The sequence below is a fragment of the Parabacteroides sp. D25 genome (assembly GCF_000307475.1).
Lineage (GTDB): Bacteria > Bacteroidota > Bacteroidia > Bacteroidales > Tannerellaceae > Parabacteroides > Parabacteroides distasonis.
In genome coordinates this window covers 1-115343 of the sequence record NZ_JH976509.1, presented here as the reverse complement: position 1 = coordinate 115343, position 115343 = coordinate 1, and the positions used below count along the sequence as shown (strand labels likewise).

Genomic DNA, 115343 nt, shown 5'->3' with positions numbered 1-115343 from the left:
GCATGGGATGGGAAGTTACCGTAGTGACAGAATACATAGAAGACAATACATTCGAATTCCTTACGGGGTATGCGGACGTGTATTGCGTCCGCTACTACAAAGCATCAGGAAAGATCTCAAAGCATATCGAATGGATGTGGGTCATGTTTCTAGACATCTTGTTTGGTTATAAAGACATGAAAATAATCAACGCATGTATTCCCTTAATAAAGACCAACCAGTACAAAGGAATATTGTGTAGCACATACCGTACCTTTCCTTTAACCGCCGCCAAGACGTTAGCGATCCATACCAACCTCCCTTTCGTCGTGGATTTACGAGATATTATCGAGCAATACGCCTCCAACGAATATATATCGCATAAATTCCATACATTTTCATGGCTAGACGCATTCATCACAAAGCGATTTCGCAAACGGTTACTTAGAAAGCGGAATAACGCTTTGGAGGTAGCGGATTGTGTCACGACCGTATCGCCTTGGCACGTGGAGGTACTTAAACAATATAATCCCAATGTAAAACTGATTTATAACGGATTCGATCCCGAGTTGTTCTATCCGCAACAAATCAAGACCTCCCGGTTTATCATTACCTATACCGGACGGTTGTTAAGTTTAGCGATCCGAAATCCGGAGTTATTATTTGCGGCCATCGCCCGTCTTACGGAGGACAAGGTCATTATCCCCGAAACTTTTCGAGTTGTATGGTATACCGATCAAGAGTCCCGCTCCATCATCCGCCAAGAGGCCGAACAACATGGGGTGCAATCTTTCATGGATTACCATGAGTATGTACCGGCATCCGATATTCCCCTCATCTTGAACAAAAGCTCGGTGCTGCTTTCCTTGACGAATAAGTTTGACACGTCTGGTCCAAAAGGCTTCATGACAACTAAGTTCTTTGAATCGCTTGCGGTAGAAAAACCCATCTTATGCGTACAGAGTGACGAGGCTTACCTCGCCGAAGCCATCAAGGAGACCCATTCCGGACTGGCCGCAACCCGGGTAGACGAGGTGTACGATTTCTTGAAACATTACTATGAGGAATGGCAGGAAAAAGGATATACGACCTCGCCCGTCAATCGGGATAAGCTATCGAATTATTCCCGGAAAGAGCAAGCTAGCCAATTTGCGCGTATATTTGAGGAGATTTAAGCAGATGGATAAATACCTCAACATAGTATCGTTCAATATACCTTATCCCGCCAATTACGGAGGGGTCATTGATGTGTATTATAAACTGGAGGCCTTGCATGCATGCGGCGTGAAACTCATATTACATTGTTTCGAATATGAACGTCCGCACGCACCGGAATTAGAAAGCATTTGCGACAAGGTTTTCTATTATAAACGCCGTACCGGGGTAATCGCTAATTTAACATGGCTCCCTTACAATGTATATAGCCGTAAAGATCATCGCTTGATCGAGAATCTTTTACAAAATGATTACCCGATCTTATTTGAGGGCCTCCACTCCTGCTATTATATGGACGATCCCCGTTTAAGAAACCGGATGAAGATATTCCGGGAGTGCAATATCGAGCACGATTATTATCGCCACTTGGCAAAGTCTGGCAAAGGATTGGTTCGCAATGCCTTTTTCAAGATCGAGGCCATGCGCTTCCAAGCCTATCAGAAAGTAGCACAGTACGCAAATCTGATAATCGCCGTATCCACGACAGACGCAGACTATTTACGAAAACAATTTCCCAATCAAAGGATCGAGTTCGTTCCTTGTTTCCACGAGAATAACCGGATTACGGCCAAACCGGGAAAATCCGATTATATTTTATATCATGGCAAGTTATCCGTTATCGAGAATGAGCGAGCCGTGTTATTTCTCACCAAGCATGTTTTCAGCCAATTAAAACATACCTGCATAATAGCGGGCATGAACCCGACCCGTTTGATACGAGAGGCAGCCGCTCCTTACCCACATATAAAAGTAGAAGCAAATCCCAGTAAGGAACGTATGGACGCATTGATCCACAACGCACAAATTCATATGCTAATCACATTTCAAGATACCGGCCTAAAACTAAAGCTTTTGAACAGCTTATTCGCCGGAAGGCATACGATTGTCAATCATCTCATGCTAGCGGGTAGCGGATTAGATCCTTTATGCCATATCGCCGATACGCCGGATGAGATGATACGGGCTTGCGAACAATTAATGGCCCTACCTATAGATAAAGAGGCGATAGATAAACGAAAACAATTATTGTTCCCTGCTTTTTCTAATGAAGATCAGGGGATACGTTTATACAAGATGATATATGATGAAAGAGAATAGAAGTGATTTATTACATACATTAACCGAACGTTTGAAAGCGATCGACTATAATAAATTACCTATCAGCGATTATAATAAGCGATACATCGGCAACTTAAAGCCGGCGTTAAGCTATTTCATGCATATATACGCAGATTGCCTACAAAGAGGACTTCAAGCGATACAAACCCCTATCTCCGATGTCACGCTAATCGATTATGGAGGAGGAACCGGCTTCCTTAGTATTCTGGCGAAATCCATAGGAATAGGACAAGTTATTTATATTGATCTTAACCCATCTTCCGTGGAGACGATCCAGCTATTGAAACAAATAATAGGAATAGGCCCCGATACCATACTCCATGGAGATTCAGATGTTCTTGCGGACTGGTGCGCAAGGAACAAAGTCTCCCCCCAACTTTTAATCGCTACGGACCTGATAGAACATGTCTATGATTTATCTTTGTTCTTCAAGGATTTAATCCATATAAACGATTCCATGTATCTACTATTCACGACAGCCTCTACACCATTCAACCCGTATGTCCAACAACGGTTACATAAGATGATGATCGGATGCGAAAGTGGATCTTTGGAATCCCCCAACTATTATACATTACGAGAGCAATTCATAACGAAACTTTGCCCGGCTTTCTCCCCAAAAGAAGTAGAGACATGGGCCCGGCAGACTAGAGGCTTGACCTATCCCGATATCCAAAAAGCGATCGAGAAAAAGAGTTTACCAAGCCCGGAAGACCCATACAATACTTGCGATCCGGCTACAGGTAATTGGGCCGAACGAATCCTTCCCATACAGACTTATGAGGACTTATTGGCACCCTACCAGTTCAAGCTTAAAGTAGAGAAAGGATTTTATAACGCAGACCGAAACAACCCAGTTCTTTCTTTGATATGCAAAGGTATCAACGCATTGATCCGCAACAGCGGCTCCTTTGGTTTTCTATTGGCACCATTCATCATTCTCTCCTGCGGCAAGGAGCGAGCAGATGCCATCTAGAACATATTCACGGGTCAAGTCCTCTGCTTTCAAGATTTGGTCGTTCCACTGCAATAAATCAATATCTATCGGCACACGCCCACAAGATTTATCTTCCGGCTTACGGCCGATGCAGCATTCTATATCTTTCAAGACATCCTTTATTCGCGCCGGACTCTCCTCGCTATACAAAACAGCCACTCGATTCAAAAATGTAGTTGATAATGGACAATCGATCGGTTCCGTATAAACTGGCTGAGAAAACTGTATAAAAACAAAATGAGCACGCAGCATCTCCGCCGCGCGCTCCATATTTTTCTCTTTATCCCAATTAGAGCCTAAGCACAATAGAACCCGGTTTCGTTTATTCTCCATCTCCGGCTAAAAGCGTTTAGTCATTCTTATGATTATTCAAGAATGTATTGATAAAACCGATCAACTTCACGAAAGAAGCGGAAAATTGTCCGGTATCGCTATTACGGATAGAGATAAATTTCTCCTTACCTTCCGTGGTAAATGAAACCTGATACATGATATCCCCTAAATCCCGGTTCGTCTCCTCCTCAAAGCCATAAGAGTCTTTCATCTTAAAGAAATTACATTTTTGCAGAATCGGTTTTAAAGAAGCAAACTCCTCGTCAGTCAATGTCCCCTCCATAATTTTAGGATCTCGTTTCTTGGCGAAATTATCCATATAATAATTATACTCCTCGATACGGAATGTCTTGTCACTATCAAACAGAACCATTAGTTTGTAGTTATCTACACTTTCCATACTATAACTAAAAGAGAAATCCTTCAATTCTTTTTTACAGCCTGTAAAACAAGCAGACAGAAGAACCAATAAGGTGGTGAACAAAGTAATTCGTAGTTTCATTTGTCTAAAGTTGAAATTTGTGGCACAAACATACATAAAATACTCGAAAAACAACCCATGGAAATAAAAAAATACCTATTAGTTGGTATTGGTGGTACGAAGTTTTCAAGCTACCTTCGCGTAACATTTAATAGGACATGAGATTATCAGAACTTCGCACAGGCGATAAAGGTGTTATAGTAAAGGTAATGGGTCGCGGAGCTTTCCGCAAACGCATTATCGAGATGGGATTTATCAGAGGGAAAGAAGTGATCGTTATACAAAACGCTCCGCTCAAAGACCCTATTCACTATCGTGTAATGGGATATGATGTCTCATTGCGACGCTCGGACGCCGCATTGATCGAAGTCGTTAGCGCGGCGGATTTCGAGAAGGAACAAGCTACCTCGGTACAAGATACGAACAGGAGTGCAGACTCTTTTATCCTGCCTTCCGGCAATGAATTGCAAGCCATCGCATTACATAAAGGAAAAACAATTAACGTAGCCTTGGTTGGTAATCCGAACTGCGGAAAGACCTCTCTTTTCAATTTCGCATCCGGAGCACATGAGCATGTGGGTAACTATAGCGGCGTGACCGTAGATGCCAAGGAAGGAACCTTCCAACAGAATGGCTATACATTCCGCATCGTAGATTTACCGGGTACTTACTCCCTATCCGCTTACACGCCGGAAGAATTATACGTGCGTAAGCATTTGAATGAAGAGCAACCAGACGTGGTGATCAATGTTATCGACGCATCCAATCTGGAGCGAAACCTATATTTGACCGCCCAACTGATCGATATGGACGTTCGCATGGTAATCGCCTTAAACATGTATGATGAGCTGGAACGCCATGGTAATAAATTCGATCATGAGTCCTTAGCGAAAATGATCGGGGCACCGATTATCCCGACCGTAAGTAAAACAGGCTTTGGCATAGAGGATTTGTTTAACCGTGTAATCAAGGTATACGAAGAAGAAGATCCTGTCATCCGTCATATCCATATTAATTACGGAGAGTCTTTAGAGAAAGGGATCAGCAACGTTAGGAAGACCTTGAAAAATAGCGTGGATATACCCAAAAGCTTGTCAAAGCGCTATCTATCTATCAAGCTATTAGAGGGAGACCGGGAGATAGAGACATTTATAAAAACGCTGCCCGGTGCCGAAACGATCTTCCAAGAAAGAGACCGTAATACAGCCCTAATAGAAAAGTTATTGCAAGAGGATTGTGAGACCGCATTCACGAACGCACGCTATGGCTTTATTTCCGGAGCGTTGCGTGAGACTTACGAACAAAATATGATCAAAGAGGCAACGAGTACGCAGATCATCGATCTATTCGTCACGCATAAAGTCTTAGGCTTCCCTATCTTTATCCTATTCATGTGGATCATGTTCGAGGCCACTTTCCGTTTGGGAGGCTATCCGATGGAATGGATAGAGGCATTGGTCGAGGTGATCGGTAATTTCGTGCGCAACCATATGTCGGAAGGACCTTTGAAGGATCTTCTCGTGGATGGTATCATCGGTGGCGTGGGAGGTGTTATCGTGTTCCTGCCGAATATCTTGATTCTGTATATGTTCATATCGTTCATGGAAGACTCCGGATATATGGCACGTGCGGCTTTTATCATGGATAAGATCATGCATAAGATGGGACTGCATGGAAAGTCGTTCATCCCTTTAGTGATGGGATTCGGTTGTAATGTTCCTGCTATCATGGCCTCCCGTACGATAGAGAGCCGTAATAGCCGGATGATAACGATGTTGGTAAATCCGTTGATGAGCTGTAGCGCCCGCCTGCCGGTTTATGTATTGCTGACCGGGGCGTTTTTCCCGAAGAACGCCAGCTTTGTGTTATTAGCTTTATATGTATCCGGAATCTTGCTGGCAGTTATCATGGCCCGTCTTTTCAAACGCTTCCTGTTTAACGAGGAGGATGTTCCTTTCGTAATGGAACTCCCCCCCTACCGGATGCCTACCGGCAAATCCATCATGATCCATATGTGGGAGAAAGCGAAACAATACTTGCACAAGATGGGAGGTATCATCTTGGTCGCTTCTATCATCATCTGGTTCCTTGGGTATTTCCCCAGACATTCGGAGAGCGGAGATCAGTTTGATCGCCAGATAGCGGAGATCGAAAATACGGAGTTGGATTCTCAAGAAAAAACAGATACGATAGAGGAGTTAGAACGCTTGAAGGCAATCGACCACCAACAAAATTCGTATATCGGGCGTATCGGCCAGACGATTCAACCGATCTTGGCTCCTTTAGGATTCGATTGGAAAATGAGTGTAAGCCTACTTACCGGTATGGCGGCGAAAGAAGTTGTTGTCAGCACGTTAAGCGTATTATACACGGGGAATGCCGATGATGACAGCCAAGCCCTGTCGGAGCGTTTGAAGCAAGACCGTAACGCGGAAGGTAATTTGGTATTCACACCGCTCATAGCGATTAGCTTAATGCTTTTCGTCTTGATTTATTTTCCGTGCATAGCGACTATATCGGCTATTGTCAACGAGTCTGGCTCATGGAAATGGGGTATATTCGTTATCATTTATACTTGTGTCCTAGCATGGATCGTTTCTTTCATTGTTTATCAAACGGGAAATTTCTTTGTGGGTTTATTTTGCTAAGAACTTTCCTATGTTTTATTTAGTTATATATAGGAGGTAAATTTATAGGTATGTGGCAAGATATAGCAGTTTACGTTATTGGTATCTCGATTATCGGATATATCGCATATAAGGTTTATCGAATGTTCGCCGCCCCCAAATCCAAAGACCCTTGTTGCGGATGTAGTGGGTGTTCGTTAAAGAAAGAATTGATGAAATAGACAATGGGGTTGAGTCAAGCAAAGAATTGCAACACAGCCCCATAACTTATTTCCAACCAAAAGGTCTTTACCGACCTATGCAATGATAAATAAAACCGGCCTCCTCCAATTCTGCCTTATCATAGATATTACGTCCATCCAAGATTAAAGGCGTAGCCATTAATTTCTTAATAACAGACCAAGAAGGCATACGGAATTCTTTCCATTCAGTAACCAACAATAGTGCATCCGCATCTATCACAGCCTCATATATATCTTTAACATAAGAAATCACATCTTCAGGCAAACGTCTTTGAGCCTCAGGTATAGCCACTGGATCATAAGCCGAAACCAGACATCCGGCGTTTCTTAACTTTTCGATCAAAACCAATGAAGGAGCCTCTCGCATATCATCTGTCTCCGGCTTAAACGCCAACCCCCATAAAGCGATACGCTTGCCTTTAATATCCCCGTTAAAATGCTTCACCAACTTACGAAACAATATTGACTTCTGCTCTTCATTTACAGCCTCTACCGCTTCCAATATACGCATCTGATAACCACTATCGGCAGCGGTCTTCATAAGCGCCTTGACATCTTTCGGGAAACAAGAACCTCCATATCCGCAACCCGCATACAGAAAACGACTACCGATACGAGCATCCGTTCCAATCCCTTTACGCACCATATTTACGTCAGCACCGACAATCTCACACAAATTAGCGATATCATTCATAAAACTGATACGAGTCGCCAACATTGCGTTTGCCGCATATTTAGTCATTTCAGCGGAAGGAACATCCATAAAAATCACCCGGAAATTATTCAGTAAAAACGGACGATATAACTTTGACATCAATTTCTCGGCACGCTCGGATTCCACTCCTACAACTACACGGTCCGGACTCATAAAATCCTTTACCGCAGCCCCTTCCTTCAAGAACTCAGGGTTAGAAGCAATATCGAACTCTATATTTACATTCCGTTTAATTTGCTCATTTTTAATAGCTTGCTTTACCTTTTGGGCAGTACCAACAGGAACCGTGCTTTTAGTAACGACCAAAATATATTTATTCATATATCTTCCCACGGTCCGAGCAACCTCCAGCACATATTTCAAGTCCGCACTTCCATCCTCATCTGGAGGCGTCCCCACTGCGGAAAACAAGACTTCCACCTCATCCAGACATTCTTTTAACTCGGTAGTAAAATGCAAACGTCCCGCCTGCATATTACGAGCCACCAATTCATCCAAACCCGGCTCATAAATGGGAACGATGCCTTTCTTCAGATTATCGATCTTATTTTTATCCACATCTACACAAAACACCTCTGTACCCATTTCCGCAAAACACGTACCTGTTACCAAGCCTACATAGCCTGTTCCAACTATTGCTATTTTCATAATTCCCTTTGTTTCTCAAAATATCTTAAAAACGTATGCAAATGTACAATAATTCAGAGAAATCCGCTATCATAAATATACAAATTGAAAAAAATCATATATTCGTCTGTTTTTAAAGAAATAACTGTTAACTTTGTATTCGATTTCCCTTTAATAGAGGGAAATCTTACATTGTTAAACAAACGGAGAAATCAACAATAATAGATTCACCCGTCCGTTATTATTGCAGGTACAGTTTGACAGTAAAGAAAAATAAGGAAGAGAGCATGACTAAAGTTTGTTTCTTGGTATCATCATTATGCAACGAAGGCCCGGTTAATGTTATGTATAACATTATCCAATATATGGACTTCTCCAAGTTCAAGGTATCTATCATTACTTTCATACCAGAGAAAAAAACTACCCGAATTAAGGATTTCCAGAAGTATCCGCTTTCGATTCATCAATTGGCACCAGAAACACCTCTTAATCCATTCGCTTTATTCACGGCACTAAAACAAGAGGTAAAATTGATCAATCCGGATATGCTTCATGCGCATTGTCCGCGTTCATTATATTTAATGTGCTTTTTACCTCGAAAGTATAAACGAATCTATACGATTCATATCTATCCGGGACTGCAGCAGCAGATATTATATGGAAAATTTAAAGGAGATATCGTCAATCAACTGAACCATTTCTTCACCCGAAAAGTAGATCTCCCCATAGGTTGCTCTGAAAGTGTAGGAAAACTCTATAAAGAAAATAAAGGTTGGGACATCTCTTGCATACCCAATGGATCTTCGTTACCCATCTGGAATTGCGATCCGATTTATCGGCAAAAGCTAAGAAAAGATTTAGGACTAAAAGACGATATCCGATATTTTATTTTTATCGGGCGCTTCTCAGGAGAGAAGAATCCTGAACTATTAATACGTGCCTTTAAACAAATAGGGGCCAAGCAAGTGGGATTGATCATGCTCGGTGAGGGACCCTTATGGGAAGATTTAAAAAAAGAAGGTGATGACCGGATTCTTTTACCCGGTTTTAAAACGAATGTTTATGATTACTTAATCGCTTCCGATTATTATATTTCAGCCTCAGATGTCGAAGGATTGGCAAACACGCTGTTGGAGAGTATGACAGTAGGATTACCTATGTTACTTTCTGATATACCTTCACACCAAGAGGTGCTATCGAAGATGAGCGTCACGACAGGATATATTTTCAACAATAAAGACAGTAATAGTTTATTCGACAAAATAGAAAAAGTGCTCCTGTTAGATCGTACAGAAGTCGCACGAGAAGTACAAGACATATTCCAAAAGCATTATACAGCGAAGAAAATGTCTTTGTCTTATCAAAACGCATATACTAGTTTATGACACCTTATGTATCTATTATAACCATAACAAGGAATCATTTCAAATATATCATGGAGATACTAAATTCGTTGTTCACGACAGGAAGACCATCAGTCCCGCTCGAAGTCATCATCGTAGATAATTGCTCATCTGATGGTACGATTTACTTTTTAAAGAAGAATCGGTTTAAGGTAATAACCCGACCAACAAACTTAATAATGTTATAATAGGTGAAAAATACAATCTATCATCAACAAATAGAACATAAATTGCATCTATAAAATTAAAAATATAATAGGACAAAATGATAATGAAACCAGAAATATCGATTATAACAGTTGGCATGAATCACCTTTCATACGTGAAAGAGATGCTTGCGTCTTTGTATTCAGTAGGAAGTCCATCCGTTTCATTCGAGGTTATTTTTGTTGATAATTGTTCTACTGACGGAACCGCCGATTATATCCGGAACAATTATCCTACCATAAAACTCATTGAGAATCAAAAGAAATATGGTTTTGCCCGAAATAATAATATTGGAGCAAAACATGCTATAGGGAATTATATACTTATATTAAACCCAGACATCATATTAACGCAAGGAGCAATCGACAAATTATACAACTATGCGATAAAACATCCTTCATGTGGAATTGTCGCACCCAAGTTACAAAACCGGGACTGCTCATTGCAATATTCTGCACGTAGATTTCCTTCAATTAAGATTTTGCTAAATCGGGCTCTTACCAAAGGAAATGATAAGTCCGGCAATAAAAATGTTCAAACCTATTTACTGAAGAACCTTCCTATGGACACTCCTACAGAGGTCGATTGGTGTATGGGAGCAGCGTTTTTGATCTCTCACACATTCTACAATGAACTAAAAGGATTTGACGAGAAATTCTTCTTGTATGTAGAAGATATGGATATTTGCTATCGTTGTTGGAAAAAGAATAAGAAGGTAGTCTATTACCCTTTATCCAAAATGACGCATGTTCACCAAAGAAGTAGTCAGCGTCTTAATAAGAAAACGTTAATTCATTTGAAAAGTTTCTTTTATTTCTTTAGGAAAAACAGATTTAAGATCAAATCTGAGGCTCAGCACCTCACAAGTGCACCTCAAAGAGAAAAAGAAACATTTCAGTTACAACCAAAGGTCGTTCCTAGCAAATAAAAAAGATGATACAAGAATTCATAAACAAGCAATTTTATAACTTATTTATTTTCACGTTCATATTTGGATTGGTCCTTTATGGAACGATCGGATTTGATAGTATAGATGAGATATGTGCTTGCATCTTGCTTATCTTATTTATTTTCGCAACATTCAAGACGCCGGATTGGGCTATAAATAAGTCATTTCTAGCGGTAAGCTCTGTTTTCATATTTTATACGATTTATTCGTTTTATATACATAGTAACTCTGCGAAAGGAATCATCTCAGACATGATTATCCAATTTAAACCCTATTTAGCTTTTTTCGCAGTTTATTATCTCTGTCCTGTATTTAGTTCGAAACAGAAAGATTTGATAAAGAAAATCATTCTTATTATATCCTTTTTCATGTTTCTTATAGGATGTGCGTCTCTAGTCTATCCACTCGCCTTCAGGGTAACTGTTGGGCATGTCGCTTATTTCGCCGCTATCATAACCGCATCCTCCCTGCTTTATTATTATTGTAGCGAAGGTGCTAAAATTGATAAGATGATCTTTATCCTTATTTTAGCGATTGGATTATTCTCGGCTCGTTCAAAGTTCTATGGATTTTTTATCATATCTCTGGTCACCGTGATATTCTTCGGGAACATAAGTCGTCTGAAGCTCAATTTCAAGACAATAGCGATAGCCGTATTAAGTCTTGCCGCAATGGTTTTAGCTAGCTGGAAAAAAATGGTCATGTACTTTGGTGTGGGTAAATCCTTGGACAGTGTTCCCGAGGAATTCATGGCCCGTGCCATGCTATACGTCACATCTTTCGAGATTTTCAAGGACTTTTTCCCATTTGGGTCGGGCTTCGCTAGTTTTGCCTCCCACTCCTCTGGCGTTTATTATTCGCCTCTATACGCAAAATACGGTATCGAGAATGTAAAAGGGATCAGTAAAAACAATTATAGTTATATAGCGGACACCTATTATCCCTGTTTAGCTCAATTTGGGATAATAGGCGTATTCTTATATATACTATTTTTCGCCTATATCATACGGAAAGCCTACAAACTATTTCTCTCTACGCAAAAGGAGAAATATTTTATTATACCTTTTCTTATCATCGGGTATCTATTGATTGAGAATATCGCAGATGCCACGTTTACCGGACATCGGGGTTTCTTTATAATGATGTTGTTAGGGCTTGTAATGTCTGAGCAAAAGCACCAATTGTTGGCTAATAAATCAACCTCTCAAAAACAACCCGAATAATACATGGCAGGCAAAACAGTAAACGGTCTTTTTTGGAGTAGCATGGAAAGGCTTTCGGTACAGGGAGCTCAATTCGTGTTAAGTCTTTTCATCGCTCGTATCTTGTCGCCTTCCGACTATGGGCTTGTCGCCATGCTTGGTATTTTCATGGCGGTAGCTCAAACGTTCGTTGATAGTGGCTTCTCGAACGCTCTTATCCAGAAACAGGGAAGAACAGATGTAGACTATTCGACGGTATTCTTTTTCAATATATTTATCGGGATAGCCATGTACCTTCTCCTTTTCTCCACCGCTCCATTCATAGCCTCATTCTACAGCCAGCCTCAACTAGAAACCATCATAAAATTCGTAGGATTAAACTTAATCTTGACCTCATTCTGCGCCGTACAACGAGCACAACTGACCATTTCCCTCGATTTCAAAAAGCAAGCTATCATCTCATTCAGCACAGTAGCTATAAGTGGAGGAATAGGTATATGGCTGGCTTATCATGGTTATGGTGTATGGACACTGGTCATCCAAAGTTTACTCACGAATTTATTAGCTTTGATATTACTTTGGGGAAGTACCCGGTGGATTCCTCGCCTATGTTTCTCCAAAGAGTCTTTCAAGGAATTGTTCGGATTCGGATCTAAATTACTTGCCGGAGGATTGCTTCATACGATATATCTGAATCTATACTCATTGGTAATTGGTAAATATTTTTCATCCGCTGATCTGGGAAACTTCAACAGGGCTACTTCTCTTGCCCAATACGTTTCCGTTAATATAACAAGCATCATCACACGGGTCACTTATCCGATAGAATGCCAAATACAGCATGATAACGAGGAACTGCAACGAAAGTTCTTCATGTTCATCCGTATGACAGCCTTCATCATATTCCCGTTGATGATCGGCTTATGTGTACTGGCTGATCCATTAATTCGTGTTATCTTGACAGATAAGTGGGTACATACCATACCATATTTACAAATATTAAGTATCGCTTATATGTGGGACCCGATCTCACGCCTGAACTGGGATCTGCTCAACGTAAAACGGAGAAGTGATTATTCCCTGCGATCCGAGATCATAAAAAAGCTCATTGCGGTTACTATCTTAGTCATTACCATTCCATTTGGGATCACCATCATGTGCGCCGGTATCGCTGCTTATGCCTTATGTGACATCTATGTATTGACAAGATTCACTAAAAGACTTTTACCCGATGTTTACCTGCGAAAAGAGCTTAAGGCTTTATGTCCTATACTCTTGTTATCCATATCGATGGGACTAATCATATACGTTTGCGTAAGTTTTATCCCTATCTTATTATTTAAACTCATTGTCGGTATAATTATAGGTATCTGCTATTATCTAACTCTATCCTATTTGCTTAAATGGGAAGAGATAGATTTCATTCTCTCGTTGATCCTAAAAAAACATAGACAGTAGAAACACAGTATTAACCTGAATAAAAAACACATCCTATGGATATTGTATGTTGCACAGACAATAATTATGTCATACCCTGTGGTGTATTAGTAACCTCTATTTGTGTGAATAACCCGAAAGAGGAGATTACGGTACATATCTTGACAGAGGGAATATCCCCTGAAAACCAAGAGGTATTGAAAAAGGTCGTAGCCAAATATGGCCAGCAAATCCAGTTCTATACTGTAGATAAAAAGGTTTTCGCCAACTGCCCGATAAGTAGACATATCACGTTAGCGACCTATTTTAGACTTATCATGACGGATATACTTCCCAAAAGCGTTGAGAAGGTCCTTTATCTCGACTGTGATGTTGTCGTCCGCCACTCACTACGCTCATTATGGGATACAGATATAAAAAGCTATGCCGCCGGAGTAATCCCTGATATGTCAATAGATGACATACGTATCTACAACCGGCTCCAATATTCCCCATCTCTTGGCTATTTCAACGCTGGGGTATTATTGGTCAACCTAAGATATTGGCGAGAAAATAATCTTTCAGAAAGCTTTTTCGAGATAATCAACAAATACCCTGAGAGACTTAGATACCATGATCAAGATGTATTGAATATAGTATTAAAAGAGATCAAGCTAACCCTGCCCATGAAGTACAATGTACAACACGGATATTTTTTCAAGGACCCGTTGATTAGCCGAACTTACCGGGATGAAAGAGAGCAAGCTATCACTGACCCCGTTATCTTGCATTACAGCGGCAGCAAACCTTGGTTTATCGAATTTGAGCCTCCTTTCAAAAAAGATTTCGCGTTCTATTTAGACACATCCGGTTTGGACAAAAGCTTTATTAGGCATATCCCCATGAAGGCACGCATTAAGGCAAGATTCCGTTCGTTACTAGAAAAATTGGGGCTTATCGCTCCCAAGGATAGCCTATTCTAACTTACTTTTATCCACGTTCCACGTTTGTAATAATCAGTTCATGTCCCAATTATTACAAACGTGGATTATAATAGAAAAGAAAAAAATGAACATACATTTAAAAATCATCAATACGAGCTCATCCGATATTTAATGGTGATACGTATAAACCCAATCTATCAAGCCCCATTAAAGTGAACAACTTACGACTTGTCTAACCGTAGGCTTACGGCTATACCTAGTGCTAGGCTTACGGCTTGTATAGTAAATAACTTACGGTTTCAATAATAGATAACGAATCGCTAAAGCTCTCATCTGAACAGCACCAGACTCCTAGCCAATATATAAAATTGGCAGGATCAACAAGCACATTTTACCTCAATATAGGTAATGTCCTCCCCCTTTCATACGACGAAGATGAGACTAAATTGGTGAAGCCTGTTTCATCAACAAAGTTAACTAGCTGGAATGCCTAAGTAAGTTAACTTACTTTGCCGATGAAGCCAACTTACTTTATAACTACGGATATCCAAAAGAAAAAAGCCCTAAAACCACACGTTCAATATGGATGATTTCACATGATCAAATCGGTCAACTTCTCACAAAATATTTCTCCGGACATGATCATTCCAAACACTCAAACTTTCAACAACTATGCGGAATGACATATTACGGCAAACTACCGCTTACTAGTTTTCAAACGTGTGAAAAAATTAACAATATCTATTACTACATAGCACTGTTTTATGTAGTGGTGGAAGTTTTTAAATAAAAAGGATTACTAAGTATCTCTCATAGGAACTTCTTTAAATCAAAAAACTTACAAACAAGAGCTTATTTAATTTAATTTATAAATAGATAACATTATATATTTTGTAAATCATGAATATAACCGTAAATTGAAAAAACAAAAAAGGCTTATTGTTTTTTAACCTTATAATACAAAATATTATGAACAAATTTCTATTTCTAATCGTATTATCATTATTATTATCATGCAAGAATGATGAAAATAACAATAGTGATGAAATTATGCCACCAATTATTGTGACTAGCCTAAGTAGTGAAAAGCAAGTAGAAGAACCCAATATTCTATTTTCCAGCAATGATATAAAATCTTTTAATATAGCAACAGGTGAAATCACTTTCAATAATGAAGTTATCAAAGAAAATATAAGACCTAGCTCACAAAGGAATCTCTGTTTTTACTTAAATGGGGAACATTTATTCAATATAATTACTTTTACAGAAACATCTTCTATTATGTCTCATATCATCAACGATTTAGTTCTACTCCATGATATGCTAGACGGAAAAATATATCTCAAAGACGGTTATCCATCTATTGACGTTCTTGGCGAAAGTAAAAAGGAGGCTCAAGCTCTTCGAGAAAAAAATAAAGAAAAAATGACTGTTTCATGGGAACTCTTTATCAATGCATTAAAAATAGAGAATAAATTGATTGAATAAAAAATCTTCAATAACCAGTAACCTCATTCATATTATCTTCTCTGTTAGTTTAAGGTGTATATTTATAGAATAAATATACTAAAAAAATCATCAAAAACAACAAAATAAAATGAAAACTATAACTTACACTTATATATTTTTGATATCATTATTCTCTTGTTCAGAAGATATAGAGAACCATAGATTAGATTTGTCAGAAAAAGACATATCCACAAAATCAGCTACTATTGATGAGGTGAATATTCTATATTCCACAAAACCAATAGCAGATGAACCTATTACAGTTACAGGTCATACAAGTGCAATCATACGTGAGGGAATGGCCAATGCAATTATTAATATCACAGAAGAAAATAAAGATGCTTTCAAACTAGATCCTGGGCGATACGTCGTGGATTTTTATAGAGTAACAAAAAATATTACTTTACCAAACGGTGCATATGGTTTAAAACAAGCTTCACCTGATTGTGGATATGACCCTTATGAGGGTAATGGCGTTATAGGTTACAGTCCTACCCAGACTGGAAATATTTATTCAATGCAAACAAATACTACACATTTTAAGTCAAAAGATGGGGTTAGCTTGTCAAAGGAGACTTGGCGCCCTCATATGCCACAATATCTGAAGTGGGTATATGCTTGTAGATATAATCCTAATTTAATAAATAGAGTTGATGTTATAAAAAGTGACAAACATGTCGCTTTCACAACTATCGCCGGAAATTCAAACAGAAGTAAAATTTTAATTGCTTACAGAGAAGGGAATAGTCACTTAAGTTATGATGGAAAAATTATCCAACTAACAAGTTATGATTATGGCAAGACTTGGAAAGATAAAAAAGTCATTTATACACCGAGCCCTAATACAGATGCTAGAGATCCACAATTTTTAGTATTATCTGATAATACTCTAATATGTCGCTTTTTTGAAAGAACAGCAAATAAACATACAGTCAAATGTATCCGATCCAGCGATTTTGGCAACACTTATCAAAGTCCGATCACATTACCAGGTTCATCTGCTCCTAATTGGACAGGCGATGCTGCCGCTAGAGGTAATATGCTTCTTCTTAATGGTATAATCTATTCTGTCTCTTACGACTCCGTCCGTGCTTGGCTAACAAAATCTACTGATTCAGGAAATACATGGTCGTTATGTATCAGAGCTTAAAAATGGCATAAATGAAACATCTTTAGGATACGAGAATGGAAAAATATTTTGTATTGCGAGACAGGCCGCTACCGGACCTTCCGCATATGGTACAAGTAATGATATGGGAAAAACGTGGAGCTGGCAAGATATAAATATATCAGCTGATGCACCTTCATTAACCTCTTATAATAATGGCTACATTCTTACTTTTAGAAATAAAGCAAATGTTACATCTTCTGGCTATTCTTTAGATCTCGCTTTTTGGAAAAATGGCCAAATAGCTTCTACCCCTGTTACTTTATATAGTAATATGGACATGGACATAGGATATGCAGATGTACTAACCATGAATGGCTCTTTTTTAGTAAGTTGTTATATCCCCAATATAATAAGGAGTTATGAATTTTGGTATGACATACTTAAATGATCTTCTTTAAAGATTTCTGGTAAATCCTTCAAGACTTGCTCATACATTGCTTTATATCCATTCGGAGTTGGATGTATACCGTCATAAAATAAATAACCATCTCTCCATTGGGTTGGATCATTTTCTTTTGTCACAGCCTCATGCATATCTATATATTTAATATTCATACTTTTAATCCAGTCATTTATTAGTTTAACAGGCTCATAGTCACGATCCTTACGAGGAGTGACTGTGAGTAAAATAGGGATTTGTCCATTATTTCTTAAAATAGATATAGCTTGTAGCATATATTTCTTATATTCCTCAACATTAAGGTAATTATTTGTGCCTAAGGCTAAAATAACGTACTTAGTCTTATACCAAGAATTTTCTATCTTAAATCGATTAATAAATTCATCAGACATCATCTCTCCTCCTTTACCATCTATCAAACATCGTTCTTTTCCCAATACAGAAGTAAGCATCGAACTCCAACGATATTTTCGATCTATACCATTAATAAGTAACATTGTCCCCTCTACAAAAGAGTCTCCAAAAATACTCAATACAGGGTTATGAAAAGGAGCTGTTATCCATGAATCTAAGAGCTTTACTTCACCACGCCTCACCGCAAAGAAAGGTTTCCCCCACATCAAAAGTTGATAAGGATCCTTTTGCGCAGAATAAGTCCGCTTAAATTCCTTTAGTACGTTTTTGTCAGCCTCTATCTCCCTTATAAAAAAAGAAACACTATCTTCCCTTTTATCAAAACCTATCGAATATAACATATCCTTATTAAGTGTAAAGGACAAAGGAAGAGACTCATTTAAGGCAGCTTGATAATCCTTATTGGATTTATAAATATCCACTCGTTCCTTATAAATATTCATAAATCCTAAATCTTTTCCTACCGATAAATCTATATCATCTGATAATATACGAATAATTACTTCTTGGGATAGTTCATCCGTATAAACGTTTGAGATAAAAGTAAACAGACTATTTTGAACACCATCCTTTTTATCTAATATATCCGATCTTAAATTGGATATACCTTCCTTATAAAAAGGAATCGCTCCTTCAAATGTATTCATTTCATCTTTAGTACATGCCAACAAGAAGAATAAGCACATCATTTTAATAATTATTTTCATTTTCTACAATTTGATCATCTAACATACAATTTCTTTATGTACTCCTTATAAACAAGTACAGGAACAATAGAAAATACAATAGTTGTCAACACACATATACTATGTTTCTAAACACCTCATTCTCGATAAAGAAAAATCTTTTCTCACTAATCAAACTAAACACCAACATCTGGAAAAGAAACACTTCATATGAGTAATTACCCAATTTTACAAAGAAAACAGATAGTCGTGACTTCATTATATAATTATATAGTTTCACCAGCAAGAAAAACACAAATAAAGTATAAAAATAATCAACCCAATGATATCCTTTCCATTGGTTCGTAAGATATGGCATCAAATCTACAGAAGTATATATCTCTAAAATAGCCAAGAACAAGGCTATAAGAGCTAATCCACAAACCCAAACGTTCAACTTTATTTTAAACTTCAAAATAACACAGCATAAATACAAAAGAAATAAATATCGATAAAAAAGAAGTCTATAAACATTATCCGGCACATGAAATACACAGGTAAACCATTCACCCAAAGCACAAATCCCAACAAATAACACAAAAGACCTCCTAAAAGAAAGACAATTAACCAGAAAAATAACAAAAGGCAATATCAGCCAACACTGTAAATAGATCCATGGATAATAGGATCCTGGACCAAAGCCACCTTGCATATAAAGCCGCTGCCAATCTACTCCACCTTTAAGAAGATAAAAGATTGCACATTGAGAAAAAATTAAGAGAAAGAATGGGAGAAAAACACGATCTAACATCTTCTTCACATTCCTAGCAGAGAAATAACCGTTGAAACCTTTTCGCTGAAAACCACCATAAGTCAAATAAGATGACACCAATAAAAATAAAGGAACAGCCTGCCCAATGTAAGCAATTGAGTAAATAGATTCATTTGGCATATTGTGCAACAATATCACAAAGAGAATGGCAACTCCCTTCACAAAATCAATCGAATAATCCCTTTCTCTCTTATCCATATCATCTATAATTGAAAACATCATATTTCAGTTCATAACAACGGATAGAGCCCGGTTGATAACAGCAAACCAAGAAACTATTTGGTAAAGTAAGAACATCTCCGTAGCCGACATCAAAATTATCGCTTTCAAAAAGACTAGCAGGATTACTAGCCAACTTCCCATCTTTAAGAAGTACCGTATCAAAACTATATTTACCACGATTGGAGTCCTTAACATTCCGGTAAGTTAGTATAAAAGCATCCTTATAAGGAGTTAAAGAAGGAGCATGCCCTTCTATCGGTAAAAAACTCCATGTCCAAGTCACCCCCAAATCCTCACTAACTCCAATCTCAAGACGATTGTCTCCATTCTCTGACTGTTGACGACCCACAACGTACATTTTCCCATCATAATACCCCAGCGAGGCCTCATTAATACGTCCACATTCTATTTGATTTGTCCACAGACGCTCATCTAACCAAGATACAACCTCCCAACTCCTCCCAAAGTCTTCCGATTTTTCCAACCATGTAACAGCCCAACGATTATAACATACCGCATAAATTACATCATCTATTATAACCATATTCCCACGGGCTGCCGCAAATGTCTCGTCTTTTGGAAAAGGAAATAAAACAGGCGATCCATAGAAAATACCCCAATTCTCCGAACAAATGCTTTTCACAATGGATTCCGTCTCCGATCCTCTTTCAAAGAAACGGCAAAGTATACCGTTATTAGGTAATACTAAAAGCTGAGGATCCCTCACGTCATGCCCTTTAACTGGAGCAAATATAACCTTCCTGTTAACCCATGTTTTTCCTTTATCGAAACTCTCCATCTGTATTAACTTACTATCAAAACTAACGTGGCTCGAACCTTCTCTATAAACTACGATAATCTTACTTCGATCCTTATTCCCCGCAATGGCAGGAAAAGCCAAATGTAGGCTACTATCGTCAATAGACGTACTACGAAGCAAATTTGGGTTATATATTTCCTTTAGCTCATCATCACCACAAGCCATAAAAGGAAATAGAAATACCATAATAAATAAAAGTAGATGGTGTTTCATAAAGCATATATTTTAACTTTAGTTAATCATCTGATAAATACTCCCGCTTGAAAGGTTCTCCTTTTTTTATATCACATTTCACCTTTTTGCCCAATATATCCGGTAAATACTTAGGCGATAGACCATCAGAGGGTCTAACAGAACGAACATTTTCTTCTGTTACTGTATCACCAGCATACATATCTTGAGCGACAAATAAGGAACGGGCAAATTTCCTGTTATTCCTCACCTTTTCAGTTAACTCATAGGTTGGCTTTCCCAATGCCATCTCGACTTCTCTTACACATCGAACCATTTCGGAGAACTCCTCCTTATTCATAGAAAAAGCCGCATCCGGTCCACCTATACCCCGATCCAAAATAAAATGCTTCTCGAGAATTCGAGCACCCAACGCAACCGAGGCTACCGCCACCGAACTAGACATCGTATGATCTGAAAGCCCTACAGGAAGTTTGAAACGCTTTCTCATATCAGGAATCGTCCTCAAGTTCGCAAGCGCCACAGGAGCCGGATAAGAAGATGTACATTTCAATAAGGCAATCTGATCATTACCGACTCTTTTGCAAGCGGCTATCGCCCCCTCAATATCCTCATAAGTAGCTATTCCCGTTGATATTATGACTGGTTTCATCTTTGAGGCCACATACTCGATCAAAGGAATATCCGTAATCTCAAAGCTAGCGATCTTATATGCCGGAACATCCATAGCCTCCAAGAAATCCACAGATGTTTTGTCAAATGGAGATGAGAAACAAATCAGACCTTCCTCTTCCGCAATACGTTTTAATTCAGGTTGCCATTTCCAAGGAGTAAAGGCGTTCTGATATAATTTATACAATGTGGTTCCATCCCATAAAGTATCTTGCTTTATTTGAAAATAAGCATTATCACAATCTAATGTAAGAGTATCCGCCGTATAGGTTTGCAATTTGATGGCATCCGCACCAGCAGCCTTGGCTGCTTTCACGGTCTCTACGGCGATGTTGAAATCATGATTATGATTCGCAGACATTTCCGCTATAATAAATACCCGATCGGAATCTTCCCGATCAAGACCAAAATATTCGAATAAATTAGTTTCCATACACATAACAATACTTCAACGCATGTTTATTATCACTAACACAATCCTTAAAACCAGCACGAATAAACGCATATCTTGAAGCCATATTCTCGGTTTTCACATATGCGTAAATCTTACTTATTTGCCTTTCACGCTCATGGAAATGCCTCAAAGCCTTTTCCAATAAGCAAAGAGCAAGTCCAAATCCTCTGTAGTTAGCTCCGATACTTATACTAATCACCGCACTGTTATTTTCCTCAATATCGAAACGGACTTGTCCAATTAATTTCTCTTTCTCGTAAAAGACAAATAGTCTTCTTGCTCTATTCTTTAAGGTCGCATAAAACCAATTTCTATGTTCATCCAATGATATAGCATGGGTCGAAAAAGAATTTTGCCGTACCATCCGATCATTCGTAAGCTCGAACAGAGGTAGTAAGTCTTCTTCTTTAGCCAATCTCATATCCATATTCATCTCATAAAACATCCGGATTACAGCTTTCATAATCCGATGAGCCCCTTTTCCATCGATTTGACTTATCCCCCGACAAAAAATCTCCCGCCGATATTCGGAGTTCTCAAATTTTAATATAATCTTATCCAGATCATCTATATGCCAATCTTTTGTGGCATCAATAAATTCATCGACAAAGCCAATATTCTTCCACCCCGCAATATTGTTACCTTGGTTTTCAGCCACCTTAAAGATAACGGATGGCAGACCTGTTATCGCCAATTCGTTTATCGTCTGTCCAGCCGCAGAGATCGCAAGATCCGCAGCTAACATCAAATCTCTCATCACTTCAGCCTCCACATTACGGTATATAACCGTATTATCATCCGCCATCCTCTCTATTTCTGCCTTATGAGAAAATGCTGGCCCTAAGATAACGATTTTCCTCAAATTAGCATAGCAGTTCGTCAACTTCTCCAAAATTTTTGGCGTTAGATTTAAAGGATCACTTCCTCCGAAAGTTATTAGGACGGTCTTTACTTTCTCCCGGATTTCTCTATGACCACATAAGTCTTTAAATGCCTCACGTAAAATCACAAAATCTTTTCCTAACAAATAATGTTGTCCAAGATTCCGTTTATAGGGTATCAATTCCGCACCGACCGTCCCATTTATGATGATTCCCTCCGGATATTCCAAACGATTAAAATCATCTAAATAGGCAGCGACCTTTACCCGCTGTCTTATTTCGGTATAAAGTCCTTTTCCTGCCAAATAGGAATCAATAACTATTATGTCATCTTGAGATAGATACTCAAGCAAACGTTCCGTGTTCTCCAACCAATTAAAGACAAACAGAGGATAAGATTGTACTAAGTTTTTTACACTCTCATCCCCATTTACAATAAAGGTTACATTTGCGTTTCTCTCCCGAAATACTTGGGCAATAGCCGTACAACGGGAAATATGCCCATAGCCTGTGTGCGAATATCCCTCAGTTAAAATCAGAACTCTCATATCAACTCATATGAAGTAGTTTATATTTCATCTCCGCTAAAGCCCAATCTGTATCCGTATCAATATCTTGTACACGAAACTCATCCAGAACAATCGCCGTGCCATTCTCACTTAGCAATTTTTTATCTTTTAATAGAGAAGAGGTCTTTATCCAATAAAACGTACCACTATCATGATAGGCGGGGCGCAAATCTTGACTCCGGCTAAATCTATACTCTGGCCAATTCATGTTTAAATTTCCTTTTTCATCTATCGATAAAGAACGCAGTATCGGATATGAGAAAGCGACCACCGGACAGATAGAATCAAAGGTAGACATAACTAACTGATCATAAGCAGAACGAACATCCTCGGAAGAAATCAATGGGGCTGTTGGAAGCAAACAACAGATCAAGTCAAACTCATACCCTCTCCCTTTATAGGCATTGACAACCTCGACCAATACATCCGCCAATGTAGCATAGTCATTAGCATTTTCCGTAGAACGCAGAAAAGGGACAGAAGCCCCTTCTTGACGGGCTATCTCGGCGATTTCCACATCATCCGTCGAAACCATCACCTCCTCAAACAGTCCGGTACCAAGAGCGGCCTCTATTGAATATGCTATTATCGGTCTGCCCAAAAAAGGTTTTATATTTTTATGAGGAATCCGTTTACTACCTCCTCGTGCTGGTATTATTGCCAAACATTTCATTTTTTCGTTATTTTTATGATCTTAATTTAACCAAAATCTGATACAAGCTTATGCCCAAATCAGTCTGAAAATAAATAGCACGAAGCAATATACGAAGTTTCAATGGAACTTTTGTCTTGTAATAACTATTCTTCATGAAACAAGGAAATATCTCTTCCATCTCCCGCTTGATTTGATTCACATACTTTTTCTCAGGAGGATCAAACTGTGATATGGCGCCTAGAATTGAGTTTACATAAAAAAGCTCAGTAAATCGAAACTCTACTTCTTCCGGATATATCTCATAGATACCTAATCTACGCATATTATCCAAAAACATTTTAGAAGTCTTCAAACGGTCAAAAAAGCGATAGTTATTAATGCTCCGAGTCGTAGAAATATTATTACAACGATAATAATAATAAGGATGGTTATCCTTCACGATCTTTCTCGCACTCAAATATAGAGCTGTTACAATCGCATTATCTTCATAGAATAGCTCCTCAGGAAACTCTATTTTATTTCTGATAAAGACTTCCTTTTTGATTATATTAGTCCAAATCCGACATTCACCTTCAATAAAACGCTTATTTCTCTCATATTCAGGCAATGAAAACCATTCAGACTTACAGTTAATCCGTAAACGAATATCTTGTTCACTATAATACTGAAAATAGTCACCACAAACCATTTCCGCATCATGCGTAACCGCTAATGTATAGAGATTTTCATACATATCAAGAGAAACCCAATCGTCACTATCAACAAAACCAAGGAAAGGAGCCCTCGCTTTTTTTATCCCGGCATTACGGGCTCCCCCTTGTTTTATATTCCGAGGTAAATCAATAACAACAATACGATTATCCTTTGCCTCATAATCCCGAAGTATATCTAATGATTTATCTGTAGAGCAATCGTTCACACAGATAATCTCAATATTATGCAATGTCTGGGAAATCAACGAATCCAAACATTTCCCAATGTATTTTTCCACATTAAATACCGGGATAACAATGCTAACCGCAGGAATATTTTGGTCCATCTCTCTATTTGTTTTTTAAGAAAGGAATTCTTTAATCTTCGCTATTACATATTCCTGCTCTTCATCAGTCAGTGTCGGATACATTGGCAGACTCAAACAATGCTTATAATATTCCTCCATCACAGGTTGATCTCCTTCTTTATTTCCTAACTGCCTATAATAAGGGGTCAGATGCAAAGGGACATAATGAACTTGCGCATAAATATTATTCTTATGCAAATAATCATATAATCCTAATCTATCCTCCACTTGGATTATAAATAAATGATAGGCATGAAAGACCTGATCCGATACAAAAGGGAGTGAAACCCCCTTCAGATCGGAAAGACCTTCCCTATATCGCCGGGCAATCTCTTGCCGCCGTGCCAATCCCATATCGGCTCTTTTCAATTGTGATATTCCTAAAGCTGCCTGAAAATCAGTAATCCGATAATTATATCCAAGCTCCTGCATCTCATAATACCAGCCACCATGGTTCTCGCACAAAAGTGCCGGATCCTTGGTAATGCCGTGTGTACGGTATAGACAAAGTTTTTCATATAATTTCTTACTATTTGTCGTAGCCATCCCCCCCTCGCCAGTCGCAATATGTTTTACCGGATGAAACGAAAAAACACTAATATCCGCAAAGTTCCCATTGCCACATAGCTGCTTTTCACCTTTACTATCAATAAAATATCCACCCGGAGCATGACAAGCATCTTCTATAATCCATAAGCCGTACTCATCCGCCAATTGACGAAAGGCCTCCAAATTGGCTGGATAACCCGCAAAATCAACCAAAACAATTCCCTTATAAGTGCCTTTGGGAGATTGTGACAATAAACGGCTTAATTTCTTTATATCCATCAAATAGGTATCTTCCTCTACATCACAGAACACAACCTCACCTCCCCGAAAGCGAATACAATTAGCGCTAGCCGCAAAAGTCAAAGGAGTCACAATCACTTTATCACCCAGATTCACATCAAGTACCGTAGCCGCTAAATGAAGACCCGCCGTAGCATTATTAACTGCTATAGCATATTTACAGCCGACATAAGAGGCAAAAGCCTCCTCAAATTCTTTTATTTTTGGCCCTTGAGTTAAATAATCCGACTTTAAGGCATCTATTACACATTGAATATCCTCATCCGTAATATGCTGACGTCCATAAGGAATAGGTTTAGTAATCATTTTATCTCAAAATTAGGATCTACATATTTCTTTATTTTTTCCCGCATAGACTCTACAGTCTCCCATTCCGTATTCGTATCAGAACTATAATGGAATCCCTCTGGAACCTTAACCGCATTATGATGATTTACATAGTCTTCATATTTATGATTAAACGCAACAGAGGGCAAGATCGCATAATAAGGACCTAGATCTATAGTATTCATGGCATCCGTGACCGTAATCATTTCCTCATGCAATTTTTCCCCGGGGCGTATACCGACCTCCACCAATGGAAGGTTAGGCGCAATAGCCTTCGCAACATCCACTATTCGATAAGATGGAATCTTAGGAATAAAAATCTCACCTCCTAAATGATGACCGATAGCGAACATGACCAAAGCAACTCCCGCTTCTAACGAAATATTGAAACGAGTCATCTTCATATTCGTAATAGGTAACTCTACCGCACCTGAATCTCTCTTGTTAATGAAAAAAGGAATAACAGAGCCCCTTGATCCCATAACATTGCCATAACGGACCACTGAAAACTTGATATCCCGCGGACCACTAATATTATTTGCGGCAACAAACAACTTATCAGAAGTCAGCTTTGTAGCCCCATATAAATTAATCGGAGCACAAGCCTTATCCGTAGATAAAGCCACAACATGCTTTACTTTTGTACGCAAGGCTGCATTAATCACATTTTGAGCTCCATGTACATTTGTCTTTATGCATTCATCCGGATTATATTCGGCCGTATCCACTTGCTTAATAGCCGCAGCATGAATAATTACATCTATGCCTTCGCAAGCACGTTCCAAACGTTCTCCATCCCGGACGTCTCCAATAAAGAAACGTAATTGAGGATACTTTGACGCAGGGTATTTTTGCTTCAGCTCAAACTGTTTCAACTCGTCACGTGAATAAATAACAATTCTTTTCACTTGAGGATAATCACGAAGGATTGTCTCCACGAATTTTTTACCAAAAGAACCTGTTCCTCCAGTAATTAAAACAGACTTTTCATTTAACATATTACTTCTATTTATATCTATTCTATAACTCCTTCGATTGTATATAAGAAGCTACAATATCATACTCTTCAAATGGTTGTCCCATATTTTTATTAATAATACGATCCTGAAACCAAATCACTGATGTACTATTTTCATGAAAAACAGAAAGTTTATTTCCATTATCCAACAAGATTAGAATTAAAAACTCAACCATTATGTTTGATTGTACTATTTTTAATCCATATTGATACAAATCCTCTGTCTTTTTTATATGAGGATGCAATTTCACATAAACATAATCAAAATCATTTTTCTCTTTATCCAGAGCTTTCAATATGTTTACATTAATTTGATGATTAGTTAAATAAATTCCAACCGATTTATTTTTCACAGATAAAAATTCTTCATATCCCGTAGAAAAATTCAAAAACAATGGTAATTCTTCCCTTAACCTCTTAACAAAGGGCTTCTGGAATGATTTCAAAGATTTTGAATATCCTGGGAACTGAGACCTATACAAATCCGGCAAATAAAGAAACTGCCCCGTAAGAAACTTTGAAAAACCAATATGGTCACCAACACCCGTAAGCTTATTTATTATATTCTTCAAGCCTTTTGAATTATCAAAACGATCTCTTCTGTAGCTTCCGAATCCTTCTTCAAACATATACATTCGTTTAAATCGGGATAGCTTAAAAAATATTCCATAAACAAAAGAAGCATCTACCTCTACGAACAACGTATTTACTGGGTGAAAAAACAAATATAAATCCAAATGAAACAAATCTTTGAAATATAATATATCATTCCATGTATCATCAAATGTCTTAACTTGATGAAAGAACAATTCCGCATCCCTAAAATGTCCTAAAATAATTAGAACCTTTTTTGAAGATGCATTTCCATATCCAATATTTCTTACATTAAAATATTGCAATGGCTTAGAACATATATATATATCAGTATCCATTATATCACGCCAGCTTGTTTCCTTGTTTTATCGTATTCTCTTTTTAGTTCTATAAGTTGCTCTTTACAGAATAAATATACGACAGGAACCACAATTGTCAATAAAAACACGGCGAGAGCAGCATATAGTTTACGAGGGGCCACGGGTGTACTCTTCACAAATGCCTCATCAACAATCAATGCCCTATTCATACTTTTATTTAATTTCAATAATGCCTCTTCTCGTTTTTGTAATAATATCAAATAAACACCTTGAGCAATCTCTTGATCACGCTTATAATTCATGAATTCTCGTTCTTGGGTTGGAACGTTACCCATTTTATCTAAAATAGCCTTCTCCTTTGCCTTGAGATCTTTCAAGGTCAAATTCAGGCTTTCTTGCGCATTCTTGATCGTAAGGGCAACACTCTTACGCATTTGATCTAATTGCTTATCCATCACAGTAAATAAAGGGTTGTCCTCTTTCGAGTTTTGCAACATTCGCTGACGATTTACCAACAACTCATTATAAGTAGTTATGGAACCGCCTTTCTCTCCTTCTTGGACATTCATCAATACGGGTACCAAATTATACTTATTAGCAGGATTTTGCACGAAGTCTTCCATAAATCTAATAGCATGCCCTTGAGCCTCCATCTCAACAATTTTCGTTTGGATCTCTTTCATTTGATCCACATAAAATTGCACATCGGCTGTCAAGTCAGTCATTTGGTTATTTTTCTTATAGATCTCTATAGATCGTTCAGCATTAGCTAAATCCGATATTACCTTATTGATTCGCTCATCCAAAAACTGTATTGTAGCACGAGCTTCTTTATTATTTATTGAATCGGCACGATTATTATATTCAAACATTAATGCGTTTAAAACGTCAATGCCTCGTTTTTTCTCATATTCCCTCAAAGTACATTCTATAACATTTGAATTATCTGAGTAAGTCTCAATTTCTATATCCTGCGCAAAATCATCTCCAACAAAACCAGCCGGCCTCATGGTTATATAAAGTTTCATGCTTTCTCCCAATTTATGGTTGGCTCCATAACTTAGGATAAACCGATTATTACCGAATTCAACGATCGCAGGTAATGAAGAAAACTCATAAGACCGCTTCTGACTTTTTGTCTTCCCTTCGATCTTTATTTTTCCCTCACGATCTTCACGGACATAAAACTCTATTGTTTCCTCTTGAGATTTCAATGTGCTAGAATCTGCAACCATCAGAAAAGGGGTATTCACATACTGTTTATATTTCCAAGTTAACGGTTCAACATACTCTGCATTTAAACCCAATTTTGAAACAACCTCATACCATAAAGTATGAGATTTTAACACCGCTAATTCATCATCAATAACAATACCCGCACTACCTCCTCCATTCAAACCAAAAGATTTCATCAAACCTGCCGCATCTCCCAAAGACATATTTCCTGAGGACATGGAAGTATCATCTTGAACTTTAAAACGAGCCATTACTTCGTAAGTTGTCGGATAATAAATCAAATATAATACAGCTGGTATTAGAGATATAACAAAAGTGCCTAGAAATAATCTCCAGTGCCTCAGATACCCTATTAGAATAGACTTTAAACTTATAGTCTCATTTCCTATATTTGTTGAATCCATAGCTAAACAATTACTTCTTAATATTAATAATCGTGATCACCATCGAAGAAATAACAGAAATCGCACTAATTATCGAGGAGAATACAGTTATATTATACTGTTTGCTTTGACTAAATCGAGAATTACGCTGCTTTGCCAAATTAGGCTCAACATAAATAACGTCATTTTGCCTTAAATAAAAATAGGGAGATGTAAATAGCGAAGGATCAGTTATATCCATACGAACAAATTCTTTTTGCCCATCATTATCTCTTATCAGCAAAATATTCTTCCTATTGGCTGTAATCGCCAAATCTCCAACATACCCAAACGCATCTAAAATAGAGATTCGATCATTCTTTATAGTAAAAGTACCGGGACGATTTACCTCTCCCATTACCGTAATTCTATAATTTGTAATCTGCACGTTAACCAATGGGTTTTCTATGTATTTTGACAATTTACTTTGTAACTCATCACACAGTTCTTGTTTTGATAAACCTGCGACATGAATCTTCCCTAATACTGGGAAATTTATATTACCATCCGAATCAACAAGATAAGTATACATTGATTGAGAGGCAGCGATAGGTTGGTCACCTTGCTGCGCATACGCAAAAACAGGGGGATTAAATGGCGTCGTCACGGACGGATCCGGAGCTGTAACAGATATCGCCAGTAAATCATCTTTACTGATACGAGACGTATAAGTTTGATTCATTTGGCTAATCTGTTCTGGAGTCAAAGTATCTACTCCTTGCAAATACACTACGTCTTTAGGTGCGGAACAAGCCCCTAGCAACAAGACAAACAATATCACTACTGATATTAATTTAATTCTCATAATCTTTGTTTTCTTCAAATAAGATGCAAATATACAATTTTTAGTTGAACTCAAAGGCATAAAGCACCCGTAAGTCCAAAGATACTTCTATAACGATGCAATTGTCTAGATATTGCTGCATGCTAAATCAAAATTATAGTTGTTTTTACCGCTTTTTCATGATTATTGCGTAAGTTTGTGACAAAACAAAAATATATGGTTGAGATAGGAAAATATAACACGCTGAAAATAGTGAAAGACCTTGACTTCGGGGTTTATCTGGATGGAGGTAACGGGGTGGAGATCTTGTTGCCGACTCGTTACGTACCTAAAAACGTGAAGCCCGGGGATGAGGTCGAGGTGTTTATTTATCATGATAATGAAGGGAGGTTGATCGCTACTACCGCACGTCCTCTGGCAACGGTCGGGGAGTTCCAGTTCATGGAGGTAAAAGACGTGAATAATGCCGGCGCATTTCTGGAATGGGGTATCATGAAAGATTTGCTCGTTCCTTTCAAGGAGCAGAAAATGCCGATGAGAGAGGGGAAATGGTACTTGGTCTATGTCCGGCTGGATCATGTGACAGGACGTATCATGGCATCTGCACGTATCGAGAAGTTCTTGAACAATACCCCTATCGATTACGAGCAGAATCAAGAGGTTCAGTTATTGGTAGCCGACGAGACGGATCTTGGCTATAAGGTGATCATCAATAACCAGCATTGGGGATTGATCTATTATAATGAGGTATTCCAGCGTCTTGAGAAAGGCGAGCATCTGAAAGGCTATATAAAAGAGGTACGTGAGGATGATAAGATAGATGTGAGCCTAACGCCGCAAGGCTACCAAAAGGTAGAGGGGATCGCCGGCGTCATTCTGGAAGCGATGAAAACACAAGGGGGATACATCCCGGTACACGACAAGAGCGATCCGGACGTGATCTATTCCTTATTCCGCTGTAGCAAGAAAGCTTTCAAACAAGCGATCGGGGCACTCTATAAGCAACATCTTATCACGCTGGAAGATGGCGGGATACGGCTCGTAAACGAGAAGTGACCCATTTATATAAAAAAGTCAATGGAATCCGTTACAGAATCCATTGACTTTTCTTTATAAATCCATTGAGTTAGCGAACGGATTCCATTGACTTTCTAATCCAACTTCAATACGGCCAGGAACGCTTTTTGCGGAACTTCTACCGTACCGATCTGCTTCATTCGTTTCTTTCCCTCTTTCTGTTTTTCCAGCAATTTACGCTTACGGGAGATATCGCCTCCATAACACTTCGCCGTCACGTCTTTACGGACAGCCTTGATCGTCTCACGAGCGATGATCTTTGCGCCTATCGCCGCTTGGATAGCGATATCGAATTGCTGGCGAGGGATCAACTCTTTCAGTTTCTCGCACATACGACGTCCGAAAGTAACGCTATTATCCACGTGCGTCAATGTAGACAAAGCGTCTACCGGCTCACCGTTCAACAGGATATCTAATTTAGCCAACTTACTGGGACGGAAATCATGTAAATGGTAATCGAAAGAAGCGTACCCTTTTGAAATACTCTTCAACTTATCATAAAAGTCGATTACGATCTCGCCCAACGGCAAGTCATAATGAATCTCGACACGATCACCAGAAATATATTCTTGCTTAAGCAGGACGCCACGCTTACCCAGACAGAGTGTCATGATCGGGCCGATATAGGTAGTGTTCGTGATCACGGAAGCACGGATAAACGGCTCGTCGATATGATCAATCAAGGTCGGGTCCGGCAAGCCTCCCGGATTATGTACCTCGATCTCCTCCCCTTTCTTTGTATGCACGATATAAGAAACGTTCGGTACAGTGGTTATCACATCCATATTGAACTCACGATCCAAACGCTCCTGAACAATCTCCATATGCAACAAGCCCAAGAAACCGCAACGGAACCCAAAACCCAGCGCGGCGGAACTCTCCGGCTGGAAAGTCAAGGAAGCGTCGTTCAACTGTAATTTCTCCAATGACGCACGAAGGTTCTCGAAATCCTCGCTATCGATTGGATAGACACCGGCGAAGACCATCGGCTTCACCTCCTCAAAACCGGCGATCGCGTCTTTAGCCGGGCGAGACACATGAGTGATCGTATCACCGACACGCACCTCCCGGGACGTCTTGATACCGGAAATGATATATCCTACGTCTCCCGTCCGTATCTCCTCACGGGGGCACATATCTAATTTCAATATACCTACCTCGTCGGCGTCATACTCTTTTCCTGTAGCGATAAACTTCACATGGTCACCTTTACGGATCACGCCGTTTACCACCTTGAAGTAAGCGATAATACCACGGAACGGATTAAAGACGGAGTCAAAAATCAAACACTGCAACGGGGCCTCCGGATCACCTTTCGGAGCCGGGACCTTCTCCACGATCGTATTCAAGATCTCGGTCACTCCCTCGCCTGTCTTTCCGCTCGCTCGTAAGATATCCTCGCGAGGGCAGCCCAACAGTTCCACGATCTGGTCTTCGACCTCCTCCGGCATGGCGCTAGGCAAGTCGATCTTGTTCATCACCGGAATAATCTCTAAGTCATTCTCTATCGCCATATACAGGTTAGAGATGGTTTGCGCCTGAATACCTTGGGCCGCGTCCACGATCAGCAACGCACCCTCGCAGGCGGCGATAGAGCGGGAAACCTCATACGAGAAGTCCACGTGCCCCGGAGTATCGATCAGGTTCAGTATATATTCTTCACCCTTATAATTATACTTCATCTGGATCGCATGGCTCTTGATCGTAATACCACGCTCACGCTCTAAATCCATGTCGTCAAGGACTTGAGCTTGCATGTCTTTACCTTCTACTGTCTTGGTATACTCAAGCAAACGGTCTGCCAAGGTACTTTTCCCATGGTCAATATGAGCAATAATACAGAAATTGCGGATATTCTTCATCTGCTAAATTTATTTTTAGGTACGCGAAGATAGGAAATTTAGCCTAAATACTATACTTTTGGCATACCATTTGTTGTTAATAGTATATGACAATACAAGAAATAAATAAAGCATACAACCGAATTATCGGTTCATTAGACGAAAAGGAGCTAAAGAATGCGTTCGATTTTCTCCAAGGTTTAATAGCGGGAATACGTGAGTACTCATTCCAAGACAGGTTGAACGAGCTACAAGATACTTATAAATATATGTTGCGATACCGGATCGAGGGGGCTAAAGATCCGATGCAAGACCAGATATACAACAACTTGATCGCATCCAGCTATGAGTTCGCGGATATAGTGAAGCACAAGGCCTTATCGGTAGATTCGCCTCTCTCCTATTATAGCCGTAGGCGAATGATGCAAAAGGAGCTTACCAACTATGACCAGCTCCACAAGGTCTTGAGAAACGCCTCTCTGGTGAAGATAGAGACTCCGACCGGAACCATCACGGAGCAGCAGCAAATCGAATCCGCCACGATCCTATTATTCAATAAGATCTGGACCTCGAATCCTCTCAATAAGGAAGAAATAGCCTCCATCAGGAACCTATTGAATGACCAAGAGTTGCCTTTTATCATCGGTAGCCAAATCGTATCGGCATTAATGTTGGGATTGCAAGTCGCTTTCGATAAGGAGAAACTGCTATTATTATTCGATGCGGCCAATATCCAAGAAGACGAGATTCGTTACCGCGCGTTGATCGGGATTCTCCTGACGCTCTATACCTATAGGAAACGTACGGCGCTATATCCGCAGATAGCGGATCGACTAGCGGCTTTATCCGAGGGATTTCCTAATTTCACGAAAGCGATCCGAACGATTACCCTTCGTTTTATCCTAGCCCGTGAGACAGAGAAGATCACCCGTAAGCTACAAGACGAGATCATTCCGGAGATGATCAAGCTAGGCCCTAAAATCAGTCAAAAGATAAACTTAAAGGATATCAATCCGGAACTTCTCGGAAACGAGATGAATCCGGAGTGGCAGAATATGTTATCGAACAGTTCCTTAGGGAAGAAAATGGAGGAGTTCAGCGAACTGCAACAAGAAGGCGCGGACGTAATGCACTCTACTTTCGTGCACCTAAAGCATTTCCCCTTTTTCCGGGAACTGGGTAACTGGTTCATGCCATTCACGACCGAGCATTCCGCTTTTGGCAATCAGTTGAGCAAGAATCAAACGGAAAAGGACATGCTAGATTCCATGACTCTTGCGGCATTCATGTGTAATTCCGATAAATACTCCTTATATTTCAGTATGATGCAATTGCCGGATCAAGCCCGTCAAATGATGATGGGACAATTTGGCAGCCAAGCCTCCGAGATGATTCAGCAAACGAAGGAGGAATTGATCAGTAAACGGGGAAAACTGGAAATCATATCCGGACAGTACATACAGGACTTGTATCGTTTCTTCAAACTTTATCCGGGACATCTGGATTTTGATGACATATTTACATCTGCGCTAGACTTTCATAACCTGCCAATTTTGCAGCCTTACGTCAGTGATGAGGAAAGTTTGACAACTATAGCGGAGTATTATCTCCGGAAGAATTACTTCCTCGATGCGCTCACGATCTACAATCGCTTATCCGATGCAAATCAAGAAAGTGATATCTTATTCCAGAAAATCGGTTACTGCAAACAAATGAATGGCGATATACAAGGCGCCTTGGAGGCTTATTTACATGCGGATCTTATCAATCCGGACAGTAAATGGGTTATTCGCCGGATCGCCGGTTGTTACCGTACCTTAAAGCAACCGGAAGAAGCGTTGAAATACTATCATCGTTACGAGGCTTTCAATCCGGATGATTTATCGATCCAAATATGTATCGGCCACTGCCATCTTGAACTCAAGAATTATAATGAGGCGCTGAAATATTATTTCAAGGTAGATTATCTGGACAATAAAAGCACGAAGGCTTGGCGTCCGATCGCTTGGTGTTCTTTCTTGACCGGTAAATACGATCAGGCCCGTAATTATTACAAAAAGATCATGGATAATCAACCCAACACCCAAGATTTCTTGAATGCGGGACATACGGAATGGGCATTACAGAATATAAAGGGAGCGCTTGCTTTTTATAAAAAAGCCGTGGAGAAAGAGTCCGGTGATTTCTCGAAGTTCCAAGAGCAGTTCAATCAAGATATCCCCGATCTTCTTGTAGCGGGAATCGAGGAGGCGGAAGTGCCGTTGATGATGGATCAACTCCGGTATTCCTTGAGCGATATATTCTAACTAGTCATCCAACAATTTGAGAAGACAAGAAAAAATATCGTATGAAAGAGATGATACTAAAGACAAAGCGACTCCTATTAAGGGAATTAAAACAAGATGATTTTGATGATATCTGTAAGCTTTTACAAGATCCGATTGTAATGTACGCTTACGAAGGAGCGTTCAGTAAAAAAGAGGTACAAGAATGGCTTGATAAGCAATTAAGGAGGTATCAAAACGATGGCTTTGGCTTATGGGGGATGATAGAGAAAGGCAGCGGAGAGCTTATCGGTCAGTGTGGTCTCACCTATCAAGAATTCAACGGTCAACAGGTTCCAGAGATCGGTTATTTGCTTAGGGCGGAATACTGGCATAAAGGTTATGCTACCGAGGCCGCCATAGCTTGTAAGGAATACGCCTTCAATATCCTTAACTTCGACAAAGTATACTCCATCATACGGGACACAAATATCCCCTCTCAAAAAGTAGCACTAAGAAACGATATGAGGGAAATCGCAAATTTCATAAAACATTATCGCAATATCGATATGCTTCATTTAGTATTCTGCGTGGATAAGTCATAGTTATCAAGCGGAAAGACTGGGATTCGAACCCAGGGAGCGGTTACCCGCTCACCGCATTTCGAGTGCGGCCCGTTCGACCACTCCGGCATCTTTCCTTGTGGTTGACGTGTACAAAAGTACATAAAATATAGTATCGTTATTCTCTTGAAAGGCTAAAATTACTTTATCAAATACAAAAAAGGGCATTCTTCACAGAACGCCCCTCTTTAAAACATATAACTAATACCTCTAAATTACTTGAAATAACGATTATATAAACCTTCAAATCCTTTGCCATGACGTGCCTCGTCTTTGCACATCTCATGTACGGTATCATGGATTGCGTCCAAATTCTGTTGTTTAGCCAATGTAGCGATACGTTTCTTGTCCTCGCATGCGCCAGCCTCAGCTTCCATACGCTTTTTCAAGTTAGTCTTCGTATCCCAAACTACGTCGCCAAGAAGCTCTGCGAACTTAGCAGCGTGCTCAGCCTCTTCCCAAGCGTAACGCTTGAATGCCTCAGCTACCTCAGGATAACCCTCACGGTCTGCTTGACGGCTCATGGCCAAATACATACCAACTTCGGTACATTCTCCCATAAAGTGAGCGTTCAGACCTTCCAAAATCACTGGGTCTACACCTTTAGCAACACCTAGTACATGTTCGTCAACGAACTGCAACGCACCTTCTGTCTCTACTAATTCCTTAAATTTGCTTTTCGGTTGTTTACATTGAGGGCAGAACTCAGGAGCCTCATCACCTTCGTGTACATAACCACATACTGTGCAAATCCATTTCTTTTTCATATATCGCAAAATTTTTATTGGTTGTATGGCACAAAATTAACTAAACTATCCGATACTACCATAATTCATCGATAGATTAATTCTATGTGTTAATCGATAAAAACTATGGAACTTATTTTTGACAGCGATTGTTTACTAAGTAAATATTTATTTATATGGATACATCAAAGATTATTAGTTTATTAGGAGACAAAAGTGATTATTATTTAAATCACGTATGTAAGACTATTGATAAATCGCTGCTTCATCTTCCATCACCCACTTGCGTGGACGATGTGTGGGGCAATTCAGATAGAAACATACAGACTCTCAATAGTCTGCAAACCTTGTTGGGGCACGGAAGATTAGCTAACACCGGATATGTTTCTATCCTCCCGGTAGATCAAGATATCGAGCATACCGCAGGGTCTTCCTTCGCTCCAAACCCCATTTATTTCGATCCGGAGAATATCGTAAAATTAGCGATCGAGGGTGGTTGCAACGCAGTCGCTTCTACGTTCGGCATACTAGGGTCAGTCGCACGAAAATATGCTCATAAGATTCCATTCTTGGTAAAACTAAATCATAATGAGCTTCTTACTTATCCGAATTCTTACAATCAAATCGTATTCGGTACGGTGAAGGAAGCATGGAATATGGGCGCCGTAGCTGTAGGGGCCACGATCTATTTCGGATCAGAGCAAAGCCGACGTCAGCTAGTCGAGATTGCCGACGCATTCGAGTATGCCCATGAACTAGGTATGGCGACCGTATTATGGTGCTATTTACGAAACAGCTCTTTTAAAAAGGATGGCATCGACTATTCCGCGGCAGCCGATTTGACCGGACAGGCTAATCACCTTGGTGTCACGATCAAGGCCGATATCATCAAGCAGAAGCTACCGGAGAACAACGGAGGTTTCACCGCTATCAATTTCGGGAAGATCGATCAAAAGATGTACACAGAGTTAACGACAGAACATCCGATCGACCTCTGCCGTTACCAAGTAGCCAATAATTATATGGGACGTGTCGGGCTTATCAACTCCGGCGGGGAATCTCATGGCGCCTCAGATCTTAAAGACGCTGTCGTCACTGCTGTCATAAACAAACGTGCGGGTGGCATGGGGCTGATTAGCGGAAGAAAGGCGTTCCAACGTCCGATGAAAGACGGCGTGGAGTTACTTCATTCAATTCAAGATATTTATTTGGATAAGGATATTACTATCGCTTAGTTTGTTATTGCGTTGAGAAAAGAAGGCCGTCCATCAAAGCTATATACTTTGGGGACGGCCTTCAAATTTTATTTCTTCAACCACATATCCAACCACTCAAAGAATGTGCGTTGCCATAGAACGCCATTCTGGGGCTTCAATACCCAATGGTTCTCATCCGGATAAATCAGCAACTCGGCCGGTACACCCCGAAGAACCGCGGCGTTAAACGCTGCCATTCCTTGATTAGCCAAGATCCGGTAATCCTTCTCTCCATGGATACAAAGGATAGGCGTATCCCATTTGTCCACGAACTTATGCGGGGAGTTCGCGAATGTACGCTGAGCCGTAGCGTTTTGCTTTTCCCAGTACGCTCCACCCATATCCCAATTGGCGAACCACATCTCTTCCGTTTCCAGATACTGCATTTCCATATTAAAGATACCATCGTGGGCGATAAACGCCTTGAAACGTTTATCATGATGACCTGCCAACCAATATACGGAGAATCCACCGAAGCTGGCGCCTACACACCCCAAGCGATCCTTATTTACATACGGTTCCTTGGCTACCTCGTCAATAGCGGTGAAATAGTCTTTCATGCATTGTCCGCCATAATCGCCACTGACAGCCTCATTCCATTCCAAGCCAAATCCGGGAAGCCCCCGACGGTTCGGTGCCACGATAATATAATCATTAGCCGCCATGATCTGGAAATTCCAGCGGTAAGACCAGAACTGGCTAACAGGGCTTTGCGGGCCACCCTCACAGAACAACAAGGTAGGATACTTCTTATTCGGATCGAACTGAGGCGGATAGATAACCCACGTTAGCATCTGCTTGCCATCTGTCGTCTTCATCCAACGCTCCTCCACCTTACCCATCGTAAGCTGGTCGTAAATATGCTTGTTCTCGAACGTAAGTTGAGTTACCGTATGATCCCCTGTCAAATCGATCGAATAGATCTCGTCTCCCATGCTCATGGAATGACGTTGAGCGATCAGCTTATCGCCCAGAAGAGCGACAGAGGCGTAATCGTACATACCTTCGGTCAGCGGGGTAATCTTATTGCCATTCGCCAAGTCTATCTGATAAACCTGCGACTCGCCATGCCAAACGCCCGTGAAATAGATACGCTCGCAATCAGCGCTCCAGCAATAAGAGTCCACGTTGGAGTCAAAATCCTTGCTTACGAATGTTTTCTCACCCGTCTCCAGATTCATTACCATCAAGCGATTTTGATCCGCCTCGTAACCATCCCGTTCCATACTTAACCAAGCGATGCTCTTTCCGTCCGGAGAATAGGTGGGATTCGTATCATATCCCTTGTTCTCTTCCGTTATATTGGTCGTTTGCTTCGTATTCAGATCATATACATAAATATCCGAATTCGTGGAGATCGCATATTCTTTACCCGTCTTTTTGCGGCTGGTATAGGCAATCTTGTCCGAGGTAGTGTTCCAAGCCAATTGCTCGATACCGCCAAACGGCTTCATCGGGCTCTCAAACAACTCGCCCTCCATCACATCCACAGGATTGCTGATCGATTCGCCATCGAAATCGGCGACAAAAGGATGCGGAACGGTAGTCACCCACTCATCCCAATGCTTGTACATTAAATCCGTAATGATAACACCTGTCGCCTTATCCAAATCCGGATATTTATCAGCGGTACTGTTCACGGTTTTCACTTGCGAGATAAACAAGACCTTTTTCTCATCGGGAGAGAAAGCGAAACCCTCGATATCCTTATCATAATCGGAAAGTCGCTTACGGTCCGTCCCATCCGGATTCATTTCCCAAAGCTGGCTGCTACCGCTCTCGTTACATAAGAAAGCGATCTTGGTTCCTCCTTTGATCCATACGGCCTCGTTCTCAGCGAATCCGGTTTTCGTGATTTGCTTATTATCCGATCCGTCCGCGTTCATCACGAAGACCTCACGGTTGCTCTTGTTTTCCGGTACACTATAGTACGCCACCGTATACACCACTCTTTTCCCGTCCGGAGATACGTTCATACCGCCGATACGTCCCATGGCCCACAAAGCCTCCGGGGTCATGCGGCCGTCTTTGATCCGGATGTCCGACTTCCCGATAAGGTTCTTATCGCCGGTCTCCTTCACGTTCACATCCGTAGCCGGATTGCAAGCACCTAACAGTAGGGATGTTGCCATAATCATTGTTCCGATAGATTTATTCATGCCGTTATAATATATTACAATTTGAGTGCGAAAGTACTAAATATAATTTATATCTTCGCGTTACTAATTATAAGAACTGAACAGTATGAATAAGATTTGGTTATTTGGAGCCGCTGTATGTATGGTATTAGCACTCGGCTCATGTAAACCTAAACAGAGCGCGTACAAGGCTGCTTACGAACAGGCCAAAGAAAAAGAGTCGACAGCTCCTGTTGAGGTTGTAGAACAAGAGGAAGAAGTTGTTGAGGTCGCTCCTGTCTCAAAACCCAGAACCTCTACGGCTACCACTCGTACGGAAAAAATCAACGCCGCTCAAGGTGAGGACGCCAGCCGTCTGAAACGTTATAGCGTCGTTGTCGGTAGTTTCAAGAACAAGACAAACGCTTACGCATTAAAAGAACGTATGCAGAATGATGGTTACAACGCAGTGTTGGGCGAGAACGAGCAAGGGATGTTGCGTGTGATCGTCGCTAGCTTCGACAATAAAGCGGACGCCGCCGATAGCCGTGACGCCATCAAGGCGAAATACGCTCCTAACTTCCAAGATGCTTGGTTATTGGAGAGAGCTTATTAATTGTAAGCTATCAGAAAAGATAAAAGCGGAAGGTCTCGTTAGCCTGTAAGAAGAATCTTGCAGGTTATCGAGACCATTCTATTTGAAGGAAACATAAGGACATAAAAATAGCCCGACTTCAACAGCCGAGCCACTTTTCACCAATCTAATCTAACTTAACCTAAAACAAAAACCATCTTTTTCTTTTTGCCTTTCTCTTCTTATATCCTAACAACCTTTTTACCTTAAAAACGTAATACCTATTCGAAATTGTATAAACTCAAAACATCTAAACACATATGATATAAACGAATTACTCTTCATAAACCGGCCACGCACCTTCTTTCGTACAAACGAAAGCCGCTGTCTTTACAGCGAAATGATGGGCCTCGCTTAAGGACTTCCCCTTTAAGAGCGAAATGATTAGAGCCCCCGAAAAAGCATCCCCCGCCCCGACCGTATCCGCCACCGTGACCTCCGGCGTGGGCAACGTAGAGATCTCCTCTCTCGTATAAATCGTACTATGGGAGCTCCCCGCAGTCAAGACAAACATCCGAAGGCCGTATTTCTCAATAAACCATAAAGCCACTTCCCTCTCAGTTCCATTCAAGCCGAATAAGTCCCGAAGAACGTTAAACTCCTCATCATTCACCTTCAACACATTCGCTAAGTACAAAGACTCCTCGATCAACTCCTTATCATAGTATCGCTGGCGAAGATTGATATCCAGCAAACGATAAGCGTCTTTCGGCGCAAACGACGAGATCGCTTGTATCGTCTCCCGGGACTGACGGGAACGCTGGGCTAATGTACCGAAACAAATAGCGTCCGCTTTCTCCGCCAAATCAATCGCATCGGATGTAGGCGATATATGATCCCAAGCCACTCGCTCATGAATCGTATAAGTAGGGATACCTTCTCGTAACTCTACCTGAACGGTTCCCGTCGGGTAAGGCACTTTCTCGATCAAATGCTGGATATGATTCTTATCCAACTCATCAACGATCTCTTTACCCAACTCATCATCTCCGACAGCGCTGATAGCATATCCCTCAGCACCTAGGCAAGACGCATGATAGACAAAATTAATCGGGGCCCCCCCAGCCTTTTTCCCGGAAGGAAGCATATCCCATAATAATTCTCCAATCCCAACGACAATTGGTTTACGTCTTGATTCAGTCACCTGTTCCATGGTCTTTCTATTAAAAACAACTTTCGTACTTATCGACACCGCAAAAGTATATCATCGTTATAAATACAACGATAACTATAGCTACAAGATAAATCACACAAGTTACATAAAAGATTTATTTTCAAGGGACAATAACAGACGTTACCCGTATGTAACATCTGTACAAGCAGCATCCTTACAAAGACTCTATAAACTCGGTTGGCGTTATATTATAAACCGCTTTAAAGCATTTGGAGAAATAGGCCGGCGAGCCGAATCCCGTGGCATAAGCAACCTCGCTAATCGTTCCGGATCGCTGCTTCAATAGGGCGGATGCCTTTTTCAAACGATAGTTACGCAAAAAGTCCGTAGGGGTAATCCCGGACAACTCCTTCACCTTTCGATATAAATGCACACGAGACAGGCCCAGTTTCTCACTGCCTTTCTCTATACTGAAATCGGGATCGCTATAATTCTCCTCTATCAAAGCGATAAACTTACGCATAAACAAATCATCCAGACTCTCTACCTTCCCTTTTGTCTCGATGGAAAGTCCCGCAGGCGATTGAGACTCTTTCAAGAAAACCTCTCGCAAACGATTACGTTCTTCCAACAATTTAATGATACGTAATTTCACGATCTCGATATTGAACGGTTTCTGGATATATTCATCCGCTCCCCCCTCAAATCCATACAAGCGTTGACTGTCATCCGAAAGAGCCGTAAGCAAGATTACCGGGATATGACTGAGGGCCATATCCGACTTAACCCGGCGGCAAAGCTCGAAGCCATTCATCTCCGGCATCATCACGTCACTGACGACCAGTGATACATTTTCCTTCAATAGAATATCCAAGGCCTTGGCACCATTCTCCGCTACAAGTACATTAAAATTCCCGGACAACTCATGCTGTAAATAAGCGCGAATATCCCAATCATCCTCAACGATCAAGATCATATAATCATATTTCTTATTCAACGTTTCTTGAACTTGGGATATATCCAAATGCGCTACACCAGAGGACGATTCTGTCGCATTCGACAGAAAGACACAAGATTCATCAAAATGAGATTTACCTTTCGGGATCTGAACGGTAAACACTGTCCGTTCGCCTTGCTCGCTTTCCACGTGGATCGAGCCTTTATGCATAAGGACAAATTCCCGTGTCAGATGCAGTCCGATACCCGTTCCCGGAGCATAGCTTTGCCCGCTTGTAAAAAAGCGCTCGAATACGGAGGCTAGGTTTTCCGGGGGAATACCCTCTCCATTATCTTCCACCGATAAGACAACCTCCGTCTCCTCCTCCCGCAAACGAATCGTAATCTTCCCCTGCTCCGGGGTAAACTTAAAAGCGTTCGAAAGCAAGTTCGTTAATATCTTCTCCATTTTGTCCGTATCCACCCAAACAAAAAGAGAATCCATTTCATGCAGGAAGGTATAATCAATTCGCTTACTCTGGGCCAGAGTATTAAAATAAGATTTCACCTCTTGGATTAAAAAGACCAAATCCATCTTAGTAACCCGCAATCCCATCTTATTATTCTCTATCTTCCGGAAATCCAGAAATTGGTCGATCACACGTTTCAAGCGTTCCGCATTCTTCTTAACGATGCGGATATCATCCGCGAAAGCGCCTGCCGGGGCATCTTGCGCCATCTTGTTCAGAGGCCCTAGAATCAAGGTTAAAGGAGTCTTTATCTCGTGAGATACATTCGTAAAGAACTGCAATTTCTGTGTCGTGACTTGCTCGATACGCTGGTTCGCTACCGAGAGTTCCTCTTTCTGTTGTTGTACCAAACGATTTCTCTCATTCAACAAATGATTCTTCTGGCGCACTTTACGATTAATATAAACCGTGTAAATAGCGGAACCACCCAACAAAAGCGCCAATATCAAGATAATAATCAAGGAACTATAAAGAAAGTTATATTTCGAGAGCAATTGCGACAAATTCGCACGCTGTTTCTCGATCTGGCGTTGATATTCTACCAACCGGTCTGATTGTAAATAAAGGGTACCGGCGTTGGTCTTATCGATCATAGCGGTGCTTAACGCATACTTTTTCGTATAAGCTTGTCCGCTTAAGATCTGCCATGCTACCTTAATAGCCACCCCACCACCTGTCGGATAATAAAAAGAGGCATCCAACTTACCCTGCGCAACCGCCTCCACGCCTAAGCCTCCTCCCAAGAGTCCATCCACGCCTATAAATTCCACGTGCCCCACCAGCGACGAATCTCGCTCCTCAATCGCCTCACGGGCCCCTAAGGCCATCATATCATTATGAGCGAAAACGATATCGACATCCTCTATGGAATCCAGCTTCAAGACTTCCTCATAGGCATTCTTCCTGTACCAATACCCATCCAACTCCCGGATTTTCACATTCGGATCAATAGACATCGCATCGACAAAACCTTGATGTCTTTCTGTAGCGGAGGAAGAGCCTCTCCGTCCCCATATCTCTAAAATCGTTGTCTCCCCCTTGATCAAGGAGCTGATGTACATTCCGATCGAGCGACCGATCTCGTAATTATCCGCTCCAATATACGTCGTATATTCATCGCTATTAATTTTCCGGTCCAATATGATAGTGGGAATACCAGCCCTGTACGCCTCAACAGCGACAGGCGTAACAGGCTCGGTCTCATTCGACGATATAATCAGCAAATCCACCTTTTTCTTGATAAAACCTTTTATCTGGCTGATCTGAGTATCATTATCCTGACTAGCATCCATTACGACCAACTCGATCTCCGGATGATTTAAAGCCTCTACTTCCATATCACGTATCATGGATTGACGCCAAATATCCGTCATCGAGCATTGAGATACACCGATGACATATTTCTTTTCTTTTTTACCGGGCGAACAGGCAAAGCAAAGAATAAGGAATAGCCAAAGCAGGATATAAAGCGGGTTTCCTTTCATGTGGTATATTTAATTCGATCGTTTATTCTACAAATATACGAAAACTATTCCGAAATTACCCCCAAACAAGTCAAGGTATCTTTTAACAACGGGGTAAATCTATGGATACCGATTTCATTCAAATGATCAGCGTCCCTATAGCAAGAATCAGGTAACGGTACAGCCGTATAATTCAAATAAAAGACCGTTTTATCATCCACGTATTCCCGAGCCAAAGAATCCGTCAATTCTCGATAACTCGAAGGAACCCGTTCCTTATATTCCGTGGAAACAGGGGCATTGTACAAAATAAGAGACAGATCCCGCTTCTTACATTCCTCTACGATTCGCCCCAACATCTCTTGTTGAAATGAGGATGGCAATAAATAAGCACCCTTATCATCATAGTAATGACGATCGATAATAACGTCTAGTGTTCCCCCGGTCGCCCCCGTGAAAATACGCTCGATCACATTCCTTTTAATCTCAGCTACGCAATTCTTGAACGGAACGCCAAACTCATACGAATACATGACCTCCTTACGGGTTACCGGCGAAACAGCCTCCTGTACCAAAAGTCGCAAATCCTCCCGCTCCTTTAGATGGGGATAAATAGACATATAGGCAGGAAACTCATCTTGATAGGAATCATCGGCCACGGTAAACGTGTGGTAACCAAACCCCAATATCACGGTTTTCAAATGGGGAAGGTAAGGCGCTTTCAAGCATAAATCGATATAGGTATTGAAATAATTCTCACTGGATTTAGCGTCATTCCTCGATTTCCCCAGCATATCGGCGGATATCGAATGTAAAGGATGGGAATCGCCCAAAATCAATACCTCCACTTCCGGATCACTTTTGAGGCTGGGTACGCTTATATGAAAATAAGAGCGGATCAGCAGGCAACTAAGCAACCCTAAACATCCTACCACCCCTAAATACCGGAATATAGCAATAAAGAACCTTCTCATACTTATCAGAATTGAAAATAAATGAAACCTTGTGGATTACTGGCGTCGAAACCATAGATGATAATCAGCAATACCGTATAGATAACATACCGAACCGGAAGGCTCAGGTCCTCTATCATCAACCCATGCGCCTGTTTTCGGCCGATCCATTCCACGACGAACATAAGAGCCGTGAAAAAGAAACATTTCTTCAGCAGGAGTTGCCCGAATCCCAAGCCCACAAGCTGAGGAGCCGAGAATAACGAGACATTGAACATCCGCTCGAGATACACAGCCGCTTGGGATATATCTTCCGACCGGAACAGAATCCATCCCAATAAGACCAGCAAAAACGTAGCTCCCATCTGTGTCAATTCCTTCACAGAGGGGAGGAAACTGTTTTCCGCCACGGAATCTCTATATCTCCTATTTTGACCCAACAATAACAATGGCAGAAACAACAATGCATGATACGCTCCCCATGCCACAAACGTCCAGTTAGCCCCGTGCCAGAACCCACTTACCAAGAAAATAACAAGGGTATTCCGGAAGCTCTTCCATTTCCCTGCCCGGCTTCCCCCTAGGGGTATATAGATATAATCCCGGAACCAAGTCGTCAAAGAGATATGCCAACGCCGCCAAAACTCCGCTATATCCCGGGAGAAATAAGGATACTTAAAGTTCTGCATAAGGTCTATGCCAAACAACCGGGCACAGCCGATCGCTATATCCGAGTATCCGGAAAAATCCCCGTAAATCTGTATCGTAAAGAAGAAAGCCCCCAGAAACAAGGTACTCCCATCCAACGTCTGGTAATTCTCAAACACACCGTTCACGAACAAAGCGCAGTTATCGGCAACCACCACTTTCTTGAAAAATCCCCAAAGCATCTGGCGTATACCATCCAACGCCAGATCACAATCGAAATTACGAGGCCGGAGAAACTGAGGCAACAAATGGGTAGCCCGTTCTATCGGGCCCGCCACTAATTGGGGGAAGAAACTGATATAAGCGAAGAATGCCACGATATCATGAGTCGCCTTGATTTTACCTTGGTAAACATCAATCGTATAGCTCAAAGCCTGAAACGTATAAAAGCTGATCCCGACAGGGAGCAAGATATTCAACGTCACGTAATCGGCATCCCAGCCCAATAGGTGAAGGACATTTACCAAATTCTCGGTAAAAAAATCAAAGTACTTAAATACACCCAAGATCGAAAGGTTCAGTAAAATATTACCGGCACTTATCCACTTTTGGACCGACCGGTTGCCAGCGCATTTCTCCAAATAGACTCCACTCAAGTAACTGCATAACGACGTAAACAGGATCAGCAGCAAAAAGCGCCAGTCCCACCATCCGTAGAACAGGTAACTAACAGCTACCACAAATAGATTTTGCCACCGCAAAGACTTGAAAACAAACCAGTAACCAAAGAAAACCAATGGCAGGAATATAAGGAACTCTATGGAATTAAATAACATAAATATTTAATTTTCAGACTCAAGAATATGTATCATCAAGGCGCAAAGATAGGAAAACTCGCTCACATACGGATAACTTTGGAGAAAATAATGTAAAGTGTTTGATAGCAAAAGGGATATGTCGTTTTGTACCACATTCTTCCGCAGGGGGCTTTTAGCAAGTTTTAGGTGGAGTTAGGAGGACAAATCACTACTTATCCGTTGCCTTTTCGGGATAAAAAAGAGGCTTGAAAAACAAGCTTTCGTCTTTCATTGATTACCCCGTTTACCACCGCAAAGAACGCTGTTTTTTCCATGTCTGCTGACGCAAACTTAGTCATATTTTTCCGTATCAGAAAAAAAATACAGGCTTTGTTTGCAGGCCGAGGGGTCTTATTCTACGTTCCGCTATATTTTTCATGCCGTTCATTTGCTCTGCATATAATAATTTTGCAAACAAAGGAATTGGTTATGAATCAGGCAAATGTAAAGGTGTCGTTCTACCTGAAAAAGAGCGAGGCGGATGCCGACGGGAATTGCCCCGTAATGGCAAAGTTGAATGTCGGAAAATATTCCGAAGCGGCATTCAGTGTGAAGATAAAAGTCCCGCAATCCCGCTGGTCTTCGGGACGCGCTTCTGGAAAAAGCGTGGCGGCAAAGGAAATCAACAACCGGCTGGATGAGATACGTGCGATGGCATTGAATATCTATATGGAACAGTCGGCTGTCCGTGACGGTGTGACGGCCGAAGAGGTGAAAGGCATACTGCTTGGAATGGCAAGCGGGCAGGAAACGCTTCTGGGATATTTCAGGCGGTTCATCCGCAACTTTGAAAAGCGTGTGGGGATAAACCGTACGGTAGGAAGCCTGAGAGCCTATAGCAATGCCTATAGCCATATCGAAAGATTCTTGCAGGCGCAATACAAGCTCTCCGATATTCCGTTTTCTGCGTTGGACCGTTCTTTCATTGACAAGTATGATTTGTATCTCCGGACGGAACGTAACCTCGCTCCCGGAACAATCATCAACCTGACCGTCCAACTGAAAACCATTGTCGGAGAGGCCATTGCTGACGGTATTATTACCGCCAGCCCGTTCATGGGCTACGAGCCGGTGCGCCCGAAGCACGTGCAGAAATATCTCACGGCAGAAGAGTTGCACAGGATTATGACCACCCCGCTTCACAGGCAGCCCCTCTATCATGTCCGTGACATGTTCCTTTTTTCCTGTTTTACCGGCATTCCATACGGAGATATGCGCCTGCTGACAAAGGACAACCTATGCCTTGCGGAAGATGGAATATGGTGGATCAAGAGTGCCAGGCAGAAAACCAAGATAGAATTTGAGATTCCTCTTTTGGATTTACCGTTGCAGATTCTGAAGAAATATAGCGGTACAGCTCCCGGTGACAAGCTGCTGCCGATGTATTGCAATTCCACGCTGAACCTCTACTTGAAAGAGATTGCCCGAATCTGCCACATTGACCGTCCGTTGGTCTTCCATGCAGGACGGCATACATACGCAACGGAAATCACACTCTCTCATGGGGTCCCCCTTGAAACGGTCAGCAGGATGCTCGGCCATAGTCAGATAGAGACCACACAAATCTACGCGAAAGTGACCGATGAGAAGATAGACGCCGACACCAAGGCATTGAACCGAAAAATTTCGGAGCGTTTTTCTGTCGTCATTTAATAACCTTTTAAATGGAAAGAATATGGAAAAGAATACTGAAAAACAGAATGTCAAACGACGCAGCACTTTTGCCGTGCTGTTTTATATTAACCGCACGAAAGTGCGAAAGGACGGAATGTGCCAGCTATTGTGCAAGGTGAGCATTGATGCCGAATGGGCACAGATAGGGACCAAAGTCTCTGTCAATCCGGGCATCTGGAATCCGGAGAAAGGCCGTGCCAACGGAAGGAGCGAGAATGCCGTTACCGTGAACCGTGCCATAGATGACCTGACACGTGAGATTGCCGGACATTATGAGCGGATAAGAAACAGCCTGGGGTTCATCACGGCTGAACTGGTCAAAAACGCAGTCAAGGGTATCGGACAGAAACCGCTTACCCTGCTGGCTCTTTTCAGGGAGCATAACGAGGAGTTCAGGAAACGGGTCGGGATAGACCGCATACAGGAAACATACGACTCCTATCAGCGTTCCTACAAGCATCTTTCCGCTTTTGTCCGGGAAAAGAAAGGCGTGGAAGATGTGACGCTGCGAAGCCTTGACCGGACGTTTTATGACGATTTCGAGGTATTCCTGCGGACTGACCGCAACCTGAAACCCAAAAGCGTGCATGAACACCTGTACCGTTTGAAAAAGCTCACGATGCGGGCTGTGAGCCAGGGCACGTTGCGACGCGACCCTTATTGCCGCCTGCATCCCGAACTGCCCAAAAGGAAGAGCCGCCACATGAAACTGGAAGACCTTAAAACACTCATGACCACTCCGGTGGAGAAACCGCAACTGCAATTCGTGCGGGATATGTTCATCTTTTCAACCTTTACCGGACTGGCGTATGCGGATCTGAAACGGCTTTCGGACAAGGACATCACGCAGGCCGGCGACGGCACATGGTGGATTCATATCCACCGGAAAAAGACCGATACGCTCTCTTCTGTCCGTCTGCTGGATATTCCTCTTCAAATCATAGAGAAATACCGCGGCCAAAGAAGCGGAGACAAGGTGTTCAATATTTATGCCCGCAGGTATTTTATCCTGTTGACTAGGGAATTGGGGCAGGTATATGGTTTTGATTTGACCTTTCACCTGGCCCGGCATAATTTCGGTACCCACATCACCCTTTCGCTCGGCGTTCCGATAGAGACGGTAAGCCGGATGATGGGACATACCTCTATTTCCACCACGCAGATTTACGCGCAGGTTACGGACACGAAAGTGGACGAGGACATGAAACGGTTGAGGTCCACAGGTTTCGGAAACAGGATAGACCTTTGCGAGGAGGATTTCACCGTCAGGAAAAAGCGGAAAATAAAATCACCGGCTGTATGAAATGGAAAACGGAGAAACTGCCCGGCTGACAGCAGGCAGTTTCTCCGTGCTTGATTAAAGAAGCAGTACTATACCCAGCGCTGTTCCTCCCGGCACCGTTTGTAGGCATCGTCCAGTATTTTCATGATATCGGACTCTTTATAGAGTGCCTTCCCTTGCACCAGATAGTAAGGGATTACACCGAATGTACGGTATTCCTGCAATGTACGCCTGCTTACCCGCAGGACTTTGGAAAGTTCCTCGTCCGTAAGGAAACGTTCACCGTTGAAGAGTGATCTCGGTACATCCTCCATTACTGAAAGCATCCTCTCCATTTTCTCCAGTCCCTGGAACATCACGTCAATGCGTGGGTCTTTCTTATCTATAAAGTGATAGCTCATAATTTGCTCTTTATTAAAGGGTGGTAACTCAATTCCAATAATCTCCGTATATCTTCCGGTTTGTAGAAAAGCTTGTTCTTGATGCGACTGAAAGGAAGGAGACCTTTGGCACGATACGCCTGAAGGGTCTTTTTGTTGATGCGGAGTACGTCGCACACCTCCTGGTTGTCCAGCCAGTTTTTCAGGCCGAGATCCTCGACCGGACGGCACAGGCGTGTCACCCGGTCCTCAAATTCGCAAAAACGGACACGCAGTTCTTCAAAAGTCTGTTTGTCAATACATACAAGTTCCATATTCTTTCATTTATATTAATTTTCCATCTGTTTTTTCAGTCTCGCCGGCAAACGCCTGCCCTTTTGGTTGAGGAACGCCTCGACCTCGGAGGACTTGTAATAGGTACGCCCGTCTATCATGTAATAGGTCACGAGTTTCTTCTGGCGGTACCGCGCGAGAGTGCGTTTGGTAATGCCGAGCAGCTCGCACATGTCCTGGTTGTCCAGCAGCTTGTCTCCGTCAAGCGCGGAGGTCTGGCGGTTCATACGGCTCAGCCTGTCTTCAATCCTGTCGAACCTTTCCATAATCTGATGAAGCATCATCTGGAAGGTCTCACGGTCTGTCTGTATCATAATACGGTCTGTCTTTAAAGTGTAAATAATTGACTGGTTACACCTTGTCGCGCAACAGGTTATATTATGATATAGGGCTAACGGCGTGCCAATTGCTCTGTATTTCACGAAATGACATAGCTATTCCGTTGAAATACAGTACAATAAAAAAAATAAAGGAGAAATATTTGATGGGAAATTAACCTTGCAGGATGCAAGGATTCTCGCAATCTGCAAGTTACATCCTGCAAGGATTACGATAAATCAGACGGCAGATGCCACCAGGCAGGACAACGGCCTTGTGTAACTGCCATTGCCGGACGGGAAAGATGGCCTGTATGGAATTCCCTTTGCCGGCGGAATAAGGAAAAAGGTAGATAATAAGTTCTTCCACAAGATTGTAATGGAAGAGGCCACGCAGGAGATCCAATGTTTCTGCATCAGAAACTTCTGCCAGGTAGATAAAGGAATCGCCTTTAGTGTCTTTTTCACAAAGAAGGTCTAGTATGTAATGGGGTAAAATCCGGGCATCACAACGCTCCCGCCAACGGGCAAAACCTTTCCTGTGGTTCATTACCCATCGCATCAGCACGTTGTCGGTTTCCGGCAGGAAGCCGTCCAGTGTCATCGCCGTTACAGCTTGGACTTTTGGCATAAATTCTGTTTTGATACCGGACCGTAAGCCGTCAAAAAAAGAAGCGTGCAAACACGCTACTTCTAATGGAGGCTCTGGAATGCCTTTGAAAGGAATAGGTGAATGCACGCTATGCGTAGGCATAGCATAAGCAATCACGCAATAGTTCCTTTCAATGTTAATTTTCCAGATTCCCATTAGAAACACCTTGCGGTCTTATGTCATATACAGTCAGCAATTGTCTTAGAGACAATATGTCGATTTTTCTCTATTTGTTTGCAAATGTACACATATTCAGTGAGATTTGCACTAACGGCAGGCTCATTTTTATTTCACCCCGTATTTCTTCATCTTCCGGTACAGTGTTGCTGGGTTGATGTTCAGCAGTGCGGCAGCCTGTTCCCGGTGTCCGTTGCAAGCTTTAAGAGCATTGATAATTTTCATTTTCTCCAATGACTCATCCTTCAACGGCTGAATTACCGGGGAGTGCGTATCTCCACTTTGGCGGATCTCAATATCCAATCCTTCCATATCCAGCATCGGAGTCTCCGCAATCAATACAGCACGTTTGATCCGGTTCTGTAAGTCCCGGACATTGCCCGGCCATGAATAGGTAAGCATCCTGCGCTTGGCATCTTCCGTAAAGCCTTGTGTTTCCCTTTTCAGTTCTTTCGAATGGCGTTCACGGAAAAACTCAGCCAAAGGGATGATGTCTTCCGGACATTCCGCCAATGAAGGCTGACGTATCTCGAATTCGCAAAGGCGGTGGTAAAGGTCTTCCCTGAACCGCCCTTCCTTGATGGCCAGTTGCAAATTCTCATTTGTGGCGGTAACGATACGCACGTCCGCTACCCGTTCCTTGTCACTGCCTATCGGAGTATAGGTATTCTCCTGTAACACGCGCAGCAACATGGACTGAATCTCATAGGACATTGTACCTATCTCGTCCAGAAACAGAGTTCCGCCTTTCGCCATGTCGAAATATCCGGTCTTGGCGGTGTCGGCACCGGTAAATGCCCCTTTCTCGTGACCGAAGAACAACGAGGCGGCCAGTTCACGTGGCAGTGCCCCGCAGTTCACCGCCACGAAAGGCATCTCCCGGCGTTCGCTGCCCAGATGGATGCTCTGTGCCACCGACTCCTTCCCTGTACCGTTGGCACCAAGTACCATCACCGACATTTCCGATGGAGCTACCAGTCTGGCAAGTTTCTCCACTTGTAGGATCTTCGGACTTGTACGGTGAAACAGTACCTTTTCCTGTTTCCGTACCGTAACCATGGGGCGGAACACATCTTCTGCCAGTTCCAGCAGATGTTCCTTGCGTACCGGCTTGGGAAGGTAGTCTATCGCTCCCAACTTAATAGTGCGCACCACATCGGGAACCGACACATACTCGGTCGTGATGATGAAAGGAATATCCTTTCTTTCCTTGCGCAGCCATTCCAGTAGAGATATTCCGTCCCCTTCGGGTAGACGTACGTCCGATAGAATCAGATCAAATTGTATTTTGCGTATCAGTGAACGGGCTATCGGTTCGTTCATAGCTGTCACGACATCATAACCAGCTTGTGCAAACCAGTCCTTCTGCATCTGAGACAGGCTGATATTGTCTTCAACTATCAGTATTTTCCGTTTCATTTGTCTGTCTTTTTATTTCATTTTTTGCTGCTGCCATCAACATATCGGTATGATTTATTATCCGTTGAGTATATTCTTTTAAAGCAGTGTCACTGGCCCTTTCATCTTTTAAAAGGGAACGATAAGCGAACAACATTTCTTCATTATGTAATAATTCCCACATCGGCAGCATACAGTGAACCGTTTCACGCAATTTCTTCCTATTACAATTTTCTATGGCCGAATTGAGTTCTTCAACATCTTTTTTCGACTGGTCAATAAAGGAACATAATAATTTTATCTTATCGCTCACCTCACACAACATCATGCTGAAATCTACATCATGCTTTTTGTCAGGGCAACCTCTTTCTATAGTTGACAACAGACCGATCAACTCTGTAGATGAGAACGGCTTATAAATACAGGCTGTAAATCCGGCATTCAAAAAAGCATCTTTCTCCTTCTCTCCACGTGCAGTCATAGCGACAATGGGTATAGTCTTTGAATTGCCAATACTTGAGTTACGTAACAAAGTCAACAATTCAAACCCGTTGGTGTAAGGCATCAGGATATCTGTAAGCAACAGGTCATAATCTTTTTCCCGCATGGCTTTTACTACCTCTTTGACTGTGGTACAAGTTGTACAGGTCATGCCATTACGCTCTAACATTTCTTTAATGACAGCTTGCAACATACTGTCGTCATCAATAACAAGTACATTGTGATGCAGGTGTGTGGAATGCGTCGGGACATGTTTTTCGCTTTCCAACGGTTCATCCGTTTCCGGCATGGGAAGGGTCACACGAAATGTGCTTCCACAATTAATCAAACTTGTTACTTCTATTGTCCCATCAAGAAGATTGACAAGTCCTTGCGTGATCGGAAGCCCCAATCCGAATCCGTCCGCATTGGTTGCAGAGGTCTGGCGTTCAAAAGGACGAAAGATACGGGAAAGTGTCTCCTCACTCATACCAACACCGGTATCCACTATTTCCATGACCAGCAGTCCATTGAGATAGTGCACATTGAAATTGATTGTGCCGGTCTCCGTGAACTTAACTGCATTGGTAAGCAGATTGTCTATAATCTGTTCTATGCGGTCTGCATCACCATATAACTTGACTTCCGTATCCTTAAAATCACAATTGAACAGGATACCCTTATTATTGATTATATGAGAAAAACCGGCAGCGGTACGTTCCAATAATTCATGCAGGTCGAATGGGACATCGTTCCGTATTTCTTTCGCCTCGTTTAACCGGTACACATCCAACAGGTTGTTAAGCAGATGTACCACATGCTTGCACACCCTCCTTATGTTATTCAGATGGATATTCCTCCGTTTCTTTTCACGTGTATCCATTGCCAGATCGGCACTGCCGTCAATGACATTCAAAGGGGCACGTATGTCATGCGATATGGTCAGGATAATATTCTTGCGCATTTCCAACAGCGCAGTGTTTTGTTGTATCGTATCTTCCAAACGCTTCCTTGTTCTTGCCTTTTCCCGTAAATCTTTTTGAATAATCAGATAGGATATGACAAGCAGAATAATGGCGGAGATAATCAGCCAGGAGATGACACATATGGAACGGTTGTAAGATTCTCTAAGATGACATTCCTTCGCTTCAAGTACACGTTCTGTCTGGTTGTTCATCGTGGTTATCAGATGGCGAAGCTTTCGGTTAAGTTCCTTGTTGTGGTTGCGGAGGCTATCGGTATAAGCATTGATACTTTCCTGCCGTTCTTCCTGCATGGATAGCAATTCCTTGTTCAATGTCTTGAGAATTGTAGATGCGGAAGGAACTATCTCCAGAGTTTCTTTTGCCCCTAAAAATCCTGTAAAACCTTTCTTTTTACGAATAACAGTACGCGGTTGAGCTTCCGCTGGTAAATGAGAGAATTGCATACCTTCCTGACTGTTCTGACTATGGAAAAGTTGCATAATTTGGTATAAATGCTCTTCTTTACTGGATAATAGATAGCGCAGCGAGTCTATTTGACTTTGGCTGACAAATTCCTCATACCCCTTGTGCATGGCCTGCATCATGGAATCGATATGCAGACGAAGAGAATGATAGTTCGCAAAATCCTCCTCTTCCCAAGAAAGGGCTGTTTCACCATAAGTTGAGAGAATCGTGATGTGATGCTGGACTATATTTCCATTGTGTTGAACCCGATGAATTGTTTGTGCCTCAGTTTCAATCACCAAAACCCTATTCCGCTCACGTACCATGATTATAATCATACCGATTATAGCCACAATCAACACCATATATCCAAAGATGATTTTATATTGAATACTCATTTATCAATATTTGCTGTTTATTTAGACACTATATGTATGTGGAAAGCAACCAGTCCTTCTATCCGAAATTTAAGGGTGGCTTGTATAAACGGTAATATGCCTATTAGTACGAAAACGATTGGGTATATTGTATTCTAAAATCATAGTGTACTTTGAACTGCGATAATAAGGCTGCGGAAACTCTATTGTTTCGTATGAAATGAGAGTATTTCCATTTCTTCTGTATTACTTGTCTCCTTTCAAGGGTATAAATCCTATTTGTTCCAATTGGGCGATTTTTTGATCCGACAAGCTTCCTCTTCGATAATTCCGTCTTTGAACCGTACACCAACGCCCCAACGCCCCTTCACGACATCCAGGCCACCGTCCATTTTGGACATGAAACTGGTGCAACTGTTCCAAGTAGCTTCGCCAGACCTGCTCCACCGACCAGACAAATCCTATTCGATCTAATAGTGTTTGACGATTAGGGGAAAGTTTCCCTTGCTTGCGCATTTTCCGCTGTGTACTGCACCACTCGCCCAAATAGCCTTCGGCTGATTTGGGAAAGCGCTGCTGTTTGTCGAGAAAGATTTTCAACGCTTCATAATTTTTCATCCATTCACCGTTCAAGTCCTGACTCCACACAAATCCGATCTCATCCAACACACGAATGCGTTCTTTGCTCAAACGTCCTTTCTTACGTCTTTCCCGTTGAGTATAACACCAGGTAGCCAAGGCACCATCCTCCCGTTTGGGCCAGCGACCTTGAGTCGCAAAGAAGACTTTCAATGATTGGAATTCCTTCATCCAGTTTGAATCCAGCAGGTTCCATTCAAAGCCGACAGACTCCAGCAGTTTGTAACGCTCCTCCGAGAGTCTGCCCCGTTTGTAAGCCATGCGCTGCGTATTGCACCACAAGCCCAGCTTCCCCTCTGTAACCGAAGGCCAGTCATTTTCTTTCTTACGGAACTCAATAAGCCTCTCATACATGATCTGCCAAGGTTCCAACTCTGTCAATATCTCCTCAATACGAAGCCGTATGTCTGATAGGAAACCTGTGGTCAGAAAAGAGGTCACCCCTTCAAATCCCTTGGGTGAAGGCTGACAGGCAAGGCGTTCCATGTGCAAGGCCATCATGTCATATACAGATTTGCCCGATAGGTTGTTCACAAAATCCAATACGACAGGCTGTTTCCCGCTTCCGGCATCCAAGCAACGGCCCAGCTGTTGCAGGGTAACAATATAGGATTCTGTCCGCCGTAGAAACAAGACGGCATCTATGCCCTCCACATGCAGTCCTTCTATCAGCATATTGACAGAGAACAATACATGCAATTTCCCAGATTCTTTTTGGAAAGCCTTTAGTATTTGATTATTAGTCCGTTCGCTTTGAGTGTGATGGATCTCAAATGGTATGATTACCCGTCCGGCTTGTGTCAGCCAGCCACACACCTCAGGAACCATCTGTTTCAGATCGGTAAGATCACGGCAAAAAACCAGCAGTTTACATACATCTTTGGGCAAGAACTTTCGGATTACCTCAGGAGCTCCTAACGCCCCTTTAAAATCAACGCGAGCCACATCCAGTTTCTTTTGGACTTGTTCTTTTCGTCGAATTGAACATCCGCTTCGATCCAATCGCTTTTGTAAACGATTCAGTTCACCGTCTAATCCATAGGCACTTTGTACCAGGATTGGGACTGGTAAAATACGGTAATACCAAGCCTGAGGTAAGGTAAGTTCATAAAACAGATTTCCCTCGAAATAAAGATCCACCGTATCAATCATTCCCTCCGGGCGAATAGGAGTCGCCGATGTTCCTAATATATAGGCCTGCGGATTGGATTCAATTACCTCCTGCAAAGCAGCCCCCCATATTTCTGCACCGAAATGATGAAACTCATCAATCAAAATATGATCTGCTTTGAGTTGTTTATCATTTTTTCGATAATATATCAATGACTGAAACGTTCGATAGCAGATATAAGGAGAGGTAAAGCCTACCGCTTTTTTGATCTCCTCCAGGATTGTGACATTTGGAGCAAATACGCAAATTCGTTCTGTGGCATGGTCTGATATATAACGAGCCAGCAGATATGACTTTCCCGTCCCGGTCGCTTGCACAACGGTACCGATACGATGCTGTTCAAAGCCTTTTATAATAGCACGATAAGCTTTCTCGTTATGCGGGTAAAGTTCTACATGTCTGCCGGAATTAAGGCTTCTGAGGTAGTTGTCGTCAGAAACAGTCAAACCATGCAACTCATAAGCCAACGCCTCTTTCAGAAATCCACCATGAGCTACAATCCGAAAATAAAGACTCCCTTTACCTTGGGTTAATACTGTAAACTCCTCATAATATCTCTCAACATCCGTTCGGGTCAAGGGGCGAATATTCCAAACCTCTTTAGCAATAAAATGTACCATTCCCGGCTTGAATCCGACCCATAGGAAGCCGTCCGATTCTATTACGTGATAAGCAAGTTTTCGATAATAAACCGATAACGAAGAAACCATGTTATACAATCAATGTTTTCAAGATATCAAAAGAACAAAAAGTGATGTACAAGACGCAGTTTGTTCCAACACTTCTTGTTCTTTCTTCATTCCCATACGAAATAGCATAAGATAAATTCTTAATGGATTAACACCGGAATATTTTGATACTGTCCACTGAACATTTGCATTTTTGGAATGCAATATAAATTTTGATTCTCCCATAAACTCGATTTTCATAATCAATGGAAGAATCACAAAAGCCCTTGCCTTTTATAATACTGAATTTTGTGTAAAATATTTAATCGGATTTGATTATCTGAAAGTTCTAGCCAAACTTTGTATCTACTTTTGCCAATTCCAATCAAACAATTCCACATCATCTTCAAGAAGATCGCTTCCGGTTTGCGTTTCTATCAGGGTCAAGTCATTTATGGCTTTTAGACCGTGGCGCATATCTTGAAGGATACAAACAGTATCTCCCCGTTTAACTGGGGTAATTTTTCCTTCTATAGCCAACAGTCCCTCTCCGTCAACAACCGTCCATACCTCTTTCCGTAGATGATGAGCTTTTGATATGTGAGACTTTTTCCTGCCTTTATAATCAATTGCTTCGTCAACGACTGAAAGCCATCTGAATATTGAACATTATGAATAATCTTGTATTCTCCCCAATGTCTTTCCTCATACATTGGACAACACTGTAGCCGGTCTGCATATTTTTTTATGTTCTCGCTCTTGCTCTTTTCGGAAATTAAAATACCGTCATTCGATGCTGCAATCACCAAATCTTTGGTTCCTATACACATAATCGGAAGATCCAATTCATTAATGATATGTGTATTTTCTGCCTCTCCATCTGTGATAACATTACCTATTACATGGTCTTCCAACTCATCTGTAAGTGTATTCCAAGTCCCTAAATCTTTCCATTTGCCAGAGAAAGGAACTACTGCTACCAATTTGGCCTTTTCTGCCACCTCATAATCGAAACTGATTTTGGGGAATTCACTATATCTGTTACGGATTTCCGAAAAAGAAACAGCCCGGATATATTGCTCCACAATATTCATCATATATCCCAACTTAAAAGCAAATACGCCACCGTTCCAAAATGCATTTTCTTTTATAAGATATTCCGCTGTAGCTACATTCGGTTTTTCCGTAAACCGTTTGACCGAAAAGATTCCACCTTTCAGTTTCGATTCATCAGGCACTACATATCCATATTTAACAGATGGATAGGCTGGAGTAATCCCCATAAGAACCAGCTCGGCTACATTGTCATCCACCGCATGCACCATCTGCTCAATAACTTTGAAATATCCTGCTTCCGTAAAAGGGTCACAAGGCATAACAACAACTACTTCTTCATCGGCACATGATTTCTCATATTTCAGATATGAAGCTGCCAAGGCAATGGCTGGAAATGTATCACGTCTTTCTGGCTCCACCACTACATCGATGTATTCACCCAGCTGATTGTAAATAACATCAGCCTGAGACAAGCTGGTAGCCACGGTTACATGACCTTTTAAATCGGATTCTCCCAATTGACGAATAACCCGTTGTACCATCGACTCTTTTTGACCATCGGGAGAATTGAGTAATTTTATAAACTGTTTGGAACGACTGTTATTTGATAGAGGCCAAAGACGTTTCCCAGAGCCTCCGGATAATAAAAGAATTTGCATAAATAATGTTTTAAATCGTTACCTTTCTGCACGCATGGGATTATGCAGGAAATCATCATAAGCCAATCGGATACCATCTTCCAATTCAGTTTGGTAAGACCACCCCAAAGCCGTTGCTTTCGATACATCCAAAAGCTTTCGGGGTGTTCCGTTCGGACGTGAGGTATCCCACTTGATTTCGCCTGTAAATCCTACAACCTTAGCCACCAGTTCTGTAAGGGCTTTAATGGTCAATTCTTTGCCGGTTCCTGCATTTACCGTCTCATTCCCCGAGTAGTTATTCATCAGGAATACACATAGGTTGGCCAGATCGTCAACATAGAGAAACTCCCGGAGCGGGCTGCCGTCACCCCAGCAAGTCACTTCATCCAGACCCGCTTCTTTCGCCTCATGGAAACGGCGGATCAAAGCAGGAAGTACATGACTATGTTCAGGATGATAATTATCATTGGGTCCATACAGATTTGTTGGCATCACACTAATGAAATCCGTACCATACTGCCGATTCAAAAACTCACAATATTTCAGACCTGATATTTTGGCCAAGGCATACGCTTCATTCGTTTTCTCCAATTCTGATGTTAGCAAACAAGATTCAGGCATAGGCTGAGGGGCCAAACGTGGGTAAATACATGAAGAACCTAAGAACTCCAATTTTTTACAGCCGTTCTTCCAGGCTGCGTGAATCACGTTCATCTCCAGTATCATGTTGTCATACATGAAATCAGCCAATGCAGATTGGTTGGCAATGATACCACCCACTTTGGCAGCAGCCAAAAAGACATATTCCGGTTTTTCTTCCGCAAAAAACTTTTCAACAGCTTCCTGCCGTGTCAAATCCAATTCTGCATGAGTACGGGTGATAATATTCGTATACCCCTGCCGTTGCAGTTCACGGACAATGGCAGATCCCACCATTCCCCGGTGTCCTGCCACATAGATTTTTGCGTTCTTATCCATCATTTCACGATTCCTTTCTCCAGATATTCGGCCAAGTTGGTACGCATTACGTTGGCCACATGTTCCGCAGCCACTTTTTGCATATCATGAGACACCATAATTTTCACCAACTCTTCAAAGGAGGTGGATTGCGGATTCCATCCCAATTCATTCTTAGCTTTCGTAGGATCACCCCATAGGTTGACAACATCCGTAGGACGATAGAAATCCTCACTGACAGCTACCAGTACCTTTCCGGTCTTTGCATCAATACCTTTCTCATCTATACCTTCACCCTCCCAACGCAGTTCAATGCCGGCATAGTGGAATGCCAATGTAGCAAATTCGCGAACAGTGTGCTGTACACCTGTTGCAATGACGAAATCCTGCGGTTTGTCCTGTTGCAGAATCAGCCACATGCATTCCACATAATCCTTGGCATATCCCCAATCACGTAAGGAATCCAGATTACCCAGATACAGACAATCCTGCTTTCCTTGAGCAATACGGGCAGTAGCCAACGTAATCTTGCGCGTTACAAAGGTCTCGCCCCGACGTTCCGATTCGTGGTTGAACAGGATGCCCGAACAACAGAACATATTATAAGCCTCGCGGTACTCTTTCACAATCCAATAGCCGTAGAGTTTGGCTACGGCATAAGGGCTGTAAGGATGAAACGGTGTATTTTCATTTTGAGGAACTTCTTCTACCTTGCCATAAAGTTCGGAAGTTGAAGCCTGATAAATCTTACAGGTTTTCTCCAGATGATTGGTACGAACCGCCTCCAATATGCGAAGCACTCCTACAGCGTCCACATCAGCTGTAAATTCAGGTGCATCAAACGATACCTGCACATGGCTTTGAGCAGCCAAATTATAAATCTCGGTAGGTTGTACCTTGCCCACTAATTTCACTAAAGACATAGAGTCCCCCATATCCGCATAGTGCAAGTGAAAATGAGGTTTCCCCTCTAAATGAGCAATACGTTCCCGATAATCAACTGATGAACGACGGATGATACCATGAACATCATATCCTTTGTCCAATAAAAATTCTGCAAGAAACGAACCGTCTTGCCCGGTAATTCCGGTGATTAAAGCTGTTTTCATCTTGTTATTTTTGTTAGTAATACTTCATGAATTTTATAAATATACCTCAATGATTCCAAAAAGACATTACTGTATATGCCATTACGTTTGAATGCTTTTTGATGATCGGATATAATTTGTTTATGGCTGGCAAAGCCGCTGGTGGAAGTTCCTCCTGTACGCATGGTTACAAAATCCATTGGGATATATGTTGTCTGTATTTTATGTACGAAAATAAACCGTAAAAGACATTCAAAATCGGAAGCAATCTTGTATGACAAATCAAAGCCACCATATTTATCATATATAATTTTGCGGCAGTAGAAACTTGGGTGTGCGGGCATAAAGCCAAGTCGCATCCAGCTACGGTTGAAAAGTCTTGACGAATAATAGCGGACACATTTACCCAGGTCATTGCCATCCACGAAATGAATATCTCCATATACTGCATCCACCCGGTTGGTAGCAAGCTCTTTCTCTAATTTTTCCACTACATCCGATGAAGTATAAAAATCATCCGAATTCAAGATACCAACCACCTCCCCCGTAGCCATCCGGATTCCCTTGTTCATAGCATCATAAAGACCTTTGTCCGGTTCGCTTATATACCGCAATCGCCCATTATAACGAGGTTCATACTCCCGGATTATTTCCATCGTATTGTCTGTACTTCCCCCGTCCACGATAATATGCTCTATATCGGGATAACTTTGGTTGAGTACACTATCCAAGGTCGTGCGAAGCGTTTTACCGCTATTCCATGTAGCGGTAATAACTGATACTTTCATGTAAGTTATAATGTAATGTTATGTTTTGGGCTTCTATGCGTTCTCTCTTCTATATTGTTAAGTATAACTAACAATGTCGGTATATTTACCACAATTTATAAATCATACTTAATAATAGAATACATGAAACTGCCCCAAATATGTCGTCAGCTTTGATGAATGGACTATAGGCAGCAATTACGAAGGAATCCACACATTCATTTGCTCGATTTCTTGCTACGACAGGAGTTATAAATGAGACCATTGCTGATACGGAGATCAATCAAAATACGAACAGAAGAATCTTTTTCTTCGCACCGTCTTGCCACTGTTGAAAGTGGCAGTTATCACTGGTATCTTTATCGTTTCAAATAGTTATCAGCATTAACGATTTTATCTAAATCAAAAGTTTTGTTTGTTATATCCCAGAATACCCTTATGCGTATGTACTTTATGATTTCTGATGGAACGATTAGCTTATAGTTTACCATCACTTCTAAATTCGAATTCTCATCACTTGAAGGACTTCCCTCTTTGAGCTTGTCTAAATTTGTGTAAAGAAAACTTCCTTTGTCGTCTAAAGGTGTCAGTTCATTCGTATTATCTCTGATAAAGGATATATATGGCAACATTCCTCTATTAAGAATCAGGATTTCAGAATTATGAGCCACTATATTCTTTACATTAGCTGGAATTTTTTGAGCAATGGACTGGGGTATTTCTACTCCAAAACCGATGACTGTATACTGTTCGGACAAGCAAAGTTTCTTTAAGGCAGGTTCTATGTCAGCATACCTTATTGTATAGTTTAAAGAAGTATGGTTCAACAAGAAAAGGTGATTGTAAGCGATTTGAATATTTCTTATGAGTGATGAGATTATCACTACCTCCAAATTGATTGAGTATCTATAATCTCCTTCATAAATATCATTAGAATCAATTCTTACTTTGCTTTTGGCCGTTTTTTTCTCTTCTATTCCATAGCTGAGTGATGAATCCTTTTTTTGGATAAGAGAGTTTACCTGTCTATTAAATTCAAATGTGAGTTGGTCTTTAATTAAATTCTCTTTTTCTTCAGACCATTCTTTCTTTTTTATTGCATCATTACATTCTTTAATAAAGTCATCTAGTGCCTTTAATACACGGCTCTCAACATCTAGTGGTCTTTGTACTATTGTTTTAATTTCATTGATTGATTTTTTCAGTTGTATTGCTAACCGAATGTATCTCTTATTGGCAGGTATTATTTTTATCCCATTTTCTTCATCATTAGATGTGCATGGTAAAGGAGCTGTCATGGGATCCATATACCTAACATTATAGTCTATTTCATCCAAGAAGAGCATGGAATAAGCCAAATACTTTACAATGGCACCATATGCAATGTAGTCAGCTTGAACACCGCCATGTTTGGTGAAAGGATATTCAACTTCCAAGATAAATTGGTTGGATGCATCTTGCAACAAGTTGTCAAAGTGTATCAACCAGTCAAATATTTCAGTAAACGAGCAAAGTGTCAATTCATATTTTGGAGGGAGTTGATTGGTAAAACGCATGAGTTGTTTTAGCCATCCGTCTTTGCCACTATACAGCAGAAATGCTCCTAATGCAATATGAAATTCCTTGAATTTTTCACGCTTATTATCTATTAGACCATTGCGCACTTGTGGTTTATCATTATCATGTATTAGCTTGAAAGAATAATACTGGTCTGCATATTCCCAATAATTCATTACCCAGTCAAAATTGTCATTGTTGATGTGCCTCTGTAAAGTAATCCACATCAATCTGTAGTTTAGTGTGGGCAGGGAAAAGTAAAAGTTTATACCTACTGTATCCGACTTCAACATGTTGGGAGCATCTTTAGATGAGGAATAGTTTAATATTCTTTTCGTTATTTCCGTAATCTGATTAATTTGAGGTTTATCGGAACTTAACAAGCTAATAGAGTCATATAAATGTTGCATGCAAGCGTTATATAGACCGATATTATCTTTCTTGACCGCATAAATGGCAATATCTAAAATCTCCATATACCGACCATCCGGTTTTGAAATAAGTATATCAAACAATCGGCTTGGATAATAGTAACTTAGAAATAATTTATACAATCCTATCGAAGACATTAAAAGTGAAAGCATCGCAATGGAGGCAATAGCCAAGATGAATATCTGAATATATGGCACTCCATTAGATAGAAACAATATGAATGGAGTTGTTATAGAGAAGAAAATGCAAGTTAGAACCCTTTTATTGAAACGTTTGAAGTCGGGTTCCTCTTCAAAACACTTTAGGAGGAGCGTACTGTCATATTTCTTGTCAATTTCACCGATGGCTTGTATGATTAATGGGTACCCAACACCAAAGATAGCCGCAAAAAGAGCCAATAGTGCAGTATATGTACTATTACTGAAACTGAAATCCATGAAATCCATAAGATGTCAAAGAACGACTAAGTAACTTTAGGTTACTTCTTAATCAAACATATTATTATTGCTGTAGAAAAGGCTACAATGAAAGCCACGCACCACCTAAACACTTCTTTGTCTTCTGCTTTTTCATAAGCCATTCTTACTCTTTCGGTAAAATAAGAGATTATATAGGGGAATGCTCCTAAGCAAATAAAGAACCCCATGAAAAAGGTAATCAAGAAAGCACCAAGCAAAAATAATCCTTCCTTCATAAATCAAGCCTCCATTACACGCTTCCTTATTTTAATAGCAGGATTACCTTGATAGATACTATAAGCATCTAAATCATGATTTGCTACAGAACCCACACCCAGCACGGCGTGGGTGTGGAGGGTCACGCCCGGACATACAGTAGACTTAGCACCTACCCATGCTCCGTTCTCGATAATTATAGGTTTGACAATCAGGTCAAATGTTGGAAGTTTGTAATTGTGATTTCCACATAGAAGCATTGCTCCCTGACTTATGCAGACATTGGTCCCGATGGTCACTTGAACTAAATTGTCTATCCATACATTTTCTCCAATCCAAGAGTAATCTCCGATTTCGAGGAGCCAAGGATACTTGATGTTCACGTTGGGCTTAATGTTCACCCCCACTCCGACCTGTGCCCCGAACAACCTTAGCAGCCGCACCTTTATACCCGAGAACGGATTGAATGGATTGAGAAAAAACAGCACATTGACGAAATACCATAACAACCTCTTCACCGCCCCGCCAGGGCGATACCACGAATTGTCGTAGTCTTTGATAGAAACCGATTTCATAAATCATCTATTTTTTAACGCCCAAAAGATAATGGGCTAAAAAAGGGCTTGTGCATATCATAGCATTGGTTATCAACGAAATGATGATGACGAGAATAGCTATACCCATTGTGATAAATAGTTCCAAAGTTGGATTGGAGTGCTGCATAAAAAAGTTGCCGATGAATTGTAAATTTCGTGGCAAGAAAAAGTAATGCAACATATATATAGCCAGTGTGTTGCGACCGATGTATTGAAGCCATTTACCCATTTTACATGTGTTCTCGAAAACATATTGATATTTGTAGAAAAAAATGAGCACTATAAAAAGTGCCATTAGTCCACCAATGAAATTGTAAAGATGGTACATCATAGCATTACCGAATGTGAAACCACTGCGGTGCACGATTAAGAATAATGAGAAAAATGCTATTATCAACAATGTGATTATTTTACCATTCTCTAAAAGTTCTTTGAACCACGAAAAATGCTTCCTAACTAACGACCCAATAGCAAAATAAAAGAAAAACCTAAGCTGATCTAACCCCAACAAACTGATTGTTTCATTGTTTACGCCCAATCGGTTTAAGACAGACTGTGTAACTGCGAAATATAATATTGCCGAGCCTGACAATAGTAGCCAGTCAGTACCTTCGTGGCGATGCAACCTGTAACATATCCATCGGAATAATGTATAAAGCAAATAATACTCAAATAACGCAATGGTGAACCAATAGCCCAAGCGTCCCGACCGACAAAGCAAGTTCAGAGGTGAATTATACACAAAGATATATAGTGAAATGAAAACCAACGTAGGTACAAGCAGTTGTAAAGCTTTTTTAGCAATGAATTTGAAGCTCATAATACCATTCCATTCTACATCGGGTTTGTAAAGGACGAATCCACTTATGAAAAAAAATAGAGGCATGAAGAATAGCGTGATTAAATCCCTGTATATCAAGCAACTACCCCCCCCCACAAAAATTATACACCGATTGGATAAATTCACCATAACCAAAATATTGAACGTGACTGAAAACTACAAGAATCATGGTGAATCCACGCATTGCATCTATATATGCAAGTCTTTTTGTAAGTATTTCCATTAGAAGTTACGATTAAACGTGAATAAAAACAGGTTGGCTGCCGTTGCCCGTCAACCATTCATACAATTGCTGCATTTGCCGGGCCACTTGTGGCGCAGTGTATTTCCGGTGCACAAGCTCGCGTCCTTTTTCGCCCATTGTGAGAAGATCCTCCATTGGCATTTCAAGGACTTGATGCATGACGGTGGCAATGTTTTCGGGCGAGCGGTCAGTCCACCAGCCGCAACCCACCGTGTTCAATTCCTCCCAAGGTGTGCCAAGGCTGGCCATGACCGGCGTGCCCACCGACAATGCTTCGGTGACTATCATGCCGAAATTCTCGAAGTCGCTCGGCACGAACAGGCACGAGAGCTGTGCCAGTTGCTCAAATTTCTCGCGTCCCGATACGAAACCGCTGAATTTCACATTTTTCAGCCCGAGTCGAGCCACTTCGCTGCGCAGGAATTGCTCGTATGCGTCATCTCCCTTGCCCATAATCACGAGTTCGCAATCTTGCGGCGATGGCAACTTCGCTACCCCATAAAGAAGGTTCTCAACCTTCTTTATGGGGTGCAACCTACCAAGGAAACCAAATTTTCTTGGCAAGTCGTACCCCAGAAAGGGCGGTTTCGCTGTCGCCACTTCGTCTAAATAATCGGGCAGGTTGGCAGGGTTAGGAATGATGGCGATGGGGTTTCGGTAACCGAAGTTGCGCACATGTTCCATCTCGGCTTTGCATGTGACGTGCATACAGTCGGCGCAGCCAATGTCGTTGCGGAAGCAAAGCTGTATCAACGGCCATTTTTTCCAATATGAGCGATGGAGCGCATCGGGATAAAGCATCCCGTGGGGGGTGATGATATATGGCTTGCGGCGATGCCGAGCCACAGAGCAGGTTACGTGGTTGCAATACATCCACAGGCCGTTGGTGTGGTACAGGTCGTAATCATGACTCTTTAGATATTGGGCAATCCTCTTTGAATACTCGTAGGGTGTGACCGCATCGTTGGGTAACGCCTTAATCCAGTCTTCTCCTTTTCCCATCAACTTGTCAGCTGAATTCTTTACTTCCAAAGTCAGCAAGTCGAGCGGAAAACCAATGTCGTGCATCGCCGAAATCAAATCATACGTACAGGTGGCTATGCCACCATACAAGGCCCCAAAACCAGCAATGGTTTGTAATACTTTCATTGTTATGATCTTTGAAATGGAAAATAAAGTTATTATGTCAAACCTTTTCCAATGAATTCATTATTTCACCCCATCTATTGGGATTGAACATTGATTTGGCATAGTTTGATTGGTTGGCATACCGGATAAGTCCAACGGAATCCATTCTAATGATTCCCTCAATTTGATTTTTCAATTCATCTTCATCAGATGAAACGAAAAAATATTTTAAGCCAGCCAATTGCTTGTATTTTATTGTCGAAATTATTATGCGGTTATGCAGAATCCCTTCAATTATTTTTGAGGGGAAATTGCATTGATTGCCTTTTTCTTTTGGATCTCTTGTGCTTAACAGAAATGAGACCTTATGGAGTAAATCCATATACCTATTGAAAGATAATTCACCATAGTAATGAATATTGGGATATTTGCTACATTCCAGTTTCATCTCCTCTTCTTTTTCAGAAAATCCTGTTATATATAATGTAGCATTTTTTATTTTGGAAAAAACTCTGATAATCAACGAAATCTGGGAAATGTCTTCGCGTAATAGTCCCGAAAGTAAAAATTCGGCCTTCACACTTTCTATTATTGGGAATAGGGGGGCATTAAAAGGTACGACACCCGGCAGGCATTCTGTTTTTTTGCAAGTAAAAAGAGGTGAATCCGACAACTTAATTGTTGAGTTTGCATGATTTATTGCCCAAAGGAATAAAGCCTCAAGCGACAACTTTCTTTTCGGAATATAAATATCCAATATTATCACATTGCAATGTGCTGAAGGTTTGAACCATTTGCACAGGAAAAATAAAACAATGTTCAGAATACTTATGTTATAAAACCAGACATTACTATTGCGTTTGATTTTTCTAAAAATCAGAAAGCTCTCTTTTATGGGTGCGAGCTTTTGAAGGATTTTTCCTCTCTTTCTCCAATCAGAGTAAACAAGCTCTGGCATGTCAACATCATCTATAGCTCCTGAAACGTTAAGGGGCGCAATAGAAAAAACTTCATCAAAGACAGAACTGTGTATTAGCGCCCAGCTAAAGTTGGCGGCTGCATAAGAAATCTTATACTTTCCTGATAAATGATGGGGAAGTACGTTTGTAATGAAATATCTCATAATCTTTATTGAATGAATTTCTTTATTTTAGCGGCATATTTTACTGTAGCCTTTTCCGGCCTAATTTCTTCAGCTGCATATATGGCATTCTTTGCAATTTGCAAATACAATGCTTTGTCAGTCATCAGTCTTTCCATTGCATTTGCCAAGCCTATATAATCGCCACGGTTGAAGCTGAGTCCACAATTATACTCATCGACCATCTTAACTCCTCCCATGCCTCGATTGACAATTAATGGTGCGCCACACTGTAGGCAGTCGTTCAACCTCATTCCCCATGGCTCATAATTTCCGCAACCCACATAAACCGAACATGACTCATACAAATCTATCAATTTGGAAATATCTACAAAACCAAGGAACTCCACATTTGACAGTTGCCGTTTCTTCGCATAATCTTGCACTTTACCGAGGTATGGTCCAGACTGCGTGATATAGCACTTGGGCATGAAGCCTTTTTTTTTCAATATGTCTAATGCTTCCAGTAATATCCAAGGAGACCTGTGCCATTGGTGTAGTCCCGACAGAAGAATTGTAAAGTTATGCCAATTGTTTTCAGTTCGTTCCATTAGCTTGCTGCCGGGAATTCGAGGCGGGTAGTACCCACATGAAATTATCTGTTCTGGTTTCCATCCGAGGTTGAACAATCCCTTTTCATAATATCCGGAAGCGTTCAAGATAAAATCAGCATTGGATATAATATTTTTTAATTTTACAGGTAAAAAGCATCTTAAATAAAGCTCCTTGAAAAATCTTTTCGGATATTCGTCCATATTACACGGAGCTTCGGAAAACATTCCATACCGGGTCTTCTTTCTGATTAAAATATTCATTAAATGCTGATAGACAGGGCATGTTTGATATGCGCAAAATATATTGTAATCATCAATATGATTGGCCAATGTTTTTTCTGCTAAATCAATATCATTTCCTATATGCACAATTTTCAAATCCGAAAACTCAGAATTGCTAAATCCGGTAGCCGATCTCAAATCTAAGTTTTCAATCCATGTGTATATGAAGCAATTCCTTGAAAGAGCTTTAGCTAATTCAGAATAAAACTTAAGGGTTGAGCGACAATACGAATGCGCCCAAAAAACGAGATTATTCATTTCTATAAAAGATTGAGTAATAAGCTTGATATACGATTGTATAAGTCATCATAGGGTACAGTAATTGGGTGCTGTCATAAGGTCGTTGCAAGAAACCTAACAGCATCAACAATCCTATGCCATACAACTTTTTATCATACCTGCCTAAATGGAACAAGTATATCAGAGGCAAGTAAGTAATAATCGCCCCCACGATCCCGTCTGCAGCCCAATTGAAAAAAAAGTTAGCCCCGACAAAACCATATTTCGAAGCAACTTCGGGTGACACCAGATTTCTTGCTCCCATGCCTAATATGGGATAGTCACAGAAGATGCGCCAGCATCGTTCCATCAAGACGCTTCTATTATCTCCCGAAATCGTACCTGTGGATTCGTCATACTGAAACCTGCCCCAAAAAGCACTGTCCATAGCTTCATTATAGGATGTTATGAACTTTAGCGTTATGAGAATCACAGCCGCAATCATTATCAGTTTCCAAGATTGCTTGCGGTAAAACACTAATAAATATATCGCCAACTGTATGAAATATGCCACAGACATGGTTGATATCAAACCGACAATTAAAAGTATCTCTATTTTTGTGTTTTTTACAAACATCTTATTAATTATCAATGCATAGATTCCCCAAAACGCCAAGGCTCCCGGCTCATCATAAAATCCGGCATTACGGACAAGTCCCCCAAAGTAGGTATTTGTAGTGAATAATCCAAAGAAATACCCGGGTCGCATATCCATCTCAACAAATTTGAAAATAGGCTGCAATAATCCACCGAGTACTAATAAAATCCCTATTGTTCCGCTTATTGCTTGAACCACCAACCATACATCATACGTTTTGCAGAAATCCAATGAGCCACCCTCATCTTGCTGAATCCTTAGTATAGCAAAGGTAGTTAGCAGCAATATGATTCTTGTATAATATGAAGTATCCATATGGATTAATGAAAAGAAAATCCACCCAAATACCTGAATCAAGATCAGATCGTTTATTGGTTTGTCAAATTGGCCACATTTCCTTATTATGACATACGACATTGCCATGACAAACAGCAACACGTAGTTCACCGTATAATGGGGCAACCACCCCATTAGGTAGAATACGCACGGCCAGCCTGCGATGAAACTGAAGAAATACAGGAAATACCTAAAATTGAGATATGGCCTTATCTTTTCAAACATAGTTTAATGCTGCATTATATCGTTATAAATCTCCGCAAGCCGCAGGGCATTCTTTTCTCTATCGTGTCGCTTGCCGGCCACTTCCATTTCGGCAGCCGACAGTCCGATGTCACTTTCTTGCCCAAACAACCTCATCACCGTTTGTGCCAGCTGTTCATATTCTTCATAGCGATAGAAGTAGCCCGTCAGTCCGTCGGTGAGCAACGTGGGGATGCCGCCGCAGTAGCTTGCCACCACCGGCGTGCCAAGAATTTGCGCTTCGCACAACGAGTTGGGCGAGTTTTCAATGGCACTGGGCATGACATACACGTTAGCGTCAAGGAATTGTTGTTTCATCTGAGCTTCTGAAAGAGACCCAAGGAAATGCACATGCTCCTGCAATTGTAATCGCTTTACCAATCGACGAAGATATAGGTGGTAGCCTTGGAAACGAAGAATGTCTTTCAGATTATTACTCATAACACGGCTACCGCAGAAATTGACCACCGTGTCGGGATATTGCCGCAAGATAATAGGCAATGCCTTCAGCACCTGATGTGCACCTTTCAGTGGCGAACCGCTGTTGCTCACGAAAATCGTATGTTTTTTACACTGGGCATAATTCCAACGGGGAACTTCATAAAACGAATCTCGCAATGTTTCATTCATAAAGTGATAACGCAGTCGAGGATTAACGGTCATCACATGGTCACAATCCCACTGAGTACGCCCCACGATGTCAGTAATATACGTGAGGACATAATTCTCACATTCGGCTCGATGCTTGAAATTGCGTTTTGCATTGAGTAGAAATGTACCCCGATAGAAGTCAAGCGGAGTGATGTTTGTCCATTTGTTCCACAACGAAAGTCCACCATCGGCATAACGCATATAAGGCCCGGCAAGCCCCTGAATGTTTGCCACCATGCGCGTACCATTCTCATTGGCCACGCAAGCAGCTTTGGCCAGTGAATGTTCCGTGCCGTGGATATGCATCAAGTCTGGGGCAAAATCACGTATCGCCCTGCGGCAAGTCTCGATTTGTTTCTTCGACGTTCGGTCTATCCTTCCCGTAGGAATAAGGTAGTATGTAACACCGTCAATTTCATACCGTTCATAACTCCTGCCGTAAGAATAAACCATCACGCCAAGCCGTACTTCGGGCATCATCCTTAGCAATGCCTTGGCCGAGGAATACATCCATCCGCAATGTGCCGGAATAGTTTCACCCAAATGCTCGCACAGCGGAGGGAACTTGACTAATGATACCCACAACACTTTTATAGACTTTCTATCAATTTTACCCATTGTACAATTATTTTATCAGTTTCAAATCGCTTGCAACTCTCAATACCGTTCCGAGCTATTCGCTCACGCTCTTTGCGGTTGCGCATCAGTTCCTCCATGCAAACAGCGTATGCATCCAAATCGTTGTCGCGGATTATACAACCATCATAGCGGTCGGTGATAATCTCGTGCAATGCCGGGTAACTGTCAAAAGCTATCGGTACAACACCCGTCTGCATTGACTCGGTCAGTGTCAGTCCCCAGCCTTCCACCGCACTTGTCATCATGAAGATAGAAGCATTATGGTAATATGGTTCCGACGGTTGCCGTCCTTCAAAATGCACATTTCTTAGTTTTAATTTTCGAGCAAGGTTGTGGAGCATTTTTTCTTGAAGCCCCCAGCCGACTATATACAAATGCCAATCATCAAAGCCGCCGGTCTCTATCTTCTTCCATATCTTGAGTGCACGGTCAAGACGTTTCTCAAAATTGTTAAGCCTTGACACAATCAACACATTTTTTTTCTTATGGCATAAACATTCTGCTGTCTCAATTGTGTCAAATGTAAGTGGATTATGTATGGTCACACATTTCTCACTTACGTCATGTTTAAGGTAGCGGCCAAGTGTAGGCCAATCGTTGCTCGACAGCATCACGCATTTGTCACTGGCATCGTAGTTGACAGCATACATCTTCCCTGCCCCTTTAACAACCCTCTGCTTCCATAAAGGGTAAACTATCATTCTCACGCAATTCGACATCTTAGCAGAGACTCCACGCTGATGTAAGAAGTTATACCAAAGTCTTGAAAATGTTAATGTCTTTTCGTAAATAGCAGGAGTATTGTGAAAAACTGATATATATTTGAAACGACGCAAATTAAAGCCTAATACTAGTTTCGTGAACGATGTACTAAAAATAGCTTGTTGGTTAACCACCACATCCACCTTCTCTTGGGTAAGATAATTTTCCACTTGCTCTGGAGAAAGCTTGTGTACTTCGTCTTCGACATTGCCGGTATAATAGCATGATTCATCTATTGGGTAAAACAAGTAGATGCAGCGATAGCCGCGTTTCTTCAGCTCATTCATCAAGCAGTATGTGACCCGGTGAATGCCCCCCTTGGTGACAAGCAATTCACCCATGGAAACGAAACAAATGGTTTTCATTTTGCAAAAGTCTTTTCTATGATTTGTTTAGTTGCCGATATTTTTGCTTCGAGTATTTCATCCACTTTCTCATATACCACATCTGTATCGGATATAGAGTGGAGAAATGTCGAAGAATCAAACATTCTGTCTGCCAAGCCAAGACCACCTGTAAGGTTTTCCATACGGGAATTGAATCCAAAACTATTCCGTGAGCAAAAAAACGATCTGTGGAAAAGAATGGAAAAAACTGTTGCGTGGAAAGAATTGGTCACCACCATTTCGGCATTCTTTATCAAACCTAAAAACTCTTTCGGGCCAGCTTTGGCATAAATGGGCCACTTCCATGGCTTGTAGCGGAACGAATCTTTCAGTTCTATCACCTCATATCCCAGCTTGCGGTGCAAGTAATCAAGCATGGCATCGTAGTGAACGTCTCTATTTATAATCTGAAAACTCAGTATATATTTCTGTTGTTTTGATAACGGATAATTTGCCATCTTCTCCCACTGGCTGCGGGAAAGCAAAAATGTGGGATCGAGTACTACTTGTGAATCCAATCCTAATTGTGTATGCAACAAAGTTTTCCCAGTAACTTCGCGGATAAGAATTTTGTTAAACCTCTTGAGCAAAGGTTTGTAAACTTGGAGTATATCATCGGGAAGTTGTGACACACCGAAACTTGCGGCGTATGAAAATATCTTTTTATTATCCTTTACGAAATCAAGCAAGTAGGTCAGGTCGCCTTCGTTGTATTTTGGGTTCCATACTTGGTCACTTCCTGTAATAAAATAATCATACTTATCGTTGGCCTCTGCAATATTTGCCTTGTCATAATGCTTGGGCGAGTGAGGTATGATGTCCATGAACTCGTCAAAATGCCGTATTCTTTGCGGTTCAGCGATGCTCGAAGCAATATAGCATAATGTTGTTACAATAAAATCTTTCAGGCTTTTTGTGCCTATTTTGCGCAATTTCTCCTCCCCGATATTTCCGTAGTCAATGACTTCGGCCTCGAAGCCTATAGAAGTCAAATATGTGGCCAATGCATAGGCTTGCAGTTTAGCTCCGTAGCTATAAGCCCTGTGGTAGGTGAGTATCCCTATTTTCTCCATGTCTAAGTTTGTTAAAAAGTTCATTCCACTTATCGGCAATGTGTTGCAATGAAAATTCTTGCGCCCTCTCGATTGCCTTGCGCCGCATAGCAATCATCTTGCTCTGTGGCAACTTGGTAAATGCCAGAAATGTCTCAACATAAGCATCCACATCAAAAGGCTTTATAAGATACCCGGTTTGTCCGTCGTCAATGATATCTTTTGCCGATGCAAAACTGTTGAAAGCAAAAGGTATTGTTCCACGTATGGCGGCCTCCAAATTGGTTATGCCGAAACCTTCATATATCGATGTCATCAGGTGTGCCGACGATTCCATAAAGTAGCCTGACGTGTGTTGCTGAAAACCTATAAGCCTTATATTCTTGAGGCGGCGGGAACGTATTTCTTTTTCCATATACTGTCGTTTGTCACCATCTCCAACCACGAGAAGCTTCCAATTGCAATGCGGCTCAATTTTCGACCATATTTCTATTAAGTACTTAATCCCCTTTTGGTCTGTCAGCCGCCCGACATACAATGCCTGGTTTGGGCGGCTCTCGATAATGATCGGTTCTCTTGGCACTTCTATTGGATTAGGCATCGTAGATATTTGGGGACTTTCGATATGGAAAAAATCACGAAGTATCGGGCGGAAGCCATCTGAAAGGATTAAATACCTGTCGGCAACGTGCAGCATCTTTTTATGGTGCTCGGTGGTTGCCTTGTGGAGGTTGCGCATACGCCGTGGCAAACGCAGTTTCCGTATGATATTCATTGGATTGGCCCAGGATAGATTTTTCGTCACACTCTCAAGCCCGGTTTCGAGGCAATCGGGTGTGTTATGCTCGCACACTATTATTTTTATGCCCTGCGGCAAATGTTCCAGCAAAAAATCTTCGGGAACGTATGAGTCTTGATAGATAATAAAGTTTGGACTGAAATCATGAACCAAAGCATCAAATTCCTTCTTTAGCTCGTCGCCTTTCAAGTCGGAAGTTTGGTAATAAAACAGGTCGCCGTCGAGTAACTGCGAGGAGTTATCTTGTCGGGATGTGGAAAAAACTGCGACCCTGTAGCCGAACCGTCCGATAAATTCCCCAGCAAGCATCCGTGTCACCGACTCGATGCCTCCAAACCCGGGGTATCGTTGCAAAACAAATAATATATTCATTTCTGTGTTACCAGTCACACCGCAAATGATTTCCCATATTCGTGGTAAGTACCTGCCCCGTTATGCAGCGAGAAGTGTCCGACGCAAGGAATACCGCAACTTCGGCTACCTCCTCAGGCAGGTATGCCCTTCTACTGCAATTGTTTTCGCAATATAGGTTATCCCTTTTATATCCAGTCATGTCGCTTGCTGTCACTCCAGGAGCCAGGGCATTGACTCGGATTCCTTTTGTAACCCACCGGCGAGCCATTCCTTGTGTCAGACTCACAATCGCAGCCTTTGTCAGCCCGTATGGCAATTCGTCGGGAAATAACCCTTTCTCTGAGGCCATGAATATGATTGAAGCATTGGACTTTTCAATCTGATTTTCATACTGCCGCAGAAATTCCTGAGCGAGAAAGTACGGTCCAGTCAAGTTAGTCATAATTTGGCTGGAAAACCCTTCTACTGTCACATTCATCATATTACCCTCATGAAGGCTTATCCCTGCATTGTTGACAAGGATGTCTATTTGCCCACCGAGTTCCTTCCTTGCAATGGGAAAAAAGCCCTTAAACGATTCAAGATGGGTTACATCCAGACACAAGTATTTACAACCTATTTCCTTTGCCACAATGGCAGTCTTAGTTTCATCTCGCCCTGTGATTAATACCTCCCCCCCCTCGGCAGCAAATCGTTTGGCTATGTAATATCCCAGTCCGCGTGTACCGCCTGTGACGATTACTCGCTTACCTGCAAGTTTTCGAGAGGGGGCTGTAATTGATATATTTGCTACGGTGGTTTTTAACGGTTTGAAATACCACAGAATACGTTTAATCAGTGACATGTTATTTTTTGATTATTTTCTTAACTTGTGTAAGGATATCATTCCCTACCAGCTCTTTTACTGTTATTTTAATTTGCTCTTTGATTTGCTGTCCCTTAGGGGGTGGCACGATGTTCCTAAACCTATCGAGTGCCACGCTCTCGTCGGCACTGTTTGTAAAGACTTCCAGCATAATTGGCTTGTCAGATGTGGTTACAATCCATTTGGGATATACCTCCATGAAGTCTTCTTTGCTCGAAGCCGACAAATACTCAAAACCCAAGTTCTCGACAAAATCTTTCACCAGTTTCCTTGATTGCTTTCCGAAGTGTCCACCGGCAGCCATGTAAAGGTTAGCTTCCTCCCCCCAATAAGATGCGGGGTGGTCATAATTGCGAAACTCTGTCCCACACCCGTTGTTTATGAGGAGAATTCTCATGTTGTTGTCCATATGGCGGTTCCCCAACACATTCAGGTCGTAGAAGAAAGCCAAATCGCCGGTTACTATAAATGTGGTTTTGTCAGGACAGGCAATAGCTGCACCTAATGCCGTTGACAAGGGACCATCAATACCAAAACCACCCACGTTGCACGAAGTAGTTATAGAACTGTGTATGTCAAAGAAGTTCCACGCCCTCAAGCTATTGAGAATACTGAAATACAGTAGGCTACCTTCTGGCATTTTGTCATGGAGAGTATTGGCTATCCAAATGTTTGAGAACGGTATTTCAGGTATCCGGGAAAACATGGTTTTATATTCAAGGCTACATTCATTATATAATGTGTTTACACTGCTGCCTTTGGCAATGCCTTCCATGAACTGCTCTACCGACATTTCGAACACATACTCAAGATTTCTGAAACGGTCGCGCATCTCCCCGTCTTCGCTAATGCGCCAAGTGCGGGGACTCTTCAACTTTGAATAGGAATACACATCAGCGCTCACTTCGCCGATATGGATTATGAGATCTACATCGAATATGGATGAATTGTAATGGAATTGGCACCCAAGCAATGCCGAGTTGAAGGAATATTTGCCATTATAATTGCTCGTATGGTCAGCAAATACCACGGCGTTGTACTCACTGCAAAATTTATCAATAAGATCGGTCTCTTTTTGAGAAAAATGACGGTGCGAACCAATGACTATGGCTATCTTCCCATTCGGAATCGAGGGTATGCTTGCAACCGAAGTAATACGCTTGATGACCCTGCACGGAGGCAATTCCTCGCAAGCAAAATTACCACTGTGCATCGTTTCAAGATTTATATGGACTGGTCCGCCACCATGCCTGAAAAGTTCTGAAACGGCTTTGTTAATTTCCACATTGTTGTGCCATTCATCATCCGGACATTTTGTTTCTTTGATATTGGCACTGTAACGAACAATGTCGTTGGGAGTAACGCTTCTGTCTATCACCTGCGGATGAAGGTGCCCAATTAGATACTCTCCATGCGAGCCGGTTATGGCCAGTACGGGCAGTTTCCGATAGTATGCTTCGGTCAGTCCAGGCATATAATCCCTCGAAGCTGTGGCACCTGTGCACGATATCACCACAGCTTCACCCGACTCTTGCGACAATCCGCAGGCTATATAAGCTGCCGACCGCTCATCTACCGAGGAATACATTTCGAAACACGGGTCGCTTTGCGCACTGGCCACGAATGCCATGTTTGTCGTTCCCGGCGAAACCACAATTTTCTTTATCCCATAAGCTTTTAAAACCGACAATACCATTTGGGTGCTGCGGTCTGTCGTGTAATGCGTATTCATATATAATTATCTCATTTTCTCCCTCCTTCAAAGAGGAGAGCAGTTACATTATTCCTTTTGACTATCAAATGAAAGCAATAGCATGTGGCCACAGTAAGAATTATGGTAGCGAAATAGAATGTTATGGTAAGCAAGTCGCCCACATTCTGTTTCCCTACCATGAAAAGCAAAACAGATGATATACGACCGTTTATCAGGCTGTGCATAGCAAATATCACAAAACTTGAAGCTCCCAATCTCTTTAATGTTTCGCTGACTCGAACGTTACGCTCTGCCATGAGGTAAGCCAGTCTAAAGTAAAATGCCATTGATGTAAGAATCCATGTTATGTTGAGGATATCCCCCCAAATTCCATCGATGACATTCCCCATTACCAACAACCTGCATACGAAGAAAACAGCAGCAAGAACCACCACAATGTTCATGGGTATTTTCCCGAACGAGGTAGGCTTCTTGATCGACAGGTAACTGCCCAGACTGAACCACAACAAGGCTGTGCCTGAGAGTCCTGGGCACAAAGACTCATTGTCAATGAAAGATAGCCAAACCAACATTACGACTATGAACCAAATTCCGATTCGCTTTATTATCCAGTAAATGAAAGGGCTGAAAAGCATCACAACGAACAAGTCACGCAAAAACCACAATGGCCCGTCCCAAGGTCCTGCCCAGCTTCCCCATTCCATCCTCTGACTCCAAAATCCCAATAATTTTTCAGTCAACGTGGCATCAATAAAGCGACTTGGATAGGATAACGCTCCCAAGATGTTCCAAATGAAAAATGGCAATAACAGTATCTTGCATTTTCTCAGCATCTTGGCCTTATACTGCGCCCACGTAAACCCGTCATCCTGACGCAAGAAAAACAGATAGCCGCTTATAACAAAAAACATGGGCACCGCACAATCGGTCAGTACTATCGAACAAATATTTATAATCCACTCAACAAATACCCCCCCCATTTGCTTGGTAATGCGTTGATATTTAACGAGTTAAAGAAGTAACAATGGATTGCTACCACCATAATAGCCATCGGAAGTCGCAGGTTGTCAATGGCTTTTGATATCGAGTTCTTGTCTAGCATAATACAATTTTATTCTTTTCTCTTCAATACCTTGTCGCCGACTGGGAATAAGTCTTTCTGGGCTGTAAAGTATGGGAAATATTTTTTGAATATCCATATAGTAACCGGTGCCAATGCCATGGTCACTAAAAACATAACCCATACGCTGTTGGAATACTGTTTTACCACACCAAAGAAGAAACTTTGTGTTCCAAGAATAATTAGTGAATATCGGCCACAATAGGACACAAATAGTAGCTTATTAACAGCCACTGCAAGAAGCCATATTACCATTATTCCGCTCAACGATGCAATGTATATAAGAGGCAGATTAGGGAGCTGCAATTCTTTGAAGCTCACTTCGGGCTGAGCCGTTAATAAGCATATCGCCAAAAATAATACTACTCCAACAATGGTTTTCCATATCGGGAATTTCATCGATAGGATGTTGTGGTTACGAAGGAACTCAGCCACATAGAAATATGGCAAAGCCATAAATGCCATCGGTATGTTCAACAGCCATATCCATTGATTCAATGTATTGTTTTCCAAATGCTTGTTCCCAGCTTCTGTTCCCATATATGCGAGTAATGCGACTGCCAGCGTAACCATCAATTTCACCACTTCTGGCCATGAATGCGAAATTAGATGAAATGCGTAATACAACAGATAGGTTAGGAACAACGCTCTTAAAAACCACAGCGTGCCATTCATAGGTTCTATAACAAGGCGTAACGGAATATATGCCTTGAGTGTTTTGTGGAATCGTTTCGGGCCAAATCACAAACAGCAATGCGTATGGGAAAATTGCAAAAAACACATACGGGACAATCAGCTTATTTACCTTACGAACAACGAAATCGCTGAAACTCATATATTCTTTAAAAAAAATTCCTGACAAGAAAAAATACAGCGACATCCTTATGTTTATGAGTGCCATGTTTATTTCAAATCCTAAAGGCAAATAGTGTGGAATACATACTCCACAGTGGGTTGCTACCACCAGTGTGATACATATCCCTTTCATTAAATCGACATACTCAAGTCTTTTCTTTGAATTTGCGATATTTTGGCATACTTTTTGCTCCACACACATTAGGGTCTAATCTGCTATTCTTCTGCGAATTTTCCATGTGAAATAATTTATTTTCATCATCCTAAATTGTCAAAGAGTGCCTTCCACATCCCTGCAATCTTTTCCTGCGAAAAACGTTGCGATGATGCAATAGCTTGCCTTGCCATACGTTGCCGTGTGACATCATCCTGCATCAAGTTTAACACACAGCGCACATATCCATCAACATCGCCTTCGGCTATTATCTCGCCATCCACGCCATCGGTGATTATGTCCCGCAACGAGGCGTAGGTGTCGAAAGCTATTGGCACCACGCCCATCTGCTGCGCCTCGGTGAGCGTCAATCCCCACGCTTCGCTCCGCGAAGTCATCATGAAGATTGAAGCTTCCTTATAGTAAGGTATCGGATCCTGCCTCCCTTCAAGGGTAACAGCCGGAATATCCTCATTCTTGATTATATTCTCACATAGCTCGTAGTCCCCACCATGACCTACAATCTTCATCACCCAACCATCTGCCACAGGATTTTGCTTGACCTTCTTCCAAATGCGTAATGCCAATGATAGTCTTTTCTGTGTTTCGTCAAGACGAGAAACTATTAGTACCACCTTATGCTTGGTCAAATCCTCATAGTGTGCGGATAAATTAAAAGAAAGTCCATTAGGGATAATAGTGAATTTCGAAGTATCTTGAAGTTTGGCAAATTCACTGTACGGTTTAATAAAGCCTTTACTAAGCAGCACTACCCTGTGAGCACATTCATAAGCCGCACGGTATTGAGCCGAAAGTACTTTTTCTCGGTTCATCGCTGTGCGTGGATAAGTGACAATCCATTTCATCCATCGCATAAAGTCTATGACGGATTTGGGGCGATAATGAATCAAACTGCCGAAATGTCCAAACACAAGTTCCCATCTTGGCTCAAAATGATGGGCGAATATTATCTTGCACTTTGTCCCTTCTGCGGCAGTCTTAAAACGTGAAACATGAATGAAGGCTCCCTGTATGATGACGAAATCAATATCATTCTCCACGATTATTTTTCTAAGTGCCTTTTTGTTAATTTCGGCATCACGCTGCGCCGACCATTGGAATTCGGCTACGATGCAATTTTCCTTTGGGGTGTCGGCAATCCGTTCATAGATAGAGAAGCATCGAACTCCGTAAAGTTGAGCCAGTGCTTCTGCCATAGTGATAGTGGTGCGCTCTGTCCCTCCACTTGTCGAGTTTAATTTCCCACAAGTTTGGTATAGTATATTCATATATGTTTGCTTTTATTTGTGGTGTAATGATTACACAACCGACAAATTAATTATCCGTCTAAGCTATTTTCCCAATGAGTCTTTTAAGAATCTAAGTGAATGTTCTCTATTTTCAGCGACACTCTTATTTGCATTATTCCAATCTATTACCCCATCTAACTTTTCACAGTCTTTGGTGGAATATACTATCCTATCTGTAAGTCGATATGAAGAAAGAAGCGACTCGATACGTGACAGTCCACGCTTTGCATTTCCAAATACAGCAAATGGTTTATTGAAAATAATAGAAAAAACACAAGCGTGAAACGAATCAGTCAGTACGAAATTAGCATCGTAAAACCCTTTCAACCAAGTTTCTACCGAAGGTTGGATACATTCTTCAACTGGGTGAAACCCAGGGGTCTCATATTTGGAATTTACACTGAAAGGGGGCAATCCCAAAGTATTCGCAAAGTAGCTTATCATCTTCTCATTCTCCTCGCGTTGGTCAAGCAGATAAACAAGCAATCCATTTTGGTGGGGTTTTATATCTTTCCCCTCAAACAAATTGCAATAATCGTCTCTATCAAGCAATAAAGTAGGGTCAACGACATGAACAGCTTCTACTCCAAAATGTTTTTTACATAACGAGACACCAGATGCTTCTCTTACTGACACTGCATCAAATTTTTGTAGTAATCTTCGACATTCTGTCGTTTCTAATGGGCTATATTCCCATTCTTCTGTTCCGAAAGATGCAGCATAGCTAATCCGTCTTACGTTCCATCCCTCCGCAAAACTCAAATACTCGCGATAAATGTCGGGCATATATAACCTACGCCAAACTTGGTCGCTACCCACTATAAACGCATCAAAATCATTAGGATTCAACGCGTTGAAGTCGTTCACTTCAATCTTTTTTATATGCGTGTCGATAAAAGGCTGCAAGTTTTGCATCATTATAGGGTAAAGCCTATTGTACCTCCATTCTTTGAAAATATATACTTGCAAATGGAGTATATAGCGGTAATATAAGCGTTTAAGCACATCCTTTAGAAAGGTCGTCTTGTTAACCTTCATCACGTGGGGAACATCCAAAGTGAGTGGTTCATGTCCCAAACGCCTTAATACGGTCTGCAATGCATAGTTCTGTAGCAGCCCTCCATAATTGAAACGTAATGGATGCGTAAGTATTCCGATTTTCATCGTTGGAAATGTGAAATTAGTATGAGAAAAAGTCCGTTGGTCAATTCCGCAGGACCAAAGAAATGAGAATAGTTGTTTAAATCATACGTATCACCACTACATTTCATTACCAACCCTTCTTGAGTGATATGAGGTTTGATAAAATCGAGAGGCCGTTGTACGTTAGGAATGCGGCTCTGTTTGTAAATTTCAATCATTAGTGCAGTTGAGGAGTCAAATTGTTTGCTCGACAATGGGAATTGAGAGTAATTCAACAATTCAATGCTCTTGTCAAGAAGAGGGTCATCCAAGTGTGGCATATAAGCAGCCGCAAGTAAATACCAGCCTATACCTCTTCCCCAATTAGCACTGCCAACTTTTATATGGGTTTCTTTATTATAGCCATGCGTAGGAATGCCCGTTGCGATATCACATCCCCATTTCTTAAATTCGTTCAAGTTATCGTTCGCCATCATCAAAGCTGTTGAGTCCTGCGTTGCATGAAAGTATTCCATCAAGAATGGGCATATCATTCCAACACCATCGCTGAATTGGTTTGCACTTTCCGCACGGTATGAAATAAGATTGCTTCCATTGATTCTTTTTTCGTTCAAGTAATCGAAAACAGAACGAGCAACATCGAGAAATTCTTTATTTCGGGATATTTTATATAGGTTGATATACATAATACCAATAGGGACTTGGTCAACTTCGGTAAGTTCATATTCCAACTTTCCATTTGAAGAGAATTCATTGGACTTCAACAACAGAAAATCTATAACTTCTTTATCATTGCAATTCAAAGCGTAATATGACAATCCAGCATAGAGATATGCCATCGCATAATTATTTTGGCGTTGCTCCTTATTACCCCCCCGTTTGTTAAAAATAGTTTAACATCAGGTACTAAGCCTAAGCTGGGATGTCGAGTCTCAAACTTGCTACCATCCATTTTCAAAGACGCTTCAACAACAGCATTGATTACCACACTATCAATGGTGTTGGATTTAAAATATTGTGTCGGAAATATCTTCTCCTTGAACCTGTCGTAATATCCACCTATATATGGCAGGAAACAAGTAATATTCAGTATCACTGAAGCAATCAACATTAGAACAAGGACTTTTGACCTCTTCATTGTTTATATCTTTTAAAATTTGAAATACTCTCTCATCTTGCCGATGATTTGTAAGCGAATGCTTTTGGGTATGCCTATTGTGAAAATAATGATAACAGACGTTGTAAAGCTTACGAATCCAACCGCTAAAAACTCTCTCCAACCGGCATCATTGATAAAAAAAGTGTGCGTAATGTACGGTATAAAAAAACATAGGATAGCTATTGCTGCACCCAAAAGAATAACCTTCTTTATGTAGGATAATATCGGGAATTTACAATATCTGTAGAGTAGAACCAGACGGATTGGAATAGCAATTACCCAAGGGATAATGTTGACACAAAGCACAATTTCAGGAGAAGCTCCCGAACGCAAAAGAAAATACGTCACGGGTAATATCATCAATAATAATGAACCTACCAATATATTCATCAGTTTGATATTGCCAGTAGCATGGAGGGCACGGATAGTAGGAGTACCGAGAGTTTGCACCCACGATTGTATAAGAATGATGCGTAAAAATAATGGCGCATAGGGCGGATACTCGCCCAACCACAACTCAAGCAAAAACTCTACTTCAATAAATACGGGGATACCGATAATCAAAAGCAAGTAAGATGCCATCTTGGCCGTGTTTATAACCAGCGAGAACATTTCCTTAAGTTGATTCTGTGCATAAGTTTTGACTATTTGTGGATTGGATGCCATCATGAAATTGTTCACAAATCCCATGACAATGTTGTTGACTGTCGTTGCTATTCCATATGCTGCATTGACAATAGTTCCACAAAACATATTAATAACAATGTTCACGCCTTGTAATTGACCTATTGAAGCCAAACTACCGACCACATCCCAAGCCGAAAATGAAAACATACGCTTGAAAACGTTCTTGTCCAACCCCCACACGAATCGACATTCATCGTAATGTTTTCTGCAATACCAATTGTAAATAATAGCTGATGAAATGTTGACCAGTAAAATAAGTGAGGCATAGAATATGAGTTTGTCAAATGGTGCAAATGTCAATAAAAAGACAATAACAAGTTTCATCACTGCATCATATATGCTCATATAGGCATATATGTCGAACTTCTCATGAGCTACCAATGCCGCCATAAACGGCACCTGGATGATGCTTACCATGCAGGCTATGATGGAGAATTGATAAACCCAAATTGCCGCATTTAGTCGTCCTGGCTCAAAATTCATCTTATTCAGCAGAAACCATAACCCTACGGTTTCGGCAAGAAACAATATTAATAATGCCAAGAAAGTATATATGACAATAGCTGTCGAAAATATTTTCTTTAATTGAACAATGTTGCCTCGCCCCAATTCAAATGTCAAGAAACGCTGTGTACCAGCATTCAACGATCCATTGATGAAAGTAAACATCGTTACGATGCCGCCTACTACACTGTATAAGCCATAATCCGATATTCCTAATTCCGCAAGAACCACACGGGACGTGTACAGTCCTATGGCCATTGTCAATAGCATCCTGACATACAGCAGCAGTGTATTTTTGGCTATGCGCTTATTGGTTGATTCACTCGGCATGGTTGCAGTATTTTTCAAATATATCTTGTGGCAAACGTTTTAATTGAGCTTGCTGTTGTACCTATCAAGTATGCCATAGCAAACGACAAGCACATGCCCACAGCTAAAGCCGCCATAGGAGGCATGGCAAAATGTTCTGAAATCACTGTAAATATATATTGATGGCACAAATATATTTCAAGTAAATATTTTCCTATTCGATTAATAATGAATAATATATGAGATTTCTTCATAAGAAAGGCAATAAGAGCGAATAACGGAATCAGTAGTAACACATTAAACATATCCAATATGAAACGTCCGTTATCGGGAATAACTGACCTGTCCGGTAGCAATATCGCCAACTTTGTGAAGAAATCATGACTCGTTGGGTCACTATTGGCTAATATTGTATAGTGGAACACGCCCACATTGGCCAATGTGGCCAATACTCCCAATAAAACCACTTTGTAGATTCCAAATCTCAACAGCCTAATAGCTATGAACATTCCAAATACGAACACAGAAAACCGTTTCACAACCCAACGCCCATATTTTATCAAATATGGAGCATCGGCATCATATTGCCAAAAACAAATTGTTATATATGTGGCAATAATTATTGCTAAAAATGCAATCCCCCCCGTTTGTCTATTATTTTGTAAATAGCAGGGGCAAGCAGGTAGTAAACAACTATGGCATATATGTACCAATGTGACAGAGAAAACAAGTCCAAAAAGAAGTCTTGCATAGGAGGCATCGTGGGAATATAACTCAATGCAATCTTGCATAAATCGAACAGAATACAAGCTGGTATAAGCCTGATTACCCTATTTTTGTAATACTGTCCTAACGAGTTTTTCGCAAGCGAATGCGCAATACCAAAGCCTGATATGAACAAAAACACCTCTACACCTATGTATCCTAACATTCGCACCCATTCAAAGAAAATACCGTTGGTAATCCAATTTTGATGGTATAGCATAATGGAAACCATTGATATTCCCATTGCCGATATGCGATATTTCGATATTAATGTGTTAAAGGGGTATTTTTCATTCATCGCTAGTCATCTATTGTATTTGCATTTTCCAAAACAAATTAATGCATCCTTTGGGGACATGTTAGAATTGTGCGTCGAAGCCTTCTGACAGCACAAAATATGTTTTTAGATTCAGACTATCCATGGACTTCATAAAGAGGAAACTCTTCTATATTTCGTAATCCCCTTTCACTCAAATTCTATACAATGAACTTCCTGCAGCAAGGGGTTGAATATGGCATACTGTTGTTTAATACCTTATGATTTTTTGTTCTTGCAAATAAGTTTTTCATTTTTGAAAAAGCGGTACTGTGAAGTCCTTTTTCAAAATACTTAACAATATCATTTATGTAATTGCAAATGTACTTCAATTCAGTCTTCGTATCAACGGAGATGTCAGCTTTATCACATAAACTTAAGAATGAGGCAAGACTTTGCCGTAACGTACTCCTATATGAAGTTTCTTTAGCTTGCTCAATGGCAAATAATTTAGTTAGATCATCATATTTTATATTCATACTTCTTACGCAATAAATTATTTATAAACAAATTGCTCTGTTCAATGTATTCAATCGATGCAAATCTGTACCAGTATAGTCGTACATTCTTAACTTTTGGAGCATTAAAGCCTTTTTCTTAACTTCTTTACCATACAAACATAGAAGCGAAAATTGATTAAGCTGAAACTGAACATTTATAGATTTCAACTGTTGGTAATCACTCTCGTTCATATACAGATAACGTTCCGGATGAGCTAATATAGGATAATAACCTTTTGCTTTGATACGGAGCAGGATATTCTGCAAGTCCATCGGGGGATTGAAGTAACTTGTTTCCACCAACAGGTGTTTGCCAGCTTTACCAATAGGCAGTAGGTCGTTCTTATTCAATCGCTCTTCAAATAGGTTGTCCAGCATATTCTCAGAAGCAAGATTCAATGCTATATTACCTTGGTATGCGCTTTGTAATTCAACGAAACGTGCCCTCAAATGTTGGGTCGTATTTGGCATATCCTCCATAATGTGCGGAGTGAGCCATACTTCCTTTACTCCCAGTCGTTCGTATTCCCCTAAAATTTGCAGAGCTTCATCCATCGTCTGTACGCCGTCATCCACATCGGGGAGGATATGGCAATGCCAGTCGGTGAAGCCACGGAAAAATCCACTTTCTTTCAAAGTCTGTTTTTTACGGAACGGCCACATGATTACTTGGAGCTACTGCCGTAATAAGAACCGCTTCCATAACCGTATCGGTAGCCATACCGATAACCGTATCTTCCGCCGGCTCCTTCTGTCCCATTGAGGATTACAGACATATTCTTGTATTTCTTCTCTCGATAGATGTTTTCCAACTCCGGAAGCATGCTACGCTCCAGCAAGCCTGCACGTACCACAAAAACGGTACGGTCGGCCAGTTTCTCTATGATTTGAGTATCGGCCACCAATTCAACCGGTGGGCAGTCTATCAATACAACATCATATTGCTGCTTTAAAGTATGGATTGCGTCCTGTAGACGGTCGTCGAACAACAGTTCGGTCGGGTTGGGGGGAATGGTGCCGACGGGGATAAAACTGAATGAAGGGTGTTGCTTGTCCGTAACAATTATATCCGAAAGTTTGTCGACCTGTCCTCCTAAATAATTGCTCAGACCAACCTCCGGCGAATGGATATAGGCTGAGGCAGAGGCGTGGCGAAGGTCGCCGTCGATAACCAATACTTTTTTATTTTTGATGGCAAGACTCATGGCTATGTTCATGGTCAAAAACGATTTTCCACTTCCCGGATTGAACGAGGTGACTACAATCACATTAGAGGATTGGTCTTTGCCAATCATGAACTCCAGATTGGTACGCAAGACACGAAAAGCCTCATTCATGATGTCACGGTTTCCTTCTTTAACCACAATGGTATGTGCCTCATGTGATTTTACTCTTTTCTTACCACGTATAGACAAAGGAATCTCTCCGATAAAAGGAACGCTCAAGCCTTCTAGGTCTTTTCTTCCACGAACACGGGTATTCATGTTTTCACGCATGAACACAATGACTACCGGTATCAATATACCCAAGGCAAAAGCCACCAGGAAAATGTTCTTCTTTACGGGAGCGGTAGGAATCATGCTTCCTCCAGGCTTTGTTATAATACGGGTATTGTAGGCCGTAAATGCCTGAGAAAGCTCGTTCTCCTCACGTTTTTGTAACAGATATAGGTAAAGTGACTCCTTCACCTTTTGTTGGCGTTCCACGCTAAGCAGGTATTTGGACTGCTTCGGGTTGGAGGCAATCTGCGAGGTTGCCTGTCCCCCAATGGCCTCCAAACTTCTGATTTGTGCACGCAAAGCTACCATTTGGTTGTCAATGGAAGTGATCAAAGCGCTTCGCATATCATCCAACGACTTGTCCATTTCCCTGACTAAGGGGTTCTTGACACTACTGTGAGACACCAAGCTATTGCGCTCCAATAACTTGGTATTATATTCATTCAGTTGTGTGGCAAGGCTTGCATTTTCAATGCCGGAATTGGCAGGGAGTAACTGATGTTTATTGTTTTCATTGGTCAAATAGTTCTTTATGTATCGGGCCATATATGCCTGGTTGTTCAATTCACGAATTGCAGCATTGGCTTCATTGGCTTGAGTCATATACATATTTGCCGCCGCCTGTACATCCGGCAGCAAATGCTCACTTTTGAAAGAAGATATATCATCATCCACATTGCCAAGCTCACCCTCAATCACACCCAAACGCTCATTGATGAACATGGATGTACTAACCGCTATCTGATTCTTGTCCCTTACCCAGTTCTCATTGTAAACGGATATAAGGGTATTGAGCACATCTTCCGCCCGTTGGGTGGACACATCCTGGAAAGACAACGTGATGATATTGGACTTCTCATCGTTCTGGGATATATTCAAGCGAGCAGAACAGCCAGCTGATGCCGCAGACAAAGACTGGCGGGTTACATAAATTGTGCTTACCGTTTTATCTGAATAGGCAGCCGATGGAATAACGACAATAGGGCCTAGGGGGCTTTGAATACTGTCATTCAAATTGCCTTTCACAAAACCATCATTTTCTATTTCTGTTCCATTCCGTGTAAAAGAGGATAATTCCACTGCACCATCCTTTGCCAGATGCAGTTCGAAAGTTGCGGATTCATTCTCGGAAAGATTAGGAATCACCACCTGGACAGGAAGTTGGTTTCCATACACAGTCTGTTTATGAAAACGTCCGTCTGTCTGATAATTCATTTCCAAATGCAATCGAGACACCACTTCACGCATGATGTCGGGAGACTTCAAAGTTCCCATCTCGTTATAGACATTGGTGTTGGTCGTAAACAGTCCCAAATCGGAAAAAGACTCCATATCCGTAGAAGAAGATTTCCCTTTGGAATCGTCTTTAATCAAAATAGAGGCAGTCCTGACATATACCGATGGGGTTCTCAACAGATAAAAGGTCGCAACCCCCAAACATAAGGCCAATGAAATGGCAAACCAGTGCCATTTGTTGAGACAGAGGTAAAATAAATCCTGTATGGTAATGAAATCCTGCGTATTTTGTACTGTTGATTTATTCTGAATAGTAGCCATTTCTCTTTTTTATTTAGCGATAAGTACAGCGATGGAGGTCAATAAAGAAGCCAGGGAAATCCAGAAAGAGGTGCTGCGCACATTGTTCCCGTTTACGGTAGACTGACGGGCTTTGGTAGCATTAGGCTCCACATATACCACATCATTCTGTTGCAGATAATAAGCAGGCGAAGTGTAAAGATGCTCGGCAGAGCAAAGATTGACTCCATAAACCCGTTGTTTTCCTTCTTCTTGACGCAACACCAATACCTTTTCCCGCTTTCCGTAGATAGTGAGGTCTCCCGCCTGGCTTAAGGCATCCAGGATTGTAAGGTTATCCTTGTCGATACTAAAACGGCCGGGATTGTTCACTTCACCCATTACGGCTACGCTGAGATTCATATATTCCACCGTAACGACAGGGTCTTTAATCAAATCATGCGACTGTAGCTCTTTCTTAATATAGGCAGCCACCTCTTCACGGGTCATACCGGCTATGTGAATTTCTCCCAACACGGGAAAGTCAATGTTCCCTTTGGAATCTACCGTATAACCGGACACACCACGATTAGAACCGGAAGAGCCCTCCATGCCGATCTGTTGAGAAACAATCGGCAAGTTAAACAGGTTGGTTAGGCGCAAATCCTGGCTGTTGACTAAAATAGACAATTTGTCTTTCGGCTGAATCTTAATCTCTACCGGATCAGTAAGTGCCAATTCACTTTCGCCCGGACGTAAATCTTGAAAATAAACGACTTCTTTTGAAGTTGAGCAAGCTCCTAAAAACAGGAGTAATATTGCCCCAATTAAATTTTTGCAAAAATTCATATTGATATAAAACTATAGTTTCGAATGAGCTATATGGATTCTACGGGTTAACCATAGATTACCCAAGGTCCATATAAAGATGTCCAGTACTAAAAGTAAGGTTACATTTATATAACGTGAAAGCAAAATATTGCACAGGGTAAAACAGACGGATATAAGCACAATGGTAATCATGGCTGTACGCTGCTTCATACCAATGGCAAGCATTTTGTGATGGATATGGTTCTTATCTGGCAAAAAGGGATTCTTTCCGTTTCGCACACGGTGCAAATAAACCCGTACCACATCAAAACAGGGAATGATAAGCGGTGAATAGGCTAAAAAGAAAGCATTAGGCTGTTGCATAGAGGGATTTACCGGAAACCCGTTAAGCAGTTTCAGACTTAAAATGCAAGTCATCATACCAATCGTCAAGCTGCCGGTATCACCCATGAATATTTTGTTCTTTTTGGCAGGATCTCCAAATACGTTATAATAGAAAAAGGGGACGAGCACTCCAAGTGTCGCAAAAGCGAGCAGGGCATAAATGTATTCGCCTATTATAAAAAACACCAATCCATAAAAAAGCATAGCCACTCCACACAATCCGGAAGCCAATCCGTCTATCCCATCTATCAGATTGATGGCATTGATAATAAATACCACGGCGAATAAGGTAATGGGGTATCCAATCCATTCAAGAAGAGCGTGAATAAACAGCAAACCGTGCAGGTTATTGATCCACAGCCCGCCTGCAATGACCAGTAATCCGCAAATAATCTGTATGGCGAACTTGGCACGGTAACGGATACCAATCAGGTCATCAGCCATACCAACCAGATAAAGCATCATAATGGTACAGAAGCCGAATGCCAACGGGCGGCTTTCACTGCCGATATTACCAAGAAGCTGACCGTATCCCAACAACATATTGAGTCCCAAAGCAAGTGCCACCGAGAAAAAGACAACCGGCTTGAAGGCTATCCCTCCTAAACGGGGTACTACTCCCTGATGGATCTTCCGTTCATCAGGCACATCAAACAGACGCTTACGAAATGATATCAACAAGATTTGTGGAATCAAGACGCCGGCACAAAATACGCTCAAGGCGAATACAAACAAGGAGTTGACAACCCAAAAGGCACTGGAATTGTCCATTACATTTGAAATAACAGTCATAAATATCGTATCAGGCAAATTGAATATACTCAGGAAGAACCTCCACACCAACAGCGAGATAACCCTTTAATTCGACAAGCAAGCGTTTTATCTTGCTGCCTCGTATTTTAAGCAAACAGCCCTCATATCCATTGAGAGCGCCTCCTATAATCCGAATTTTATGTCCGCACATCTGAGGGGTTATTTCTTCCGGCAAATAATATTTGGGTGAATCGGAACTGCTGACGGCTTGTATGAATCTGTCCATTTCCAAATCAGACACAGTCATAGGCTCCCGGAACGTATTCCGCAACCAACGGTATTGAAGCGTTTTGGTTCTTTCCACAATGGAGTCCAAATGCTGACGGGAATCATAAACAAAGAGCAAATCTTGAATGACCGGAACTTTCTCACGCACCTTTTTGCCCTTTTGCAAAATGATTTGCCACTTCAAGGGGACAAACACCTTTACTCCTGCTTCTTGCAGTTGTTTGTATGCCGGCTTTTTAGCATTACACCGTTTTAAATCACGCATGACATACCATTGTGCGTATTCAGTATTTCCCATTGATATACTTTAGTTCAGGCAAATATCACCAATCCTGCACGATTATTCTATTTGTTAATAATCAGGCAGTTACAAAATACTTTCCAAAAGTAGGAATCTTTTATTCCTTTAATCATCCCTTGCATCGCTATTCTAAAAGGCAAGTGTTCACTTATACTAAAACATACTACTCTTCTTAAGAGAAGTACATCTTTTAGTTATAAAGCGATAATAACTTGATAAACAAAGTCATGTTAGAGGATATATGGGGATGATTGTTTTTCATTTTACGCATTATGTTGAAGATTCTTAAAAATAAGTAGTAAAAAAAGTTCGCTTTATGCCTTGATTTTTAGATTTTTTCGTACTTTTGCAAACGAAATATACTTCTCTTAAGAAGATAAAGTGACTATCGCTACTCTTTCAAGTTCATTATATAGATGTACTTCTCTTAAGAAGATATGTACCTTTTTCGGTATTTATTTATATAGACATCAAAATGAGACTATTTGCCTTGTCTACAATAGATGTGTCTAAAGAGGCAAGATAAATTCGGGTGGTTTGCTCCGAATCATGTCCCAGTGCCTCACTGATGACAGGCAAAGAAACATTTTTACTTTGAGCGATGCTGGCCCAAGCATGGCGGGCAACATAGGTGGTAAGTGGAATACCCAGACCCATTTGTTTGCCAATGTGTTTCAGATTTCTGTTGATACGGTGCGCTTCATTTTGGTATTGATGCCATTCGTCCACACCATTGTTCTGAATAATTGGTAGCAGGTAGGAAGTTTCAGAGGTATTGTATTTATCAATAAGTTCCTGCATGGGCTTTTCCCATTTGATAAACAATTGCTGACCGGTTTTTTTTCTCCGATAGGTCAGGATTCCATTCTGGAGGTCTTTCTTTTTCAGGAATGCCATATCCACAAAGGACATTCCACGTGTATAAAAACTGAACATAAAGATGTCTCTGGCAAAAATGAGAGACTTCTTATTAAGATCCAAATCCCGTATTCTTCGAATCACGCTGAGGGAAACCGCCCGTTTCTTCGTTTTGTCTATGCCGGTATAGACATGCTTGAAGGGATTTCGTTGAACAACAAGCCCTTCATTCACGGCCCGGTTATAAATGGCCCTGAGGTTACGCATATAATACGAACAGCTATTCGGGCAGATGCCATTCCCTTTGAGCCAGCTTTCATAAGCTATCATCTGATTGGAATCCATTTCATCCAACGGGACATCTCCACGGTTATTCAAGTAACGTTCAAAACTGTTCAAGGCACACTGATAGGTACCAGCTGTGCGTACCTTACCTATCTGCCTCAATTCTACCAGCAGTTCTTTTCCATATAAAAGGAAAGTGCAATTCCCTTCAGGAGCAGTGTAAAGTTCTATTATACGGTCCACAGTGAAAGGGCTGTCTTCCTGATTCAATCGGTTGATGCATTTCTTTATTCGGAAAAGGTCTTTATCAATTTGATTTTTTAATGCGGCAAGATAGCTTTTTCGGCCTTCTCCACTTCCTGCCGAGACATTGATTTCACCGGAAGCAGAAATCCACTCACTTGGAAACAGTTTGTAACCGGTGCGGATATGCCGTACTTTACAATGATGAATTATTTGATAATGAACCGTTCCCTCTTTAAGGATAACGGATGAAGGACTGAATTTTACTTTTACACTAGTCATAAACAATCAATTATTAGTTTAACATATGGAATAAAAACAGGAAGTAATTCAAAAAACTTCAAGCTGTTATGTATATCTCCAGCTAAACTATTCTTGATTGATAAAAGACGCTTTAATTATTTTTATCTAAAGCATTGTATTGAGTAATATGACATAATAAGTAGATGTTGAAAATTAGTTTATACTATTCTTAAGAATTAGTTATACTTAAAATCACGTTATTGCACCGCATCTGCTCGCCCTGCACTCAGTCACATAGCTGAGTACAGAACAAGCAGCTACAGTACAATAACGAAATTTTAATGTATAACTAATTTCCAACATCTACTTATGATAAAGTAAAAGACCGCGTTCTGTATATTACGTGAAGACTTGAAACGGAGTGTCAGAGCCAATGCAAAGAATATCTTGCCATATAGAAAATGGAAAACTCAAAATGGAGAGGCTGTTTCCTGAACTCTTTCCATTCAAGCGAAAGAATTTATAACTGTTGACCTGTCTATATGATTATCGGGTTCACTTTCATCGTGTCCAGGTTCAGGTACAATCCGTTATGCTCGATCACTCCGTTTCGGAACATCTTCCATAGGATGCCGCATCCGAGTTGTGCCAGTGTGGAGTTAATAAACAGGTCCTGTCTTTCCAACGCTTCAGCCAGCGAACAACTCGGGCCGGAATCGGTTTCCTTCACTCTCGCGTATTTCACCATGCGGGTGATGACTTTTAGCGAATTGACGGTTTCATAAAGTTTGGACGCCGGCTGTTTGATTTTCTTCGGTACGGTACCCAGCACGACTTGCCCCGTGGTCTGCGTGTTTCCGAAATCCATCCAGTACAAGGGGGTCTCGTAAGTGCAGTATGTCGGTTGCGGCAAAGCCCTCAACAGATTCCACAAGTCGATCCGTGACTTGATGTTATCGGTACAGGTAATCGTGATATTGGCCAGGTTGTCCCGTCTGGTATCCTTCAATACTGCCGGATAGATGTCCGCTTGCGCCTTCCAGTCATTCCCGAAAAAGTTGTTTATCCGGGTGACGAGGCATTGTGCCTTGTTCTGTCCCAGGTCGGACGGTCCGAAAAGCTGGCGACCGATGTTGGCTTCCGTCACGGTGTCGGGGTCATACAGTGTAACGAACAGTCCCGGGTGTCCGAGTCCCCTCAGAGCTGTGTCAAGACGTGCCAGGCAGGTGAGTACCTGCGACCCGGTTCCTCCCGCTCCGATCAGGTTTACCGTTACCGGATGCTGCGGACTCATCAGGTAACTGTCGGTATAATGTACTCTTTTCATGTCAGTATGTCTTTAAGTTTCATATTGTTCAACGGTTTCAACTCTTTGAGGTCGAATGGTTTGTTCCTGGCCGCTTTCGTTACTAGCACAAGGTTCGACCGGGTCGGATTTCCGTTGCCTCCCAAGTGCGAAAACTCCGTCAGCCAGAATTTCTTTTCCCAGTATTGCAGCAGGCTTTCGTATGTCAGGTTCTTTGGCAAGTCTATATTGGCAGAGCCCAGGCATACGCTGGAGCCGGTCACGTTGAAGAACGGCGCGACATATAGCAGCGTATCCTTGCCGGGCATGTCATCCTTGTAAGCATATATCCTCATCCCATGTTCCCCCGCCTCGTAAATCACTCCCGGCAGGTTGTATTCCGCATTTTCTATTTTGAGGTCGGAGCTGAAGAACATCATCCGCTTATGCGGGGGATTGTACCATACATACCGCTCGCTGCCCTTGCGTGAATCGCAATAGATCAGGTTGGACGGTACTTTTCCGTAAGGCGTGCTGCTATGCCTTTCCGAATATCCCTTTACAAGCTCGTTCATGAATTCCTGCGTTATAGGCCTGCCTTCCGCCATGTTTCCACGATCGTTTATGTCCCGTATCTCCAGAAAAAAATTCTTGTCATCCTCTGAGGCGTAGGCTATCAGTGCCGCCTTGGGGATAAGCTGGGTCTTCAAAGTTCTTGTAAGTTCGTTTGTCTCCATCATAGTGTTCAAATTATTATGTTGATGAATTTGTCCGCCCATTTGAAAAAGCGTTCCGGGTAGTCATCCATGCGGAACAGCTCTCCCGTTTCGGGAGACAGGGCGAGTGTCGTGACCGGTATGATGTCGTAGGTCTCCCTACTGTGGGAATTGTAACAATTCACGAGATAGTCCGTCACCATATCGTAACTGTCATAGATTACACGTATCTGTTGGTAGAGGTACATGGGGTGGAACTCCGGTTCCTCCTCATAAAAAGGATCGTAGCAGTATTCCATGATGCCGCGTTTCGGTGACAGGAATTGTAACCCCTCCTTCATGGCGGAAACCAGCGATCGTTCGTAGTCGTTCCGGGCTTTATACCTGTCAAGTGCCTTCGGCAGGTTCTTGTAGTAGCACTTGCGTTCCACCCTTTGGAGCAGCCTCTTTATTCTGCCGTTCTCGTAGGAGTGCAGGAGCCTCAGCCGTTTTTTCCTTTCCTCCGGGACCTCTTCCGGTACTTCCTCTGAAATCCAGGTCAGAACATATTCCGTGTCGTCCTCGTCTAGAACGGTCTGTATTCCGTTTGCCTTCATCAATTCATGGATGAACGTGATGGAGATACGCCTCAATTCCGGTCCGAGAGCCTCCACGAATTTCATCGGGAAATAATACAGTGTCAGTTTTCCCCAATGATGGGCTTTCCAGAGCTTGAACAGCAACCGTCCGTCTTGCTCTTCAATATTGACGTTCAGCCCCTCACCGACAAGGTCATCCATCTCCTCGTGCAGCCTTGCGATCCCTTCCCCGAATGTCCGGCCCGGGGTATGTACCGCCTCCTTCTCCATCAGATAGGCATATCTGAAGAAGGAGTCACGCAGAAATCCGTAGTTCTCCCGCGTGATGAGATTATGCCTTTTCCCGTCGGAATCTTCCACGACAAGACTCGGTAAAGGTTTTGGCTGAAACGTGGCGTTCAGAAAAGAGGAACGGCACCCCCCGGTGCCGTAATCCTTTCTTTCCTGTCCGTACCGTAACGGATATTGCGTACGGTCTGTCCGATGATGAGCCTTGCAAGCCGTTCCACCTGCTGTTCGTCCAATGGTACACATGATTTCTTCTGTTTTTTATTGTCCTTTCCCATTACTTTTATCCTTTTGTCCCGATGGTAGTTTTGAATTCATACACCGCCTTGTCTTCCTTGATGACCGGCCCGTGCACCGTCGCCGTGGTCAGTTCCGGATAGAAGTTCGAGTAGTAGTTCATGACCATTTCGGGGCTGTCCGACGTGTTCGGGTCATCGAGTGTGACCATCCCGTTGCCTTTCTTGAATGTGAATGAACGTGTCATTCCCTTGATTTCTAATGCCATAATATTAAATGCTTTGATAATGTGAAACATTGGGTTCTAACATGGATTGCGGAAAATCGGGATATTCCTCATAATCTTCCGGGCGGTAGGTAGGGATTTCCTGTCCCCTCTGATAGTACGGATAGAGGTCTTCGGGATTTTGCTCCTGTTCCTGCCGGTATGAAATCTGTTGTTCCGCGTATGCAGGCTGTGGAGGGAGCTGGCGGCTCATCGGCCGTTGTCCGGCGTATTGCGGCTGTGGGGGAGCCTGATGCGGTGCCGGCCTTTGCGCAGGCTGCTGTGGCGGCCACATTGTCTGCTGCTGCCCGTCAGGAATTTGTCCGCCCGCCGGTCCTGATGCCTGGGATTGCGGTGGACAGTGCGGTGCAGGCTGCAACTGTTGTGCCGTTGCTGCCGGTGGTTGTGACCGAAGCTGTTGCGGCGCAGGCGGTTCTTCCATCAGCTCGAACAGGCTTCCCCGGTTCATGGCCTTTTTCTGCTGCTCAAGCATCTCGTCAATCTTCTTCTGGTCCTGCGGCTTGGCATAAAGTCGGGCCTGTCCGAGAGCCGTCACTGCATCCTTATGGTTTCCCGCGGCAATCAGTTCCTCAGCTTTCTTGAGATGCTTCTCGTACTTCTCCCGTTTCTCTTTCTCCTCTTTCGTCTCCTTGGCCTTTGCATCCTTCGCCGCCTTGCTCTCGGAAGCGGCCTTTTCCGTCTGTGCCTCGAACTGCGCCATGTTGGTGATCAGTCCCGTAGCTTTCTGCACCGGCCGGGCGACGGCTTGCAGGAATCCGGTATCCAGTTCCTGCGGAACTCCCTTGAGGGTCAACGGGATAATGTGGTTCTGGGCTTCGTCTTTCAGCCCGTTTGACTTCGGCAGTACGGATACCGCCATTTGTCCGTTCGCTTTACGGATGACGAGTGTCAGGTCGACTCCTTCTGTCATCATCTGGTTGATTGCTGTAAAAAACATAATTATATGGATTAAAGTGTGAATAACCGTATTCTTTCTATCTGTTGAAGAACTCCGCCAGCAGCCTGTTCCGGTCAGGATGACTGCTTATCTCCAGTATCGGGTCCAGCAGTGTGGAGATGTGTACGGGTCCGCCCTTTTCCCGTGGAGGGAATTTGACGGTCGGTTCCGGGACATGGTACTTTCTTCTTGCCGGTATCGGCATTGGTATCTGTACCGGTGCCGTCGGCGGTCTTGAGATGATTGCTTGATTCATGACTTTATCATTTTAATTGTGGATACTCGGGCTTTGGCAGCCCGTTGAACTACATGGGCTTTACGGCAGACGCTTCCGGAAAGGCAAGGCTTTCGGGAAAAATACCGCAAGCCCTCCGGGCGAGGATGATTTTTCCGCGAAACCCGAAGGGTCCCGGCCTTGCCGTCCGAAAAGAAGCGTTTGCCAACTTTGCCCTGTAGTTCCCGGTCTGCCAATGGCTGTATATGCCTCTCTTTCCTTTCCGTCCCTGATCCCGTCATCCTTGTCTTCATAAAGTATGGGATACCAAAAGAGCCGTCCGTTGGGACAGCCCTGTCCTGCAAGGTGTTGCAGTGGTTTATATGCCGCATTTGTTTCATTTCCCGATATTGTATGCCGGTGGAATCAGAATACCAGGCAGCTGAGGATGCAGAAAAGTATCGCCGCCGCTACCAGAAGGCAGGCGATTTTATAGAGGAACCTGAAGAATCCCCTGAAACAGACGATGGCGACTGCCGCCCATACCGGTGAAATCCCTCTTGAATAAAGATAACTGAACATTATGAAGGCTGCGGCGGCCAGTGCCATTCTTTTTATCCATTTGCCGGTTCTCGGTTTTTCGATACATTCCTTTGCTTTCATGATCATTTGCTATTAAAAGGTGAAACATGTCATTTCCAATTTCAGGGGCCAGGATGCGGACCGCCTCCACTGGCAAGGTTTTCGGGGAAAATACCGGAGCAGGGCGAGGATGATTTTCCCCCGAAACCTGCAAGGCCCGACCTTGCAGGTGGAAACGGGCGGTTCCGCTACCTTTGCCCCGGAATTGGAATGACGGTATCATTTACCTTTCCCGCCCTTGGATTTTGGAAAAGAAAGTTTCAGGTTAAAACTTTCGTCAAAAATGATTGCCGCATCGAAAGACACCCCTTTCTTGCCCTTGAAACCCTTGATCAGTCGGGTGGAACCGGAAGAGAAAAGCTGTTCGAGATGCTGGTCCGTCAGTTCCTTGTTCAGAAAATGGCGGAACACCAGCAGTCCGCATCCTTCACGGTCGCATTTCGCGACTTTGGACTTCACCACCACGTTGCCGGTCTTGCACTTGGGGCAGGCAAGGACGCATGATGACGGCTCCGGAAATTTGAGACGCAGTATCTCGCCGGTCACTTTTCCCGTGTATTCCCTGATGGAGAGCATGAAGCTTTCCGGATCGAGGGTACGCCCCTCTATCTGTTCCAGTGCTTTTTCCCATGTGCCGGTCAGCTTCGCGTCAGCCACCATCATGTCCTTTACCGATTCATAGAGATAAAGCCCCTTTTCCGTCGGACGGATACTCTTGCCGGAACGCTCGATGTAGTCACGTTTGAGCAGGGTCGTGATGATGGCGGCACGGGTGGCAGGCGTACCGATACCCGTATCCTTCACCGCTTCGCGTGCCTGTCCGTCAGTGATTTCCTTGCCGCAGTTCTCCATAGCCGTGAGCAGGGTGGCTTCCGTATAAAGAGGTTTGGGCAATGTCTTTTTCTGTGACAGTCCATGTCCCATGACCGGTATTTCCTCACCCTCTGTAAAAGATGCTGTGCCTTCGTCTCTTTCCGGCTCGTCCTTTTCCCGGTCCTCCTTTCGGGAGAACACCGCCCGCCAGCCCGGATTGGCGATAACAGTGGAACGGGAGTGGAAGTCCAGTCCCCCGCATACGCACTCCATGAGCAGCAGTTCTTTCTCGCAAGGGGGAGAGAAGGCTTCCAGCATCCTGCCGGCTATCAGAGTATAAACCGTGGATTCCGCTTCGGACAATCCCTCAGGGACGATACCGGTGATAATCAGCGCATGGTGGTCGGTCACTTTTGCGGCATCCACGCTTCGTGTATTCAGGGCGGAAAGGTCTAAGCTCCTTCTGTACTCACGAAACTCCGGCATGGCTGTTATCTTTTCCAACAATACCGGAATGTGCGCCATGACATCCTGCGGAATATACCTGCTGCCTGTCCTCGGATATGAAACCAGTTTTTTCTCGTACAGGGACTGTGTGATGGCAAGGGTCTTGTCCACCGGAAGGTCGTAATGAATGTTACAGTCCTTCTGGAGGGCTGTCAAATCGTATAGGAGCGGAGCCTGCTGGAATATCTTCCCTCGCTTTACTTTAGTGATTGTTACCACCGATCCGGGGGTAATACTCTTGTATGCCGCTTCCGCCATATTCTTGTCCTTGAACTCCTTCGTGTGGATGAACTGCCGGTGCCCGTTGTCCCTTTTCAGCACTATATGCAACTGCCAGTATGGTGTGGAGACGAAGTTACGGTTCTCCTTGAAGCGTGCGCATATCATGGCAAGGGTCGGTGTCTGTACCCGTCCGATGGAGTTGTTCACCGAACCGGAGGCTGCCGCCAATGCGCGGCTGGCATTCATGCCCACCAGCCAATCCGCCTTCGCCCTGCTGTCCGCGGCTGCATACAGGCTGTCATATCCGGTTCCTTCCTTGAGGCTTGCCATTCCCTCACGGATGGCCTCGTCGGTAAGCGAGGAGATCCACAACCGTTTGAACGGCTTGGTACAGCCCAAATAAGAATATATCCACCGGAAGATGAGTTCCCCCTCACGTCCGGCATCGGTCGCCACGATGATGCTCTCGCATCCGGCGAGCACTTCGCCGATGACCTTGAGCTGCCTGCCGGCTGCGATGTCCGTCACCATCCCCCTGTCAGTGCGTACCTGCCGCACGACAAGACGGAACGGATCGGGAATCATCGGAAGGTCTTCGGCGGCGGTTCTCGTGTAGCCGTATGCATCCGGTAAGGCCAGTGACACCAGATGTCCCAGTGCCCATGTCACCATGTAACCGTTTCCCACTATGTAGCCGTCCTTTTTTTCTGTAGCCCCGACCACACGGGCTATGTCCTGACCGACACTCGGTTTTTCTGCTATGATTGCTATCATGATTCGGATAAAGTCAAGCCGTTTCCCGCTTGCCGGTGTGTGGTGGAACGGAAAACGGCGGTTATACATTCAGTTTACATATTATATATAAGGAGGGGCTACTGTTGTCCGAAGGGTTTGATGCCGAGGATTTCGAGCAGCGGTCCGCCGTCCTTGCGCACCAGCTGTAGCGTGGCGTCCATCACCACGTCCACACCAAGCAGCACCAGGCTGAGCCGTATCACATTCGTTTTCTCCCCCTTGAGCAACGTGTCGAGTTCTCCCGACATTTCCAGCTCGTCTTTCAATATGCCGATACCTGCCAGTTCCTCCCAGTTTACGTCCTCTACCTTGAAAGGCGTGTTGTTTTCCTTGTTCATTTCCATATTTCTTTTCTTTTAGGATTCCACATTCATTTGATTCATGCATCATGCTATACTTGCGCCTTTGGATTTCCGGCTGCCCTGTTCCTGCCTCTGTGTTTCAGCCACGACATTTCGTTGCGAGGCGTCACGCTTGCGGTCGGGGTTCTCGTTGTAGAAGTCCAGCCTGCCCTGGTTGAAGTTCGCCTTGACATACTGGGAGATGGTCTTGCCGTCATATCCCTTGATACCCTCCACCAAAACAGCCTTGCCACTCTGCAGGTCGGAACGCTGCTTGCGGGTAAGCTCCACATCCCACACCTTATCCGGAATCTTGAATTCCGCACGCTGCTCGAAACCGTCCGGAGTGCGTGAATAACTGAGCCGTCCGGTTTCCAGGTCCGCCTTGATGAACGAGGAGAACTCCTCGCCCTTGCGGTTCACCATGTCATTGAGGAAGATGGTCCTGCCCTCCCGTAGTTGTTGCTGCTCCTCGGCGGTGATTTTCACGCCATTGATCTCGTTCGGGATATAAATTTCCCGTGCGCCCTCCGGGGAGTCGGGATTGTAGCGGGTATAGGCGGGCCTGCCCGTCACCTCGTCCAGCTTGACATAGGAGGAGAATCTCTCCCCGTCCTTACGCTCCATTCCCTCCACGAAAATGGCCTTTCCGGCATTCAGGTCTTCAACCTGCTGTTTGGTCAGTTCCACGCCACCCAATGACTGGCGGTTGAAGAGCTTGTCGTTATCGAAGATATATTCGATACCCCTGCGCTCGGCGTTGATCTGGATGTGGGCGTCGAACTCCTTTCCGTTGTTGGAAATCATACCCTCGATGAACACCTTCTTGCCTTCGCGCAGGTCGTTCTGCTCCTGTTCGGTAAGCTTTACGCCTTTAATCTCCTTCGGGATGAAGACATTTTCCGCACGCATGGCGACCACCTCATTGGTGAGCTTGTCAATGCTGACAAAAGAGGGGATGTATTCACCGCCACGTCCTTTCAGTTCCACGACACGTCCCATATTGCCTGTTTCAAGCAGATTCTTCTTGTCCTCCTCGGAGAAGATATGCCCGAAGTACGGGCGGTCAAGTTCGGGTTTCTGCCGGATACCGTGGATGCCCAGCACGATGGGACCTCCCACGGACTGCTGGAGTGACAGCCGTGCGTCGGTACGCAATACGGCAGAACCGAAATTCATGCTGATGGGCACGACCTGGTTGGTCTTGTAGCCCCTGAGCATCTGGTCAAGGAGTCCGCGTTCCTGAAGATACTCGCGGGACAGCCCGTATTTCTTCAGTTCCTCCCAGTTGATCATGGATTCATTGTAGCGGTATTTCGGCTGCTGCGCGGTTTCCGGAGCGGCCTGTTGCTGTGTCTCAGTTTTTTTTGCCATTTCTTCTTGATTTTGATGGTTTATACTTTGGTTTTCTTTGGAGCGGGGAACAATCTCGTATTTCTTTAGAAATTCCTCCACCGCGTCTGATTTTCTGCCTGCGGCAAGATCCTCGATTGCCTGTCTGACTTCCGGGTTGTCCAGCGCATTCTCCTTGACGGAAAGGATGCCGAAACGAGTCGGGTCTTTCAACTGGCTCCAAAAGTTCTTCAGGAAATTCTCGAACATGCTGGCATATCGGTCAATTTTCAGGAAAGAGTTCCGGTGTTTTTTGTCTGCCGAAACCGTCTTGTACCTGCCGTTCTTGTCGATGTCGGATATTGCCTGTAGAAGCAGTTCCATCTTGTCGAGGATAAACACGATGTCGCTCAGCTGGGCGTTCTCGGTGACTTGCGTTTTTGGGGGTTCGTCCCTTACATTTTTCTTTGCCATAACTGTAATTTTTAGGGTTTATAACTGTTGTTGTCACCGCAAATATATAGTCATAAATTTGATAAATCACTATTTCTCAATGCGTTATACTATCTGTTTCATCGGATGTCATCACGTTTCACCGCAGAGGGAGAAAACGCAAGGCGGAAAAACGGAAGAATCAAGGATAAAAGTGTGAGAAACGTACCGGGTCCGATAAAAGAAGAGAGAGAAATACGCGAAGGGAAAGCCAAAAACAAAAAAGGCGGAACGGGAAAATGGGAAAGGGTAGAAAAGCCGCAAACGACACGAAGCCGATAAAGAGAAACTGTATTATGCAGAGTGGAGAGCGAGCTGTCTTTAGTCCCCGCTTCCTTCTGTTACTCCATAGGACTGGATGAGAATTTACGTGCGGTTGATGTTGACAGCATAATCCATTAGGACATCAGGTGTCGGCAAAATACCGCCGCCGGATTGTATCTTGGTTTTGTCCTATGCGTCGTAGGTCGCTTCGCTTGCTAAGTCCCGGAACGTTTCTCCAACTCGGACGGCGATACCGGAACGTTTTTTCGGGTGAAAAATTACCGAAGGGAATTTTTTGCCCGAAAACCGCAGGCCTGAACGTAGAAGGTATCGTCCCTCCGAGTTATCTTCTTAAAGGGACTTGACAAGTGAAGCGTGGCTTATGATGGATTTTTATAGAGAAATATGGAAAAATGTACCTTTAGCCCAAGAAAATTGCAATCATTTCGCAGAAGTAATCAGAAAGTGATTACTCTTGCAGAACGATAATACATGAAAAAATGTTTTTGTTCACTCATCTATAGATGTTCATTTTTAATGAATGCGAGCAAATAATGAACATGGATTCGCTTATATCCGCCTTCTATTGGAGAAAATTGGTCTTTTACCCATTTTTCTCCAATAAAATAACCGTAATACTGATAATTTTCACTACTTTTGCAACATGATTATACCAAGGGATAAATATTTGCAAGAGCTAAGAAGTGTGATGCACAACGGAATGATTAAGATTATTACCGGTGTACGCCGTTGTGGAAAATCTTATCTTCTATTTGAATTATTCAAACAATCATTACTTGAAAACGGTGTGAATGAAGAGCACATTATTCAAGTTGATTTGGAAGACCGACGTAATAAACACCTCAGAGAGCCGGACAGATTATTGGATCACATCGATGGACATATCACAGATAACGATATGTATTACATACTATTGGATGAAATACAACTTGTTCCTGAGTTTGAAGATGTACTCAACAGCTATCTGAAAATTAAAAATACAGACGTATATGTAACAGGAAGCAATAGCCGAATGTTGTCCAGTGATGTAAAAACAGAATTTCGTGGTCGAGGGTATGAAATCAGAGTCCATCCACTGAGTTTTTCGGAATTTCTCAAGGCAGGACAGTACACAAATGAACTTTCTGCCCTACAGGATTATATGATTTATGGAGGAATGCCACAAGTCGTATCTTTTTCAAAGAAAACAGAAAAAGAAAATTATCTAAAATCCTTGTTTCAAGGAACTTATATACGCGATATAAAAGAGCGTTACAATATTAGGAACGATGATGATTTGAGTGAACTTATAGATATTATTGCTTCCAACATAGGCTGCTTGACCAATCCGACAAACCTTGAAAATACATTCAAGTCCGTAAAAGGTCATAGTATTTCAGATACAACCATACAGAGTTATCTTGGAATGTTACAAGATGCCTTTATGTTGGAAAAAGCCATTCGATATGACATCAAAGGAAAGCATTACATCAACACGCCTTCAAAATATTATTTTGAAGATGTCGGACTACGTAATGCCCGTCTGAATTACCGTCAAATTGATGGGGGTCATCTTATGGAAAATATCATATATAACGAACTGCGTATCAGAGGGTATTCGATTGATGTAGGGCAAGTGGAAGTGAGAATAACAAATGATGATGGAAAGAAAATGCGAAAACTACTGGAAGTTGATTTCATTTGCAATAGTGGGGATAAACGTGTGTACATACAATCAGCACTTGATATGCCCACTCAAGAAAAAATTGACCAGGAAACCAATTCCCTTCGTCATATCAAAGATGGATTCCCTAAAATAGTCATTGTGGGAGGTTTGACCCCTTCTCATGTGAATACAGATGGCATATCAATCATTAATATAATAGATTTCCTTAAAGATACAGAAGGAAATCTATTATGAATCCACCATAATATGTAGCATAATAGTGTGTAAAAATAGTAAGGACAATGTGCATAATGCACCCAAAATATAAATCCACCCCTGCTACAAATAGCTGTAACAGGGGTGGTTTTATCAGAAAGGGAGTTTTGACTTTACCTGCACCGTTTTTCACGCAATTGCAGATTAACTTGTGGTATAAAAATTTTATGTATGTATGCTCCAGCCGTGAAATGGTTCCATCATTACGGCAAAAGACTCATCCGGTCTGCCGTGATAGAGCAATCCACCCACAATGCCGTTTCTTCCATCCGGTGTCCTTTCCGCAAATCCGAATGAATACGGAGCGAAATCGTAATACAGTTCAATTTCATACCTGCCGCCAGAGTTCTTCTCCCATTGTTTGAGGCGTTCAATGCAATTCTGAAAGGTTGTGTCACCAATACTTTTGGCGTATTCCGCCACCTTGTCGTAGTGTTCCTGACATTTGATTTTCATATCCGGTAATTTTAAGTTGTTTGTAGCAATTCTTCGTATATTCCGAAATCGAGGCATCCGGCAACAGTAAAATCCTCCCCATCTTTGTCCGTCAATGATTTCAAGTCTTCCAGACTATTGCAGTAGAAGAATATCTCGTCATCCTTTTCCGTGTCGGATTCCATAGCCAAAGCGATCCTTACTTCTACTGTTTCCAGTGTGTCACACCATCTGATGACACAGTCCGCATAATGAGGTTCACATCCTTGCTCACTGTAGAACTTCAGATAAAGACCTCCTATTTCCTGTCTGACTTCATCGGGCTTTTTCCATGTACTGTCATCCACGATTTCAAAGCCTATTCCTTCAACCAACAGGCACGTGCCATTGTCATTGACCATCATGGTGCGCTTGCCGATATGTTTTTCTCGTATTTCCGCCCAATCTGGCAAGTCCCAACGTTCTACAGTCCAGATTCCACGGTAATTTTCCGGGATGGCATTGTATTCACTCAATATTATCTTTTTCATTTCAAATCGGTTTATGCTGTTATAAAAGTCACTTCATACGTTTTACATGGTTTCCCAAAGGCCGGGTAAGCATCAAACTCTCTGTATGCTTCCCAATCCACCGACATGGTATATCCGTTCGGAAAATTTTCACCGATGAATCGGGTTATCAGATCCTTGTCTTCATCGGTAAGGAACAATTCTTCTTCAATGCCGTACTCCAATGCAAAAATCGCCCATTCGGGAATGTTGTTCCAAACGAGCGGTGTATTATTGTTTTCCTTCATACTTTCAAGTTTATTGCGGTGATACCAGCAGTCTTTGGATGATGCCGTCAAGTTCCGTTTCCCATTTGTCCGTACCGTTAAGGAGAGACGGGTAAGTCAACTGTTGCCATTGCCGGTAGTCGAAGAGTTTCATCCGGAGCGGATAATAATCAAAAAGTTTCCGTCCTTCGGAGAATATTCTCAGGTGATTGACACCTACTTCCATCAGTTTCAGACCGTAATGGTCGATAATCTCATGAAATCTATTCATCGGTGTGAAATTGCTTCTTTTCCTCATAATTCATTTGTCATTATAATTCGTTCAACAATACATTTTATACAAATCGGTATCTGACAGCGTACACAACTCTTCATCCGTACAGTAACCGTCAATCTCTTCGCTGGCTTCCATTGCCTCATATATACCGTTACGCATATCGTTTGCCAGTTCATTCCGCAGGCTCTCCACTGACACCCTGAATATATGGTTGCCGGCATCTATTTCCCTGACGGGATAGACACATCCTTTCCAATGGATTTGCCCGATGACGATTGCTTCATTCGCATTTTCAGCCATCCAGTCCAGGTATTCTTTAATGATATCCCCATGACAAGGATCCGGTTTGCAGAAACATCCCAATGTCTTGCCCTGCAAATTCCCGATCCGCTTGCGGAACTCTTTATCCGTACTCAGGCGATGATAAAAGTATTTCCTGTATCGGCCAAGCGTACTGCCTTTTGCCATCGTTGCTTCCAGTCTGAACGGATTCCCGAAATAACCGTCCTTGCCATATCCAGCCCTGCCAATGTACACGTCACAGGTTTCCTTGCGGATATTGACCACTCTTGTTCTGCCCATAGCCATATTTCTTTTATTCAGTTAAACATTCACCGGCTCGTGAGCCGATATTTTATTTCTTGCCTGCATCACTGTCCCGTGCCGGATTGTGCAAGGCTTTCCGGAAAAATACCGCAAGCGGAGCGCGGAAGATTTTTGCGGAAACCCGTAAGGGCTTGGCCTTGCTCAATCCAGGCGGGCACGGGACTACCTTTGCAGGCTGAAATAAAAAAGCGGACTTGTTCTATTCGTCTTTTTTATCATCTTCCTTCTGCGGAATCAGGTGTTTCAGATCCGGATCATTGGCTATCCTTGCCATCTCTTCCTCAATGATCTGCAGTACGTCAGCCTTGATGCGTGAATAGTTGCGGTCTATCTGTTGCTGCATGATGTCGTTGCCGTCCTCGTCCTTGAACTCGTTGATGACGGGTATCTTCTTGTAGGCTTTTGTTTCCGCCGCCACTTTTTCACTGTCGACAATAATCCGCGCATGGAAAATCTTCTGTTCTATCTCTTCTCCGAAATTGTCCGCCACGCTGCCCACGAATGTTCCCTGCGAGAGATTGGCTATTTTGGATGCCGGTATCAGAGAATCCAACTGCGTGTTGATGGAGGTGGATGTATCCTGCCGGTTGATGGAGATGGATTGCCTTTGTTGCAGGATTTTACCGAACCGCTCGGAAAGGCTCTTTGCGGTTTCACCTACCACTTGGCCGCTGAATATATTGCCGACCGTATTTTGGATTACCTTCGCCTCTTTTTCACCGTAGTCACGGGTCAGCTGGGAGAAATCCTGGAAGCCGAGACAGACTGCCACTTTGTTGCTTCGGGCGGTGGCTATCAGATTGTCAATACCCCGAAAATATATCGTGGGTAGCTCATCTATGATGATGGAGGATTTCAACTGTCCTTTCTTGTTTACCAGTTTCACTATACGGGAATTATACAGACCGAGAGCCGCCGAGTAGATATTCTGCCTGTCCGGATTATTTCCCACACATAGGATTTTCGGATGTTCAGGATTATTCAAATCCAACGTGAAGTCATCGCCTGTCATGACCCAATAAAGCTGCGGTGAAATCATCCTCGAAAGCGGGATTTTAGCACTCGCTATCTGGCCATAGGCTAAGCACCCGGCGCCTTGCCGTGTTTTATCACGATAGGTTTCCAAGCACTCGCCTCCGAACCGTGCATACAGGTCTCCCCGTACACGGCTCTCCACCTTCTCATTCAATCTAACTTTCCTGCGTGTATCTTGTGATGACAAACTGAACATACTGCTAATGTTTTACGTTTACGTGAAATCATTTTAATCTCCCAATCACTTTTGCCATTAAGGTCTTTAAGTTTACGTACATGGTGCATTTCGAGGTTGTCCGTAGCACCGCAGTTTTCACATACCCGTGCTTGAAGTCTCTTGATTAAACCATTTCTGCCGCCCGTTATGGCAATCGTGTTGGGTAGTCTGTCATCTAAATACCGATTAGGCAGTTCCTTACGTTTAAAGCCTTTGTCATAGAACTCACGTTTGAACTCATATCCATTTTTATTGGTGTACGGTATGGCAAACACTCCGTTTTTCTTGTACCTTGCTATGATTTTCTTTTTCGAGGTACTGTATTTTGCGGCATATGTCTTATACATACTGTATTCCATTATATTATAGAATGAATCTATCACAGGACTGTTGTTTGCAATCGAATAGAAGTTATAGAACCCCATGATTTCGGAGTTATATTGGCTTATAATCTCCAAATCATCAAGACAACGCATGTATGAACGACCTTTTGGCTTCCAGATTTCCTTTCCATTTTGTACGGTGATTTTTACCGCATCATATTCAAGGAGTTTCTTTCTCATAACCTCGGTTGTCACATACAAAACTATCTTGTGGTCTAAGCTTCTTGTTAAATGTCCGTTTTTATCCCTATGGATATCGTTTGACTTTCTCACGAATATGTCATATCCGAGAAATTTAGCATGTTTCCTTGCATTAGTAATCAGCGTTTTCTCATCAGATAGTTCCAATTTCAATTTTTCAGCCATAAATTTCTTTATGTCCTCTTTGATATGGATACAGTCTTCTTTACTGCCAATAATACCAATCAGGAAATCATCCGCATATCTCACATATTTCAGTCGTTTCATGTCCGAGTCCATTTCATCACTTGCGGGATACTTAAGACGTTCTTTAACAATCTCTTTGATTTGCATCATCAGTCGTTGACGTTCAACTTCGTCCGTTGACTTTTTTAGCTTCTCCACTACCTTGGCTTTCCGTTGTCCAAAACGTTTTACTATCGGATTTTCTTTACGCCTTTTCCCTTTATCAAATCTATTGATGTATTCCTTAATGTATTTGTCAAACTTGTCAAGATAGATATTTGCCAATATGGGACTTATTATTCCACCTTGAGGTGTTCCACTATACGATTTGTGAAATACCCAATCTTCTACATACCCGGCATTCAGGAACTTTCGGATAAGACGCAGAAAGCGTACATCCGAAATACGTTCTGAAAGAATTGCTATCAATACTTCGTGGTCGATATTATCAAAGAAACCTTTGATGTCTCCCTCGATAAACCACTTTGTATTGTTGAATCTCTTTTGGATGTTCCAAAGTGCAGTCTGTGGACTTCTCTGTGGTCTGAAACCATGAGAGGAGTTTTCAAAACTACCCTCATAGATTGCTTCCAAAATCATTCGAATAGCTTCTTGCAGGAGCTTGTCAATGAATGACGGAATACCCAGCGGTCGCATCTTCCCGTTTTTCTTGGGAATATACACCCGTTGAGGGGGATTCGGCTGATACGTCTCATCTTTGAGCGTATCAATCAACCGTTCAATATGAGATATACTGAAGCCGTCAACGGTTTTTCCGTCAACACCTTTGGTCATATTGCCCTGTTTTGCATATATGCGTTGGTAGGCAATATAGTATATCTCTTCATTAAACAGTATCCGGTACAAACGTTCAAACTTGTACTCCAAGTCGGAACTATGTTGTGTTAGACTGTTTAATATCTTCTCTGGATTTCTTTTCATGTCTCTCACATTTTCCAAAATTTGACATTAAACGATATTGGCTGCTTCCCTTCGCCATGTACAAGGTTTTCCCTTGCTCGGACTACTACGGAAGCTCTGTTGCCATATGGGTTGCCCCACTTAGGCAATCCCCGTTTAGACATATAATAACTATTTGGCATGATAGATTGTCGGATACGACTTTCGTCCTTTACTATGTATGTAGTTGCTCCGTGATAAGTTCTTTTGCCCAAACAACCTACAAGGCGAAGTTGGGTATCACGGCTTGGCGTCTATAACTGTCTTCCGCCAAGGCTTAACCATCGAGCCGCTCGGACTATCGTTTAACCAGTATAGGCTTTATCCTCATATCTATCGTTTCACCTCGCCACCCGGTCAGGACTTGACAATTAGTCCACTTGTGGCTTTACCGACATGCTACACTCCCCATCGTCTTTCGTTGAATGGATAAGTCGGCTGGTGATAGGTAATTATTTCAAAGAACACGTACCTAATAGCTTGCCAAAGCTATATTTATTATATGCCCTTACGGGCGCACCTGCAACTGATCTTGTGCTCCGCCCTGCCAGGCATCCATAAAGGGGGAAAGATAGTTTTCGAGGGACGGGTAAGAGGTGAGAATCGTGAAAATATCAGCATACGGCTTGTTAAGGAATTCTATCGCGTGAGGGAAGGTACAATACTTGCCGTCCTTGTAAATTCGCAGATACCAGATGATTGCCGCGAGCAGGATAATCGGTGATTCCACGAAAAAATCACCCTGCTTCTGTATATCGGGTAAGTCAAGGGCATTACTGCCCCCTTCTCCCCTAAGAACCGTACGTGAGAGTTTCCCCTCATACGGCTCAAGCAACTCAATATTTCTATTTGTTGTTAGAAATCGGCTCATACTTTCAACAGTTTCGTTTATTTCGCTTGTAGCAGTTGTTATGGACAAGTTGCCGTACAATTGAACCACCAACAGATATTTCATTGACGTTCCATGCTTTTGTACAATCTATCTCCTTGCCGCATAACGGACAAGTCCGCTTCTGCTTGTTCCATAAATATAAGAGTGACTTACGTCCTTTGAGAGATTCCAGCATTTGTTGCTCCTTTCGCTGAAAGAAATAATCATCGTATTCCGGGTCGAAAGGGTTTGCCTCCCCCTTGACTTGCTTGTACGGAGTATAATGTATATCCGACAACCTTTTAAGGGTCAGGTAGTTCACTTTCTTGCTTTTTGTTTCATATTTCCATGCAAACGTCCATTTACGCCCCCGAATTTCATGCCAATACTTATCTGCAACCCAAGACTTGCGTTTCTTTGGGTGGCGACGTAAAGCCCATTTCTTTGTGAGGTTGTAAATGTGATTGTCGCAACCGTGAAAAGCATTGGTTGATGCACCATATCGGTAATAGTTTCCCCAACCTGTTATCACAGGATTGAGCATTCGTATCAGCGATTCCTGCTTACACATTTTATGTCCTTTAACGATGTCACTGATTTTTGCCCTAAAGCGTTTCTGTGCATCTTTGGACGGAGATGTGTACAGCCTTTTGCCGAACTTCCTTACATTGAAACCTAAGAAATCAAATCCATCGTATATGTTCGTAATGGTAGTTTTCTCTTCGGATAAGGTAAGACCCCTTTCTTTGAGAAATTCTATCACCATTGGTTTGACCTCGTTTTCCAATAATTCCTTATCTCGACCCGTGATTATAAAGTCGTCCGCATACCTGATAAGATTCACTTTGTAGTGGAATGTCTTATAGTTGATGAAACGTCTTTTGAATCTTTCAGCCAAGAGTGGTTGAAGTCCGTCAAGTGCCATATTTGCAAGTGTCGGTGATATGATACCTCCTTGTGGTGTACCCTCTTCTGTCGGGAACAGTTTACCATTGAATACAGCTCCACATTTCAGCCATTTTCTGAGTATTGTTTTATCCATAGGGATATTTTCAATAAGCCAGTCGTGACTGATGTGGTCGAAGCAACCCTTAATATCTCCCTCCAAAATCCATTCGGGGGAATGCTGGCGATTTAGAACCGTATCAATCTGACGAATTGCGTCCATTGTCCTGCGCTTCTTTCGGAAGCCGTAAGAAAAACGGCCGCCTGTCGTTTCGGCTATCGGTTCCAATGCCATGAGATATAATGCTTGCATCGCCCTGTCTTTCATGGTCGGTATTCCCAACGGTCGGAGTTTACCGTTCTTTTTCTTGATGTGAACCCTACGGAGCGGCTGTGGATGGTAGCCACGACGTCTAAGTTCACCGATTGCTTTGTACTTGCGCTTGGGAGAGTCCCAAAGCTGTTTATCTACTCCAGACGTATTCTTCCCTTTGTTGGAAGTAACCCTCTTTACTGCCAATGCCTTGGCGTAAAAAGAGTGAGTAAGCATCCACTGCAAGGTTTTCACCTTGTTATGTCTGCCTTCTTTCTGAGCCTTTACAATACGCGCTTGTAGCTTTCGGACATAGGTTTCACACTTAGACCAGTTCATACCGTCCCAAGTCAGATTCCTGCTGTCAGCAGGCGCACACGATGTTTTAATCTCGTTCATTTGCTTTCCTCCTTTTGAAAGTTCTAAAAGTTATCTTGTAAAGAGTTACCATATACGGAAGTCTGCCCACTTTCGTGTCGGATGATGTTACCCTCATTAACTCGTGATGTTGGTTCAATCCGTATCCTCCCCATTACAGGGCGGCATTCGCTTTCTTCGTTATCTCATACCTGCACCCCATTCGGCTTGCCTTGCGGTTCGCTTACTCGCATTATTACGAGAGAGATACAGGCTTGCCCTGTTCCACGCAATTGACAAACGGATAGTTTAGGTTCTGCCAAGTCCGCCGGCAGTGCTATGTCCGTGTAACCCCAACATGGGCGAGGGTTATCCGACTGCTTACCTTTTGGTGAGAGCTAAAGTATCTTGCGCTCCTTCAAACCTTACGACGGCTAAAGTCAGTTCACATTACGTTAACCATGCTATCCAGCCTCGCCACTCGACGGTATGATACTAACCGCCCTTGACGTTCCCTCACGGTTCAGTCTTGTCCTTTCGGAAAGTGTACTTTGTCCTATAAGCTTAGCACAACCCATCACTGGAGATGCACCTTATAGTAGGCTACCGCTGACGGAACAGCGGGTTAAATCTTG

At 42.2% G+C, this 115343-nt stretch carries 101 protein-coding genes, 1 tRNA gene and 3 pseudogenes (1 of these 105 running past the window's edge); 23 read left to right on the top strand and 82 right to left on the bottom strand.

Going from position 1 to position 115343, the window contains the following annotated elements; translation table 11 throughout:
• The 3 genes in view from HMPREF0999_RS19960 to HMPREF0999_RS19950 are tightly spaced (at most 4 nt apart) and all read left to right on the top strand, a layout consistent with a single transcriptional unit that may run on beyond the window.
• Positions 1-1154, top strand: partial view of a glycosyltransferase gene (locus HMPREF0999_RS19960; protein ID WP_005856164.1) — the 3' portion only. 82 nt of this gene lie to the left of the window's left edge; 1154 of the gene's 1236 nt are visible here — the last part of the coding sequence; its start codon lies off the left edge, out of view; the stop codon is at positions 1152-1154.
• A 4-nt stretch (positions 1155-1158) separates the two neighbouring features.
• Entirely contained in the window at positions 1159-2292 is a 1134-nt protein-coding gene (locus tag HMPREF0999_RS19955) for a hypothetical protein (protein WP_005856162.1), read from the top strand.
• Positions 2276-3289: a class I SAM-dependent methyltransferase gene (locus HMPREF0999_RS19950; protein WP_005856160.1), complete on the top strand. Its 1014-nt coding sequence runs from the start codon at positions 2276-2278 to the stop codon at positions 3287-3289. The genes HMPREF0999_RS19955 and HMPREF0999_RS19950 overlap by 17 nt, the downstream gene beginning before the upstream one ends.
• Here HMPREF0999_RS19950 and HMPREF0999_RS19945 read toward each other — a convergent pair.
• A complete protein-coding gene (locus HMPREF0999_RS19945; protein WP_005856158.1) occupies positions 3233-3643 on the bottom strand; it encodes a 2-amino-4-hydroxy-6-hydroxymethyldihydropteridine diphosphokinase in 411 nt (136 codons plus the stop codon). The genes HMPREF0999_RS19950 and HMPREF0999_RS19945 overlap by 57 nt on opposite strands.
• Before the next feature lie 16 nt (positions 3644-3659).
• The gene (locus HMPREF0999_RS19940; protein WP_005856155.1) at positions 3660-4145 is read right to left on the bottom strand and encodes a hypothetical protein; all 486 of its coding nucleotides are present in this window, start codon (positions 4143-4145) and stop codon (positions 3660-3662) included.
• 137 nt (positions 4146-4282) lie between these two features.
• Here HMPREF0999_RS19940 and feoB point away from each other — a divergent pair, with 137 nt between their 5' ends.
• Together feoB and HMPREF0999_RS23190 are read left to right on the top strand one after the other, a co-directional pair.
• A complete protein-coding gene (feoB, locus tag HMPREF0999_RS19935) occupies positions 4283-6772 on the top strand; it encodes a ferrous iron transport protein B (RefSeq protein ID WP_005856152.1) in 2490 nt (829 codons plus the stop codon).
• 50 nt (positions 6773-6822) lie between these two features.
• Positions 6823-6972, top strand: a complete 150-nt coding sequence (locus HMPREF0999_RS23190; protein ID WP_005856150.1) for a FeoB-associated Cys-rich membrane protein — start codon at positions 6823-6825, stop codon at positions 6970-6972.
• 67 nt (positions 6973-7039) lie between these two features.
• Here HMPREF0999_RS23190 and HMPREF0999_RS19930 read toward each other — a convergent pair whose 3' ends face one another.
• Positions 7040-8356 (bottom strand): UDP-glucose dehydrogenase family protein, encoded by a 1317-nt coding sequence (locus HMPREF0999_RS19930; RefSeq protein WP_005856148.1) that lies wholly within the window; start codon positions 8354-8356, stop codon positions 7040-7042.
• A 266-nt stretch (positions 8357-8622) separates the two neighbouring features.
• Between HMPREF0999_RS19930 and HMPREF0999_RS19925 the strand changes: the two genes are divergently transcribed.
• The 9 genes from HMPREF0999_RS19925 to HMPREF0999_RS22550 all read left to right on the top strand — a co-directional run bounded on the left by HMPREF0999_RS19925 (position 8623) and on the right by HMPREF0999_RS22550 (position 17524).
• Positions 8623-9720 (top strand): glycosyltransferase, encoded by a 1098-nt coding sequence (locus tag HMPREF0999_RS19925; protein WP_005856146.1) that lies wholly within the window; start codon positions 8623-8625, stop codon positions 9718-9720.
• Entirely contained in the window at positions 9717-9926 is a 210-nt protein-coding gene (locus HMPREF0999_RS22170) for a glycosyltransferase family 2 protein (protein ID WP_005856144.1), read from the top strand. The genes HMPREF0999_RS19925 and HMPREF0999_RS22170 overlap by 4 nt, the downstream gene beginning before the upstream one ends.
• Positions 9927-10009: 83 nt before the next feature.
• Positions 10010-10873, top strand: coding sequence for a glycosyltransferase family 2 protein (locus HMPREF0999_RS19920; RefSeq protein WP_008778269.1), 864 nt, complete (start codon positions 10010-10012; stop codon positions 10871-10873).
• 389 nt (positions 10874-11262) lie between these two features.
• On the top strand, positions 11263-12117 hold the full coding sequence (locus HMPREF0999_RS19915) for an O-antigen ligase family protein (protein ID WP_224202488.1): 855 nt from the start codon (positions 11263-11265) through the stop codon (positions 12115-12117).
• A 3-nt stretch (positions 12118-12120) separates the two neighbouring features.
• Positions 12121-13554 carry a lipopolysaccharide biosynthesis protein gene (locus HMPREF0999_RS19910; protein ID WP_009276757.1) on the top strand — a complete coding sequence of 478 codons (1434 nt, stop codon included), beginning with the start codon at positions 12121-12123 and terminating at the stop codon, positions 13552-13554.
• Between the two features lie 35 nt (positions 13555-13589).
• Positions 13590-14495, top strand: a complete 906-nt coding sequence (locus HMPREF0999_RS19905; RefSeq protein WP_009276756.1) for a glycosyltransferase family 8 protein — start codon at positions 13590-13592, stop codon at positions 14493-14495.
• Positions 14496-15425: 930 nt separating this feature from the next.
• Complete coding sequence (locus HMPREF0999_RS19895; RefSeq protein WP_009276755.1) at positions 15426-15944, top strand: hypothetical protein; 519 nt, start codon at positions 15426-15428, stop codon at positions 15942-15944.
• A 109-nt stretch (positions 15945-16053) separates the two neighbouring features.
• Entirely contained in the window at positions 16054-17115 is a 1062-nt protein-coding gene (locus HMPREF0999_RS19890) for a sialidase family protein (RefSeq protein ID WP_009276754.1), read from the top strand.
• A 103-nt stretch (positions 17116-17218) separates the two neighbouring features.
• A complete protein-coding gene (locus HMPREF0999_RS22550; RefSeq protein ID WP_029257218.1) occupies positions 17219-17524 on the top strand; it encodes a hypothetical protein in 306 nt (101 codons plus the stop codon).
• On the opposite strand, the gene HMPREF0999_RS19885 is transcribed toward HMPREF0999_RS22550, so the two are convergent.
• The 12 genes from HMPREF0999_RS19885 to HMPREF0999_RS19830 form a co-directional block, all read right to left on the bottom strand.
• Positions 17494-18657, bottom strand: a complete 1164-nt coding sequence (locus tag HMPREF0999_RS19885; protein ID WP_010184356.1) for an SGNH/GDSL hydrolase family protein — start codon at positions 18655-18657, stop codon at positions 17494-17496. The genes HMPREF0999_RS22550 and HMPREF0999_RS19885 overlap by 31 nt on opposite strands.
• Positions 18658-18742: 85 nt before the next feature.
• Complete coding sequence (locus tag HMPREF0999_RS19880) at positions 18743-19645, bottom strand: acyltransferase family protein (protein ID WP_009276752.1); 903 nt, start codon at positions 19643-19645, stop codon at positions 18743-18745.
• 1 nt (position 19646) lies between these two features.
• Positions 19647-20702 (bottom strand): sialidase family protein, encoded by a 1056-nt coding sequence (locus HMPREF0999_RS19875; RefSeq protein ID WP_009276751.1) that lies wholly within the window; start codon positions 20700-20702, stop codon positions 19647-19649.
• A 22-nt stretch (positions 20703-20724) separates the two neighbouring features.
• Positions 20725-21786 (bottom strand): pseudaminic acid synthase, encoded by a 1062-nt coding sequence (gene pseI / locus HMPREF0999_RS19870; protein ID WP_275955221.1) that lies wholly within the window; start codon positions 21784-21786, stop codon positions 20725-20727.
• A complete protein-coding gene (locus HMPREF0999_RS19865; protein ID WP_009276750.1) occupies positions 21776-23236 on the bottom strand; it encodes a bifunctional UDP-2,4-diacetamido-2,4,6-trideoxy-beta-L-altropyranose hydrolase/GNAT family N-acetyltransferase in 1461 nt (486 codons plus the stop codon). Before HMPREF0999_RS19865 ends, pseI begins: the two co-directional genes overlap by 11 nt.
• 1 nt (position 23237) lies before the next feature.
• A complete protein-coding gene (gene pseF, locus HMPREF0999_RS19860; protein ID WP_009276749.1) occupies positions 23238-23930 on the bottom strand; it encodes a pseudaminic acid cytidylyltransferase in 693 nt (230 codons plus the stop codon).
• A 13-nt stretch (positions 23931-23943) separates the two neighbouring features.
• Entirely contained in the window at positions 23944-24951 is a 1008-nt protein-coding gene (locus tag HMPREF0999_RS19855; protein WP_009276748.1) for a glycosyltransferase family 2 protein, read from the bottom strand.
• Between the two features lie 15 nt (positions 24952-24966).
• Positions 24967-26127: a UDP-4-amino-4,6-dideoxy-N-acetyl-beta-L-altrosamine transaminase gene (gene pseC, locus HMPREF0999_RS19850; RefSeq protein WP_009276747.1), complete on the bottom strand. Its 1161-nt coding sequence runs from the start codon at positions 26125-26127 to the stop codon at positions 24967-24969.
• Positions 26124-27146, bottom strand: a complete 1023-nt coding sequence (gene pseB / locus HMPREF0999_RS19845) for a UDP-N-acetylglucosamine 4,6-dehydratase (inverting) (protein WP_005868112.1) — start codon at positions 27144-27146, stop codon at positions 26124-26126. Before pseB ends, pseC begins: the two co-directional genes overlap by 4 nt.
• Positions 27147-27168: 22 nt before the next feature.
• On the bottom strand, positions 27169-28098 hold the full coding sequence (locus HMPREF0999_RS19840; RefSeq protein WP_005856106.1) for a hypothetical protein: 930 nt from the start codon (positions 28096-28098) through the stop codon (positions 27169-27171).
• Positions 28098-29720, bottom strand: a complete 1623-nt coding sequence (locus HMPREF0999_RS19835) for a GumC family protein (RefSeq protein WP_009276746.1) — start codon at positions 29718-29720, stop codon at positions 28098-28100. The genes HMPREF0999_RS19840 and HMPREF0999_RS19835 overlap by 1 nt, the downstream gene beginning before the upstream one ends.
• Positions 29721-29730: 10 nt before the next feature.
• The gene (locus HMPREF0999_RS19830; RefSeq protein WP_008778266.1) at positions 29731-30543 is read right to left on the bottom strand and encodes a polysaccharide biosynthesis/export family protein; all 813 of its coding nucleotides are present in this window, start codon (positions 30541-30543) and stop codon (positions 29731-29733) included.
• Between the two features lie 195 nt (positions 30544-30738).
• Here HMPREF0999_RS19830 and HMPREF0999_RS19825 point away from each other — a divergent pair, with 195 nt between their 5' ends.
• Complete coding sequence (locus HMPREF0999_RS19825; RefSeq protein WP_005856099.1) at positions 30739-31578, top strand: S1 RNA-binding domain-containing protein; 840 nt, start codon at positions 30739-30741, stop codon at positions 31576-31578.
• Between the two features lie 95 nt (positions 31579-31673).
• Here the strand turns inward: HMPREF0999_RS19825 and lepA are convergent, their stop codons facing one another.
• Positions 31674-33461: a translation elongation factor 4 gene (lepA, locus tag HMPREF0999_RS19820; protein ID WP_005856098.1), complete on the bottom strand. Its 1788-nt coding sequence runs from the start codon at positions 33459-33461 to the stop codon at positions 31674-31676.
• Positions 33462-33547: 86 nt separating this feature from the next.
• Between lepA and HMPREF0999_RS19815 the strand changes: the two genes are divergently transcribed.
• Both HMPREF0999_RS19815 and HMPREF0999_RS19810 read left to right on the top strand, forming a co-directional pair.
• Entirely contained in the window at positions 33548-35746 is a 2199-nt protein-coding gene (locus HMPREF0999_RS19815; RefSeq protein WP_009276745.1) for a tetratricopeptide repeat protein, read from the top strand.
• Positions 35747-35787: 41 nt separating this feature from the next.
• Positions 35788-36309 carry a GNAT family N-acetyltransferase gene (locus HMPREF0999_RS19810; RefSeq protein WP_005856094.1) on the top strand — a complete coding sequence of 174 codons (522 nt, stop codon included), beginning with the start codon at positions 35788-35790 and terminating at the stop codon, positions 36307-36309.
• A gap of 8 nt (positions 36310-36317) precedes the next feature.
• On the opposite strand, the gene HMPREF0999_RS19805 is transcribed toward HMPREF0999_RS19810, so the two are convergent.
• Together HMPREF0999_RS19805 and HMPREF0999_RS19800 are read right to left on the bottom strand one after the other, a co-directional pair.
• Positions 36318-36404: transfer RNA gene (locus HMPREF0999_RS19805), tRNA-Ser, on the bottom strand.
• A 138-nt stretch (positions 36405-36542) separates the two neighbouring features.
• Positions 36543-37094 (bottom strand): NADH peroxidase, encoded by a 552-nt coding sequence (locus HMPREF0999_RS19800; protein WP_005856013.1) that lies wholly within the window; start codon positions 37092-37094, stop codon positions 36543-36545.
• A gap of 155 nt (positions 37095-37249) precedes the next feature.
• Here HMPREF0999_RS19800 and HMPREF0999_RS19795 point away from each other — a divergent pair, with 155 nt between their 5' ends.
• Positions 37250-38308 carry a class I fructose-bisphosphate aldolase gene (locus tag HMPREF0999_RS19795; protein ID WP_005856012.1) on the top strand — a complete coding sequence of 353 codons (1059 nt, stop codon included), beginning with the start codon at positions 37250-37252 and terminating at the stop codon, positions 38306-38308.
• Between the two features lie 68 nt (positions 38309-38376).
• Here HMPREF0999_RS19795 and HMPREF0999_RS19790 read toward each other — a convergent pair whose 3' ends face one another.
• The gene (locus HMPREF0999_RS19790) at positions 38377-40488 is read right to left on the bottom strand and encodes an alpha/beta hydrolase family protein (protein WP_008780335.1); all 2112 of its coding nucleotides are present in this window, start codon (positions 40486-40488) and stop codon (positions 38377-38379) included.
• Between the two features lie 85 nt (positions 40489-40573).
• Here HMPREF0999_RS19790 and HMPREF0999_RS19785 point away from each other — a divergent pair, with 85 nt between their 5' ends.
• The gene (locus HMPREF0999_RS19785) at positions 40574-41062 is read left to right on the top strand and encodes an SPOR domain-containing protein (protein WP_005856008.1); all 489 of its coding nucleotides are present in this window, start codon (positions 40574-40576) and stop codon (positions 41060-41062) included.
• Positions 41063-41354: 292 nt separating this feature from the next.
• On the opposite strand, the gene HMPREF0999_RS19780 is transcribed toward HMPREF0999_RS19785, so the two are convergent.
• The 4 genes from HMPREF0999_RS19780 to HMPREF0999_RS19765 all read right to left on the bottom strand — a co-directional run bounded on the left by HMPREF0999_RS19780 (position 41355) and on the right by HMPREF0999_RS19765 (position 47560).
• Positions 41355-42233 (bottom strand): carbohydrate kinase family protein, encoded by an 879-nt coding sequence (locus HMPREF0999_RS19780; protein WP_005856006.1) that lies wholly within the window; start codon positions 42231-42233, stop codon positions 41355-41357.
• 175 nt (positions 42234-42408) lie between these two features.
• On the bottom strand, positions 42409-45144 hold the full coding sequence (locus HMPREF0999_RS19775; protein WP_009276744.1) for a substrate-binding domain-containing protein: 2736 nt from the start codon (positions 45142-45144) through the stop codon (positions 42409-42411).
• 44 nt (positions 45145-45188) lie between these two features.
• A complete protein-coding gene (locus HMPREF0999_RS19770) occupies positions 45189-46097 on the bottom strand; it encodes a hypothetical protein (RefSeq protein ID WP_009276743.1) in 909 nt (302 codons plus the stop codon).
• Positions 46098-46102: 5 nt separating this feature from the next.
• Positions 46103-47560, bottom strand: a complete 1458-nt coding sequence (locus HMPREF0999_RS19765) for an MBOAT family O-acyltransferase (RefSeq protein WP_008780333.1) — start codon at positions 47558-47560, stop codon at positions 46103-46105.
• Between the two features lie 450 nt (positions 47561-48010).
• Here HMPREF0999_RS19765 and HMPREF0999_RS19760 point away from each other — a divergent pair, with 450 nt between their 5' ends.
• Together HMPREF0999_RS19760 and HMPREF0999_RS19755 are read left to right on the top strand one after the other, a co-directional pair.
• On the top strand, positions 48011-49234 hold the full coding sequence (locus HMPREF0999_RS19760) for a site-specific integrase (protein ID WP_009276742.1): 1224 nt from the start codon (positions 48011-48013) through the stop codon (positions 49232-49234).
• 22 nt (positions 49235-49256) lie between these two features.
• Positions 49257-50558, top strand: coding sequence for a site-specific integrase (locus HMPREF0999_RS19755; protein ID WP_009276741.1), 1302 nt, complete (start codon positions 49257-49259; stop codon positions 50556-50558).
• A gap of 68 nt (positions 50559-50626) precedes the next feature.
• Here HMPREF0999_RS19755 and HMPREF0999_RS19750 read toward each other — a convergent pair whose 3' ends face one another.
• The 47 genes and pseudogenes from HMPREF0999_RS19750 to HMPREF0999_RS22790 form a co-directional block, all read right to left on the bottom strand.
• Positions 50627-50938, bottom strand: coding sequence for a helix-turn-helix domain-containing protein (locus HMPREF0999_RS19750; RefSeq protein WP_005644200.1), 312 nt, complete (start codon positions 50936-50938; stop codon positions 50627-50629).
• Positions 50935-51231: a helix-turn-helix domain-containing protein gene (locus HMPREF0999_RS19745; RefSeq protein ID WP_008777759.1), complete on the bottom strand. Its 297-nt coding sequence runs from the start codon at positions 51229-51231 to the stop codon at positions 50935-50937. The genes HMPREF0999_RS19750 and HMPREF0999_RS19745 overlap by 4 nt, the downstream gene beginning before the upstream one ends.
• 15 nt (positions 51232-51246) lie before the next feature.
• Positions 51247-51564 carry a helix-turn-helix domain-containing protein gene (locus HMPREF0999_RS19740; protein WP_008777760.1) on the bottom strand — a complete coding sequence of 106 codons (318 nt, stop codon included), beginning with the start codon at positions 51562-51564 and terminating at the stop codon, positions 51247-51249.
• Positions 51565-51781: 217 nt separating this feature from the next.
• The gene (locus HMPREF0999_RS19735; protein ID WP_009276740.1) at positions 51782-52375 is read right to left on the bottom strand and encodes a hypothetical protein; all 594 of its coding nucleotides are present in this window, start codon (positions 52373-52375) and stop codon (positions 51782-51784) included.
• 129 nt (positions 52376-52504) lie between these two features.
• Positions 52505-53815, bottom strand: a complete 1311-nt coding sequence (locus HMPREF0999_RS19730; RefSeq protein WP_008779498.1) for a sigma-54-dependent transcriptional regulator — start codon at positions 53813-53815, stop codon at positions 52505-52507.
• Positions 53790-56102 carry a hybrid sensor histidine kinase/response regulator gene (locus tag HMPREF0999_RS19725; protein ID WP_010184385.1) on the bottom strand — a complete coding sequence of 771 codons (2313 nt, stop codon included), beginning with the start codon at positions 56100-56102 and terminating at the stop codon, positions 53790-53792. Before HMPREF0999_RS19725 ends, HMPREF0999_RS19730 begins: the two co-directional genes overlap by 26 nt.
• A gap of 225 nt (positions 56103-56327) precedes the next feature.
• A complete protein-coding gene (locus HMPREF0999_RS19720) occupies positions 56328-58601 on the bottom strand; it encodes a Helicase associated domain protein (RefSeq protein ID WP_009276738.1) in 2274 nt (757 codons plus the stop codon).
• A 324-nt stretch (positions 58602-58925) separates the two neighbouring features.
• Positions 58926-60274: pseudogene (locus HMPREF0999_RS19710) on the bottom strand (sugar phosphate nucleotidyltransferase).
• 18 nt (positions 60275-60292) lie between these two features.
• Positions 60293-61237, bottom strand: coding sequence for a GDP-L-fucose synthase family protein (locus tag HMPREF0999_RS19705; protein WP_009276736.1), 945 nt, complete (start codon positions 61235-61237; stop codon positions 60293-60295).
• Entirely contained in the window at positions 61234-62322 is a 1089-nt protein-coding gene (gene gmd, locus HMPREF0999_RS19700; RefSeq protein ID WP_007844567.1) for a GDP-mannose 4,6-dehydratase, read from the bottom strand. The genes HMPREF0999_RS19705 and gmd overlap by 4 nt, the downstream gene beginning before the upstream one ends.
• Positions 62319-63089 carry a glycosyltransferase family 2 protein gene (locus HMPREF0999_RS19695; RefSeq protein ID WP_007844565.1) on the bottom strand — a complete coding sequence of 257 codons (771 nt, stop codon included), beginning with the start codon at positions 63087-63089 and terminating at the stop codon, positions 62319-62321. Before HMPREF0999_RS19695 ends, gmd begins: the two co-directional genes overlap by 4 nt.
• A 338-nt stretch (positions 63090-63427) precedes the next feature.
• Entirely contained in the window at positions 63428-65101 is a 1674-nt protein-coding gene (locus tag HMPREF0999_RS19690) for a hypothetical protein (RefSeq protein WP_225549667.1), read from the bottom strand.
• A gap of 434 nt (positions 65102-65535) precedes the next feature.
• Positions 65536-65751: a hypothetical protein gene (locus HMPREF0999_RS19685; RefSeq protein WP_007844562.1), complete on the bottom strand. Its 216-nt coding sequence runs from the start codon at positions 65749-65751 to the stop codon at positions 65536-65538.
• A gap of 3 nt (positions 65752-65754) precedes the next feature.
• Positions 65755-66306, bottom strand: a complete 552-nt coding sequence (locus HMPREF0999_RS19680; RefSeq protein WP_009276735.1) for a WcaF family extracellular polysaccharide biosynthesis acetyltransferase — start codon at positions 66304-66306, stop codon at positions 65755-65757.
• A gap of 7 nt (positions 66307-66313) precedes the next feature.
• The gene (locus tag HMPREF0999_RS19675; protein WP_255349032.1) at positions 66314-67297 is read right to left on the bottom strand and encodes an acyltransferase family protein; all 984 of its coding nucleotides are present in this window, start codon (positions 67295-67297) and stop codon (positions 66314-66316) included.
• A 106-nt stretch (positions 67298-67403) separates the two neighbouring features.
• Positions 67404-68561 (bottom strand): glycosyltransferase, encoded by a 1158-nt coding sequence (locus HMPREF0999_RS19665; RefSeq protein ID WP_009276732.1) that lies wholly within the window; start codon positions 68559-68561, stop codon positions 67404-67406.
• Between the two features lie 37 nt (positions 68562-68598).
• Positions 68599-69663 carry a hypothetical protein gene (locus HMPREF0999_RS19660; RefSeq protein WP_007844556.1) on the bottom strand — a complete coding sequence of 355 codons (1065 nt, stop codon included), beginning with the start codon at positions 69661-69663 and terminating at the stop codon, positions 68599-68601.
• A 5-nt stretch (positions 69664-69668) separates the two neighbouring features.
• Entirely contained in the window at positions 69669-70775 is a 1107-nt protein-coding gene (locus HMPREF0999_RS19655) for a glycosyltransferase (RefSeq protein WP_007844555.1), read from the bottom strand.
• Positions 70768-71709, bottom strand: coding sequence for an O-antigen ligase family protein (locus HMPREF0999_RS19650; RefSeq protein WP_229094966.1), 942 nt, complete (start codon positions 71707-71709; stop codon positions 70768-70770). The genes HMPREF0999_RS19655 and HMPREF0999_RS19650 overlap by 8 nt, the downstream gene beginning before the upstream one ends.
• Before the next feature lie 249 nt (positions 71710-71958).
• Positions 71959-73242 (bottom strand): glycosyltransferase family 4 protein, encoded by a 1284-nt coding sequence (locus HMPREF0999_RS19645; protein WP_009276730.1) that lies wholly within the window; start codon positions 73240-73242, stop codon positions 71959-71961.
• Positions 73215-74390, bottom strand: a complete 1176-nt coding sequence (locus tag HMPREF0999_RS19640) for a glycosyltransferase (protein ID WP_007844552.1) — start codon at positions 74388-74390, stop codon at positions 73215-73217. The genes HMPREF0999_RS19645 and HMPREF0999_RS19640 overlap by 28 nt, the downstream gene beginning before the upstream one ends.
• A complete protein-coding gene (locus HMPREF0999_RS19635) occupies positions 74387-75484 on the bottom strand; it encodes a polysaccharide pyruvyl transferase family protein (protein ID WP_009276729.1) in 1098 nt (365 codons plus the stop codon). Before HMPREF0999_RS19635 ends, HMPREF0999_RS19640 begins: the two co-directional genes overlap by 4 nt.
• The gene (locus tag HMPREF0999_RS19630) at positions 75444-76652 is read right to left on the bottom strand and encodes a glycosyltransferase (protein ID WP_232306325.1); all 1209 of its coding nucleotides are present in this window, start codon (positions 76650-76652) and stop codon (positions 75444-75446) included. Before HMPREF0999_RS19630 ends, HMPREF0999_RS19635 begins: the two co-directional genes overlap by 41 nt.
• The gene (locus HMPREF0999_RS19625) at positions 76642-77460 is read right to left on the bottom strand and encodes an SDR family NAD(P)-dependent oxidoreductase (RefSeq protein ID WP_009276727.1); all 819 of its coding nucleotides are present in this window, start codon (positions 77458-77460) and stop codon (positions 76642-76644) included. The genes HMPREF0999_RS19630 and HMPREF0999_RS19625 overlap by 11 nt, the downstream gene beginning before the upstream one ends.
• A 1-nt stretch (position 77461) precedes the next feature.
• On the bottom strand, positions 77462-79213 hold the full coding sequence (locus tag HMPREF0999_RS19620) for a thiamine pyrophosphate-binding protein (RefSeq protein WP_009276726.1): 1752 nt from the start codon (positions 79211-79213) through the stop codon (positions 77462-77464).
• Between the two features lie 11 nt (positions 79214-79224).
• Positions 79225-80106, bottom strand: coding sequence for an acyltransferase family protein (locus HMPREF0999_RS19615; protein ID WP_229055972.1), 882 nt, complete (start codon positions 80104-80106; stop codon positions 79225-79227).
• A 200-nt stretch (positions 80107-80306) separates the two neighbouring features.
• The gene (locus HMPREF0999_RS23030) at positions 80307-80990 is read right to left on the bottom strand and encodes an acyltransferase family protein (protein WP_009276723.1); all 684 of its coding nucleotides are present in this window, start codon (positions 80988-80990) and stop codon (positions 80307-80309) included.
• Between the two features lie 55 nt (positions 80991-81045).
• A pseudogene (locus HMPREF0999_RS23185) lies at positions 81046-81372 on the bottom strand (acyltransferase family protein); the annotation flags it as partial.
• A gap of 56 nt (positions 81373-81428) precedes the next feature.
• Positions 81429-82613, bottom strand: coding sequence for a glycosyltransferase (locus HMPREF0999_RS19600; protein WP_009276722.1), 1185 nt, complete (start codon positions 82611-82613; stop codon positions 81429-81431).
• Between the two features lie 63 nt (positions 82614-82676).
• Positions 82677-83798: a polysaccharide pyruvyl transferase family protein gene (locus tag HMPREF0999_RS19595; RefSeq protein ID WP_007844541.1), complete on the bottom strand. Its 1122-nt coding sequence runs from the start codon at positions 83796-83798 to the stop codon at positions 82677-82679.
• On the bottom strand, positions 83795-84616 hold the full coding sequence (locus HMPREF0999_RS19590; RefSeq protein ID WP_007844539.1) for a glycoside hydrolase family 88 protein: 822 nt from the start codon (positions 84614-84616) through the stop codon (positions 83795-83797). The genes HMPREF0999_RS19595 and HMPREF0999_RS19590 overlap by 4 nt, the downstream gene beginning before the upstream one ends.
• Before the next feature lie 311 nt (positions 84617-84927).
• Entirely contained in the window at positions 84928-86457 is a 1530-nt protein-coding gene (locus HMPREF0999_RS19580; RefSeq protein WP_007844535.1) for a hypothetical protein, read from the bottom strand.
• Between the two features lie 14 nt (positions 86458-86471).
• A complete protein-coding gene (locus HMPREF0999_RS19575) occupies positions 86472-86924 on the bottom strand; it encodes a hypothetical protein (protein ID WP_232306324.1) in 453 nt (150 codons plus the stop codon).
• Positions 86925-87061: 137 nt separating this feature from the next.
• Positions 87062-87421, bottom strand: coding sequence for an acyltransferase family protein (locus HMPREF0999_RS19570; RefSeq protein WP_229055469.1), 360 nt, complete (start codon positions 87419-87421; stop codon positions 87062-87064).
• 596 nt (positions 87422-88017) lie between these two features.
• Positions 88018-88680 carry a tyrosine-protein phosphatase gene (locus tag HMPREF0999_RS19560; RefSeq protein WP_009276717.1) on the bottom strand — a complete coding sequence of 221 codons (663 nt, stop codon included), beginning with the start codon at positions 88678-88680 and terminating at the stop codon, positions 88018-88020.
• 2 nt (positions 88681-88682) lie between these two features.
• Positions 88683-91073 (bottom strand): GumC family protein, encoded by a 2391-nt coding sequence (locus tag HMPREF0999_RS19555; RefSeq protein ID WP_009276716.1) that lies wholly within the window; start codon positions 91071-91073, stop codon positions 88683-88685.
• Between the two features lie 9 nt (positions 91074-91082).
• Complete coding sequence (locus HMPREF0999_RS19550) at positions 91083-91880, bottom strand: polysaccharide biosynthesis/export family protein (RefSeq protein WP_009276715.1); 798 nt, start codon at positions 91878-91880, stop codon at positions 91083-91085.
• A gap of 12 nt (positions 91881-91892) precedes the next feature.
• A complete protein-coding gene (locus tag HMPREF0999_RS19545) occupies positions 91893-93038 on the bottom strand; it encodes an MraY family glycosyltransferase (RefSeq protein ID WP_048926863.1) in 1146 nt (381 codons plus the stop codon).
• A gap of 10 nt (positions 93039-93048) precedes the next feature.
• A complete protein-coding gene (locus tag HMPREF0999_RS19540; RefSeq protein ID WP_009276713.1) occupies positions 93049-93585 on the bottom strand; it encodes a UpxY family transcription antiterminator in 537 nt (178 codons plus the stop codon).
• A 462-nt stretch (positions 93586-94047) separates the two neighbouring features.
• Positions 94048-95256 carry a tyrosine-type recombinase/integrase gene (locus HMPREF0999_RS19535; RefSeq protein ID WP_009276712.1) on the bottom strand — a complete coding sequence of 403 codons (1209 nt, stop codon included), beginning with the start codon at positions 95254-95256 and terminating at the stop codon, positions 94048-94050.
• Positions 95257-95755: 499 nt separating this feature from the next.
• Positions 95756-96544, bottom strand: a complete 789-nt coding sequence (locus HMPREF0999_RS19530) for a PRTRC system ThiF family protein (RefSeq protein ID WP_005644258.1) — start codon at positions 96542-96544, stop codon at positions 95756-95758.
• Positions 96541-97242, bottom strand: a complete 702-nt coding sequence (locus HMPREF0999_RS19525) for a prokaryotic E2 ligase family D protein (RefSeq protein WP_005644259.1) — start codon at positions 97240-97242, stop codon at positions 96541-96543. The genes HMPREF0999_RS19530 and HMPREF0999_RS19525 overlap by 4 nt, the downstream gene beginning before the upstream one ends.
• Before the next feature lie 5 nt (positions 97243-97247).
• Positions 97248-98330 (bottom strand): hypothetical protein, encoded by a 1083-nt coding sequence (locus HMPREF0999_RS19520; protein WP_005644261.1) that lies wholly within the window; start codon positions 98328-98330, stop codon positions 97248-97250.
• Positions 98331-98367: 37 nt separating this feature from the next.
• A complete protein-coding gene (locus HMPREF0999_RS19515; protein ID WP_005644262.1) occupies positions 98368-98589 on the bottom strand; it encodes a PRTRC system protein C in 222 nt (73 codons plus the stop codon).
• A 4-nt stretch (positions 98590-98593) separates the two neighbouring features.
• Complete coding sequence (locus HMPREF0999_RS19510; protein WP_009276710.1) at positions 98594-99544, bottom strand: PRTRC system protein E; 951 nt, start codon at positions 99542-99544, stop codon at positions 98594-98596.
• Positions 99545-99581: 37 nt separating this feature from the next.
• Complete coding sequence (locus tag HMPREF0999_RS19505; protein WP_005644267.1) at positions 99582-99800, bottom strand: hypothetical protein; 219 nt, start codon at positions 99798-99800, stop codon at positions 99582-99584.
• A gap of 384 nt (positions 99801-100184) precedes the next feature.
• Positions 100185-100421, bottom strand: coding sequence for a hypothetical protein (locus tag HMPREF0999_RS22790; RefSeq protein WP_172986019.1), 237 nt, complete (start codon positions 100419-100421; stop codon positions 100185-100187).
• Between the two features lie 19 nt (positions 100422-100440).
• Here HMPREF0999_RS22790 and HMPREF0999_RS22785 point away from each other — a divergent pair, with 19 nt between their 5' ends.
• Positions 100441-100614, top strand: a complete 174-nt coding sequence (locus HMPREF0999_RS22785; protein WP_173022524.1) for a hypothetical protein — start codon at positions 100441-100443, stop codon at positions 100612-100614.
• Between the two features lie 5 nt (positions 100615-100619).
• Here the strand turns inward: HMPREF0999_RS22785 and HMPREF0999_RS19490 are convergent, their stop codons facing one another.
• The 3 genes from HMPREF0999_RS19490 to HMPREF0999_RS19480 all read right to left on the bottom strand — a co-directional run bounded on the left by HMPREF0999_RS19490 (position 100620) and on the right by HMPREF0999_RS19480 (position 104884).
• On the bottom strand, positions 100620-102716 hold the full coding sequence (locus HMPREF0999_RS19490; protein WP_029257221.1) for a type IA DNA topoisomerase: 2097 nt from the start codon (positions 102714-102716) through the stop codon (positions 100620-100622).
• Positions 102717-102814: 98 nt separating this feature from the next.
• The gene (locus HMPREF0999_RS19485; RefSeq protein ID WP_005644272.1) at positions 102815-103081 is read right to left on the bottom strand and encodes a DUF4099 domain-containing protein; all 267 of its coding nucleotides are present in this window, start codon (positions 103079-103081) and stop codon (positions 102815-102817) included.
• Between the two features lie 42 nt (positions 103082-103123).
• The gene (locus HMPREF0999_RS19480) at positions 103124-104884 is read right to left on the bottom strand and encodes a DUF3945 domain-containing protein (protein ID WP_005644274.1); all 1761 of its coding nucleotides are present in this window, start codon (positions 104882-104884) and stop codon (positions 103124-103126) included.
• A 946-nt stretch (positions 104885-105830) separates the two neighbouring features.
• Here HMPREF0999_RS19480 and HMPREF0999_RS19475 point away from each other — a divergent pair.
• On the top strand, positions 105831-107087 hold the full coding sequence (locus HMPREF0999_RS19475) for an ATP-binding protein (RefSeq protein WP_005644277.1): 1257 nt from the start codon (positions 105831-105833) through the stop codon (positions 107085-107087).
• Between the two features lie 186 nt (positions 107088-107273).
• Here the strand turns inward: HMPREF0999_RS19475 and HMPREF0999_RS19470 are convergent, their stop codons facing one another.
• From HMPREF0999_RS19470 to ltrA, 9 genes and pseudogenes are all read right to left on the bottom strand, one after another.
• Positions 107274-107564 (bottom strand): DUF4120 family protein, encoded by a 291-nt coding sequence (locus HMPREF0999_RS19470; protein ID WP_005644280.1) that lies wholly within the window; start codon positions 107562-107564, stop codon positions 107274-107276.
• 11 nt (positions 107565-107575) lie between these two features.
• Positions 107576-108073, bottom strand: a complete 498-nt coding sequence (locus HMPREF0999_RS19465; RefSeq protein WP_009276708.1) for a hypothetical protein — start codon at positions 108071-108073, stop codon at positions 107576-107578.
• Between the two features lie 11 nt (positions 108074-108084).
• The gene (locus HMPREF0999_RS19460) at positions 108085-108339 is read right to left on the bottom strand and encodes a DUF6926 domain-containing protein (RefSeq protein ID WP_005644282.1); all 255 of its coding nucleotides are present in this window, start codon (positions 108337-108339) and stop codon (positions 108085-108087) included.
• A gap of 10 nt (positions 108340-108349) precedes the next feature.
• Positions 108350-108616: a hypothetical protein gene (locus HMPREF0999_RS19455; protein ID WP_009276707.1), complete on the bottom strand. Its 267-nt coding sequence runs from the start codon at positions 108614-108616 to the stop codon at positions 108350-108352.
• Positions 108617-108640: 24 nt separating this feature from the next.
• Complete coding sequence (locus tag HMPREF0999_RS19450; protein WP_009276706.1) at positions 108641-109177, bottom strand: DUF4326 domain-containing protein; 537 nt, start codon at positions 109175-109177, stop codon at positions 108641-108643.
• A gap of 223 nt (positions 109178-109400) precedes the next feature.
• A complete protein-coding gene (locus tag HMPREF0999_RS19445; RefSeq protein ID WP_009276705.1) occupies positions 109401-110432 on the bottom strand; it encodes a TraM recognition domain-containing protein in 1032 nt (343 codons plus the stop codon).
• Positions 110387-112204, bottom strand: a complete 1818-nt coding sequence (locus tag HMPREF0999_RS19440) for a reverse transcriptase domain-containing protein (protein ID WP_009276704.1) — start codon at positions 112202-112204, stop codon at positions 110387-110389. Before HMPREF0999_RS19440 ends, HMPREF0999_RS19445 begins: the two co-directional genes overlap by 46 nt.
• A gap of 538 nt (positions 112205-112742) precedes the next feature.
• Positions 112743-113093: pseudogene (locus tag HMPREF0999_RS22545) on the bottom strand (conjugal transfer protein TraG); the annotation flags it as partial.
• Between the two features lie 4 nt (positions 113094-113097).
• Positions 113098-114750: a group II intron reverse transcriptase/maturase gene (gene ltrA / locus HMPREF0999_RS19430; RefSeq protein WP_009275190.1), complete on the bottom strand. Its 1653-nt coding sequence runs from the start codon at positions 114748-114750 to the stop codon at positions 113098-113100.
• Positions 114751-115343: the final 593 nt, after the last annotated feature.

What these genes read in the sequence shown, in the direction of transcription:
- HMPREF0999_RS19555 (WP_009276716.1), bottom strand. Translation starts at nt 91,073, where the DNA reads ATGGCTACTATTCAGAATAAATCAACAGTACAAAATACGCAGGATTTC.
- HMPREF0999_RS23030 (WP_009276723.1), bottom strand. Translation starts at nt 80,990, where the DNA reads ATGAATGGCACGCTGTGGTTTTTAAGAGCGTTGTTCCTAACCTATCTG.
- HMPREF0999_RS19675 (WP_255349032.1), bottom strand. Translation starts at nt 67,297, where the DNA reads ATGGTGAATTTATCCAATCGGTGTATAATTTTTGTGGGGGGGGGTAGT.
- HMPREF0999_RS23190 (WP_005856150.1), top strand. Translation starts at nt 6,823, where the DNA reads ATGTGGCAAGATATAGCAGTTTACGTTATTGGTATCTCGATTATCGGA.
- HMPREF0999_RS19460 (WP_005644282.1), bottom strand. Translation starts at nt 108,339, where the DNA reads ATGAAGGAAAACAATAATACACCGCTCGTTTGGAACAACATTCCCGAA.
- HMPREF0999_RS19735 (WP_009276740.1), bottom strand. Translation starts at nt 52,375, where the DNA reads ATGGGAATCTGGAAAATTAACATTGAAAGGAACTATTGCGTGATTGCT.
- HMPREF0999_RS19835 (WP_009276746.1), bottom strand. Translation starts at nt 29,720, where the DNA reads ATGGATTCAACAAATATAGGAAATGAGACTATAAGTTTAAAGTCTATT.
- HMPREF0999_RS19790 (WP_008780335.1), bottom strand. Translation starts at nt 40,488, where the DNA reads ATGAATAAATCTATCGGAACAATGATTATGGCAACATCCCTACTGTTA.
- HMPREF0999_RS19925 (WP_005856146.1), top strand. Translation starts at nt 8,623, where the DNA reads ATGACTAAAGTTTGTTTCTTGGTATCATCATTATGCAACGAAGGCCCG.
- HMPREF0999_RS19465 (WP_009276708.1), bottom strand. Translation starts at nt 108,073, where the DNA reads ATGAAAAAGATAATATTGAGTGAATACAATGCCATCCCGGAAAATTAC.
- HMPREF0999_RS19755 (WP_009276741.1), top strand. Translation starts at nt 49,257, where the DNA reads ATGGAAAAGAATACTGAAAAACAGAATGTCAAACGACGCAGCACTTTT.
- HMPREF0999_RS19940 (WP_005856155.1), bottom strand. Translation starts at nt 4,145, where the DNA reads ATGAAACTACGAATTACTTTGTTCACCACCTTATTGGTTCTTCTGTCT.
- HMPREF0999_RS19665 (WP_009276732.1), bottom strand. Translation starts at nt 68,561, where the DNA reads ATGAAAGTATTACAAACCATTGCTGGTTTTGGGGCCTTGTATGGTGGC.
- HMPREF0999_RS19650 (WP_229094966.1), bottom strand. Translation starts at nt 71,709, where the DNA reads ATGGATACTTCATATTATACAAGAATCATATTGCTGCTAACTACCTTT.
- HMPREF0999_RS19855 (WP_009276748.1), bottom strand. Translation starts at nt 24,951, where the DNA reads ATGGACCAAAATATTCCTGCGGTTAGCATTGTTATCCCGGTATTTAAT.
- HMPREF0999_RS19760 (WP_009276742.1), top strand. Translation starts at nt 48,011, where the DNA reads ATGAATCAGGCAAATGTAAAGGTGTCGTTCTACCTGAAAAAGAGCGAG.
- HMPREF0999_RS19685 (WP_007844562.1), bottom strand. Translation starts at nt 65,751, where the DNA reads ATGAAGGAAGGATTATTTTTGCTTGGTGCTTTCTTGATTACCTTTTTC.
- HMPREF0999_RS19840 (WP_005856106.1), bottom strand. Translation starts at nt 28,098, where the DNA reads ATGGATACTGATATATATATATGTTCTAAGCCATTGCAATATTTTAAT.
- HMPREF0999_RS19600 (WP_009276722.1), bottom strand. Translation starts at nt 82,613, where the DNA reads ATGAATATACTATACCAAACTTGTGGGAAATTAAACTCGACAAGTGGA.
- lepA (WP_005856098.1), bottom strand. Translation starts at nt 33,461, where the DNA reads ATGAAGAATATCCGCAATTTCTGTATTATTGCTCATATTGACCATGGG.
- HMPREF0999_RS19780 (WP_005856006.1), bottom strand. Translation starts at nt 42,233, where the DNA reads ATGGAACAGGTGACTGAATCAAGACGTAAACCAATTGTCGTTGGGATT.
- HMPREF0999_RS19895 (WP_009276755.1), top strand. Translation starts at nt 15,426, where the DNA reads ATGAACAAATTTCTATTTCTAATCGTATTATCATTATTATTATCATGC.
- HMPREF0999_RS19615 (WP_229055972.1), bottom strand. Translation starts at nt 80,106, where the DNA reads ATGTTTTTTGTTATAAGCGGCTATCTGTTTTTCTTGCGTCAGGATGAC.
- HMPREF0999_RS19770 (WP_009276743.1), bottom strand. Translation starts at nt 46,097, where the DNA reads ATGAGAAGGTTCTTTATTGCTATATTCCGGTATTTAGGGGTGGTAGGA.
- pseC (WP_009276747.1), bottom strand. Translation starts at nt 26,127, where the DNA reads ATGATTACTAAACCTATTCCTTATGGACGTCAGCATATTACGGATGAG.
- HMPREF0999_RS19560 (WP_009276717.1), bottom strand. Translation starts at nt 88,680, where the DNA reads ATGTGGCCGTTCCGTAAAAAACAGACTTTGAAAGAAAGTGGATTTTTC.
- HMPREF0999_RS19815 (WP_009276745.1), top strand. Translation starts at nt 33,548, where the DNA reads ATGACAATACAAGAAATAAATAAAGCATACAACCGAATTATCGGTTCA.
- HMPREF0999_RS19635 (WP_009276729.1), bottom strand. Translation starts at nt 75,484, where the DNA reads ATGGAGAAAATAGGGATACTCACCTACCACAGGGCTTATAGCTACGGA.
- HMPREF0999_RS19525 (WP_005644259.1), bottom strand. Translation starts at nt 97,242, where the DNA reads ATGATGGAGACAAACGAACTTACAAGAACTTTGAAGACCCAGCTTATC.
- HMPREF0999_RS19950 (WP_005856160.1), top strand. Translation starts at nt 2,276, where the DNA reads ATGATGAAAGAGAATAGAAGTGATTTATTACATACATTAACCGAACGT.
- HMPREF0999_RS22550 (WP_029257218.1), top strand. Translation starts at nt 17,219, where the DNA reads ATGGGAAAAACGTGGAGCTGGCAAGATATAAATATATCAGCTGATGCA.
- ltrA (WP_009275190.1), bottom strand. Translation starts at nt 114,750, where the DNA reads ATGAACGAGATTAAAACATCGTGTGCGCCTGCTGACAGCAGGAATCTG.
- HMPREF0999_RS19485 (WP_005644272.1), bottom strand. Translation starts at nt 103,081, where the DNA reads ATGGAAATGAACAAGGAAAACAACACGCCTTTCAAGGTAGAGGACGTA.
- HMPREF0999_RS19910 (WP_009276757.1), top strand. Translation starts at nt 12,121, where the DNA reads ATGGCAGGCAAAACAGTAAACGGTCTTTTTTGGAGTAGCATGGAAAGG.
- HMPREF0999_RS19455 (WP_009276707.1), bottom strand. Translation starts at nt 108,616, where the DNA reads ATGAGGAAAAGAAGCAATTTCACACCGATGAATAGATTTCATGAGATT.
- HMPREF0999_RS19740 (WP_008777760.1), bottom strand. Translation starts at nt 51,564, where the DNA reads ATGATACAGACAGACCGTGAGACCTTCCAGATGATGCTTCATCAGATT.
- HMPREF0999_RS19695 (WP_007844565.1), bottom strand. Translation starts at nt 63,089, where the DNA reads ATGAAAGTATCAGTTATTACCGCTACATGGAATAGCGGTAAAACGCTT.
- HMPREF0999_RS19620 (WP_009276726.1), bottom strand. Translation starts at nt 79,213, where the DNA reads ATGAATACGCATTACACGACAGACCGCAGCACCCAAATGGTATTGTCG.
- HMPREF0999_RS19690 (WP_225549667.1), bottom strand. Translation starts at nt 65,101, where the DNA reads ATGGAGATTTTAGATATTGCCATTTATGCGGTCAAGAAAGATAATATC.
- HMPREF0999_RS19825 (WP_005856099.1), top strand. Translation starts at nt 30,739, where the DNA reads ATGGTTGAGATAGGAAAATATAACACGCTGAAAATAGTGAAAGACCTT.
- HMPREF0999_RS19470 (WP_005644280.1), bottom strand. Translation starts at nt 107,564, where the DNA reads ATGAAAATCAAATGTCAGGAACACTACGACAAGGTGGCGGAATACGCC.
- HMPREF0999_RS19830 (WP_008778266.1), bottom strand. Translation starts at nt 30,543, where the DNA reads ATGAGAATTAAATTAATATCAGTAGTGATATTGTTTGTCTTGTTGCTA.
- HMPREF0999_RS22790 (WP_172986019.1), bottom strand. Translation starts at nt 100,421, where the DNA reads ATGAAAGCAAAGGAATGTATCGAAAAACCGAGAACCGGCAAATGGATA.
- HMPREF0999_RS19540 (WP_009276713.1), bottom strand. Translation starts at nt 93,585, where the DNA reads ATGGGAAATACTGAATACGCACAATGGTATGTCATGCGTGATTTAAAA.
- HMPREF0999_RS19440 (WP_009276704.1), bottom strand. Translation starts at nt 112,204, where the DNA reads ATGAAAAGAAATCCAGAGAAGATATTAAACAGTCTAACACAACATAGT.
- HMPREF0999_RS19535 (WP_009276712.1), bottom strand. Translation starts at nt 95,256, where the DNA reads ATGACTAGTGTAAAAGTAAAATTCAGTCCTTCATCCGTTATCCTTAAA.
- HMPREF0999_RS19810 (WP_005856094.1), top strand. Translation starts at nt 35,788, where the DNA reads ATGAAAGAGATGATACTAAAGACAAAGCGACTCCTATTAAGGGAATTA.
- HMPREF0999_RS19640 (WP_007844552.1), bottom strand. Translation starts at nt 74,390, where the DNA reads ATGAAAACCATTTGTTTCGTTTCCATGGGTGAATTGCTTGTCACCAAG.
- HMPREF0999_RS19765 (WP_008780333.1), bottom strand. Translation starts at nt 47,560, where the DNA reads ATGTTATTTAATTCCATAGAGTTCCTTATATTCCTGCCATTGGTTTTC.
- HMPREF0999_RS19550 (WP_009276715.1), bottom strand. Translation starts at nt 91,880, where the DNA reads ATGAATTTTTGCAAAAATTTAATTGGGGCAATATTACTCCTGTTTTTA.
- gmd (WP_007844567.1), bottom strand. Translation starts at nt 62,322, where the DNA reads ATGAAAACAGCTTTAATCACCGGAATTACCGGGCAAGACGGTTCGTTT.
- HMPREF0999_RS19545 (WP_048926863.1), bottom strand. Translation starts at nt 93,038, where the DNA reads ATGACTGTTATTTCAAATGTAATGGACAATTCCAGTGCCTTTTGGGTT.
- HMPREF0999_RS19905 (WP_009276756.1), top strand. Translation starts at nt 13,590, where the DNA reads ATGGATATTGTATGTTGCACAGACAATAATTATGTCATACCCTGTGGT.
- HMPREF0999_RS19720 (WP_009276738.1), bottom strand. Translation starts at nt 58,601, where the DNA reads ATGGTTTCTTCGTTATCGGTTTATTATCGAAAACTTGCTTATCACGTA.
- HMPREF0999_RS19655 (WP_007844555.1), bottom strand. Translation starts at nt 70,775, where the DNA reads ATGAATAATCTCGTTTTTTGGGCGCATTCGTATTGTCGCTCAACCCTT.
- HMPREF0999_RS19680 (WP_009276735.1), bottom strand. Translation starts at nt 66,306, where the DNA reads ATGAAATCGGTTTCTATCAAAGACTACGACAATTCGTGGTATCGCCCT.
- pseB (WP_005868112.1), bottom strand. Translation starts at nt 27,146, where the DNA reads ATGTTAAATGAAAAGTCTGTTTTAATTACTGGAGGAACAGGTTCTTTT.
- HMPREF0999_RS19505 (WP_005644267.1), bottom strand. Translation starts at nt 99,800, where the DNA reads ATGAATCAAGCAATCATCTCAAGACCGCCGACGGCACCGGTACAGATA.
- HMPREF0999_RS19875 (WP_009276751.1), bottom strand. Translation starts at nt 20,702, where the DNA reads ATGAAACACCATCTACTTTTATTTATTATGGTATTTCTATTTCCTTTT.
- HMPREF0999_RS19795 (WP_005856012.1), top strand. Translation starts at nt 37,250, where the DNA reads ATGGATACATCAAAGATTATTAGTTTATTAGGAGACAAAAGTGATTAT.
- HMPREF0999_RS19890 (WP_009276754.1), top strand. Translation starts at nt 16,054, where the DNA reads ATGAAAACTATAACTTACACTTATATATTTTTGATATCATTATTCTCT.
- HMPREF0999_RS19515 (WP_005644262.1), bottom strand. Translation starts at nt 98,589, where the DNA reads ATGGCATTAGAAATCAAGGGAATGACACGTTCATTCACATTCAAGAAA.
- HMPREF0999_RS19530 (WP_005644258.1), bottom strand. Translation starts at nt 96,544, where the DNA reads ATGAAAAGAGTACATTATACCGACAGTTACCTGATGAGTCCGCAGCAT.
- HMPREF0999_RS19660 (WP_007844556.1), bottom strand. Translation starts at nt 69,663, where the DNA reads ATGAGATATTTCATTACAAACGTACTTCCCCATCATTTATCAGGAAAG.
- HMPREF0999_RS19920 (WP_008778269.1), top strand. Translation starts at nt 10,010, where the DNA reads ATGAAACCAGAAATATCGATTATAACAGTTGGCATGAATCACCTTTCA.
- HMPREF0999_RS19580 (WP_007844535.1), bottom strand. Translation starts at nt 86,457, where the DNA reads ATGCCGAGTGAATCAACCAATAAGCGCATAGCCAAAAATACACTGCTG.
- HMPREF0999_RS19510 (WP_009276710.1), bottom strand. Translation starts at nt 99,544, where the DNA reads ATGTTTTTTACAGCAATCAACCAGATGATGACAGAAGGAGTCGACCTG.
- HMPREF0999_RS19520 (WP_005644261.1), bottom strand. Translation starts at nt 98,330, where the DNA reads ATGTGTACCATTGGACGAACAGCAGGTGGAACGGCTTGCAAGGCTCAT.
- HMPREF0999_RS19745 (WP_008777759.1), bottom strand. Translation starts at nt 51,231, where the DNA reads ATGGAACTTGTATGTATTGACAAACAGACTTTTGAAGAACTGCGTGTC.
- HMPREF0999_RS19915 (WP_224202488.1), top strand. Translation starts at nt 11,263, where the DNA reads ATGTTTCTTATAGGATGTGCGTCTCTAGTCTATCCACTCGCCTTCAGG.
- HMPREF0999_RS19955 (WP_005856162.1), top strand. Translation starts at nt 1,159, where the DNA reads ATGGATAAATACCTCAACATAGTATCGTTCAATATACCTTATCCCGCC.
- HMPREF0999_RS19750 (WP_005644200.1), bottom strand. Translation starts at nt 50,938, where the DNA reads ATGAGCTATCACTTTATAGATAAGAAAGACCCACGCATTGACGTGATG.
- HMPREF0999_RS19725 (WP_010184385.1), bottom strand. Translation starts at nt 56,102, where the DNA reads ATGAGTATTCAATATAAAATCATCTTTGGATATATGGTGTTGATTGTG.
- feoB (WP_005856152.1), top strand. Translation starts at nt 4,283, where the DNA reads ATGAGATTATCAGAACTTCGCACAGGCGATAAAGGTGTTATAGTAAAG.
- HMPREF0999_RS19705 (WP_009276736.1), bottom strand. Translation starts at nt 61,237, where the DNA reads ATGATGGATAAGAACGCAAAAATCTATGTGGCAGGACACCGGGGAATG.
- HMPREF0999_RS19785 (WP_005856008.1), top strand. Translation starts at nt 40,574, where the DNA reads ATGAATAAGATTTGGTTATTTGGAGCCGCTGTATGTATGGTATTAGCA.
- HMPREF0999_RS19625 (WP_009276727.1), bottom strand. Translation starts at nt 77,460, where the DNA reads ATGTCACTGATTAAACGTATTCTGTGGTATTTCAAACCGTTAAAAACC.
- HMPREF0999_RS19865 (WP_009276750.1), bottom strand. Translation starts at nt 23,236, where the DNA reads ATGAGAGTTCTGATTTTAACTGAGGGATATTCGCACACAGGCTATGGG.
- HMPREF0999_RS19445 (WP_009276705.1), bottom strand. Translation starts at nt 110,432, where the DNA reads ATGTTCAGTTTGTCATCACAAGATACACGCAGGAAAGTTAGATTGAAT.
- HMPREF0999_RS19885 (WP_010184356.1), bottom strand. Translation starts at nt 18,657, where the DNA reads ATGAAAATAATTATTAAAATGATGTGCTTATTCTTCTTGTTGGCATGT.
- HMPREF0999_RS19595 (WP_007844541.1), bottom strand. Translation starts at nt 83,798, where the DNA reads ATGAAAATCGGAATACTTACGCATCCATTACGTTTCAATTATGGAGGG.
- HMPREF0999_RS19800 (WP_005856013.1), bottom strand. Translation starts at nt 37,094, where the DNA reads ATGAAAAAGAAATGGATTTGCACAGTATGTGGTTATGTACACGAAGGT.
- HMPREF0999_RS19730 (WP_008779498.1), bottom strand. Translation starts at nt 53,815, where the DNA reads ATGAAACGGAAAATACTGATAGTTGAAGACAATATCAGCCTGTCTCAG.
- HMPREF0999_RS19930 (WP_005856148.1), bottom strand. Translation starts at nt 8,356, where the DNA reads ATGAAAATAGCAATAGTTGGAACAGGCTATGTAGGCTTGGTAACAGGT.
- HMPREF0999_RS19945 (WP_005856158.1), bottom strand. Translation starts at nt 3,643, where the DNA reads ATGGAGAATAAACGAAACCGGGTTCTATTGTGCTTAGGCTCTAATTGG.
- HMPREF0999_RS19645 (WP_009276730.1), bottom strand. Translation starts at nt 73,242, where the DNA reads ATGGGTAAAATTGATAGAAAGTCTATAAAAGTGTTGTGGGTATCATTA.
- pseI (WP_275955221.1), bottom strand. Translation starts at nt 21,786, where the DNA reads ATGGAAACTAATTTATTCGAATATTTTGGTCTTGATCGGGAAGATTCC.
- HMPREF0999_RS19570 (WP_229055469.1), bottom strand. Translation starts at nt 87,421, where the DNA reads ATGCTATACCATCAAAATTGGATTACCAACGGTATTTTCTTTGAATGG.
- HMPREF0999_RS19450 (WP_009276706.1), bottom strand. Translation starts at nt 109,177, where the DNA reads ATGGGCAGAACAAGAGTGGTCAATATCCGCAAGGAAACCTGTGACGTG.
- HMPREF0999_RS19490 (WP_029257221.1), bottom strand. Translation starts at nt 102,716, where the DNA reads ATGATAGCAATCATAGCAGAAAAACCGAGTGTCGGTCAGGACATAGCC.
- HMPREF0999_RS22170 (WP_005856144.1), top strand. Translation starts at nt 9,717, where the DNA reads ATGACACCTTATGTATCTATTATAACCATAACAAGGAATCATTTCAAA.
- HMPREF0999_RS19480 (WP_005644274.1), bottom strand. Translation starts at nt 104,884, where the DNA reads ATGGCAAAGAAAAATGTAAGGGACGAACCCCCAAAAACGCAAGTCACC.
- HMPREF0999_RS19775 (WP_009276744.1), bottom strand. Translation starts at nt 45,144, where the DNA reads ATGAAAGGAAACCCGCTTTATATCCTGCTTTGGCTATTCCTTATTCTT.
- HMPREF0999_RS19880 (WP_009276752.1), bottom strand. Translation starts at nt 19,645, where the DNA reads ATGGATAAGAGAGAAAGGGATTATTCGATTGATTTTGTGAAGGGAGTT.
- HMPREF0999_RS19475 (WP_005644277.1), top strand. Translation starts at nt 105,831, where the DNA reads ATGATTATACCAAGGGATAAATATTTGCAAGAGCTAAGAAGTGTGATG.
- HMPREF0999_RS19590 (WP_007844539.1), bottom strand. Translation starts at nt 84,616, where the DNA reads ATGGCATATCTCTATGCTGGATTGTCATATTACGCTTTGAATTGCAAT.
- pseF (WP_009276749.1), bottom strand. Translation starts at nt 23,930, where the DNA reads ATGAAATGTTTGGCAATAATACCAGCACGAGGAGGTAGTAAACGGATT.